74 protein-coding genes, 3 tRNA genes, 1 pseudogene and 1 riboswitch are annotated in these 95,354 nt (G+C 35.2%); of the genes and pseudogenes, 20 read left to right on the top strand and 58 right to left on the bottom strand.

Annotation, left to right across the window (positions count from 1 at the left end):
* Positions 1 to 78: 78 nt before the first annotated feature.
* Together HGC4_RS12555 and HGC4_RS12550 are read right to left on the bottom strand one after the other, a co-directional pair.
* Positions 79 to 1,005, bottom strand: coding sequence for a YeiH family protein (locus HGC4_RS12555; protein ID WP_050710483.1), 927 nt, complete (start codon positions 1,003 to 1,005; stop codon positions 79 to 81).
* A 77-nt stretch (positions 1,006 to 1,082) separates the two neighbouring features.
* A complete protein-coding gene (locus HGC4_RS12550; RefSeq protein WP_050710482.1) occupies positions 1,083 to 1,979 on the bottom strand; it encodes a LysR substrate-binding domain-containing protein in 897 nt (298 codons plus the stop codon).
* Between the two features lie 325 nt (positions 1,980 to 2,304).
* On the opposite strand from HGC4_RS12550, the gene HGC4_RS12545 reads away from it, so the two are divergent.
* The 4 genes from HGC4_RS12545 (at position 2,305) to trxA (ending at position 8,337) form a co-directional block, all read left to right on the top strand.
* Positions 2,305 to 2,925: an HAD family hydrolase gene (locus tag HGC4_RS12545; protein WP_050710481.1), complete on the top strand. Its 621-nt coding sequence runs from the start codon at positions 2,305 to 2,307 to the stop codon at positions 2,923 to 2,925.
* Between the two features lie 70 nt (positions 2,926 to 2,995).
* A complete protein-coding gene (gene ribF, locus HGC4_RS12540) occupies positions 2,996 to 3,952 on the top strand; it encodes a riboflavin biosynthesis protein RibF (RefSeq protein ID WP_050710480.1) in 957 nt (318 codons plus the stop codon).
* A gap of 262 nt (positions 3,953 to 4,214) precedes the next feature.
* Positions 4,215 to 7,949, top strand: coding sequence for a DNA polymerase III subunit alpha (dnaE, locus tag HGC4_RS12535; RefSeq protein WP_050710479.1), 3,735 nt, complete (start codon positions 4,215 to 4,217; stop codon positions 7,947 to 7,949).
* Positions 7,950 to 8,019: 70 nt separating this feature from the next.
* Positions 8,020 to 8,337 (top strand): thioredoxin, encoded by a 318-nt coding sequence (trxA, locus tag HGC4_RS12530; protein ID WP_050710478.1) that lies wholly within the window; start codon positions 8,020 to 8,022, stop codon positions 8,335 to 8,337.
* A 75-nt stretch (positions 8,338 to 8,412) separates the two neighbouring features.
* Here trxA and HGC4_RS12525 read toward each other — a convergent pair whose 3' ends face one another.
* The 9 genes and pseudogenes from HGC4_RS12525 to HGC4_RS12485 form a co-directional block, all read right to left on the bottom strand.
* Complete coding sequence (locus HGC4_RS12525; RefSeq protein WP_050710477.1) at positions 8,413 to 11,259, bottom strand: leucine-rich repeat domain-containing protein; 2,847 nt, start codon at positions 11,257 to 11,259, stop codon at positions 8,413 to 8,415.
* 264 nt (positions 11,260 to 11,523) lie between these two features.
* Entirely contained in the window at positions 11,524 to 12,636 is a 1,113-nt protein-coding gene (locus HGC4_RS12520) for an ABC transporter permease (protein WP_050710476.1), read from the bottom strand.
* Positions 12,637 to 12,638: 2 nt separating this feature from the next.
* On the bottom strand, positions 12,639 to 13,748 hold the full coding sequence (locus HGC4_RS12515; RefSeq protein WP_050710475.1) for an ABC transporter permease: 1,110 nt from the start codon (positions 13,746 to 13,748) through the stop codon (positions 12,639 to 12,641).
* 93 nt (positions 13,749 to 13,841) lie between these two features.
* Positions 13,842 to 14,591: pseudogene (locus tag HGC4_RS12510) on the bottom strand (ABC transporter ATP-binding protein); the annotation flags it as partial.
* Between the two features lie 92 nt (positions 14,592 to 14,683).
* Entirely contained in the window at positions 14,684 to 15,598 is a 915-nt protein-coding gene (locus tag HGC4_RS12505; RefSeq protein WP_050710474.1) for an ABC transporter ATP-binding protein, read from the bottom strand.
* A 100-nt stretch (positions 15,599 to 15,698) separates the two neighbouring features.
* Positions 15,699 to 16,595, bottom strand: a complete 897-nt coding sequence (locus HGC4_RS12500; protein WP_050710473.1) for an HlyD family secretion protein — start codon at positions 16,593 to 16,595, stop codon at positions 15,699 to 15,701.
* Positions 16,596 to 16,738: 143 nt separating this feature from the next.
* A complete protein-coding gene (locus HGC4_RS12495; protein WP_050710472.1) occupies positions 16,739 to 17,998 on the bottom strand; it encodes a TolC family protein in 1,260 nt (419 codons plus the stop codon).
* 70 nt (positions 17,999 to 18,068) lie between these two features.
* On the bottom strand, positions 18,069 to 18,683 hold the full coding sequence (locus HGC4_RS12490; RefSeq protein WP_050710471.1) for a TetR/AcrR family transcriptional regulator: 615 nt from the start codon (positions 18,681 to 18,683) through the stop codon (positions 18,069 to 18,071).
* A 74-nt stretch (positions 18,684 to 18,757) separates the two neighbouring features.
* A complete protein-coding gene (locus HGC4_RS12485; protein ID WP_050710470.1) occupies positions 18,758 to 19,558 on the bottom strand; it encodes a metal-dependent hydrolase in 801 nt (266 codons plus the stop codon).
* A 192-nt stretch (positions 19,559 to 19,750) separates the two neighbouring features.
* On the opposite strand from HGC4_RS12485, the gene HGC4_RS12480 reads away from it, so the two are divergent.
* The 4 genes from HGC4_RS12480 (at position 19,751) to HGC4_RS12465 (ending at position 24,256) form a co-directional block, all read left to right on the top strand.
* On the top strand, positions 19,751 to 20,656 hold the full coding sequence (locus tag HGC4_RS12480; RefSeq protein WP_050710469.1) for an ABC transporter ATP-binding protein: 906 nt from the start codon (positions 19,751 to 19,753) through the stop codon (positions 20,654 to 20,656).
* A complete protein-coding gene (locus HGC4_RS12475; RefSeq protein ID WP_050710468.1) occupies positions 20,653 to 21,939 on the top strand; it encodes an ABC transporter permease in 1,287 nt (428 codons plus the stop codon). The genes HGC4_RS12480 and HGC4_RS12475 overlap by 4 nt, the downstream gene beginning before the upstream one ends.
* A gap of 204 nt (positions 21,940 to 22,143) precedes the next feature.
* Positions 22,144 to 23,037 (top strand): bile acid:sodium symporter family protein, encoded by an 894-nt coding sequence (locus HGC4_RS12470; RefSeq protein ID WP_050710467.1) that lies wholly within the window; start codon positions 22,144 to 22,146, stop codon positions 23,035 to 23,037.
* Positions 23,038 to 23,206: 169 nt separating this feature from the next.
* Positions 23,207 to 24,256 carry a hypothetical protein gene (locus HGC4_RS12465; protein WP_050710466.1) on the top strand — a complete coding sequence of 350 codons (1,050 nt, stop codon included), beginning with the start codon at positions 23,207 to 23,209 and terminating at the stop codon, positions 24,254 to 24,256.
* A 92-nt stretch (positions 24,257 to 24,348) separates the two neighbouring features.
* Here HGC4_RS12465 and purN read toward each other — a convergent pair whose 3' ends face one another.
* On the bottom strand, positions 24,349 to 24,927 hold the full coding sequence (gene purN, locus HGC4_RS12460) for a phosphoribosylglycinamide formyltransferase (protein ID WP_050710465.1): 579 nt from the start codon (positions 24,925 to 24,927) through the stop codon (positions 24,349 to 24,351).
* Between the two features lie 156 nt (positions 24,928 to 25,083).
* Between purN and HGC4_RS12455 the strand changes: the two genes are divergently transcribed.
* The 5 genes from HGC4_RS12455 to HGC4_RS12435 all read left to right on the top strand — a co-directional run bounded on the left by HGC4_RS12455 (position 25,084) and on the right by HGC4_RS12435 (position 28,669).
* Positions 25,084 to 25,320, top strand: coding sequence for an acyl carrier protein (locus tag HGC4_RS12455; RefSeq protein ID WP_050710464.1), 237 nt, complete (start codon positions 25,084 to 25,086; stop codon positions 25,318 to 25,320).
* Between the two features lie 19 nt (positions 25,321 to 25,339).
* Positions 25,340 to 26,602: a beta-ketoacyl-ACP synthase II gene (gene fabF / locus HGC4_RS12450; RefSeq protein WP_050710463.1), complete on the top strand. Its 1,263-nt coding sequence runs from the start codon at positions 25,340 to 25,342 to the stop codon at positions 26,600 to 26,602.
* Positions 26,603 to 26,612: 10 nt separating this feature from the next.
* Complete coding sequence (rnc, locus tag HGC4_RS12445) at positions 26,613 to 27,467, top strand: ribonuclease III (protein WP_050710462.1); 855 nt, start codon at positions 26,613 to 26,615, stop codon at positions 27,465 to 27,467.
* A 136-nt stretch (positions 27,468 to 27,603) separates the two neighbouring features.
* Positions 27,604 to 28,008: a DUF1398 domain-containing protein gene (locus HGC4_RS12440; RefSeq protein ID WP_050710461.1), complete on the top strand. Its 405-nt coding sequence runs from the start codon at positions 27,604 to 27,606 to the stop codon at positions 28,006 to 28,008.
* A gap of 112 nt (positions 28,009 to 28,120) precedes the next feature.
* Positions 28,121 to 28,669, top strand: coding sequence for an RNA-binding protein (locus HGC4_RS12435; RefSeq protein WP_050710460.1), 549 nt, complete (start codon positions 28,121 to 28,123; stop codon positions 28,667 to 28,669).
* A 127-nt stretch (positions 28,670 to 28,796) separates the two neighbouring features.
* Here HGC4_RS12435 and HGC4_RS12430 read toward each other — a convergent pair.
* The 16 genes from HGC4_RS12430 to HGC4_RS12350 all read right to left on the bottom strand — a co-directional run bounded on the left by HGC4_RS12430 (position 28,797) and on the right by HGC4_RS12350 (position 45,799).
* Positions 28,797 to 28,868, bottom strand: a tRNA-Phe gene (locus tag HGC4_RS12430).
* 213 nt (positions 28,869 to 29,081) lie between these two features.
* On the bottom strand, positions 29,082 to 29,570 hold the full coding sequence (locus HGC4_RS12425) for a hypothetical protein (protein WP_050710459.1): 489 nt from the start codon (positions 29,568 to 29,570) through the stop codon (positions 29,082 to 29,084).
* 180 nt (positions 29,571 to 29,750) lie between these two features.
* Positions 29,751 to 30,092: a hypothetical protein gene (locus HGC4_RS12420; protein ID WP_050710458.1), complete on the bottom strand. Its 342-nt coding sequence runs from the start codon at positions 30,090 to 30,092 to the stop codon at positions 29,751 to 29,753.
* Between the two features lies 1 nt (position 30,093).
* Entirely contained in the window at positions 30,094 to 30,468 is a 375-nt protein-coding gene (locus tag HGC4_RS12415; protein WP_157258272.1) for a hypothetical protein, read from the bottom strand.
* Positions 30,469 to 30,479: 11 nt separating this feature from the next.
* Positions 30,480 to 30,881 carry a hypothetical protein gene (locus HGC4_RS12410; protein ID WP_050710456.1) on the bottom strand — a complete coding sequence of 134 codons (402 nt, stop codon included), beginning with the start codon at positions 30,879 to 30,881 and terminating at the stop codon, positions 30,480 to 30,482.
* A 682-nt stretch (positions 30,882 to 31,563) separates the two neighbouring features.
* Positions 31,564 to 32,106 carry an antirestriction protein ArdA gene (locus HGC4_RS12400; protein WP_050710454.1) on the bottom strand — a complete coding sequence of 181 codons (543 nt, stop codon included), beginning with the start codon at positions 32,104 to 32,106 and terminating at the stop codon, positions 31,564 to 31,566.
* 468 nt (positions 32,107 to 32,574) lie between these two features.
* Positions 32,575 to 34,455, bottom strand: coding sequence for a hypothetical protein (locus HGC4_RS12395; RefSeq protein ID WP_185099974.1), 1,881 nt, complete (start codon positions 34,453 to 34,455; stop codon positions 32,575 to 32,577).
* A 347-nt stretch (positions 34,456 to 34,802) separates the two neighbouring features.
* Positions 34,803 to 35,786, bottom strand: coding sequence for a hypothetical protein (locus HGC4_RS12390; protein WP_050710453.1), 984 nt, complete (start codon positions 35,784 to 35,786; stop codon positions 34,803 to 34,805).
* 131 nt (positions 35,787 to 35,917) lie between these two features.
* Entirely contained in the window at positions 35,918 to 36,775 is an 858-nt protein-coding gene (locus HGC4_RS12385; protein ID WP_157258270.1) for a phosphodiester glycosidase family protein, read from the bottom strand.
* A gap of 13 nt (positions 36,776 to 36,788) precedes the next feature.
* Positions 36,789 to 37,154, bottom strand: a complete 366-nt coding sequence (locus HGC4_RS12380; protein WP_050710451.1) for a LytTR family DNA-binding domain-containing protein — start codon at positions 37,152 to 37,154, stop codon at positions 36,789 to 36,791.
* A 125-nt stretch (positions 37,155 to 37,279) separates the two neighbouring features.
* Entirely contained in the window at positions 37,280 to 39,565 is a 2,286-nt protein-coding gene (locus tag HGC4_RS12375) for an nSTAND3 domain-containing NTPase (RefSeq protein WP_050710450.1), read from the bottom strand.
* Positions 39,566 to 39,695: 130 nt separating this feature from the next.
* Complete coding sequence (locus HGC4_RS12370) at positions 39,696 to 40,895, bottom strand: site-specific integrase (RefSeq protein ID WP_050710449.1); 1,200 nt, start codon at positions 40,893 to 40,895, stop codon at positions 39,696 to 39,698.
* A gap of 102 nt (positions 40,896 to 40,997) precedes the next feature.
* A tRNA-Phe gene (locus tag HGC4_RS12365) sits at positions 40,998 to 41,070 on the bottom strand.
* 65 nt (positions 41,071 to 41,135) lie between these two features.
* Positions 41,136 to 44,117, bottom strand: a complete 2,982-nt coding sequence (locus HGC4_RS12360) for a glycoside hydrolase family 3 N-terminal domain-containing protein (protein WP_050710448.1) — start codon at positions 44,115 to 44,117, stop codon at positions 41,136 to 41,138.
* Positions 44,117 to 44,944: a bifunctional metallophosphatase/5'-nucleotidase gene (locus HGC4_RS12355; protein WP_050710447.1), complete on the bottom strand. Its 828-nt coding sequence runs from the start codon at positions 44,942 to 44,944 to the stop codon at positions 44,117 to 44,119. Before HGC4_RS12355 ends, HGC4_RS12360 begins: the two co-directional genes overlap by 1 nt.
* Before the next feature lie 102 nt (positions 44,945 to 45,046).
* Positions 45,047 to 45,799 (bottom strand): 5'-nucleotidase C-terminal domain-containing protein, encoded by a 753-nt coding sequence (locus HGC4_RS12350; protein ID WP_050710446.1) that lies wholly within the window; start codon positions 45,797 to 45,799, stop codon positions 45,047 to 45,049.
* 313 nt (positions 45,800 to 46,112) lie between these two features.
* Here HGC4_RS12350 and HGC4_RS12345 point away from each other — a divergent pair, with 313 nt between their 5' ends.
* Together HGC4_RS12345 and HGC4_RS12340 are read left to right on the top strand one after the other, a co-directional pair.
* The gene (locus HGC4_RS12345; RefSeq protein ID WP_050710445.1) at positions 46,113 to 48,908 is read left to right on the top strand and encodes a TonB-dependent receptor; all 2,796 of its coding nucleotides are present in this window, start codon (positions 46,113 to 46,115) and stop codon (positions 48,906 to 48,908) included.
* A gap of 118 nt (positions 48,909 to 49,026) precedes the next feature.
* Positions 49,027 to 49,099 (top strand) — tRNA-Lys (locus HGC4_RS12340).
* A 277-nt stretch (positions 49,100 to 49,376) separates the two neighbouring features.
* Here HGC4_RS12340 and hemH read toward each other — a convergent pair.
* On the bottom strand, positions 49,377 to 50,732 hold the full coding sequence (hemH, locus tag HGC4_RS12335) for a ferrochelatase (RefSeq protein ID WP_199327765.1): 1,356 nt from the start codon (positions 50,730 to 50,732) through the stop codon (positions 49,377 to 49,379).
* Positions 50,733 to 51,017: 285 nt separating this feature from the next.
* Between hemH and HGC4_RS12330 the strand changes: the two genes are divergently transcribed.
* Entirely contained in the window at positions 51,018 to 51,884 is an 867-nt protein-coding gene (locus HGC4_RS12330; protein WP_157258268.1) for a helix-turn-helix domain-containing protein, read from the top strand.
* Between the two features lie 60 nt (positions 51,885 to 51,944).
* On the opposite strand, the gene HGC4_RS12325 is transcribed toward HGC4_RS12330, so the two are convergent.
* From HGC4_RS12325 to thiM, 20 genes are all read right to left on the bottom strand, one after another.
* Positions 51,945 to 54,278 (bottom strand): alginate lyase family protein, encoded by a 2,334-nt coding sequence (locus HGC4_RS12325; RefSeq protein WP_050710443.1) that lies wholly within the window; start codon positions 54,276 to 54,278, stop codon positions 51,945 to 51,947.
* Positions 54,279 to 54,307: 29 nt separating this feature from the next.
* Positions 54,308 to 56,956, bottom strand: coding sequence for a glycoside hydrolase family 2 TIM barrel-domain containing protein (locus HGC4_RS12320; RefSeq protein WP_050710442.1), 2,649 nt, complete (start codon positions 56,954 to 56,956; stop codon positions 54,308 to 54,310).
* Positions 56,957 to 57,068: 112 nt separating this feature from the next.
* Positions 57,069 to 57,602 carry a hypothetical protein gene (locus HGC4_RS12315; RefSeq protein WP_050710441.1) on the bottom strand — a complete coding sequence of 178 codons (534 nt, stop codon included), beginning with the start codon at positions 57,600 to 57,602 and terminating at the stop codon, positions 57,069 to 57,071.
* Positions 57,603 to 57,613: 11 nt separating this feature from the next.
* Entirely contained in the window at positions 57,614 to 59,302 is a 1,689-nt protein-coding gene (locus HGC4_RS12310) for a RagB/SusD family nutrient uptake outer membrane protein (RefSeq protein ID WP_050710440.1), read from the bottom strand.
* A gap of 14 nt (positions 59,303 to 59,316) precedes the next feature.
* Positions 59,317 to 62,430 (bottom strand): SusC/RagA family TonB-linked outer membrane protein, encoded by a 3,114-nt coding sequence (locus HGC4_RS12305; protein WP_050710439.1) that lies wholly within the window; start codon positions 62,428 to 62,430, stop codon positions 59,317 to 59,319.
* 258 nt (positions 62,431 to 62,688) lie between these two features.
* Entirely contained in the window at positions 62,689 to 64,344 is a 1,656-nt protein-coding gene (locus tag HGC4_RS12300) for a DUF6377 domain-containing protein (protein WP_050710438.1), read from the bottom strand.
* 128 nt (positions 64,345 to 64,472) lie between these two features.
* On the bottom strand, positions 64,473 to 64,817 hold the full coding sequence (locus tag HGC4_RS12295) for a DUF1801 domain-containing protein (RefSeq protein ID WP_050710437.1): 345 nt from the start codon (positions 64,815 to 64,817) through the stop codon (positions 64,473 to 64,475).
* Between the two features lie 81 nt (positions 64,818 to 64,898).
* Positions 64,899 to 65,483 carry a DJ-1/PfpI family protein gene (locus tag HGC4_RS12290; protein WP_050710486.1) on the bottom strand — a complete coding sequence of 195 codons (585 nt, stop codon included), beginning with the start codon at positions 65,481 to 65,483 and terminating at the stop codon, positions 64,899 to 64,901.
* Positions 65,484 to 65,508: 25 nt separating this feature from the next.
* Complete coding sequence (locus HGC4_RS12285) at positions 65,509 to 65,964, bottom strand: GyrI-like domain-containing protein (RefSeq protein WP_050710436.1); 456 nt, start codon at positions 65,962 to 65,964, stop codon at positions 65,509 to 65,511.
* A gap of 43 nt (positions 65,965 to 66,007) precedes the next feature.
* Complete coding sequence (locus HGC4_RS12280) at positions 66,008 to 66,736, bottom strand: helix-turn-helix transcriptional regulator (protein WP_050710435.1); 729 nt, start codon at positions 66,734 to 66,736, stop codon at positions 66,008 to 66,010.
* 88 nt (positions 66,737 to 66,824) lie between these two features.
* On the bottom strand, positions 66,825 to 67,217 hold the full coding sequence (locus HGC4_RS12275) for a tautomerase family protein (protein WP_050710434.1): 393 nt from the start codon (positions 67,215 to 67,217) through the stop codon (positions 66,825 to 66,827).
* Between the two features lie 7 nt (positions 67,218 to 67,224).
* Positions 67,225 to 67,569, bottom strand: a complete 345-nt coding sequence (locus HGC4_RS12270; protein ID WP_050710485.1) for a cupin domain-containing protein — start codon at positions 67,567 to 67,569, stop codon at positions 67,225 to 67,227.
* A 110-nt stretch (positions 67,570 to 67,679) separates the two neighbouring features.
* Positions 67,680 to 68,252, bottom strand: coding sequence for a Crp/Fnr family transcriptional regulator (locus tag HGC4_RS12265; RefSeq protein WP_050710433.1), 573 nt, complete (start codon positions 68,250 to 68,252; stop codon positions 67,680 to 67,682).
* Positions 68,236 to 68,760, bottom strand: coding sequence for a GNAT family N-acetyltransferase (locus HGC4_RS12260; protein ID WP_050710432.1), 525 nt, complete (start codon positions 68,758 to 68,760; stop codon positions 68,236 to 68,238). Before HGC4_RS12260 ends, HGC4_RS12265 begins: the two co-directional genes overlap by 17 nt.
* A 154-nt stretch (positions 68,761 to 68,914) precedes the next feature.
* Positions 68,915 to 69,295 carry a VOC family protein gene (locus HGC4_RS12255; RefSeq protein WP_050710431.1) on the bottom strand — a complete coding sequence of 127 codons (381 nt, stop codon included), beginning with the start codon at positions 69,293 to 69,295 and terminating at the stop codon, positions 68,915 to 68,917.
* Between the two features lie 11 nt (positions 69,296 to 69,306).
* Positions 69,307 to 70,818 (bottom strand): DUF4419 domain-containing protein, encoded by a 1,512-nt coding sequence (locus HGC4_RS12250; protein ID WP_242047168.1) that lies wholly within the window; start codon positions 70,816 to 70,818, stop codon positions 69,307 to 69,309.
* A gap of 115 nt (positions 70,819 to 70,933) precedes the next feature.
* Positions 70,934 to 71,746 (bottom strand): bifunctional hydroxymethylpyrimidine kinase/phosphomethylpyrimidine kinase, encoded by an 813-nt coding sequence (gene thiD / locus HGC4_RS12245; RefSeq protein ID WP_050710430.1) that lies wholly within the window; start codon positions 71,744 to 71,746, stop codon positions 70,934 to 70,936.
* A 51-nt stretch (positions 71,747 to 71,797) separates the two neighbouring features.
* Positions 71,798 to 72,451 (bottom strand): TenA family protein, encoded by a 654-nt coding sequence (locus HGC4_RS12240; protein WP_050710429.1) that lies wholly within the window; start codon positions 72,449 to 72,451, stop codon positions 71,798 to 71,800.
* Complete coding sequence (gene thiE, locus HGC4_RS12235; protein ID WP_050710428.1) at positions 72,448 to 73,089, bottom strand: thiamine phosphate synthase; 642 nt, start codon at positions 73,087 to 73,089, stop codon at positions 72,448 to 72,450. Before thiE ends, HGC4_RS12240 begins: the two co-directional genes overlap by 4 nt.
* Complete coding sequence (gene thiM / locus HGC4_RS12230; protein ID WP_050710427.1) at positions 73,089 to 73,883, bottom strand: hydroxyethylthiazole kinase; 795 nt, start codon at positions 73,881 to 73,883, stop codon at positions 73,089 to 73,091. Before thiM ends, thiE begins: the two co-directional genes overlap by 1 nt.
* An 82-nt stretch (positions 73,884 to 73,965) precedes the next feature.
* A riboswitch (TPP riboswitch) is annotated at positions 73,966 to 74,065 on the bottom strand.
* Between the two features lie 111 nt (positions 74,066 to 74,176).
* Here thiM and HGC4_RS12225 point away from each other — a divergent pair.
* Positions 74,177 to 74,632, top strand: coding sequence for an aminoacyl-tRNA deacylase (locus tag HGC4_RS12225; RefSeq protein ID WP_050710426.1), 456 nt, complete (start codon positions 74,177 to 74,179; stop codon positions 74,630 to 74,632).
* An 11-nt stretch (positions 74,633 to 74,643) separates the two neighbouring features.
* Positions 74,644 to 75,081 (top strand): GNAT family N-acetyltransferase, encoded by a 438-nt coding sequence (locus tag HGC4_RS12220; RefSeq protein ID WP_082204169.1) that lies wholly within the window; start codon positions 74,644 to 74,646, stop codon positions 75,079 to 75,081.
* Between the two features lie 75 nt (positions 75,082 to 75,156).
* Here the strand turns inward: HGC4_RS12220 and HGC4_RS12215 are convergent, their stop codons facing one another.
* The 9 genes from HGC4_RS12215 to HGC4_RS12175 all read right to left on the bottom strand — a co-directional run bounded on the left by HGC4_RS12215 (position 75,157) and on the right by HGC4_RS12175 (position 89,422).
* Positions 75,157 to 77,205: a glycoside hydrolase family 65 protein gene (locus tag HGC4_RS12215; protein ID WP_050710424.1), complete on the bottom strand. Its 2,049-nt coding sequence runs from the start codon at positions 77,203 to 77,205 to the stop codon at positions 75,157 to 75,159.
* Entirely contained in the window at positions 77,195 to 77,680 is a 486-nt protein-coding gene (locus HGC4_RS12210; protein WP_050710423.1) for a hypothetical protein, read from the bottom strand. The genes HGC4_RS12215 and HGC4_RS12210 overlap by 11 nt, the downstream gene beginning before the upstream one ends.
* A gap of 262 nt (positions 77,681 to 77,942) precedes the next feature.
* Positions 77,943 to 79,040, bottom strand: a complete 1,098-nt coding sequence (locus HGC4_RS12205; protein ID WP_050710422.1) for a LamG domain-containing protein — start codon at positions 79,038 to 79,040, stop codon at positions 77,943 to 77,945.
* A gap of 17 nt (positions 79,041 to 79,057) precedes the next feature.
* A complete protein-coding gene (locus tag HGC4_RS12200; protein ID WP_050710421.1) occupies positions 79,058 to 80,491 on the bottom strand; it encodes a RagB/SusD family nutrient uptake outer membrane protein in 1,434 nt (477 codons plus the stop codon).
* Positions 80,492 to 80,528: 37 nt separating this feature from the next.
* The gene (locus HGC4_RS12195; protein WP_050710420.1) at positions 80,529 to 83,546 is read right to left on the bottom strand and encodes a SusC/RagA family TonB-linked outer membrane protein; all 3,018 of its coding nucleotides are present in this window, start codon (positions 83,544 to 83,546) and stop codon (positions 80,529 to 80,531) included.
* A gap of 69 nt (positions 83,547 to 83,615) precedes the next feature.
* Entirely contained in the window at positions 83,616 to 85,355 is a 1,740-nt protein-coding gene (locus HGC4_RS12190; RefSeq protein ID WP_050710419.1) for a glycoside hydrolase family protein, read from the bottom strand.
* Positions 85,336 to 86,598 carry an MFS transporter gene (locus HGC4_RS12185; RefSeq protein WP_050710418.1) on the bottom strand — a complete coding sequence of 421 codons (1,263 nt, stop codon included), beginning with the start codon at positions 86,596 to 86,598 and terminating at the stop codon, positions 85,336 to 85,338. Before HGC4_RS12185 ends, HGC4_RS12190 begins: the two co-directional genes overlap by 20 nt.
* Positions 86,598 to 87,647: a glycoside hydrolase family 130 protein gene (locus HGC4_RS12180; RefSeq protein WP_050710417.1), complete on the bottom strand. Its 1,050-nt coding sequence runs from the start codon at positions 87,645 to 87,647 to the stop codon at positions 86,598 to 86,600. Before HGC4_RS12180 ends, HGC4_RS12185 begins: the two co-directional genes overlap by 1 nt.
* Before the next feature lie 137 nt (positions 87,648 to 87,784).
* A complete protein-coding gene (locus tag HGC4_RS12175) occupies positions 87,785 to 89,422 on the bottom strand; it encodes an alpha-glucosidase (protein ID WP_050710416.1) in 1,638 nt (545 codons plus the stop codon).
* Positions 89,423 to 89,819: 397 nt separating this feature from the next.
* Here HGC4_RS12175 and HGC4_RS12170 point away from each other — a divergent pair, with 397 nt between their 5' ends.
* The gene (locus tag HGC4_RS12170; protein ID WP_050710415.1) at positions 89,820 to 93,812 is read left to right on the top strand and encodes a hybrid sensor histidine kinase/response regulator transcription factor; all 3,993 of its coding nucleotides are present in this window, start codon (positions 89,820 to 89,822) and stop codon (positions 93,810 to 93,812) included.
* 170 nt (positions 93,813 to 93,982) lie between these two features.
* Positions 93,983 to 95,239, top strand: coding sequence for a cation:proton antiporter (locus HGC4_RS12165; protein WP_050710414.1), 1,257 nt, complete (start codon positions 93,983 to 93,985; stop codon positions 95,237 to 95,239).
* The last annotated feature ends 115 nt before the right edge of the window (positions 95,240 to 95,354 follow it).

Genomic DNA, 95,354 nt, shown 5'->3' with positions numbered 1-95,354 from the left:
AAAGAAAGCATCTATGTTTTGAAAACATAGATGCTTTCTTTTTTATTGTTGTGTCACTCTGAATAGGTAACAAACTTCTTACATATTCAAGATTACTAAAAGTGACATTACCGATATAAACACCCACAGTATCACCCCTTGCAATAGAGGTTTTATTCCGATATTCTTCAAAGCTTCTTTACTTAATCCCGCACCAATCAAGAAAAGCGTTAAAGTTAATCCTCGCTTGGCAATCATTACAATAGCAGGAGACACGGTTTGGATAGTAGGAACAAATGTATTAATAACCATTGCAATTACATACAGAAAGATAAAGTAAGGAATAGATACTTTACCTTTCCTATAAAGCAGCGCTGTTACAAAAGACAGTGGAATTATCCAAAGAGCACGTTCCAACTTTATTGTTGTTGCTATTTTAAGAGCCTCTTCTCCATACTTATGAGCTGCTCCAACAACAGAACTAGTATCATGTATAGCAATAGCAGACCAAAGCCCAAATTGCTCTTGCGTCATACTCAACAAATGACCTACTACCGGAAATACAAACAGAGCTACTGAGTTCAAGACGAAAATGACCCCTAATGATACGGAAGTTTCCTCCTCATTCGCATCTATAATTGGCACCATTGCAGCTATGGCACTACCTCCACAGATAGCAGTTCCCGAAGAAACCAAAACACTTGTTTTCTTAGCTATATGAAATAGCTTTCCCAACAACAAGCCAAATCCCAGAGTTAGCACAATAGACGATACAGTAAAAATGAGACCTTCTTTACCAGCTTCCATGGCTTCGAAAAGATTCATTCCAAAACCAAGCCCAACAACAGACGCTTGCAAGAGAATCTTAGTCGCTTTATTATTTAGATGGAGATAGGGATGGCCAATAGTGAAAGACAAAAGAAATCCGGCCAGAAGTGCAACCGGAGGCTCTACAAAAGGAAATAAGCACAATATAACGAGTAAAATAAAGACAATCTTTCTTAACAGTTTTGAATCAATTTTCATTTTTTTGATGTTTAATTTTCAGATACAAAGGTCAATCAAAAAAAGCTTGGTTGTATATTCAAATATATTATAGCCTATTACCTCTGGTTATAGTAGTTAAGCGCATATTGAATAAACATCTCCGTAAAACCTGAGGGAACACCATGTAAATGGATGAAATAGAAATTTCTTTCAATCTCAAAATCGGTTATATCAATAATCTTAAATTCCCCATTTGCTATTTCTTTACTGACCGCATTAATAGAGATAAGCCCTATACTATTAGAATTTGCAAGAAATGTCTTTATGCTTTCGGTACTACCCAAATGCATCACAACATTCAGATCTTTTAATTTTACACCTTTTTGCTTCAACTTATCAGTAATCACCTCAAGGCTACCCGATCCTATTTCTCTCAATACCAAAGGCGTTTCTTTAAGTTCATCCAGCGTTATTTCGTCTTTCTCGAATAATGGTTGCGAAACATGCACCACTGCTACAATTTCATCCTTAAGAAAAGGGATATATTTTAACTGACTATTTCTAGAATTTCCCTCAATAATACCCAGATCAAGTACTTTCTCAACAAGAGCAGTTTCTATTCGTTGAGTATTGTCATTCAACAACGATAGTTCTATATCGGGATGCTCCCTATTAAACTGTGCAAGTATGGCAGGTAAAACATATTGACCGATAGTTGTGCTCGCCCCTAATTTAAGATCGCCAGCAAACTTCTGCTTCAAGACACCCAAGTCGAACATAAACTTCTTATCCAGAGTCAATACATGCTCGGTATAATGCAATAACAATCGCCCCGCCTCCGTTAAGGTAATCTTATTTGCAATGCGATTAAAGAGACGAATATTCAATTCTGATTCCAACTCCTTGATATTCTTTGTAACTGCCGGTTGAGTAATAAACATTTCTTCGGCAGCCTTTGTAAAGCTGCAAAATGTAGCCACTGAATAAAAAACACGAAGGCGGAAATTGAGCATAGTCAAAATTATTAGGTAAAACCAATTGCAAAGTAATAAAATATCACCTATAATAGAACAAATCTATTGAATATTAACCCTATTAAGATTACAGTCCTATGTATCCTATTTGTAGATATTAACGTTATCATTCATTTAAAGAAGACAATATAATGATGTATATTCCAAACTAGTTATGGATAAAATAGACAGTAATAATTTTTAAAATGATTAACTTCGCATAATCAAAAATAAAAATGCAAAGACTTATTTGTTTTCAGTAGATTCTACCAAAGATTGCCCAAAATGAATAGTCTAAAATATAAACAGTTCAAAACATTTAGACATGGCTGATTTAACAGGAATAAAAAACTTACTCTTCGATTTTGGAGGTGTAATCGTAAGTATTAATAAAGACAATGCAGTAAAACGTTTCAAAGAAATAGGAGTAGATAATATCGAGGATTTCCTAGGTGAATTCCGTCAAGAAGGTATTTTCTTACAACTGGAAGAAGGCACTATAACTAAAGAAGAGTTTTATGATGAACTGCGTAAACTTGCAGGTAAAGACATTTCTGACAAAGATATAGATTCTGGTTGGTTGGCTTTCTTAACAGGAATACCCGAATATAAATTCGAGTTACTAAAGGAGCTTCGCAAAAAATACAATGTATACTTACTAAGCAACACCAACCCTGTTATTATGGGATGGGCAGACACTAAAGATTTTTCGCCTTCGGGAGAACCTATATCGGCATTCTTCGATCAAATGTTTTGGTCATATAAAATGGGCTACACAAAACCTTCGAAAGAATCATTCGAAACAGTAATCAAAGAAGCTCAAATTGATCCTAAGGAAACTCTTTTCCTTGACGATGGACAATCAAACCTCGATGTTGCAGAAAAGTTTGGGTTTAAAACCTATTTAGTAGATCAAGAAGAAGACTTAAGAAAAGTTTTTGAATAATACAAAGACATGTTTATCCCTCTCAAATGGATATGGATACTCTTATAAAATATGCCAATAATATAATTGAATGGACTTAATAAATTCTCCATATAATACACAACATCAGCCATTAGTTGCAACTATCGGTTTCTTCGATGGCGTACATACAGGTCACCAATATCTTATTGAGCAGCTAAAAATTGAGGCTAAGAAAAAAAATCTTCCATCTGCTGTTATAACCTTTCCGGTACATCCAAGAAGGGTACTGAGCAGCGATTATCAACCCGCATTACTATGTGGTTATGAGGAGAAGGTAAAACGCTTAGCTACAACCGACGTTGATTATTGTGTGACTCTTGACTTTACCAAAGAGATGTCAACGTTAAGTGCCAAAGAATTCATTCAACAAATTCTAAAGGACAAATTGAATGTACAAACCCTTTTAATAGGCTACGATCATCGCTTTGGTCACAATAGAGAAGACGGTTTTGAAGAATATCAACAATACGGAAAAGAAGTAGGAATTGATGTAATACAAGCTTGTGAGCTAGATTCATCCAATCACGTAAGCTCATCTCGTATTCGACGCTTACTAGGTGAAGGAGATGTTGTTAAAGCAAACCAACTACTAGGTTATAACTATACCATTTCGGGACAGATTGTTGAAGGTTTCCAAGTTGGACGTACCATCGGTTTCCCCACTGCAAATATCAAAATATGGGAAGATTTCAAAGTTGTTCCCGCATTTGGAGTATACGCTGTATATGTCCTCATTGATGAAGATCAATACGAAGGAATGCTCTATATAGGAAAAAGACCCACCCTACATAATGGGGATAATATAAGTCTTGAAGTTAACATTCTCGATTTTGATCAAAACCTATACGGTAAGTCGCTTTCTGTTGAATTCATAGAATTTATGCGCCCTGACGAGAAGTTCAAAGATCTTGAAACACTTGTCAAACATATAAAACAAGACAAAATAGACGTAGGTAACCTCCTTAAAAAGCTAAGAGGTTCTCAACAAAGCAAGTCTCAATCATAGCAGATAGAAAAGGCTAAAATCAGACTTATTCTGTAAGGAATCTGACAAGATATATTCCCATTGCTGGTTCTAAAATCTTGTTTTTAATATTCTCATTTTTCATTACATTTCCAATCAAAAATAAAAAAGCTATGCCTTAAGTTAAATTACTGAGGCATAGCATTGATACTTTTCTTGATAAAAGTCATCGATACTTTCGATCAAAACATAGTCATCTTTTTTCGATAAAAGAGATACCTTTATAGGATAAATTCAAAGATATATGCAACCGTTTATACACTTACACGTTCACTCCCAATACTCCTTGCTCGATGGGCAAGCCAGTATTTCACGCCTAGTTGACAAAGCTAAAGCTGACGGAATGAAAGCTATAGCTTTGACTGATCACGGATCAATGTTTGGGATCAAAGAATTTTACAATTATGTAAAGAAGAAAAATGCACCCGTATTTGCCGAGATAAAAAAAATAAAAGCAGCAATAGCCGAAGCTAGAGAAAACGGTCCACTTTTAGAAGAATTAAATAAGAAACTTCAAGAAGAAGAGTCTCATTTATTCAAACCTATCTTAGGCTGTGAGTGCTATGTAGCTCACCGAAACCGCAAATTAAAAGAAGGGAAACCCGACATGAGCGGTTGGCACTTAGTTGTGCTTGCCAAAAACTATCAGGGATATAAGAACCTTATCAAAATGGTATCACAAAGCTGGACTGAAGGTTTTTATATGCGTCCTCGCATAGACAAAGAACTGTTAGAAAAATATCACGAAGGACTAATTGTATCCACAGCTTGTTTAGGAGGTGAGATACCTAAAAAGATAACAAGAGGAGAACACGAGGAAGTTGAAAAGTCAATAGAATGGTTTAAAAGTATTTTCGGTGAAGATTTCTATTTTGAACTTCAACGTCACAAAACCAGTCGCCCCGATTCTAATCTTGAAGCATATCCTCTTCAAGAACGGGTAAATCAGGAATTACTAAAACTGAGCGAAAAGCATAACGTAAAAGTTATAGCAACAAATGATGTACACTTTATTAACGAAGAGGATTCAGAAGCTCATGACCGTCTGATCTGTTTAAGTACAGGTAAAGATCTTGACGATCCGAAACGAATGAGATATACGAAGCAGGAGTGGTTAAAAACTACTGCTGAAATGAACGAAGTATTCAAAGATATACCTCATGTACTTTCTAACACGCTCGAAATAGCTGAAAAGGTTGAGTTTTACTCGATAGATTCGGATGCATTAATGCCATTCTTTGACATTGATCCTTCATTCGGTACAGAAGCCGGCCATAGAGAAAAATACAATGAAACCGATCTTATTACTGAGTTCGGAGAAAAAGAATACCATCGTTTAGGTGGATACGATAAAGTGATTCGCATTAAGCTAGAAGCCGACTATTTGAAGCACCTAACAATGATAGGTGCCGAAAAACGTTACGGCAAAGATATGAATGATGAAACCCGCGAACGTCTTGAATTTGAGCTGGATGTTATGAAGACAATGGGATTCCCCGGATATTTCCTTATTGTACAAGACTTTATAGCAGCAGCACGAAGAATGGGTGTGGCAGTAGGCCCTGGTCGTGGATCGGCAGCAGGTTCTGCCGTAGCATATTGCTTGGGGATTACTGATATAGACCCTATAAAGTATGACTTGCTGTTTGAACGTTTCTTAAATCCTGATCGTATATCAATGCCCGATATTGATATCGACTTTGATGATGATGGTCGAGGAGAAGTATTACGCTGGGTAACCGACAAATACGGACAAGAAAAAGTAGCCCACATTATTACATATGGTACCATGGCTACAAAATCGGCAATAAAAGACGTTGCACGTGTTCAGAAGTTACCATTATCTGAATCTAACCGTTTAGCCAAATTAGTTCCTGACAGAATTCCCGATAAAAAGAAAGTAACCCTTAGAGATGCCATTGAATACGTTCCCGAACTAAAAGAAGCATCAAACAGTAGAGACCTCATTACTCGTGACACTCTTAAGTATGCACAAATGCTTGAGGGTAATGTGCGAAATACAGGAGTACATGCTTGTGGTGTTATTATAGGTCAGAGCCCTATTTCGGACACAGTACCCGTAAGTACAGCCGAAGACAAAGAGACTGGCGAAACGATGCTTGTCACTCAATATGAAGGATCGGTAATCGAAGAAACAGGTCTTATCAAAATGGACTTTTTGGGTTTAAAAACCCTATCAATTATAAAAGAGGCACTTGAGAATATAAAGCAAACAACTGGCGAAGATGTAGATATCAGTACCATCTCGTTAGAAGATACTAAAACCTATGAGCTATATAGCCAAGGTAAAACAACTGGAACATTTCAGTTTGAGTCTGCCGGTATGCAGAAGTACCTAAAGGAACTTCAGCCTACAAAGTTTGAGGACTTAATTGCAATGAATGCTTTATATCGTCCGGGACCGATGGATTATATTCCAGCCTTTGTCGCCCGAAAACATGGTCGTGAAGAAATAGCCTATGATATCCCTATCATGGAAAGATATCTTGACGAGACATACGGCATTACGGTATATCAGGAGCAAGTCATGCTTTTGTCTCGTCTGCTTGCCGATTTCACACGTGGTCAATCCGATGAGTTACGTAAAGCAATGGGTAAAAAGCTCATTGACAAGATGAATGCCCTAAAAGAAAAATTCCTTGCAGGAGGAAAGAAAAACGGGCATGCTGAAAAGACCCTGAATAAAATATGGGCCGACTGGGAAAAGTTTGCATCTTATGCCTTCAACAAATCACATGCAACATGTTATTCGTGGATAGCTTATCAAACAGCGTGGCTCAAAGCCAACTACCCATCGGAATATATGGCTGCCGTTCTATCTCGAAACTTATCGAACATTACGGAGATCACGAAGTTTATGGATGAATGCAAGTACATGGGGATGAATGTACTTGGACCGGACGTAAACGAATCGTATCTTAAATTCTCGGTAAATAAGGCAGGTGATATACGTTTCGGACTTGCTGCTATTAAAGGTGTAGGTGGAGGAGCTGTAAATGATATTCTTAAAGAACGGTCTGAAAATGGTCCTTACAAAAACATATTCGATTTAGTAGAACGTGTCAATCTATCGTCTTGTAATAAGAAAAATATAGAGTCATTAGCGCTTGCCGGAGCTTTTGATAATTTCCCTGAAATAGAGCGTGAGCAATTTTTTGAAACCAACGAGAAAGGAGAAACATTTATAGATCAGCTTGTCCGTTATGGTAACAAATACCAGATTGATAAAGCACAGGCAACAAACTCATTATTTGGAGAAGATATTTCGTATAAAACCAGTCCACCCGAGATACCAAAAGCCGAAAAGTGGTCGGATCTTGAGAAACTCAACAAAGAGCGCGAATTGATCGGAATCTATCTATCAGCACACCCTCTGGATGAGTTCGCCATTGCTCTTAAGTATGGTTGCAATGTAGGAATGGCTGATATAGAAGACAAGGAAGCTCTAAGAAATAAGGAAGTTACATTCGGAGGACTTGTTTCTGCGGCAAGAGAAGGCATTACCAAGAATGGTAAACCATATATGATTATTAAAATTGAAGATTTCACTGGAAGTGGAGAAATACCTTTATTTGGTGATGATTATATCAATTTTGGTAAATACGGGCGCTTGGGGCTTTATGTATATGTAAAAGCACGCGTTCAAGGACGTAGGTTCAACGAGAACCAACTCGAATTGAAAATCGTATCAATTCAACTTCTACCTGATGTTAAAGATCAGGTTATTGAAAAAATAACGATCACATTACCTATTCACGAAATGAATGCTCAGATGATAGAAGAGCTATCAACCCTGACTAAAAACAATGTGGGTAATTCGTTGTTATATTTTGAGATTGTCGATGGTGAACGAAACATGAAAGTTGAGCTTTTTGCTCGGGGTCTTAAGATCAATATCCGTAAGGAATTGGTCGACTATCTGGAGCAAAATGAAAACATCCTGTTCAAGGTAAATTGATTTTCCGTATCTCCGAGACTTTGGTTATATTTGTTATAAAATTAAACGAAACATAATAAACATTAGTAGTATGGCACTTGAAATTACAGATGCAACTTTTGAAGAAGTTTTAAAATCAGACAAATTAGTCGTGGTTGATTTTTGGGCAGAATGGTGTGGTCCATGTCGTATGGTAGGTCCAATCGTAGAAGAATTGGCTGTTGACTATGCAGACAAAGTAGTAGTAGGAAAAGTAGATGTTGATAACAATGATGAGATTACATCGAAATTCGGAATCCGCAATATTCCTACAATTCTGTTTTTCAAAAACGGAGAAATTGTAGACAAACAAGTTGGAGCTGCACAAAAATCGGCTTTAGTAGAAAAAATTGATAAGCAATTACAGTAATTTATATTTGCTCTAAATGTAAAAAGCGACTAAATAATTAGTCGCTTTTTTTAATGTATATACTGATCAGATTTCTTATTTCTTGATCAGTTTATGTGTATATGATTTATCTCCAATTTGAAGTTTCAATATATATGATCCACTTGCTAAATGACTAACATTGATAGATGAACTAACATTTGCTTGTTTTAATACTAGTTTTCCATTTGTACTATAAACTTGAAGTTCTGAAATAGATGCTCCTGACTCCAGATATAGGATATCCGTTACCGGATTTGGATAAACTTTCAAGTCTGCTATATCTATTTGAGATGTCGGAATCTCCAATGCTCTCGTTTCAAGAACGGATGTTGCTGTAGCCACAACATTTAGAGGTAAACGATCTACTAAGAAAAGTTTATCCGGCGAACGTTCTATGTATACAATATTGCTATCAATAATCAGATAAGGGATCAATGTATATCTTCCTTCTGCCACGCTAGACGCCACTTTACAAGTCAAAACATTACCATTTACGGACTCTGTTATATCGCTAACAAATGAGCCATCATCATAGTTAAATAAACCCACATTAATACCCAATGTCGCGATTGCTGATCTTATTAAAACTTTAAAGCTCTGATCAGTATTCACTTCCATCAAATCTTCTTTTGCTGTATTAATTAACAGGTGGTTGCTCAAATCTGCGGCTGTATTTCTTCCTGAAAATCCAGCCCAATTGTTTTTTACTGTTATTAATAAACGATCAATTATATGTGAACCTGCTTTACGTGAGATTACTTTTACTTCATCTTCCTCTAAAATATAAGGTTGAATTAAATAGCTTCCGCTTAGCAGATTTGTTGATACTTGGCAAGTATATGTATTACCGTTTTTACTACTTACAATATCCTCGATAAAAGTTCCATTACTAGCATTAAACAAACCTAAACTTACTTCGGACATAAGATTAGCATAGACTTCCACATCAAATCTCTCTTCTGTTTTTACTTGATAAAGGTTTTCTTCTGTCGATTTTTGGTATACCAAGTTATCAATTAAAGAGACTTTATATTCTTCAATTAGAAAGTCTTTCCATTGAGCAGCAGCTTGGTATAATGAGATACTACTCCTGGGGACATAGAGTGTGCAGGCAGTTTTATTAACTCCTATAAACACATTTGGTCCTAATGTGGGAGGGGTAGGGTTTAAAGACACAAGAGTCTCCAACTTGGCATTCTCAAAAGCACGATCTCCAAGAGATTTTACAAATACTGGAATAATTAATTCTTTTAAAGAGGCTCCTTGAAAAGAATAACCCAAAACACTTTCCAATTGGGCAGGAAGATCTACACTACCTCCAAACCAAGCAAAAGAAAGACCATGAAGTATCTTCAAAGTAGAGGGTAAAATAATATGCTTACTTAATCCACTAAAACATCCTTGACCTATAACCTTTAACGAGCGACACCCCGACAAATTGATAGTATCGCTTTCTAATTTGATTCCAGTAAAACAATTATTACCCAAGGTCTCTAAATTTATACAATTCGAGAAACTTAACTTTGGAATATTTAACTCTGTGAAACCCGATTTATCTACTTTTTTTAATGAGGCAGGTAGTTTTAATTCTTTTAAAACTGCCCTTTGAAAAGCATGACTTCCAATGCTTTCCAATTGGGAAGGAAGGTCTATACTACCCCTAAAATCTGCGAAAGAAAGACTAGTTAAGTTTTTTAATTCTGAGGGCAAAATAACATGTTTACTTAATCCACCAAAACAGCCTTGACCTAAAGACTTTAGAGAAATACAGCCAGATAAATTAAGAGTATCACTTGTAATATTATTACCTACGAAACAATTATTCCCTAAAGACTCCAAAGCAACGCAACCGGAGAAGTCAAGTTCTGGAATAGTAATCTCTGTAAAGCCGAAGGTATCTACTTTTTTTAATGAGGCAGGCAGCTTTAATTCTTTTAAAACCGCTCTTTGGAAAGCATAGCCCAAAATACTTTCCAGTTGAGAAGGAAGATCTACACTACCTCTAAAACCTGCGAAAGAAAGACCGTGAAGTATCTTCAAAGTAGAGGGCAAAATAACATGTTTACTTAATCCACCAAAACAGCCTTGACCTAAAGACTTTAGAGAAATACAGCCAGATAAATCAAGAGTATCACTTGTAATATTATTACCTACGAAACAATTATTCCCTAAAGACTCCAAAGCAACGCAACCGGAGAAGTCAAGTTCTGGAATAGTAATCTCTGTAAAGCCAAAGGTATCTACTTTTTTTAATGAGGCAGGCAGCTTTAATTCTTTTAAAACCGCTCTTTGAAAAGCATAACCTCCAATACTTTCTAATTGAGAAGGAAGATCTACACTACCCTTAAAACCTGCGAAAGAAAGGCTAGTTAAGTTTTTTAATTCTGAGGGTAAAATAATATGTTGACTAAGTCCACCAAAACAGCCTTGCCCCAAAGACTTTAGAGAAGTACAACCCGATAAGTCAATAATGCCACTCGTAATATTAATACCTACAAAACAGCTATTTCCGAAAGACTCCAAAGCAGCACAACCAGAGAAATCAAGAGTAGAAATAGTTAAATTAGAAAAGCCCCCCAATCCAACAGATTTTACTCTCTCCGGCAATACTATTTTATCCATCACTCTCTTCTCAAAAGCAGAGGCTGGAATAGCACCATTTACAATTTCCACTTCAGACATATCTAATACTTTAAGTAAAGACATCTGCTTGATTGTAGTAAAGTCTGCATCATTAATAGTACCCTTAAGAGTCAGATCCGTTACTTTTGTTTTATCGGCTCCTAGAGAAGCGGACAATGTTCCAGGGGTTATGACATCAATAGTCTTTGACAATTGTGCATGTGAATAGATCACACTCAGAAAAATACCAAGCAGTGTTAAGAAAATTTTGTTTTTCATTTTGTTTCTATTAGTTTGTAAAAAAGTGTCGATTATGCTGTATAAGAAATGTTCTATTAGAATTTAATAGATAAAGTTGGGTCGTATATCTTCAAAAGATTAAAACGTAGCTTATTTATTTATGTTAAATTTTCTTCAAATATAACAATTAAAAATAAACGAAATATCTTTTCATTTCAAAAAAACATCCAGCAGAGATAAACACCTAGTAAAAAACTAATAACAATAAAAAAAACAATACGTAAGGATATATCAATAGCTAACTTAGCTACTCTTTCTATAGCTTAACACAGCCCAACCGTTAAAGAATAATGCGAAGCAGCATAACGCAACCATCTGTGTTGTGAGATCTGCTATACCACTACCTTTCAGATACACCATTCTCATTACTTGTATAAAATATTTCAGGGGGTTAAAAGCTGTAATATTCTGTGCCCATTGAGGCATACTTGATATTGGGGTAAAAAGCCCACTCATCAGAATGAAAATCATAATAAAGAAAAACATAACAAACATAGCTTGTTGCATAGTATTAGAATAGTTTGACACTACTAAACCAAAGCCCGAAACAACTAATATGTACAGACTGGCAAAAAGATAAAGGGTAGTTAAACGACCTACGGGTATCAATCCATATACCGTTGCTGCTAATGTAAGACAGAGCGAAAGAGCCAGAAATCCTACTATCCAATAAGGTATCAGTTTAGCCAATATAAAAGTAAGTTTATTCACAGGAGTAACATTCATCTGTTCAATAGTACCTATTTCCTTTTCTCCTACAATATTCAATGCCGGTAAAAATCCACATAGTAAGGTTAACATAGTCACCATTATTGCTGGAACCATAAATACTTTATAATCCAGATGCGGATTAAATCGATTCTGGGGTACTATATTAATGACAGGCAAAATTGCCATTTCGGGTGCTTGCTTCCATTCGTTCCTGATTTCAACTGCATAATCTTGTAATATAACCGAAAGATAAGAAGTACCTAAACCTCCTTTCATTCCATTGACTGCATTAGCTAAGATCATAACATTAGCAGTACCTTCTTTTATCAGGTTCTTTTCGAAATCGGGTTGAATCTCCAGAATTATATCAGCTCGGTCTGTCTCTATACTCCGCATCGCTTCATTATTAGAGACAGAAACATCCGTCAAATTAAAATAACCAGATGCTGCTATCTTCTGAATCAAACGTTCCGAATAAGTGCTATGATCGTTATCCACAACACTCAATCGCAAATTCTTTATTTCCTGATTGGCAGCCCAAGGAAAAACAAGCATCATCATGAGGGGCATGGCAATAATCATTCTTGGAAGAAACGAATTCCTCAAAATTTGCTTAAACTCTTTTTCTAAAAGAAATTTTATCATGATTAATTAAGTCTTGTTTTGAAATTCTTAAGGCTGACAAATACTAAAAAAACCAACATACCTAGTAAAACCACCAGTTCTCTATAAACAGCAGTAATACCCAAGCCTTGTATCATTAATTTCCTTACAGCAGAGATATACCATTTTGCAGGAATAATATCCGATACCCACTGAAGTATAACAGGCATACTTTCTATAGGAAATATCATACCCGAAAGAATCATTACAGGAAGTATCATTCCCATTCCCGACACCAGCATAGCGGCAACTTGGGTTTGAGCAACGGTTGAGATAAATATCCCTAATGATAGTGCTACCATTATGAAGAGTAAAGAAATTCCAATCAAAGAATAGAAGCTTCCTGTTACAGGTACCTTCAATACATAAACAGATAATAATAAAATTGTAGTTAGATTCACTATGGATATTGCGAAATAAGGAATAGCCTTTGCTACAATAATATAAAAAGGCTTCATAGGTGACGCCAACAAAATTTCCATTGTACCCGTTTCTTTCTCACGAACAATTGAGATTGAAGTCATCATTGCACATATCAGCATAAATATTAAACCCATTACGCCGGGCACAAAATTATAAGCACTCTTTATTTGAGGATTATAGAGCATCTTTACTTCCGGTTTTATTTGTATTGGAATCTTATATTCTTGCAAAAGTTCCTGCTGATATGAGTTTATTATACTTGTTGCATATCCCGATAAGGTTGTAGCCTGATTGGGGTCGGTAGCATCAGCAATCAATTGGATAGATGCTTCCCCTGTATGTAAGAGGTTTTCATTGAACTTTTCATCAAATACAACAACCAGATTAATGTTATGATCCTTTTTGAAGATTGTACTGATTTCATCCGGATTATTCAACATCTGCACAATATGAAAATAATTACTAGCATCCAATTGATTGATTATACGCTCTGTCGAAATATCCTTTGATGGGTCAAAGACTGCAACTTGTACATTCCTCACCTCTGTTGTTATAGCAAAACCAAAAAGAAGCATCTGTATAATGGGAATCCCCAATATAATCATCATCGTTCTTGTATCTCGAAAGATATGAAAGAACTCTTTTTTTACAAATGATAAGAACTGTTTCATTCAATTAAGTCAAAGTGTTTTTTATGATACATTCTCATATTATAGTTTTCTGTAGCTATTCTACTTGACAAAGCCATAAAAAGGTCTGAGACCTTAATCTCCTTTTCGCGTCGCTTTTCTTGCCAATTGTTGAAATACCTCATCCATACTATCTGCCTCAAATTGTAACTTAAGATTCTTTGGTGTATCCAGAGCCTCAATTTTACCATCTACCATAATCGATACACGGTTACAATATTCTGCCTCATCCATATAGTGAGTAGTAACAAAAGCAGTAATTCCTCTATCTGTCGCAGCATAAATAAGCTCCCAAAACTGCCGACGGGTTACAGGGTCAACACCTCCCGTAGGTTCATCTAAGAAAACAACCTTAGGTTCATGAAATATAGAGACTGAGAAAGCTAATTTTTGTTTCCAACCTAATGGTAATTCTCTTACAAGCGTATTACGTTCAGCTAAAAAACCCAATTCATCTAATATTTCATCTGTTTTCGAAGCAATTCGTTTTGACTCCATACCATATATTCCACCAAATAGTCGGATATTTTCCCAAACCTTCAAGTCTTCGTATAAGGAGAACTTCTGACTCATATACCCAATATTTTTCTTAACCTTTTCAGACTCTTTCAAAATATCATATCCAGCAACCGAACCTTTACCTGATGTAGGATGGCTCAATCCGCAGAGCATGCGCATAGCTGTTGTTTTCCCTGCTCCGTTAGCTCCCAGAAAACCGAATATCTCACCTTTATCTACACTGAAGGATATATTATCCACAGCAGTAAATGCTCCAAATTTCTTTGTCAGGTTTTCGGTATATATTACAGGTTCTTTCATATATTTATTTGAGTATAGTTATCTTTAAGTCTTTATGTTTTACTTATAACCTTCTATAATATTGTATCAATCATAGTCATAAAAAACCGAGATCTTGTTTAAACTTTCGTTTTTTGTGCCAATTGCATATAACAGTCTTCAATACTTGGTTTAATAGCATAAACATCAATATCCTGATGACCTTTACCTATAAGATAGGTTCTTATATCCTCCATTTTCAAATCTTCTTTTACTGTTATATGGTGCACTTCACCAAACGTAAAGCAAGTTTTTATACGATCATAGCCTCTTAAATCATTCAGAAGCCTAAACATTTCTTTACTCTTTACTGCCCAAAGTATTTGGGTAAAAAGTTCAATGATATTATCAGGAGTGTCAACTTGCAAAAAAGTTCCCTCTTGAATCAATGCAATACGGTCACACAGCATAGCTTCATCCATATAAGGAGTCGATACCAATATAGTTATATTCTGCGCCTTTAAATTTTGAAGCATTTCCCAAAATTCTTTTCTTGAAACCGGATCAACACCCGTTGTGGGCTCATCGAGAAATAAAACAGTAGGTTTATGAATCAATGCACAACTAAGTGCCAATTTTTGCTTCATCCCTCCAGATAATTTACCCGCTCTTCTATCTTTAAAAGGTTCTATCTGGCTATAAATATCTTTGATCAGATCGTAGTTCTCTTTTATAGTGGTATTAAAAACAGTAGCGAAGAATTCGAGATTTTCCTCCACAGTCAAATCCTGATAAAGAGAAAATTTCCCCGGCATATACCCTATTCTATTACGAATCTGTTTATAGTCTTTGATAATATCCAATCCATCGACTGTTGCTGTTCCACTTTCAGCAAGCAAAAGAGTGGTAAGAATACGAAATAGCGAAGTTTTACCAGCTCCATCAGGACCGATAATACCATATATCTCACCTTGCTGAACATCAAAACTGATATTATTCAGAGCTTGAATATTTCCGTATTTCTTATTTATATTCTGTACCGAAATTGCAACCATATCTTTTAGTAATCTACATATATTTAATGTCCTATTCTTAACCCTAATTTCAGCAAGTATAACTCGCTCCTACATCGAAGTAGTAAATAGACATTGAAACTTAGAACTTTATTTCTCCGTACATTCCTCTTTTAATATATCCATCGTTCTTTACTGCAATTTTTACAGCATAAACCAGATTGGCACGTTCATCTCTTGTCTGTATTGTTTTAGGCGTAAACTCTGCTTTATCGGATATCCATTCTATTGTGCCCGAATATTCCTTTCGGTCTGCTTCTCCCAAATCAGAGAATACCTGTACAGTTTGACCTACTTTCAACTGCGTCAACTGACTGGCTGATATGTATGCCCTTAGGATCATATTTTCAATATCTCCTACTTTAAATAATGCCTTACCTTGCACTGCGAGCTCTCCTTGTTCAGCATATTTAGATAATATAGTTCCCTTTATAGGACTTTTAATCACCGATTTTACAATCTGATCATTTAATTGGGCTACTTGTATTTGCATAGAAGAACTTTCTTCAGAAATGCCTCGATTAGAATTCATCAAGACTTCAGTCTGTGCAGCTAATTGTTTTTCGAGGTAAAGAATCTGAGCATTGATATCATCTAGCTGTTTTTGATTAGCTGCATTCGATTTCACTAAGTTTTCGAAACGTGCTTGTTCTTTTTTTTGTGTAACAATCTGCTGTTGTATTGCTGCAATTTGTCTTGGAACATCAGTCTGTTTACTTTTTACTGCCTGATTGCTTGCCAACAACTGCATTTTTTTTAGATATAACTGTGTCGTATCTATATATCCCATAGGCACATCTGGATTGACGATCTGCCCCTCTTCCAAATTAAGTTCTAGAATTTTCCCATTTGCTTCGGATGAAACTATAACCTCCGTAGTTTCGAATATTCCCGAAGCATCATAATCGCCCTTTTTATTGCCACATGCAACAAGTAAGAAACTTATAATAAGGATGGATAATGCTTTAATAGTTCTCATATATTATTTATCTTAAAGATTTAATCGAATAAAAGTATTTATTGATCTGCTTTTTGCAACGGAAGATTTCTGTATTATCAAAAAAAGAACATATCAACTAATAATCAAACACTTACAACCAACACCTAAAATAGTTTTAGACCTTAATTATTAGTTGTATATTTTAGATTATAAATAGACAACAACAACTCTATCTCGTGCTGGATTTTGTCTTGTTTAGCTAAATCCTCAGCATTTACTTCTCGCATAAGATCAGTTACCGTCAGAGTTCCATTTGCAACCTTCACTTCTGCCGATTTTTTCACATTATTCCGAAGCATTATTATCTCATCATCGTATTTTAGTAAATCGCGATTTCTTTTTACTTCACTTTGCTCTTGAGTTACCTCCAAATTGGTATTAAACAAGAATGTTTCTTTTTCAGCGGCTAATGAACTCTGATTGGCTTCGATCAGTTTACGATCGTTCTTTTCAGTATAAAGTCCTCCAAAATTCCACGACAAACGAACTCCTGCTACATAATAAGCTGCAAATTTATCTTCTAACATATTCAAGCCAGGTCTTCCATATCCTCCGGTAGCAAATAGACCTAGCTTTGGCATATAACCTGCTTTGATTTGTTTTTTCTGAGTTTCGAGATCATTATACTGTGCATCGAACAGATGTAATTCCGGACGCCCAATCTGGGCAGATAGTAACTCATTCTCTGAATTTGGTTTCTCTAAAACAGTATTCTCATTGATCAATTCCCCAATCAATGCAGACAACATATCAATAAAAGCTTTTCTATTCGAGATCAATTGAGTTTGCGTCTGTTTTGTTTTTAGCTGTTCCACTTTTATGGCATCCAAATCAGACTGGTTAGCAATACCATTTTCTATATAACTTGAAATAAGATTAAAATTTCGTGCTAGCTCTTCTTGAATCAATAGATTCTGCTTAATTTTTGCATCAAATAAGAGTATACCAAAATATAGCTGATTCACTCTGTCGTTAATCGTATATAAAGTAACTTCCAGTTGTTTAGAAGCAACCTCTGAAGCCGTTTTCGCCATTTCTTTCTTAGAACCAATAACTCCGCCATCCCAAATAGTTTGGTTTACATCCAGAGTTACACCATACTGATCTTTACTCAATGGCTGAATATCTACACCAGGTACGGAGATAGGAAGATGTGGAACATCGGATTGATAGGTAGCCTTAGCTGTCATCGAAAACTGAGGCAAGTATCCTTTATTCGCATTCGACAAGTTATACTCTTTTGTTTTCTCGATCAAGCCATAACGCTTAATCAAAGGATAGTTCTGCTTGGCTTTCTCCTGACAAGCCTCAATAGTCAATTGTGCCGATGCCATAAAACAACTACTGAGCAAAACACACAGAACAATTATTATTCTTTTCATATTTTCAGATGACGTTTTCATTCCACAAACATTATCACTTAACAATTTTGTTAGTTACAGTCTAAAAAAATTAAACACTCAACCCATTTATAATAAATTGGATATTATTTTCCCTCCTTTGTAGTAGAAGCTTTTCAACCTCTTTGTCATTTCTCCTTATAATCTGCAACAAAGGCATTGCTAAAAATGTAATCGCATTTAGAGCAATTATATTCATCAACAATTCAGTAGGACGGATAAAACGCATAGAGCCATTCTCGACCTCAATATCGATTCTCTCCTTTAGTCTTTTTATTATACCTTTTAGTTTAGGGAAGACACTCCTTACAAGCATTTTCTTCCTCTCATCGTGAGTAATTATTTCTCCGTAAATAAAAAAGAGTAATCTGGGATTGGCAGCAACAAAATCGTAATGGCTACCAATAGCCAATTTCAACTGCTCGAAAAAAGGTAAATCTTGATTAAATGACTGTGAGAAAGATTCAGCTAGAGTCTTTATTTTTTGCTGATAAACCATAGAGAACAAATTCTCCTTTGTTCTGAAATAGTAATGAATCATTGCATGATTTACTCCCGCACGTTTTGCGATAGCAGTAGTTTTAGCACCAGCAAATCCCTTCTCTAGAAATTCATATTCGGCAGCTTCTAATATTGTTTGTTCGGTAGTTATATCTTTCTTTTCCACTATCAACTTATTTGTTTAACAATTTTGTTAACAATACAAATATAGGAGAGATTTTATGAAATACAAACATTTACTTAAAAATTAATCTTTAAACGTTTATCAAACTTATCCATACAGTAGTATATCCTATCACCCAAAATACGTTTTTGCTCCAACTTGGAATTCTGCTCCATTTGAGTATAATTAGAGCGATTCTCGGCATAAGAATAATTATAGTGACGAGTATTAATTTGCACCAATATCAAGCTTAAGGTAATAGTCGCAATAGATATAGTGCATACTCTAGATCTAATTCTAACATATTTTGAAATTGCAGGCAGTAATAAATTTAAAATAACACAAAAAAGGATCAATAAGAAAATATCATAATTATTCCACCACCAAATCTTTCCATATCCTCCAACGTAATTATCCGAAGGCCAAAATAAAGATATTCCACCCCACACCGATGAAGGAGTGGGTAAATCGCCGGTGAGATGTGCCCAGTAACCTAAAACAAATGCAATAAAAAAGACAGAGGATGCCTTGAAATAAGCAAGTAAAGGAATCGTTTTATACTTCCTCATTACTATATAAATCAACAGAAGGAATAATACAGCAACCAATAAACTTCCAATCAATGAGTGAAAAAATGCATGATGCGAATACCAAAATTTACTGCCATAAATGACACGACCTGAATGCTCTAAATTAAATAAAGAGCCTAAAGCCCGATCAAACCCAGACCACATACTTATTGCATCAATATCGGGAAATGTACCCCCAACTGCTCCTGCTAAAACAGTCTTAGCTTTACGAGATGAGCTCATCTGGTTATAATTGGCTACAACTGTACCTATTGCGGCACCAGAAAGAGCATGGGTAAGAATATCCATAAATGATATTTAAATATTTAGAATAAAAAAAATCTGACACCTTAAATACAAATTTATACTTTATAATCTAGAATAATAAATTAAATTCGTGTCCTAACAGGTTTTAAAGTTATAATCATACAAAAATACTGCACCTGTGATTTTTCGGTTCAATGAGCTACTAACAATTAAGCAACAACACCTAAATAAAATATGATATACCTCGAAGTCAGAAATATTATAAAGCAATATGCAGGTCATAGGGCTCTTAATGATGTAAGTATAAAAGTTCCTCAAGGGAAAATTTACGGATTACTTGGCCCCAATGGAGCAGGCAAAACTACATTGATACGAATTATAAATAGAATTACAGCTCCTGATAGTGGCGAAGTATTTCTAAACGGTCATCTATCCGCTCAATCCGACATTTACAATATTGGCTATTTGCCGGAAGAAAGAGGTCTTTACAAAAAAATGAAAGTGAAGGAGCATGCATTATTCTTGGCTGAACTAAAAGGTCTAAAAAAACAAGAAGCCAACCGAAGGATAGATGAATGGTTCGAAAAATTCGATATTACCTCGTGGAAAGACAAGAAGATAGAAGAACTGTCCAAAGGTATGCAACAAAAGATACAATTCATAACAACTGTTATCCACGATCCTCAATTATTAATTCTCGATGAGCCATTTAGTGGATTCGATCCGGTTAATGCTGAGCTTTTGAAAAAAGAAATTCTTGAATTAAAAGCAAAAGGAAAAACAATTATTCTTTCAACCCATAACATGGAATCGGTTGAGGAACTTTGCGATGAAATCACTCTGATTAATAAATCTCAGGCTGTATTACAAGGTAATGTAAAAGAGATACGCAATAAGTATAAAAAGCACATTTTTACCGTAATTGTAAATGGCAGTGATTTTGACTTATCTTCCGATTTATTTTCGTTGGAATCGAAAGAATCACATACTGAAACGACTAAAGTAAAAATCAAAAAGCTGGGAGGCTCTTCAAATTCACAGATTCTAAGAGAAATAACCGACAAATACGAAGTAGTCTCTTTTGAAGAAGAGTTGCCCTCTATGAACGAAATATTCATCCAAACAGTCACAAACCTATGAATGCATTAAGCCTCATTATAAAACGAGAATACCTATCACGAATAAAGAAAAAATCATTTGTGATACTTACCTTATTAATGCCCATCCTTATGGCTGCGTTAATAATTGTACCCTTATTATTATCCAATATTCAAGATTCGGAGATTAAGCGAATCTCTGTTATTGATAATACAGGAAAATACGCCTCTCATCTGAAATCGTCAGAACATTATTCATTCGAGATAGTAGGTGAGGAACAAAACGATCAATTAAAATCAAAAGTAGGAAAAGATATCTTCGGAATATTACAAATAACAGGAGACTTATCGGAAAGCCCCACAGCAGCCACATTTGTATCAGAAAAACAAATTCCTCTCGATCTACAAGGCTACATAAACAACACTCTTTCGGAAGTTGTAAAATCTGATAAAATAAATAGATTGGCACAAGAAGCCGATATTGACACAAAAATCATAGTCGATATCAGACAAGTTATTGAAACCTCGGGCAACATAAAAGTTACAACCAAAAGATGGAGCGATGATGGCTCTGAGAAAGAAACTTCATCTGCTATTGCCGCAGGAATAGGAGGAGTCTTCACATTCATCATGTATATGTTTATACTTATGTATGGCACTATGGTAATGCAAGGTGTAGTAGAAGAGAAAAGCAATCGCATTGTGGAAGTGATGATTTCATCGGTAAAACCATTCGATTTAATGATGGGAAAGATTATAGGGATCGGCTTAACAGGTATTACACAGCTATTCATCTGGTTTGGTATATTCGCTATTATCTTGGGTGCGAAAAGCACACTCTTCGCAGAAGCTGACATGGCAGGATTATCATCACAGATAGCAAGCATCGAGATGTTATTCTCTATTAACTGGGCAGAAATTATTATATATTTTCTACTGCTATTCATCGGTGGATACCTTATTTATGCTTCACTCTTTGCTATGTTTGGAGCAGCGGTGGATAATGCACAAGATACTCAGCAATTTGTAATGCCTGTAACTTTAATATTCATATTCTCTTTTTATGTAGGCATATATAGCCTTCAGAATCCTGATGGACCTCTCGCCTTCTGGTGCTCGATGATTCCATTGACATCACCTATTGTAATGATGGTTCGCATTCCTTTCGAAATACCTCTTTGGGAGAAAATTCTCTCCATAGCTATATTATATACAAGCGTTTTCTTCACAGTAAAGTTTGCAGCAAAAATTTACAGAGTTGGTATTCTCATGTATGGAAAAAAGCCTAGTATAAAAGAACTCATCAAATGGTTTTCCTATAAATAAGGTATAAGAGTTTATCTTATTCTAAATTAGAGTTGCCCGACAATAATTGTTCGGGCAACTTTCTGTTTGAAAAGAATTTTTTAAATATATCTTTGCAACCAAATAAGACCCAGATCTATTTTGATGTTTTGCGAGCATTATGGTCATAAGTCTGTTGCAACACTAAAACATAGCGTTAAACATTTTCCGTTCTAAAGTAAAGTAATGAATATCAAAAAGATCAAATCGTACATGATGCCTGTATCCATGATTGTGGGAGCCTTATTTTATCCCTATCTGGCACAGCTGGCATTTATTACTCCATATCTGATCTTTTTTATGCTGCTCATCACCTACACTAATATCTCGCTACGAGCCGTTCGATTTACAATGCTTCACTTCTGGTTGTTAGTCATTCAATTAGTAGGCAGCATCGTTGCTTATGTTGCCATCAGAGGTATAGACCCTATTATTGCACAAAGTGTGATGATATGTATTTTGGCTCCCACAGCAACTTCCGCCGTTGTTATTACAGGAATGCTAGGCGGAAATACGGCTAGCTTAACAGCATTTAGCTTACTTAGTAATTTAACAGTTGCAGTAGTAGCACCTCTTATGTTTACAATTATAGGAGAGCACTCCGAGTTTTCATTTTGGGAAGAGCTACAAAGTATTACCCAACGAGTTTTTATTCTACTCTTACTCCCTTTTGTATTAGCTATTCTACTCGGAAGATTTCTCCCAAAAGTTCAGAATAAGATAAGAACTTCTCAATCCTACTCATTCTATTTATGGAATCTTGCTCTCATGATAGTAACAGCACGCAGCATAGACTTTCTTCTCTTAGAGGGTAGTACTCATTTCTATACAGCACTAACAATCTTCGGACTCACCCTATTCATTTGTGCTATTCAATTTTATATAGGGCGACGATTGGGACGGCATTATAGTGATACTATTGCAGGAGGGCAAGGATTAGGACAAAAAAACACCATATTATCTATCTGGATGGCTCAGACTTATCTCAACCCGATTTCATCAATTGGACCAGGAGCATACATTTTGTGGCAAAACATAATCAATTCAACTCAAGTATGGCATAAACAGAGACGAAATTAGCACTGTTTCACAGAGTTAACAAAATTCTATTTTTTATCTCAAAGATTTGTGTTAATTTTGTGCGTTCCAAGATGGCTAAAACATATCGTTTTACCAAGCACACTTTACTTAAGGAGACCTTTAAAAGGATCAGAATGTGTTGCTATTTTTAACAGAAATAAAAAAGAAGATGAAACTCTCAATAACCCTTGTTCTGCTTGCCATAGCATCTTATGCTTTTGCACAAAGCAACAACTCGAATTCTCGCAGCACTAAAATTGACGAGAATGAGAAGAAGCGTCTCGAAAATCAGTTTAAAGCTCTCAATACTTTCTACATAGATGATGATGGACTAGTGGTTTATCAAAAACAAGAAAGCGGAGCACCCCAATCGCAGGAAGAAACTCCTGTGTCCACAACAACCAATGCTTCTCCGACTTCTAAAAATGTTAAATCTCAAGAAAGTGAAGAGAAACATTTAGTAAAAGAAGAGAACGAAAGACCTAGAAGCGTTCCAGTGGCAAGAACAATACAAAACTCTAATCATCAGGCAGCACCTGCAAGCGAAGCGCAATCTCCAGCAGCACACAGAGCACCAGTCTTATCAGGAGTTTTAAAAAAAGAAGCTCTCAGACCAACAGAGGCTACTGTAAGTACAGCTAGAGTGAGTGAAGCAACGGAAACTAGATCTGTAAAAAATTCACCTATTGAATTTCAACAACGAGAGGAAGAGTTACCGCAACCGGAAACGAAAGTGGTAGCAACAAAAACAAAGGATACAACTCCAGCTAAATCAACCAATAAAAAATCATCCGTATTCGACAAAAAGAATAGAGCTAGTCAATACAGAACAATGGAAGAGGCAGCATTAGCAGTGGAGGCTCTATTGGAAGATCTCCGTAAAGAACAAGCACAAACAACAAGTGCAGGTTCTATGTCATCTCGTTTATCGGGAGGAGCCGGACGATCTACTTTAAGAAAGAAACCAACAACAAACCCATCCTATAATTCAAGCAATTCGTATAATTCCGTTCCTAATAAGAGTCAAACAATTATTGAAGAGGAAGAATCTCCATTTGGCGACGAACCGACTTATTATATAAATGGGAAAGAAGTTGACAGAATAGAAGTAAACCGATTAAGAAGAAAAGAAATTATCTCGAAAGAAGTACGCACAAGAAATACGGTATCAGGCAATCCTAACGGAGAAGTATGGTATGAGGTAAAATACGACAATTGAGATAATACATAAGAATATATTATAAGAAATGGCGAGAAAGATAAACTTCTCGCCATTTTTTATACTAGTAAATAAAGATATAATACCCTTTCTTATTTCTCAATTGTATCGCTTAAAACCTTATCTATGATTTGAGGGAAATGAAGATATTCTAATTGATGTACTTTTTCTGCAACATTTTCGTAAGTATCTGTAGGTAAAACATCACATTTTGCTTGATAGACTACATTACCCTCATCGTAATTCTCATTAATATAATGTATAGTTATACCAGACTCTAATTCTCCGGCAGCTACAACAGCTTTATGTACATTATCACCATACATTCCTTTTCCACCAAATTTAGGAAGCAATGCCGGATGAATATTTACTATTTTTTGAGGATATGCCTCTATTATATTTTGAGGAACTTTCAATAAAAAACCAGCTAAGACAATAAAATTTATCTCATGTTTCGCTAAACAATTTAGAACTTCATCGGTATTTTCGAAACTATTTTTAGAAAAAGTGACCGATTCTATTCCCATTTTTTCAGCCCGCTGATGTACATAAGCATCCTTCTTATTGGAGATAATAAGCTTTATTGAAACATCTTTTCTTTCCTTAAAATAATTGGTAATATTCTCAGCATTAGAGCCTGATCCGGAAGCGAAAATAGCGATATTGATCATAAACAGGTTTTATATAATTTTGCACACAAAAACAATAAATGTGCAGTTTTAACGAATTTTCTGGTCAAAATATTTGTTTCGTATTAATAAAATACGCTTACTTTGCATCGACAAAATTAGAAATAAAATTTAATTATTCATTAAAATCAAAAAGTTATGTCTGACGTAGCATCAAGAGTTAAAGCAATTATCGTTGATAAATTAGGTGTTGAAGAAACAGAAGTTACAAATGCTGCTAGTTTTACAAACGATCTAGGAGCTGACTCACTTGATACAGTAGAACTTATCATGGAATTTGAAAAAGAATTCGGTATTTCTATTCCAGATGATCAAGCTGAAAAAATTTCAACAGTAGGAGACGCAGTTTCTTATATTGAAGCTAACGCAAAATAAAAATTTCCACAAATAATTTATGGAATTAAAAAGAGTAGTAGTAACGGGTTTAGGTGCAATAACACCGTTGGGTAACGATGTGCAATCCACATGGGACAATGCAATCAACGGAGTTAGTGGAGCTGGGCCCATTACTCAATTTGATGCGTCGAAATTCAAGACACAGTTTGCCTGTGAAGTGAAAGAGTTTGACGTAGCGAAATATCTTGACAGAAAAGAAGCACGCAAGTGCGACAGATATACGCAGTTGGCTATAGCTGCATCAGAAGAAGCAATTGCCGATTCTGGAATTAAGTTCGAAACTGAAGATTGTGATAAGATAGGTGTAATTGTATCTGCTGGAATTGGAGGTATAAAAACGTTTGAAGAAGAAGTTGGATACTATTTCCAGAATAAGGAAATGGGCCCCAAATTCAATCCGTTTTTTATACCTAAAATGATTGCTGATATTGCATCAGGTCACATCTCAATGAGACATGGTCTTCGCGGACCTAACTTTGGAACAGTTTCTGCTTGTGCATCATCTACTCATAGTGCGATTAGCTCTTTTGACCTGATACGTTTGGGCAAAGCTAGCGTAATGGTAGTTGGTGGAGCTGAAGCCTCTATTTGTGAATCTGCCATAGGTGGATTTAATGCAATGACTGCACTGTCGACAAGAAACGATTCCCCAGAAACAGCATCACGCCCGTTCAGTGCGTCTCGTGATGGCTTCGTGATGGGTGAAGGAGCAGCTTGTCTTATTTTTGAAGAGTTAGAACATGCATTAGCTCGTGGAGCTAAAATATATGCCGAAGTTGTTGGTGGTGGAATGTCTGCTGATGCATATCACTTGACATCATCTCACCCTGATGGACTTGGAGCAAAGATCGTTATGAGAGCAGCCCTTGAGGATGCAAACATGAAACCTGAAGAGATTGACTACGTAAATGTTCACGGAACATCTACACCCGTAGGAGACCCCTCAGAGATCAAAGCTATCAAAGAAGTATTCGGTGACTCTGCTTACAAATTGAATATCAGTTCAACTAAATCAATGACCGGACACCTCTTAGGAGCTGCCGGAGCAATGGAATCTTTGTTTTGCGTACTTTCTGTACAAAACGACATTGTTCCTCCAACAATCAACTTCACTGAAGGAGATGAGGATAGCGAAATTGATTATAAATTGAATCTTACATTCAACAAAGCTCAAAAAAGAGAAGTTAGAGCTGCCTTATCAAATACATTTGGTTTTGGTGGACACAATGCATGTGTAATCGTAAAGAAGTTTAATAAGTAAGTATAAATAAGTGCTTAAAAAACTATATCGAACTATAAGGCTTTTTCCTAAAAGAGGGAGAGAGCCTTATGTTTCGTTTTACAAGATACTAAATTTCTATCCGTACAATATAACATTGTATGAACAAGCTCTATTGCACAAATCCTCGTCAATCAAACTTAAAGACGGTAGATGGATTAACAATGAGCGTCTCGAGTTCTTAGGAGATGCAATCTTGGATGCGATAGTAGCAGACATTGTATTTAAGGAGTTCGAATACAAAAAAGAAGGCTTCCTTACCAATATGAGGTCGAAGATTGTACAACGCGAAACACTAAATAAACTAGCGCTTAATTTAGGACTTGATCGCCTTATAAAATCTTCTGCCAAAACAGGCAATCATAAAACCCATATGTATGGCAATGCTTTAGAAGCATTAATCGGTGCAATATATCTTGACCAAGGATACCGAATTGCCAAAAAATTTGTACACGAAAGACTCATCGTGGAGCACTTAAACATAGAAACAGTTGCTCAACAAGAAGTAAACTTCAAATCTCGACTCATCGAATGGAGTCAAAAAAATAAGATCCCCGTAGAATTCAGACTCATTGAATCGTTTACTGACGACAATAATAATCCAATATTTTATACTGCTGTTGACATCTACGATTTTGAATCGGGAACCGGAAGAGGTTATTCGAAAAAAGAATCACAACAAAGAGCTGCTGAGGAAGCTTTAGATAAAATAAATATGGATAAAGAATTCATAAAAGAAATACTCATTCTTAAAGAAAAAGAATCAGAGCTTCCTATACTAGAGGAAAGCCCTGAGCAACCCCCTTTGACAGAATACAACACAAACAACGAGACCAAAGAAGTCTAAACTTTATAATTTATTGCAAAGACTTATTTGCATATCTACAACTCAACAAACACGTCTTTAATCAACTAGAACAAAGCCTTCTAATGAATTGTTATAATTAAATATCCTATTAGTTATAATATATAAATGTAAGATTATGTTCACACTTCATGAGATAGAAGAGATCCATTCAAGAGTAAAAAGCGGAGCAGATTTCCCCCATTACATTCAAGAATTGATAGAAGTGGGAGTTACCAGTTATAGTATTTATGTAAATGACGGACACACCGATTATCATGGAAAAGATAATTTCCATATTACATCCGATGCAAAGTACCCTACCCTACCAATTGCCGAAAAAGGCAATATTGAAAGACTAGAACATGCTTTATCAATACATCAGCAAGGTCAGACCGACTACACAACCTTTTGCAAGCATTCTGCTGAAGCCGGAGTTTACAAATGGACAGTTGATATCACCAATATGCTTTGCTCCTATTATGCCAAAAATGGCAACACAATGCTTGTTGAACAAATACCACTACCTCAAAAAAAGCATTGAGATAACATTTTCATTCTTTATATGAGAAGATAGTTATTTATATTGATAAGGTTGCTCTAAGATTAATATCTTTGCAAACTAACGATTTAAACGCACTAAAGAAACTTCTATTATGACAAAGTATATTCTTACAACATTTTTATTATTAGTTGGTCTACATTCTTTCTCTCAAGAAAATAATATAATTATTGATGCAGATAAGTTCTCAGAAGAGCAATTGAGCAACATCGCAAACATTGCATCGCCAGATGGATGGGTTTTATTAAAATACGAAGGAGAAAATCATTTAAGTAATTTTTCTAATAAAGATTACATCTTATATTTTTCAATCAAATGTACAGAACCTTCTCAAAAACCTCTATTCTTAATTGAGTATTCTAATAACTACAGGGATGGTGATTATGGAGGTATTGATTTTGTAAGTTCTAAAGATGACCACAGAGAAGTTATATTTTTGTTGGATGGTAAAGAATTTAAGAACCCATTTAAGAATCCTGATGAAATTCAATTTGAAGGCTTTATTGAAGCTTTAAAGAAAGCAACAGTACTCACGATCAACATCTATGATTATACCGCCAGCAATGAGCTAGAATTAAATCGCTCACTCGATTTCAAACTAGGAAATGGAGAACTTTTGGAATCTACTGTAAATTGTTATTAAATCTCTCTTCACAGTAACCTTTTGATTAAATTTAAAACAAATAGCAAATCTTACTAAAACACTATTTGTTCAAACAAAAAAAGAGTTACATTTTCATGTAACTCTTTAATCTTAAAACCTTTTAAAGTGGTGCCACCAAGAATCGAACTAGGGACACAAGGATTTTCAGTCCTTTGCTCTACCAACTGAGCTATGGCACTCATTGATAGCATAAAGCATTAGTAATATAGAAGTTACAGTTTATATTTTCTCTACATCTATTCTTCTAACTTCTTTGGTTTAACGGATGGTTTAACTTTGTGATCTAATTCAAGAGTGATTAATATTAATTTTAATTATCTGTAAGCTTATAAAATTCAACTACTTATTAAATAATATATTTAAAATCTTCTCTAACATTGCTTACTATTTCTTATACCTCAAGCTTACCAACGTATCTAAATGGAATTGATTCTGATTCGTCTATATAAAAAACAAACGACTCTAAATCCTTCCTTTCATTGCCTATTGAAACAACAATTTCGGCTATAGAATCTTTGTCTAAATCAATACAAGACATCTGGATATAATACCCATGATTAAGGTAACCATATTCATCAAAAAAATTGAATCTAACATGAGGTAAAATTGAGAATATTAAGTTCTCTTTATGATTCCCTTTTAAAACTTCAATTCTTGTACCATTGGGATAGTCACGACCTAATCTTAACATTATGGAATCATTGTATTTTGGTAAATAGATTTGAATTGATTTTTCATGCTCCAACTCCTTAGCTGAACTTAGAATATAATTATTAGAGTTCACTTCAAATAGGAGTTCAGTTTGCTTTTTCGATTCTGAACATGACCACAATATGAGAATTGCTATTAGTAATAGTAAAAATTTCAATTTATCATTCATTATACTTTAAATTTTAATATTGAAGGATATTATATGAAGGGGGACTATAAAAGTATTATTTCTCAGAAAATATCCCCCCCCTTTTTATGTCGTCCTAGTTTAGTTTGATAAAATTGGATAGTACTGATATATCCTGTTTCGCCCCTTTACTATTCAATATTTGAATACCATTATACTATATCATTCTTCATAGAATACTGCAAAGTAAACGATGAAAGCTATATTTATGATATTGAACAAAATAGCTAACCCCATTGATATAGGTAAGAATATTATACCATAGGTAATAAGGAAAAGTACTATTCCTCCCATTATAGGTGCTATATCAATTCTATTCGTATTAAAATCATAACGTATTAATTGGGCAATCAGAGCTGATAATATGGTAGCTATGGTAGCTGAATATAACTCTACTTCATAAGGTTTTGCATCTATTTTAGCCATTGAATACCAAATATCTTTTACTATCCAAGTCAAGACAAAATAACTGATAATGCCAACTATTGTTGCTATTGTCTTCATATTATAATGCTAATTGTGTTTGACCATCGAAAATAATTCGATAATAAAATATCCCTTCGTGCTTTATTTCTTTAATCTTACTGATATACATATGTATATTTTTTGTCGGTAAATAATAATGATGATAATAGAAGAATGCTTTATTATCGTCCTTTTTGATGATTCCTTTATAATCGCATTTCCAATTCTTTGTATAATTATTCCGATGTACATACAAGTTACCCAGTGCAAATTGGAGGTTGGCTTCACTTCTGTATATATCGCCTTTTTCATCAAAAATATACAGCACATTGTAATTAACTTTAGAATTTCCTTCTTGTGCCTGCATATAAGAACCAAACATTAATACAGTAAATATTATAATTATCTGTTTCATTTTAATTTGTATTATAATTCAACATAGTAATATTCATATCTCCCATTTCGATAAACCTTAACAGTTGTATCTGCACTATCTAAACTTCCGTATTGATCTGTATAGAAATTCAAACTTCCTCCTGTATAATTGTTACTTCCGACTTGGATATATCCGCCATTACCAAAGTATATTCTAACAACCTTATCATCCAAAACATTAACTTTCAAAGTATAAGTGGATTCTGTATTCGTATTACTATTATAATACTTCACTCTTGCTGTATAGTTTCCATCCTCTAAAACAGATGACTGAATAATATGTCCTTGTGTATCTAATGGAGTATAATTAAATTGAGGCAAAGAAATGTAGCCTTGTGCATGTAGAGAATAAGCACAAAGCCATAGTAATAATATATATAGCTGTTTTTTCATGCTAATTATAAATTAAGATTTAGATAATAAGTAATACTCCCATAGACAAAGCTGTGAGAAAAGTATGTGTTGTTTTTTGTTCTTGTAACAATAATAGGATCACATGACATCCCATGCATCGAAACAATAGTGAAATAACGACCAGATGAGTCTGAATTCATTCGGATTTGGACAGTTATTCCATGTTCCTCTCCTATTTTAAAAGCAGATGTTTTAATGATATTACTACTTTGTTGTGCAGAAATAGTTTGGATGTTTATTGCCTTTATTGGAGACACACATAATAAAAGACTCAATAAAATAATACTGAAAAAAATTCTCTTCATAAATAATTTGGTTTTGTGTCTTCCTGCACCTTTGGGATGACGATTATAAGCATAAAAAAGCGTGAGGCACTTGAACTACTATCTGATTTGAAGGCTCTCGACTGCCCAATCACACCGATAATAGACAAATGCTCCCACGCCCATGCTTATATAAAACCATCTCTGGTTATATGTACAATGACGTGGAAAGCTATTTGCTACTACCCTTGGGTGATTAAAAATTGTCGAGATTTTCAAATCAAGGATAATACGTTAACGCTTTCCGTAAATAAAATTTCCTTCCAATATCAACTCTTTGATCTTTCGGAATTGTCACAAATTTAGCGGAAAATCTGATCTAATCAAAATATTATAAATCAATAATTTCGACTAAAAACTGCGTTTGTTTCATTGTCGTAATGATAGTCTGTCATGAATAGATCACTAGCGATGTTTGCGTAATCTATATAATGTTTTATATTCTCAGGTATATCGCCTAAATATCCATCTTCTACTAATAAACTGGCAAATGCTTCTTCATTAATGAATCTTCCATAGTAGCTATCTCTAAATTTCTGAACTAAATAGCTTATTTCTTCATCTTCTAAATTGCATCCTGTAAGATCCAGAAATGACAGGAAAGCATCGAGATCGTTTATATCATTGGCTTTATGTATCAGTTCAAAAATGGTTTCGCTTATCCAACTCTCATTAATCAATCCTTGTGGTATTCCTTCATGGTCTTGAAACATAAGTTCGGGGTCTTGTTCGTCTTCATGTAGTTCTAGGCAATCTTGATAGAATTCTGCTTTATCTGTGTAGTTTGATAATTCTAGCCATTTACCAAATAGTGAGCCTTGATTGTATTTTTTATATGTTCCAACGTAAACTTTAGCTTCTATCAGATCGTTTGCATCCATATCTTCTTTATGGTTTAATGGGTTTATAAATGAAAAAGAACCACAGACTAATTAAAGTCTATGGCTCTCTTATTTGGGTGTTTGGATCGTAATTTATCTTAGGCGGTATTGATCTGCTTTCAAATTTCAGATTCTTCTCAACTTTTGGGTTTGACTATAAAGTATTATAGGCTCACTTATTTTGTTGAAGATGTTTATCCAATTTTCGGGTTGTTTGCTCCTATACCGTTTCGCCTAAAATATTACTTTCCATTCATCTGGATGGGGGCGTAGAATTGCTAACACGACCGTACAGTGCGTAAAATATATTTTTAGAATTTTGTAGTGAGTTTATTCTACCAATTGTCACTATATTATTAATACTCTAATCAATATATGTGTTGCTTAAGATCGAAGCTTTCAATAATGTCTTATTCTTATAATTTTCAAAATTTAAGATGCTATCCTGTTGATATACTTGCATAATTATCATACTTTTTGTTTTTTATGTGTGTAAATAATTAGAGGATTATTAATGGTATAGCCTCTGGTAACCTGTCCATTAATTCTTTTTGCCGAACTCTCAGCATCAAACCATTTCTTGATATGTGCAGCTTTAATAATTGTAATAGTCTTTATGTTTAAATTTTCAATGGCTTTTTCAATCATTGTAACAAGATCATTATTTGAATAAAAAGTACCCATTGTAAGATTTAGCTTAAGTAAAGAGAATACCTTATCATCTGCCTTTTTATCTTGATCAATTGTAACCAACTTATTTTTTATTGCTTTTTGATTATATTTCAATTTTTTCACTTCCTCAATACCAAGTTTATTAAAAGCATTTTTTATGAATGGGTAATCTTCCTCAATTTCTTTCTGTTGGCTATCATCGAAGGAAAACATTAATTGACGAAGCTCTGCATATTCATTAAAAACATCCTTAAATAGTTTCTTTGTAATAATTCTCTTTATAGCACTTTCATCAATCTTTTCCCATTTAACCTTTGTGACTTTAGCTCCTTGATCTCTATAATATTTCTGAAGAGAATTCTTATTGGCATAAATTAAATTATTTATGCAGTAGATATATAATTCATATTTAGAGAGTATGTCATTTAGAATAAACTTAGCTGTTGACTTATCAAAATGAATATAGCTTTGGTTTGTAGACTTTTTCATTTCTTTTAAACGCTGCTGCTTAGCTCCATATGAAAGACTATTATATCCATCAATTCGTTCTTTTGCATATTCTAATTGTTCATTCTGACTCTTTACTAATTCTTCGAAACAAATATCAGCATCAAACCTTTTTGTGTTGAAAATATGTACAACTGTTTTTCTGAATGGGTTAGTCTTTGTTCTTATTCTGCCTGCTATTTGGGGAACATCTGTTGCAATATCTAACAATGTATTTGCACTATGTACATTGCTAACAACAAAACAGATTCCTGATTCTGAATAGAAATCAACCCCTTCGAAAGATTTGCTTGTGATAAAATTAAACATCTTAGGGGTATCAATAGAAGACGAAATTTTATAAATACCTAATTTCTTTTTGTTTTTATCATTATCTGCACATATAATGCGACACTCATCTGGACTTAACTCTAAATATTTGAGGATAGAAACAATATCAGCAACAGAATTGATAAAAATATAAGCTTCTGTTGACTTGTTCCCAGTCATTTTAATTGCTCCATGTTTTTTATATTGATGAATAATTTTAGCTATGAGATTGTAAGGTTTATTCGTTTGATAGGGAACGATCTTCAATCCTTCAATATCTTTCCAATCAGCAATATATTCAGTAATGCCCTCTAAAGCCATAGGCTTAAAATTAGGAAAAATTGCTGTTGCGGACATAAAACAGAACGACTTGTATCCTCTAAAGACATCAAATATACCATTAATGGCTATGCTTCTGTAAGCGTAAGATTTTAAAAGACAATGATATTCATCTATAAGCAACCTATAGTCCTTCGGATTTATAATTCCGTTTAATGAGGGTAGCTTGTCATATGTACACATAATCTTTTTCACTCCATCCTGTTTTAAATAACTTATCAGTTCTGTATTTAAAGACAAACTTTTTTGACCGAAAAGTCCAAATAAATTAACAGATGGATTTAAACCTGCTTTCTTATCTATATTATCCACATCAATTGAGTTGCCATTAAAATCGATACTTGGATATAGCTTGTTAATTATCAATTCAGTTGTAGGTACTGCTATGACATAATTTTCATTATTTCTTAAAGCGATTGTACTTCCACCACATCCCGTAACAACCTTATTGAAGATACAGTTGTGAGGGAGATCATCCATGATTAAGTATCCATCCTTTGTTTCTATTTCGTACGGTATCATTTATTTTCTCAATTTAATTTTTGTTACGGCTATCTCGACTATTGAAATATGGAGAATACCGACTCTTCTTTTATTTATAATTATCTAATAATGTATTATATATAAGGTATCAATCTGACTAAAAATGTTACAGTAGATATTAGAATACAACACTTTCAATTAGACAATACATTCCCTTTATCCTATTTAGTAAAAACTGGATTTAGTTGTTTTAATTAATGTTATAGGAGATTGGAGGTGTTTCTAAAATTAAAATCAGCGATAAAATATTGAAGAAAGCATCTGTTATTAATTTTAGAATGTCTGGCTATCTGCCTTAACTACAGATAGCCCATTCTGTATTCACTTTAGGCAGCAGGAGCTAAAGCTTCACTTGCTTTTCTCAAAGCGGATATAAAGTGAACATCTTCTCTAACACATTCGAAGTCAGATAAATAAAGACGATTCAATCCTTCGAATGCAGTATCATCAGATGTTGAGGCTGCATAAGAATTAAAACCGTTGATAAAGAATCGCTTAGTCAGAATTTTCGTTGTTATACCTGTTTTAGACATACAAATGGTGTAGAATTTTTCGGCTCTATTCAATGCTTCATCCAAGTCATTACCTTTTGGAAGAGTGCTTGTATCGTTTTTGCTAAGCATTTTTTTAATTTGAGAAGCAGTTAGCCTCTTTCCTGTACAAATAAGAATAGCGGTACTCGCATTAAATCCTTCTTTTATCAATTCATTGGCTTTTATCAATAATTTATTATCCGTAATAATTGAAGACACGCATATTTTATCTGCAGTTGTCCAACTATGCCCTGCCAAATTAATGCTTGCCAAATATTTCCCAACATTTTCATTAACCGCTTTAATTCTAACATTTGGAATAGTAATCTTATCTGCTGCTGGTTTAACAGCATTTAGCTTCGAAAAGGCTATTATTCTGTGCTGTCCATCCAAAACAATTAAGTATTCACTTGCAACTAGCTCATTAATAGGATTGCCTTCCAAATCGACAATCTCATATCCATCTTCCAATAGTGCAGTGGCTTCCGCTGTAACAATAGGATAAACATCATCATATTCCCCATTGTTGATAATTTGAAGGAAATTCACAACATTTGAATTTGCAATAGGGCGATTTTGTTTTAGAAATCCAAAACATCTGGATTCTTCCCTTGAACCATCTTTGTCAACAATCTTAATTTTCAGTTTTTCAGATTTTGGTGTTAGCTTTTTTGCTTCTACAATAACACTTCTTGTTTTCTTGTTTTCTACTGATGTTCCCATATTTTCTTCGTTTGAGTTGTTAATTACTTCGTCTGTTTCAGTTAAATTGCTCATGATTAGTAGCTATTACTTTTCTACCACTTAATACCAGAGGGCATAGTTTGTCTGGGTGATTTTATGCAAGCTAGCTTTTGCCTTAAATCACAATGAATTATATATTAGAATTTTCTTAAGAAAGGATTCTCTTAGAGAGTGTTTTGCTTTTTGAAAACTATATAGTTAGGGGACTTAATGATGTCACTATCTGTTGAACCAAAGACATTTTGCTTTCCATCTATATCTTGATACCAACCATAGGCATTGCCACCTACAAGGTATATCGCATCTGTAACACCTATATCTACCAAAGATTGTGCAAAATCATAGAAGGATTCACGACTTCTGCTTTCAACTATGATAATGGTATTATTGCGTTTGCCTATTGCTCTGCGGATAGTTTTTCCTTTAGGCTTGTTTTCTATCATCTTTCCGTTTGCCACAAGTGGATATTGACGAAAGAAAAACCCATTATTTTGTATTGTTTCATCTAATAGTGGGGTAGATGTATCTACTCCTATTGATATTTGATCGCCGATTATTGCACAGAAACCTTGTTTACTTTTTCCTTTTGCTAATTGCTTTCCTGCTAATACAAAATCACCTACTATTGATTCGCCATCTGCTCCTATATCTGCTGCTTGTGTTGTAAAAATGATACTCTTGTCATTAGCATCTGGGCGTGAAGCTGTAAGTTCAATCTTTGTATTGTGTGGCAGATAAACATACAAAGGTACATCATTGACTGTTTCTTCGAATACTTCGACATAGCTTGTTGCTTTTGTATTCTTTTCTTGTAATACAGTTACTGTGCTTGTTGACATCTCTGTACCCTCTTCTGTATTTTTTGATAGATAGATTATAACAGTTATTACTGTTACTAATATTGCTGCTATAATACAGGCAATAATTATTTTAGAATTATTCTTAGACTTTTTAGGTTGTTTGTTGCTTGGAGAATCTCCTAATATTTGAATTTCGTCTTCGTGGATATTATTATTTTTCATTTTATTAAATTTATTATTGAATGCTTTCTTCAATTACTTCTTTTAGTTGTCTTAGAGCTTCTTTTGATGCTGACAGATCAAAAGCATTAATGATATTTTCACCAAATAGCACCAATTGTTGTTTTGATGGATTAATATAGTATATATATTTTCTATTAATTATCAACCCTTTACCAATACGGATAAAATCATTTGCATTAGTCTGCAACTGTTTCTCAATGATATTTTGAAAAGAGGTTAAGTTGAAGGTGAATAATTTTTCTTGTTTGTTGGACAATACCATTGTGGAGTAGTTTCCATCTGAACTGATATATACAATTTTTTCTGGTGAGATGCGGACAAGCTCATTACTATTAACTATTACTAAGTGTTTTGACATCTTTTCGTTTTATTATTATACAAAGCAATAGTTTTTATAGTAAACAACAAAAGATTATTTATTGCTTTGTATGAAGTGTGGTGTTTGTTGTATAAAATGACTTATTTCGGTGGGATTTGAAATAATTAGGATAATGAATTAAATGTATCAAATAGATTCTCTATTTCAACTTTCTCATTTTCATATTTTTCAAGATAGGATGAATGACTTGAGTGAATATTATCAGGAATTGAATCAATATATTCATCGTAACTATCACTTTTTTCTGTGATTTCATCTATTTCATCAGATAAAGAAATGTTAAAGACATCTTGTGCTATTTCGACTTTATATTTCAAGTCAAGAATATCAGAATCATCTGTAGAACTAATTTCTCTTTGAACTATATCCTTTATTAAAGGATGAATTACCGATTCTTCATAGCTGGGAGTATAGAATGATGGGAATCTTCTTTTTAGTTTATCTATCAATTCAAAATTATCCACCCAATAGATATTTCTCAAAAAACATTCAAATATTTTAGATATTTCAAATTTGATTTTAGATAAATCTAGCTCCGTTAATAGCTTAATATAGTATTCATGCTCAGAATAATAGTTAGATTCTTCAAGATATACTAATTCTTGAAATTTTGTGTATATGAATTCTGATGCTTTTGAACTGCGACTACCATACAATTTAAATATTTTATAGAGAAAAGAATATACGTGTTCCCTTTCTCTTCCCCAAGAAAAAGACCTACCATCAGAAGACATATATCTTACTGCTTTTCCACTTCTTAGATTATCAAAAATATTTATTATTCTCTCTAAAGCTATGTTTTTCAATATATCATTTAATACTATTTTCCTTACTGCTTTATCTTGTTTCTTGGACATAGAAAATATTGTAAAGAATTGATTCGTGTATATTGCGGAATTCAGAATTTTTTCGATCAATGTATCTCGTTTTTCAATGTAAAATATCAAAAAATCTTGAATGGACGGATTTTGATATTCAACAACAAAATCATTATACGAATCCTTTTGCAATTTTATAAAAGTATTTTCCAGTTCTTTTATAATTCTTTCAAATCTAAGTGAATCAATGGATATATTTAATGATGGGTTGTTTTTTGAGAATTCTGCTATAGCAGACCTCCAGTCATCAATTAAAACAGGAGTTCCTATACTTAATAAAACAAGTAGAGAATATTGAGCAAAAGTATCTAAAGAGTTTTCAAATATATGTTCCCATACACTTGTCGGATTATCAAAATAAGAAATTAATAAAGAGGAAAATTCATTTGGAGTACAGTCTTTCCAAACTTTATACTCCACAACAGTTTGTATTATTCTTGGATTGTAATTGATATGATGGATTAATTTATTATACTTTTTGTCTTCTACCAGATTTTGCAAGTATTCAACAGGAACATCTGCAAAAAATAAATGATTATATAGTATTTTAGCTTTTATTAAAGCTGTGTATGAAGCTAAATCCAGTGTACATTTTGCTATTTCAATATTTTTTATTTGAAAAGACTCATATGTTTTTTTAGCTTGTTTTAAAATATATTCTCTTGTTGTGATTATAAATCTTTTATTGGGTGTGCGCTCTATCTTCTCTATAAAATTAATTATTTGTGCATCATCTTTAAAATTACCTCTTTCATTAAAAAAGTTACGTCCTAAAAAATCATCAAATAAAAAAACTTGTTTCCCATCTGTTGAAAAAAGCTTATAAGCATCTTCAATTTGAGATAGATAAACAAATTCATAATCTTCTTTTAATATATAATACAAGACTAGATTTCTAGCTAAAGTAGTTTTCCCAATACCAGGTATGCCAGAAATAATAACATATCTGTAATCATTCAATATGTTCATAGCATCATTAAAGCTATCGTTTTGAACATATAATTTTGCTTGTTCTTGAATTTTCTCAAATTCAAAGACAGACTGTTGGTGTATATTATTATGTAGGATTGTGGTTAAGATATTGATGCTTGATAGCCAAAGCTTGTAATATTGTTGTTCTATATTTTTGTATTGCCCTAGTAAATTATTCAGGTCATCTTTCCCTAGAATATCTTCTGTGTTTTTAATGTATGGATCGAATATTTTTTTTATTTCCTCTTTATTTGAAGGACTTAGACCTACACTTGTAGTTAGAATATATCTTTGGGGAGATAGTTTATGTACCTTTAATATTTCTTTCCTCAAAGTACTTAGTAGTGATGAGTAACTATCATATCTCTTTGCTTGTATAATGACTTTTTTGTCCCTTGATTCTGTATATCTTAAATCAATGCCATTATCTTTGCCTGATTTAAAACTTTCAATATAAACTACTAAATGCTTCTGTAGTATATCTCTTGTGAGGTTCTCAAATTCGTAAGGAGATAATGTTAGAAAATTATAGTTGGTCATTAGTATTTCGTTTTCACAAAAATAGCTGTTAATTCTGCTAAGTTATTAATGCAAAGAGGATAAAATTTGAAGATGGTATATAAAACATACTTTTCTCAAAAAATATCCTCCTTATGATTGAAATTGATAACTACAACAAATTCTTCATTGCTTCATCAATCTGACTATTCTCAAAGCTATCTAAGTAGATTTGAGTAACTTTTTCAGAACTATGACCTAATGATTCACTAATGATAGAAGTATTAACACCAGAGCGTTTTAATACAGTTGCATAAGTATGGCGTGCTACGTATGTAGTTAAATCAACAGAGAGATTAAGCTCTTTACCAATACTCTTTAATCCTTTATTGATTATAGCTAAGACTTTATGAACTCTATTCGCTTTCTGTACATCCGTCTTATGAAATGTTGATAGTATAGGGAATAAGTAAGGACTATTTTGTTTCTTGTATTTCAGAACGATTTCAGAAGCTTTATCCTGTATAGGTATTTTAATTAATTTCTTAGTCTTTCTACGAGTATAAACCAACCGTTGATCTATAATATTACTTTCGGTTAGATAGGATATATCCACAAAGTTAATCCCTCCTGAGAGGTAAGAGAAGTAAAATAGGTCAATTGCTAGTTGGGTATATGCTCTATCAGTCTTATAGCTGATTATTCTCTCTACATCTAGTTTTGTGATTGATCTCTTTACTGTTTCTTGATGCAGTTTAGAGACTTTATAAGTTTTAAATGGATAATACTCTGGTTTGACTATCTTTTCTTCAATAGCAACATTATAAATTGCTCTTAAAGTTCTAAAACGAATACCAATTGTATTTTCGGCTAAACCTTTCTCTCTTAGATGAGCTTCATAACGTTTTAACCATGATAAATCAATATCTGAGAAGTAAATATCAAGATGTCCATTAAAGATCAAAAGGGAATTCAGCACTTGTATATTAGACAATGCATACCCCTTCCTTTTTTCTTTTTCCAATCTACTTATTTGAACGAGGAAAAGCTCATTAACAGTCTTTGCATTGAGAGGAGAATTGACTTTATCAACTAAGCTAATAGCCGTAAATTCTTTACTTGTAGTTTTAAATTCAAATATTTGCTCTGAATATTCTTTCGTTTTTTCATTAATCAAATTTAAAATTTGTTCCCTTCTGGGACAATTCCGTTTAGGTTTACTTTTCTCAAAATCCCAATAATTAGGGTGAACTGAGATTCCTAAACTTTTATATTTTTTCTTGTTGTCTTTGCATATCCGTATCATTAACGGATGTTCGCCATTTGAAAGTGTCTTTGATCTGAACAAAACCGCATTAACAGTAGCATTCATGATGTTTTTTGGTTTAACTCTTGGTTTAACTCACATCATTAAAACCTCCATTTTAGCCAATAAAAAAAGGTAGCTATATTTCTATAACTACCTTATTACCAGTGGTGCCACCAAGAATCGAACTAGGGACACAAGGATTTTCAGTCCTTTGCTCTACCAACTGAGCTATGGCACCTTAACCGTTTTGCGATTGCAAAGGTATAACAATTTTCTATATCTGCAAGCGGAAGCTCATTTTTTTTATTTATTTATCGCATTATAGATAACCGACTGTATGCGCGGACGGATATTCAGACTAGATAGTTTCTTGTGTGTACGAGAGGGATTCACTCTGTTAGACAAGAAGATATAGATCATATTATTATCGGGATCAACCCAAAAACATGTACCTGTAAAACCCGTATGTCCATACACACTTATTGGGGTTTGCGGAGCTGTTGGACTCGATCTGTTATTACGTGGGTCGGGTTTATCAAACCCTAGTCCTCTCCTACTGTTCGGACTTTTAGCTGTAGTAAACAAACGTGTTGTCTCTTTACTCAAATATCTTTCGCCTCCATAAGTTCCCAGATTAAGCCACATTTGATAGAGCTTAGCTAAATCATTAGCATTCGAAAACAATCCTGCATTACCAGACACTCCACCTAAAAATGCAGCACCCTCATCATGAACATAACCTTGCAATAATTGCTTCCTCAAAAAGTCGTCCTGCTCGGTTGGAACAATTCTGCTTTTATCAAACTTTGTCAATGGATTATACATAGTAGTTGTAGCACCCAGCTTCTGATAAAGATTTTGTTGCAAAAAAGTACTCAGATCTGTATCGCTCACCTGCTCTACAACCTCTTTTAGCAACATAAAGTTGAGACAACTGTAAAGATACGATTTATTAGCTCTTAATTTACTTTCGGCTATACGATATAGAATTGTATCCTGATAAGTATCGCTTATATATAAGTTCTCTGAAACCCTTTTGGTAAAACCGGGCTTCGACACTTCTGATATTAAATTCGATTTATACTTGAAATCCGTCCTAGCCCATGCCCCATTATCAATCAAAGCAGGGTAAGAGTTTTCTTGTTTATAACTAATCAATCTGCCTGAGTAGCTATCAGCATCGATTGCAGGCATATAGTATTGAATAAAAGATGGCAATCCTGTTTCGTGAAACAAAGCTTGTCTTATTGTTATATTTTCCTTATCAGTATTCCTTAATTGAGCAACCGATTTGCTCAGTGGAAATTGAAGGGTAATCTTCTTCTCATCATACAACTTCATTATAGCAGGAATAGTGGCAGAAGCCTTAGACATCGAGGCTATATCGTACAGATCGTCATTGGTCACCTCTTGTGCTTTATTGTATTCGAAAGAACCGAATGATTGGTTATAAATAACAACTCCATCTTTCGCAACCAAAACCTGACAACCGGGAAAAGCTTGTTGAGCAATTCCATCTTTTACAATCTCTTCAATTTTATCTAGATCTGAAGATTTTATTCCGACCTCTTCTGGAAGATTGTAGGCTAGTCGTGTTTTAGCAGTTTCCATCCCTTCTCCTACCTCATATAAGCCTTTTACAGAGACTGGCAACTTACCCGAGATATTATTACCACCAAAAATAGCTTGAGCAGCGTATTCTTGCGCAAAAGGAGTATTTTCGTATCCAACAACAACAGCATCGGTACTCTTTATGACAGAATTGAAGCGAGCCATACTATAAGGTGACGTAAAGAAGGTCAGAACGCTTTGTTTCCCCTCAACTAAACTCTGTATATCTGCACTCGAAAAAACTCTGTTAGAATGAACAGAAACCAATATTGTATTATAGCCACTCAACTCTGGTTGCAATTTCCTTAGTTCACCAATACTCATTACATTAAAACAAGTAACATCTCCATACAGCTTTAAAGTAGTATGGAATGGATTATTGCGGGATGCCCCCAAAGAGACTGCTGCTATCTTCTTTTTGTCCAAAGATTTTAGAGGAACTATTTTATCCTCATTCTTCAACAAAGTAATAGCTTCTTCATTCAATTTTCGACAAAGCCATTCTGCAGAAGTAGTATTTAATCTAGCTAAAAGATTATTTGTATCAACGGGCTTTAATCTATTGAGACCTAAAAGGTATTTATACTCTAATATTTTTCGACATCTGACATTTATTATAGAGTCGCTTAATACCCCGCTCTCAACAGCAACTTTCAAAGCCTCAAATTCTCTTCTTGCATTTACTGGCCCCAACAACAAATCGTTACCGGCTAAAATGGCCCTTACACTCATATCTTTTTCAACAGACACCCCTTTCATTGCAAGCCCATCCGTAAAAATAAGCCCGCTAAAGCCCAATTCAGTTTGAAGGAGGTCAGTCACAATAGGTTTAGATAAAGAACTTGGAGCACCTGTATTATCCAAAGCAGGTATATTCAGGTGTCCTGTCATTACACTTGCCAAACCTGCATCTATATATTTTTTAAAAGGTAATAATTCTACATTTTCGAGACGATCTTTATCGTGACTTATAAGAGGCAATGTTTTATGAGAATCCGTAGAAGTATCGCCATGTCCGGGAAAATGTTTTGCTACGGGTAATACTTTTCCCGACTCCAAACCACGAGCATACGCAATTCCTAGCCGAGCAACTCGTTTGGGATCTTCTCCGAACGAACGGATACCAATCACAGGGTTAGAGGGATTACTATTAACATCTACATCCGGAGAAAAATTGACCTGTATACCCATTATCCTGCATTGGCGAGCCATTTCCCGTCCATAATAGTAGATAAGAGAATCATTTTTAACGGCTCCAAGCATCATATTTTTTGGAAAGCGAGTTGTATTGTCCAAACGCATAGACAACCCCCACTCTCCATCGAAAGTAATCATCAATGGCACACGAGCATTCTCCTGAGCCAGATTAGTTAAGATTGCTTGGTTTTCGGGAGTCCCCTTAGAAAACAACACACCTCCAGCATACTGATCTCTGAGAAGGCTAACCAAATTCTGGCGATTGGCTGCACTATTATCGCCATTTACATGGATAATAATCAGTTGTCCGATACGCTCATCTAAAGACATCTGATTATAAACAGAATCAACCCATTGCCGCATTTTCAGCTTATCAGCATTCTTCATCATCAAAGGTTCTATCTTGTCTTTCGCAAAGCACGAGAATACAGATAGAAATATATATGCTACAAAGCTAAAAATGATTCCCTTCCCCATTATTTTTTAATTTTATCCAGTTCGACCTCTATTTTATTTACATATGCTCCATTTTTTCCGGTCTGAAAAATCATAACCTCTTTTCCATCCAAATTCTTACGCATATCGGGTTCTTCCATATAAGTATGAGAGTGTCCACCTATAATTATATCCACATTCTTCGATTGCTCTGCTAATTGTATATCTGAGTTGTAGCCTACATGAGATAAGCAGATAATCAAATCACATTTTTTTGAATCTTTAAGAATCTTAGCATAGAAGTTCACACTACTTATGATAGGCTTAAACTCCATTCCATCATATTTATTCTTTTGCACAAGACCTTCGGGGTCTACTCCTACACCTAGAACTCCTATTTTCAGTCCAAATCTATTCAATACAATATAAGGCTTTATATCATTTTTAAGAACTGTCCTGGAAAAGTCATAATTGCAATTAAGAATAGGAAAATCCAACCGATCAACAATCATCTTCAGCGTATCTAATCCATAATCAAATTCATGATTTCCTAAAGTTCCGGCATCGTATTTCATGAGATTCATAGCTTGCGTTTCTACCCTTCCATGAAAAAGATTAAAATAGGGTGTTCCCTGAACAAAGTCACCCGCATCAAACAATAACACATTCGGGTTTTGCTTTCTCACTTCAGCAATAAAAGCTTCACGCGCCACAACACCACCCATACCACCATAACTCTTGTCACTTTCGGGCAACGCCTCTATACGACTATGAGTATCATTTGTACCCAAAACCATAATCTTCTTTTGAGCACTTACCATTAATCCTGCACAAAGCAGGGTAAACAATAATATATTTTTTAATCTCATCTTAAATTCTCTCTTTTTATTAAAGCAATTCCAACTATATCTTGTCATTTTTCAAAGTCAATCGAATTGAATACTCACCCAAACAACAAAAAGGTAGCAATCTTACTTCTCAATAGTTATTCTTCCATCTAATACCGATGATATTTCTTTACCACTCGCAGTCTGATCTTTTACATATTGCATCATGGCATCACGAAGCGTTATTCCCGGCTCTATTACTTCGAGTGAGTTTTTAAAGGCTTCTAATCCATCATTACCATCTGCCAAATAATCGAGAGTAATAATTGTATATACTTTATCCTTATCAACCGGTTGCCCTTTTACAGTAGCCGATTGCAGTTTTCCATCTTTGACTATCAACTTCACTGTTGATGATATTCCTGCACCTCCCATTTTTGCATAAGATTCAAAAGCATCCAACAAATCGTTACCTTTGAGCTTTATTAAGACAAGCGTATTTTCGAATGAATATATCTCGAAGATATTACCTACTGTTATATCACCCTTCGCCAGATTAGCACGATGCCCATGTACATTCATACATGCCAAATCACATGCTCCGCTTGTATACTTTTCGCCATAAGCCTCCATTACATCCGAAGTCAAGTTTGTCAACAAACTCTCAGGACGCGCATAAGTCATATCTTGCGTCGATACTCCTATCACCTGATTCATTTCATTATCAAGCTTCACCTTATATTTTTCAACAAGAACTTCTACTTCTCCCCCAGTTCGAGGATAATCAGCCGCAACAATTGGTTGTCTTTGAGCTTGTAAACTTGTCACAACATACTGTTGTCGGGAGCAGGAAAAGCACAACGCAATCAACATTGCACCTCCAATCACTTTTTTCATAAATATTCTTAATTACAGTTTTAACCACAATAGTTAAAGTATCCAAATCGGCAGTATCTATTTAGTAACAGAAACAAAAGCAACGAATTAAATATTTGATCTTAAAACAAAGCAGTTTTCGTTTAAAATCCAAATTTAGCTAATAAATAATTTTTAGCTTATTCTGAAGATTTAATAATTCGTAAATGTAGAGATATTGCGAAGGTTCTACAAAAAAACACAAAAAAGAAGATTTAGAATTAAACCTTTTAATAGAATCTTGGTCTGATGATGTTAATGATACCTATCGATCAATAATAACGCCTTTTAGTCAATGAAAAAAATACTGCTTGCATTTACCTTGGCAATAATATCTCTATTGTCTCTTGCTGCACAAAACAATATACGAATTACAGGAACTGTTTTAGACAAAGCAGACAATGACCCTATTGAACAAGCCGGGATACGAATATTACGAGAAAAAGACAGCACCTATGTTCAAGGCTTAGCAACTGACGATGCTGGCAAATTTATTGTCAGTATTAGCCCCGGTAAATATATTATAAGCGTATCTTACCTGGGATACAAAGAAGCATTCGTAAACGTAGACGCAAGCAAAAAGTCTGTTGTAATGGATGATATATTTTTAAGCGCAGACGGCATTATGCTTAGCGAAGCTGTTGTTACAGCTAAAGCTGCCGAAATTGCAATAAAAGGTGATACAATTGAATACAATGCCGACTCTTATAAAGTGCAACCAAGTGCAGTAGTAGAAGACTTATTGAAGAAGATGCCAGGAGCAGAAGTTGACTCGGAAGGAAAAATTACAATCAATGGTAAAGAAATCAAGAAAATCTTAGTTGATGGTAAAGAATTTTTCTCCGACGACCCCAAAGTTGCATCAAAAAATCTACCCGCAGCAATGGTTGATAAGTTACAAGTATTAGATCGAAAATCGGATATGTCGCAAATGACGGGCTTTGATGATGGGGATGATGAAACAGTTATCAACTTAACTATAAAGAAAAATATGAAACAAGGATTGTACGGAAGTACGACCAGTGGATTAGGTAGTGACGACAGATACGGTCTTAGTGGAATAGCTAATTACATGCATAACGACAATCAATTTACATTGATGGGTGGATCAAACAATACAAACAATGAAGGTTTCACAGATAATGCGGGAAATACATTCAGAGGGTTTCGCCCCAGCGGCATCAACTTTGGAGGTGGCAATGGTATCATTAAATCGACCAGCGGAGGCTTCAATTTCTCTATGACGCCATCCGACAAGCTCAAATGGGGAGGAAACTCTCGTATAGGCAGAACAGAGAATGATGTAATTACCAACAGACATGTAGAGCGATTTACTCCCAATGATCCAAGGGGTAACTTATTTCAGAATACAAACAGTACAGGCATAAACAAAAGTGATAATATAGGTGTAGATTTTCGTTTCGAATGGACACCTGACTCTTTAACCAAAGTAATCTTTTCTCCTAATTTACAATATGGACAAAATAAAGCTTCTAATATAAACGACTTCCTTAGTACTTATGAAAATACTAATGACAGTATAAACTGGGGTAAATCAACCTATTTCTCTGAAGGAGAAAGTAAGTCAGTAAATGCAAGGTTAGAGGTAAGCCGCAAGTTAGGTAAAAAAGGAAGGGTAATTAGCTTTAGTCTATCTGGGGGATTTAATAAGCTGGATAATGATATAGAAAATTGGTCTAAGAAAACAACTAGACAAAGTGCCAGCCCCGACTCCATCTCTCTTATCGACATACGCACAAACCAAGATAATCATGGGCATAATTGGAGAGCATATTTATCTTACGTAGAACCTATCGGAAGAAATAATTTCATTCAATTTAATTATAGCTTTAGAAAAAACTACTCGGTAGCAGATCAGAATACATATAAAAATGATGGTTCAGACAATTATACAATCGTCGATTCTACAGCTACAAAAAATTTAAAAAACGACTTCATAAATCAAGAAATAGGCATTAACTTCAAATCGGTTAGAGCCAAATACAATTACACCCTTGGAGTTATGCTACAACCCTCGAAAATGGACAACTGGGTTATTACTCCCAAGGAAAGTGCCGAGATATCTAATAATGTACTTAATTATGCTCCAGTAGCACAATTCAATTATTTATGGGATAAGAGACATAACCTCCGCGTTGATTATTCGGGAACAACCTCTCAACCATCAACTACACAATTATCAAGTGTAAGAGACGAATCTGACCCACTAAATATTAGCTATGGTAATCCAAATCTAAAACCGACATTTACCAACCGATTCAGACTCCGCTACCAGAAATTCAATCCAGAAAAAGCTAGCGCAATTATGGTATTTGGAGGTTTTGATTTTGCATCAAATGATATTGTTGCCAGAACCTATTCTTTTGAAGGAGGGAGACAAGAAAGCACTTTTGACAACATAAATGGAAATTGGAGTACAAATCTAAGATTGATAATGAACCGCCCTTTAAGAAATAAGAAATTCTCAGTAAACTCTATGACTTTCGGGAACTACGCTCGAAAGAATGGATATATTGATTCTGGAAAAAACACGGCAAATACCCTCAATCTAGCCGAGAGTTTAGGTCTACAATATCGATCTGATCTATTCGATTTCGGGCTTAGAGGAAATATTAGGTATACTACAACTGACAATAGCTTAGGAAATCTTCAAGATCGTACAATTTATAATTATGGAGGAAGTTTTAATACAACATGGTATTTGCCCTATAATTTTGTCGTGGATACAGATTTAAACTATTCCGCGAATGCTGGAACAACTCAAGGATTTGAACTAAATGAATGGCTATGGAATGCATCTATGTCAAAACAAATATTTAAAGCAAAAAATGGCACAATCAAATTTAGTGTTTACGACATATTGCATCAAAAGACGAATATATCCCAATCATTCCAAACTGAATCTGTGAGTGAAAGTATTACGAATGTTTTAGAAAGCTACTTCATGGTAAGCTTCATTTATCGTTTTCAAATATTCAAAGGTGGAGCCAAAATGACTGATATGAATAACGACTCCGGCCCTAGATTTGGACCTCCCGGAGGAGGTGGACGACCTTCTCGTCGACTATAAAAAGAATGCCAGAAATGAAGAGCAAAATAATATTTTCATAAAATATTTCCTAATCGCTATTGGATATATAATTTATTATACTACCTTTGCACTCGCTTTCAAGAAAAGCAAATAGGTAGATTCCGTAGCTCAGTTGGTAGAGCACATCACTTTTAATGATGGGGTCCTGGGTTCGAACCCCAGCGGGATCACTAAACAAAAAAAGATTTTCAAGAAATTGAGAGTTTTTTTGTTTTATTTATCTTCTAACAAAAAATTATATTGGTAGGTGCTGCTTCAGTTCCCTCAAAATATCAAACAATATATACAACAGAAAAATAATACGGCTTAATTCTCAATCAGAATTAAGCCGTATTATTTAAGCTGGAAATCATCCTTAATATTATCTGACTGATGAATAATTTTTCAGGATAATAAAAAGAGAGCAATAAAGTCGCACCCCAGATGTATATTATAAGTCAAATATGATTAGATATAACCTGACACCATATCTTTTACAGCATCTACCCATCGATCGTCTGCATTAAGACTTTCTACCATAGTTAGTTTCTCACCTCCATTGGCAACAAATAGCTCTTTGTATTCAAAATCAATTTCAACAATTGTTTCAAGGCAATCTGCGACAAATGCCGGAGCAACCACTAACACACGCTTAATTCCCTTAAGAGGAAGTTCAGCCAATGTAGCATCCGTAAAAGGCTTTAACCAATAGTTAGACAACCGTGATTGAAATGACGTTGAGTAGCGTTCTTTAGATAAGCCCAATCGTTGAGTTAAAAGACGAGTTGTCTCATAACAAGTTGCTCTATAACAAAACTTGCCATGCTCGGGCATAACCTCATCACAATTGCAGCTAGCTGTGGATATTTTTGGATGAATTTTATCTGTATGGCGAGTCGGTAATCCGTGATAAGAGAAAAGAACGAAGTCGTAATCATCAAGATTATATGATGATATACGTTGAGCAAAAGCATCTAAAAATCCGGGATGGTCATAGAATTGATTAATTATATGAACGCTCGGAATTACATTCCAACCTCTGATTTCATCCCACACAGTCTCAATAGCCGAAGAGGTTGTTGACGATGCATAATGGGGAAAGAGAGGTAGAAGAATGATCTTGCTGTATCCTTCTTTACGAATTGAATTTAGAGTTGCTCTTATAGATGGATTTTGATAACGCATAGCCATAAAAACAGAAGCTTTATCTTCTAACTTTTCTTGGAGTTTGTTTTTTAATTCAACCGTGTTTATTAATAAAGGAGACCCCTCCTTTGTCCATAGTTGTTGATATAGTTTGGCTGATTTAGGTGCACGAAAAGGTACGATGATAAAATTCACCAATATCTTTCTAAAAAGCCATGGCAAATCAATCACCCTTTTGTCATTAAAAAACTGAAACAAATAACGACGTACTGCTTTAACAGTAGGCTCATCAGGTGTTCCCAAATTCAGCAGTAATACAGCTGTTTCATTATTTTTCACGGAATTATTCATTGTCACTTCTTGTTTGTTGGTGTTATCTTCTGTTTTCGTTCTTCTGTAAAAACGTCCTATACTTTTCTTCTGAAATTCATAGAAAAAACGGTATTGTCCGAAAATAGTTCCCACAACTATCAATAATATCTGATATGCAGGAATCAAAATCAATATATAAAGCGGAACTTTTATCCAAAGAGATGTGTCGGAGGTAATACCGATCAATTCGAATACAAACTTTCGCACAACCATGGCAGCACTACCCGTAACCGAAAATACGATGAAGATTATGGTTAATTGCCAATTGGAATAAATATTCCATTTTATCTTAAATTTCTCAAACATTTTATTTTAGAATTACAATTTACTGAAATTTATGAGAGTAAGAGAGTAGATACAAATATAAAATACAATAATTACTCAAACAGAGACACATTTCGGGTTGAGAACCTACGCTACAATGTAATACAAAGTTAGAATATATAGATATAATCGATTAGCAAAATAAGTGATAAGAATAGTAATAAACAATCATTTTTGATTAAAAGACGACCTGGGATTTATTCAAATAGTTTCTCTTATTTAGAATTGTTCTATCTTTATAAAACAGAACAAATAATCTTTTATAGTGTGAAAAAGCAGAATGTAGACTCCTTGAAAGAGAATAAAGAACGAAAGAGTTGCTCTGACTATTTTTTTGTAGCTTCTCTTGATAATTGTAAAGAACAATCATTCCAAGATGCATATACAGAAAGAAAAGATACTTATGAAATACTATTTGTAACGCAAGGTTTTCTTGTAAGAGAATCTGATCCTATACAAATTCAAATAAATCCTAAAGAGCTATATGTTTCTTTACCCGGACAAACTACCTTTTTACACCCACTGTCAGATACAGTAAAAGGGTTCTATTGTTACTTCAATACAAAGTTTCTAGATTGCATACACATAAAAAACAGCTTGGAATATGAGCTTGCATACATCAATAGTTTTATGCGTCGCTATCCAGTGAGGCTACCAACAATTGCTTTCGAGAGAATACTATTTTGCTTTGAAAGCTTATCTAAATTATATAATGACGTAGATATAGATTATCAACTAATAAGAACCTACATAACAGCTGTTATTTACGAAACCCGAAAAATTCTTTCAGAGAGCGCACTTGATCCCTATCCTTCAAAATCTTTTAGAATAGCGAAACAGTACCATGATTTATTGATGCAACATATAAGTGAACACCAAAATCTGGATTTTTATGCTTCACTGTTGAATATAACACCTAATCATTTAAATAAATCGGTAAAGCAGACTACGGGAAGAACAGCGAATACAATTTTAAATGAAATAAGGATATTGGAAGCCAAAATTCAATTAAAATACTCAGATACACCCATTGGAGATATTGCCCTAAATCTGGGCTTCAACGATGCTTCTTATTTTACAAAATGCTTTAAAGACACTGCGGGAATAACTCCCTTTCAGTATAGAAATATATAAAAAGAGGAGTACTTAATAGCACTCCCCTTTTGTGTAAATTCTGCAAATTAACTCACAACCTCAATATAAAGCTTTATTATTTTCTATATTCTTTTTTCTCGACAAAGCCTCTAAGAAATAATAATCGGCATATACAATAGGAGCATCTATCTCATCCGATGAAGGGTAATTACCCGTTGAATGTAATAATAAGAAACCTTGTGTTGTTTCCTCCTGAGCCATGTAATTATCAATCAAGCTACTTAGTATTGTATCAGCCCATGTTGTGTATTGTGCTTTGTTTACACTATATTCTGAAAGTTCATATAGCGCGGAAGCAATAATACACGCAGCAGAAGCATCTCTCGGTGCATTGGGGATAGCGGGGTCATTAAAATCCCAATAAGGAATCATATCCGCAGGCATATTAGGATTAGAGAAGATAAACTTAGCTACTTGCTCTGCTAACTTCAAATAATCAACATTCTTTGTATAACGGTACGATAAAGTAAAGCCATACAATGCCCAAGCCTGACCTCTTGCCCATGCAGAGGGATCAGAGTATCCTTGATGAGTTTGTTTCTTTTCCACTTTCCCTGATATCGTATCATAGCTAACCACATGGTAAGATGAATAGTCGTTTCTGAAATGGTTCTTCAGAGTTGTTTGGGCATGTTTATCCGCTATCTCATAATATTTTTTATTGCCCGAGGTTTCTGCTGCCCAGAACAAAAGCTCTAAATTCATCATATTATCTATAATTACCGGAAATTGCCATTGGTCTCGATGATGATCCCACGAACGAATAGCCCCTATTTTAGGATTAAATCTTTTCGACAAAGTCTCAGCAGATTGTAAAAGGACTTCTTTGTAATGATTGTCATTAGTCAACTTATAACCATTTCCGAAAGAACAAAACAGCTTGAATCCTAAATCGTGAGTACTTCTATCCATTTTCTCACCTTCGATTAATAGAGATTGTTTATTCGCTTTTTCTTTCCATTCGTTTTCTTTAGTATATCCATATACATACCAAAGTGCTCCGGGAAAGAAACCCGAACACCAATCGCGTGGAGACACCATTCTTAGACTTCCATCTTTTTCTACTGTACGAGGATTAACCAGATTCTTTTTATCTGTCATCGCTAAAGCTTTATCCATACATTGAAAAGCATAATTGTATTGATGAGTAGTAAACGAGAAAACCTCATCTATTACATCGGGTGCACCAAAAAGGAGCCTGTTGCGATCCGACATTTTTTGTTTGCTGTATTTCTTATATAGTGCCAAATAATTTTGCTTGGATGGATCAAGGTCAACAATACGAAAAAGATCTTCACATAGCTCTTGTTGCTTAGCTTCCCAACCGCTTATTTGCTGATAAGGAAAATTTGAAACATCTTTGCCCAGAAAAGAACTGAGATAGTCAACCGCTTTATAAAAGCTTCTGCCATCAGACGATTCCATTTTATGTAAATCCTTACCAAAGTATTTTGCGATTGCAAACATATCGATCATATGACGAATATTATACTCTGAATATCCAAACGCTAATGTTCTCCGTAGTTCCTGTAGCTGTTTACCATCAGGTTCGATTTGTGCAAACATACGTTTTGTCGGAAATTCCTCTATAACTCGTTTTGCACCCTTCTCATTTCCTGAAAACAAGAAATAGGTTGCGAGTTGAACATCGTATGCTAAACCATGATTATTTTTAGCATTATTTTCACCAATACCTTGTTCGCTGGATTCAAACCATTCGGTAAATTCAGCAAACCATCTTTGCAAACCCTCCTTGTCTTTTTGAGTATAACTCTTTGACTTCTCCAAAAGTTTTACACTATTCAACATATCAACAAACGAATAGGTATCAATTAATCCCATAGGACGACCTTTCGAATCATTAAGTCCTGGGATGAATTGCGCGTAATTGAGATTTGGATTCATCCTTGTCTTTTCATTCAAAAACCAGACACGAAGAAACTCTGTTGCTTTTTCTGCGTAACGCTCATCACCGCTAAAGAAATAAGCCAATGATAATGTATTTACAGCATTAGCCATTTCTCCTAAAGGGTTTCTATCATAATTCTCCAACTCGGGGTTAGATTGCCCATCTCTGTGAGTGTAGGGCAATCCGTCTGCCTTTGTAGAGTCTGGCCAAACATAACGACTCAGACTTACATAGTCGTGTATGTCTCCACTGGGAGGAATAGGCGTTTTATCAGTCACCGATACAGATTTCTTCTGCATAGCTCGGTCGGCATCTTTCAAAAGTGACCTATATGCACTTGAATAAGTGAGTGAATTGATATCCATTTTTACAGATGTCATTTTGCTGATATCCCATATCCATTGAGCATTAGCGTAGGGTATTATCCCTAATAGAACGAAAAATAGAATAAGTGTTTTTTTCATAGATTAATAGGTTTAAACGATCAATATAATTATAACTTTCTAACCTTTAAAGCATTCACAAATGATTTTCCTGAAAAAGATCTAAACTTTATTTCGATATAATGCTGTTCTCCAACTTCTATGATGAACCTCTTTCTTTCGAGCCCATAAAATCCAGAGCTTCTAGCAGGGTTTATTTTCGATTCTACAACTTTGTCATTAATAGCAATATCGAAGATGCTCTCATTCTCAGAAGAATCTTGCGTACCCTCACTTAGATCATAAGCAAGCTTCTCTTTAGGTGTGAATATGTCGGAGAATGATAGTTCTACTTCATATCTGCCTGCGGGAACATCGAAGCGATACTGATCCGGCGATTCTCTTAAACTCTGATATAAGGGATTATCTGCTGTTGCAAGAATCTCTCCTTGCGTTTGATAAGGTTTGCCACCAATAAAGCCCCAACTTCCGGCAGAGTATTCTCTATCAGGTAACCAAGTCAACCCACTTTCGGGAGATGTATAAAAAGAAGAACTTCCTGCATTTATAGCTAATTCTAATGATTTTAAATTTTCAGCATCTAATATTTCGGGTATTGAGTTGAAAGAGATGGATAGAGCGGTTTCTATCGGTTTTCCATCAAATAAACCTTTAGCCATCAAAAAATTATCTCCTGTAATAAAAGGGACTTGCCATGTTGCAGTACTATTCTCACATTTTTTTATACCAAGAGACTTACCATTTTGAAATAATTCGACCTCAGTCAAATTAGAGTATATCTTCAATGGCTGTACACAAGGCTCTCCCGATTTAGTGATACCCGTTCTTTTTTGCCAATCATGAGATGCAATATGAAGAACGGGAACATCTTTCCGATAAAAGGCTTTAAAGAGGAAATAGACATCCTTAGGTGTTCGATCCGAATAAACGAGTCCCTTGTTATTAATTCTAGGCATAGACTCGTCACGTAGAGCTGATCCAAAATCTATAAAATTCCAATAGGTCGCGCCACTTACATACTTCTCTTTTTCAATCACAGACAGATAATGCTCAATGTATTCTTGCTGATACTCCACACTAAAGTCAAATCGTTTTGGAAACAAAGAGTGTATACGTTTGTCGGATCCAGCTCCATATTCACTAACTATTTTAGGATTATCTGGATGTTGCTTTTGTTGTTCTTGCAGAAATTTTTCAAAACCGGTGAAACCGTCGGAATACCAGCCCTGATACAGATTCCAGCCTACAATATCTACAATATCATTAAAGCCTGCTTTGTTATATGAATCACTTCCATGAAAAGCCATTACACTGGGACGAAATTTGTCTTCTTCTTTCAAAACCTTTTCGAGACGATTAGCTAAAGCCAAAGCTCGGTCGGTTGCTACTTTAAGGTCATCTCCCTTAAATTTTCGTTGTGTTACTAAGAGTATTTCATTCATATATCCCCACATAATAATGGAAGGATGATTATAATGCTGGCGGATCATTTCTTTCAGCATATTCTCACAATTTACCGAATAATTGGCATCCTCGGGAACAATATCTATAATAGGAATTTCTTCCCATGCTAATATTCCCAATTTATCGCATAGTTCGAGTATGGCATCGTCTTGAGGGTAATGAGAGATGCGGATAAAGTTTATCCCCATTTCTTTGATCATCTGCATATCTCTGCGGTGCATTTCATCGGTAAGAGCATTGCCAATCGGCTTTTGATCTTGATGTCTGCACATTCCATTCAGTTTATAAGATTTTCCATTGAGAAAGAAACCTTCCTTTCCATCGAATTTATACCAGCGGAAACCTGTGTTATTATTGATTTTATCTAATACCTTTTTTGACTTCGAATCATAAATAGCCGTTTCAATCGCATATAAATTAGGATTCTCAGGAGACCACAGTTGTGGATTTTCGACCTTGCCTGAATAAGAGAAATCTCTCTTCTCATTGGGTTGAATAGAAACGATGTTCTTATCTGTTTTGATAATCCTTCCCTGTGGATCTTTTATTGTATAAACTACTTCTACCTTCTTTACTAATGATTCATCATTTTTTATGGCTCCTCTCACCGTATAAAGGGCTGAAGATTCGGAGACGTCCTTGGTGTCAATAAACACACCATTAGAACCAAAGTCAGACAATTCGAAATGCTGTTTAGGTGTAGATATTAACCAAGCATCCCTATATATTCCTCCAAAGAAAGTGAAGTCTCCCGAAACTGGAGGTACATCGGTTAACGAATTATCTACTTTCACAGCTATAAGATTCTCTTTACCTATAAGACAATAGGGGGTAATGTCAAACGTAAATGAAGTGTAGCCTCCACGATGTTCACCCACCATATTTCCATTTACATATACAGAAGCCACAGTATTAGCCGCATCGAATCTTACAAATAACTGTTTGTCCTTGTATTCATCGGATAAGTATATATTTTTTCTGTACCATCCAATCCCTCTGTAATATGCTTTATCTGTATAGGCATCACTATTCCAAGTATGGGGTATCGATACTCTTTCCCATAATTTATCGTCTATACCAAGCCGAGATGCATCGGTTACATCCTGTTTTAGGAATCGCCATCCGTCATTTATGGTTTTTATATCTCGTTGGGCACCGATTGTTAATGAAAACAGAAATAAATAGATAAACACAATTGTAAATCGATAGAGTGATGTTGTACAAACTTTTTTCATCAGAGATTTTTTGTAAATTAAAAATAAGAGAGAAGAGGCAGAACACAAACTTACTAGGTATGATGTCCTTCCTCTTCTTGACTCAACTATAAAAGAATCTTTAAAAACTACTTTATTTTTTGATATTGACTGTTACTTTATAATTCTGAGTAAATGATCTCACCTCATAGTCATTCGTAATACTATTTGTGATATTTGTATATGTAATTTCATCTTTAGGGTCGAATGTTAGCACATTAAATGAACCGACCGAGGCATTGAGAGCTTTTACATATATATTTTTCACCCCCTTTATTGCTTGAGGCCAATCAGTCGTAAATGCTCCGTTTGCATCAGGTTCTAAAACCTTACCGGCTTCATCTACTATCTGATAATCTGTTCCTCTTATTAATGCTCCTGATACATAGTAATAGGTCACCACATTGTATGAACGAACCCGTTCACTATGAAATTGAATTGGTATAGCCAATGTTTCTCCCTGCTTTATGTTGAATACAACATCATTTTTCAGTTTTCCCCAATCTTGAAAACCGATATAATAGATGTGTTCCATTGCTGGGTCTCCATCACTCCATTCGTCATCACTACAACTTGTAAATGAGCATGTAGCTATTATTGCCAATAATATTAATAATATCTTTTTCATATGTCTTTTTTTTACCAATTAGGATTTTGAGTAATATTTCCTTTCGAAAGAGCAACTTCATTCAGAGGGATCGGATATAAATAATCTCTTTCAGGATCGAATCTTCGATCGCCTCCTAATTCAATAACATACATATCAGCTTCGTTATACGCTTGTTGTCCATTCAATTTTCCGTTTGCATCCGTTAGTCTCATTTGTAAATCTTTACGCACTTTAGTTGTTTCTGAATCTACAAACTTGGCTCCAATAATATAAGTAGGAAGTACTACCTCTGCAATTTTCCAGCGAATAATGTCATCATAGCGGAAACCTTCGTCCAGTAATTCAACAGTTCGTTCGCGACGAATTTCATCAATCATGTTTAAGCCATTAGCTGTAACAAAATCATTGGTCAGTTTTACATTAAATCCGGCTCTAGTACGTAATCTATTCACGGTTTTATCGAGTTGATCGTTACTTATTGATCCGTTAAGTTCGTATAACGCCTCAGCGTAAGAAATCAGTATTTCTCCATAGCGGATAATTGCTTTATCTACAGTTTCTTTATAAACTGTTACCCACTCATCCAACATAAAACCTTTCTTCAATGAATAGCCATTTCCGTGTTGTTGAACAAAAGGAATATAAGCTCCTTTATAAGCATCTTCGCCTAAGCTGTAAACTGTCATCTTTAAACGAGGGTCTCTGTTTGCCAGAGCGTCATCAAAGCTTTTCTCCGGAGAGATTTTAAGAGGAGACTTCTCTCGAGGCAATCCATCGCTATAAAGGAACAAATCTATCATTTGTCGGGTTACTGAAACGCGGTTTTCCATTTCTCTCGAATTACCATGAACTGTTGTTCCTGCTCCATTAGGACCATATACTTTTACGAAAACATTTTCTAGATTCTTAGGTCCTTCACCACTGAAAGTGAATAGTTTCTGAAAATCAGGATAAAGATCGTGCCCTTCTTTCATTAATAATTCTGTCGCATCAATCGACTTTTTAAGGTGTGTGCTGTAAGCATTGCCAAGCTTATGGTATTTAATAAAAGTACCTTCATACAATCCTATGCGAGCAATCATACCCAATGCTGCCGAGCGAGTAACTCTGCCCCAATCTTTTTCGGCCAATTTAGCCCTGGTTGGTAACCATTGTGCTGCAAACTCCAAATCTTTATAGCATTGCTGAATAACTTCTTCACGAGGTGTACGACCGGTAAAAATAGCCGGATCGTTAGGATCAGCCACTGCTTTTAGAACCAACGGAACATCACCATACAGTTTTACTAACAAGAAATGATAATAAGCCCGAAAGAAATAAGCTTCAGCTAACCATCTATTCAATGTAGCCTCTTCTAAGTTCGAATTTGGAGCTTTCTCTAATATATTATTAGCTGTAAAAATACGAGTATATGGATCAGTCCAATCATTTAAAGAAGTAGTTGGTACAGTACGACTACCTGCCGAAACTCCATTTGCTGAGGTTTGCACCAATTCATCGGAACGAGTATCATGATAAACTCTACCTCCATTGTTACTAGTGTTAGACATATAGGTAAATCCTGCTAACTCGTCATACATACGATTACATGCCCCACGTACATCGGTTTCAGTTCTCCAGAATGCAACGTCTGTTAAAGAGGTTTCCGGAACTTTATCTAAGTCACAAGACGAAAAGAACAGAACAGAAACCATTAATAATAAATATATCTTTTGCATAATTATCTTACAATTTAGAATGTAACATTAATACCAACAGTCCAACTACGGAAGAATGGGTAGTAACTTGCTTTCGCATCATTAGTTACTTCCGGATCGAAAACGGATAACAGATCTGAGTGTTCCCAAATATCATCACCGGCAATATATACTCTCAACTTATCAATAACTGTTTTTTTAACGGGTACAGTATACCCAAACTGAGCATTTTTGAGACGTATATAAGCTGCATTTTGTACCCATTTGTCTGAGGGTTGATAGTTGAATGCATTTCCATTGTATAAACGTGGCCAATATGCATCCTGATTATCTTCGGTCCAGTAATCACGATGTATGGTCCATGGCATATTTGCTGTTGATTGGAATGGTGCAATCGTACCTGTATCAATCAAAATCTTACGTTTTGCAACCCCTTGCCACAACATCGAAAAGTCGAAATTTCGCCATTGTAATGCAATGTTCAATCCATATAGATAGCGCCCATTAGAATTACCGAGATAAATAAGATCTCCCGGATCTTCCGGTGTACCGCCTCCGGCACCGATAGTATGATTAGAACCTCCTTGGGCAACATATCGGGTATCGCCCCCGCTTACATTCGCATCATTGAATGACTCATAACCGGGATTTGCTTTTTTATAAGCAAGGTATTCTTCTCTACTTGACCAGAATCCATCGGTCTGATATCCCCAAATGGTATTTAATGGGTATCCTTCCAAAAATTTCTTAGAACCGGCTGATATTGTGTTAGCTCCATTGAGTTTAACGAGTTCGTTTTCGCTGTCGGATAGATTGAAACCCAGCTGATATTTTACCTCACCTATCTTATCTCTCCAATTTACCTGAAACTCCCATCCCCAGGTTTTCAATCTCCCGATGTTACCATATGGAGCTTTCACGCCTACTAGGTTAGGCAGGTTATATTCAATAAGCATATCATTATTAGTCTTCCAATAATAATCACCAACAAAGCTCAGACGAGAGGATAGAAGATCAACATCAAATCCAATATTGGTTGTTGATACTACTTCCCAACTTTTATCTTTAGCTGCCAGTCTTTCTTGATAATAGTATTTGTCTCCCATGATTGAGCCATCGCTGAGCAGAGGTAAATAATCGTAAAATCCTACAATGCCCCCTATACCCAATTGTCCCCACGATGCTCGAAACTTCAGATTGTCAATTTTGTCTATGTTAAACCAATCTTCTTCATTGATACGCCATCCGACAGAGAACGAAGGGAAAGCTTTCCAACGATTGCCTTGCGATAAACGTGAACTTCCATCATATCGAACATTGGCTTCGAACAGATATCGGTTATTGTAATTGTAGTTTATTCTGCCAAAATATGACATCATACTCCAAGTTTCTACAAGATCGCTCAACTGTGTATTTGTAGGTATTGAAGAATCATAGGCATTAAACGAAAAGAAATCATTCGAATTCAAATTTTTAGCTATGGCTTTCACTTCATCCTTTCGGTAGTTTTCATAAGAAGTTCCCACCAGAATATTGAAACTCTGTTTACCTAAACTAAAGTCGTAATAGGCTAGAGCATCAAAGTTGTTATGATAATCGTAGTTCTTCTTTTTCTCTAGTGAATTTGGGTTGTTTTCTTGGAAACGTATAGTTGTACCCAAACGATCGTACCATGTTAATGTACGTTTTATGACTTTACTATTAAAATAGCCAGATTGTCGAGAAGCACTTAATTGGAATCGAAGTCCTTTTACCAAGTTATGTATATGCAATTCACCTCTTCCCATGTAAGCTTCGTACCGCTCTTCGTTACTTCCTCCATTTCTCATTAAATCAATAGGATTCACCTGCAAATCTCCATTATAAGGATTAGTCTTAAAGTTGATATCTTCTTCTGGATTATAAATTGGCTGACGTCCTCGTACTCTATATAGGCGTTCTAAGATATTTTCGGGTTTATAAGAATTTGCTTCCATAAATTGCCCGTTATAACTTGCATTTATGCCGAAGCTCATATATTTATTTAACTCCGAGTTAAGTTTAACCCTTAAGTTATAGCGTTCGTTTTTGTCTGGACCATATTTTAATATTCCATTTTTAGAGAAATATCCGGCTGATACCAAATAGTTCAACTCTTTATTTCCACCCATGATCGAAACTCCATGATTTTGCTGACTAGTATGATCTTTTGTTCCTTCGGCAATCCAGTTTGTTGCTTGAAAGAAATCCCAGCGACCATTTGTATTATTAGGGCGGTAATTAAAGTTAGGATTACCTACCCAAGACGATTGCTCTTCATTCCATTCGGGTGCACCGCTCGCATTTATACGAGATTCATTAATAAACTTCTGTTCTTCCCATGATGGTAAACGTTGTGGCATCAGTCCCGGAGTATTTACTGCAAAGTATCCGTTGTACGAAATACGTACTTTACCTTCACCTCCCGATTTTGTTGTTATAAGAATTACTCCGGCAGCAGCCCGAGCTCCATAGATTGAGCTTGCAGCAGCATCTTTTAAGACCGATATGTTAGCTATATCATTAGGATTTAAGAGATTCATATCACCTTCAACCCCATCTATTAAAACTAGTGCTTTGGTGTCATTGGCTGACGAAAATCCGCGAACACGTACCCCCGAAGTTTCATTTCCGGGTTGTCCTCCCGATCTTAAAACAGCGACACCCGGCATTTCACCTTGCATTGCTGATAATACATCGGATGAAGATTTATAAGAAATAGTAGATCCATCTATCGCTGCAACAGATCCCGTAAGGTTTACTTTCTTTTGAGTCCCATAACCTACAACGACTACATCGTCTAGCATTTGGGAGTCTTCTTTCATCGTTACGTTTATCTGACTTTTATTAGCAACGACTTCGTGTGGAATATAACCTAGAAATGTAAATACCAGTGTAGCTCCCGATTTTGTGTTAAGTGTGTAGTTACCATCAATATCTGTAAGCGTTCCGTTTGTTGTTCCTTTCTCGTGTACAGTAAGTCCTATTAAGGGTTCTTTCATTGCATCATCTATAACTCGTCCTCGAACGGTCATCGTTGTGTTTTGAGCATAAAGACTTACGTGAAAGAGAAGCAGAAGAAAAACGAAGACATAGCTTTTCTTTAATCTTTTTGATAGATTCTTTTTCATGAATAGTAGATTTTTGATTATTGTTAACTTTTCGGAGAAGGCCTGCTCTTACTGATAACAAAAATAGGAGGGATATTATTCTTATGTTTGTCTAAGTGGGTAATTAGTGAATTGACAAGATCCAAAAAGTAATGTAAATGTCTGTTATATTGATTTGTATAAAATAGGAGGATACACAAAAAAGTGGATTGCATATAGAGTCTATATACAAGAATGAAGGCTATTAAAGTGAAAAAACGAGAAAACGGGAGGGGTTGTCTACCTCGAGAAGGTTCCTATCTTCCGAACTTGATTTTCAAAATCACTTCTGTAAAATTTGGTTTTGTTTTTAACCTTAGCACGGTAGTTGTAAATTGTATTTACTGAGTATCCAAGAAAACTTGCAATCTGCGAACTATCACTAATTCCGAGTCTAATAAGAGCAAAAATACGTAGTTCGGTATTTAGCTCTCCTTTTTTGAGTATAATTTGTTCTTCGGCTTGAAGTAATAAGTTGAATTCTTCGATAAAATCAGGAAACAGATGTAAGAACATAGTATCAAAGTTTCGAAACAATTCTTTTAATTCATGCTCTTTTAGATTGTTGTTTTTAGTAATCTTATATAACTCATCAATCTCACGATCTTTTATCTTACGATTAACCATCTTGCGGTAAGCATCCATCTTATCAATATACTCAGAACATTGATGAAGAAAGTAACTAATATATTCCTCTTTTATCTGATTGGCTTCAACAACTTCCATATTGGTTCTTTGAAGCTCTTCATTCATATTTTGCAGGGCAACATTAAGATTTTTCAATTGAGCATTAGATTCCTTCACATGAATACTCATAGCTTCTACTTTCTTCATTTGTTTATAAATAAAGAAGATAAGCACCAACAACAAGACTAATAGGACACTTATATATATGACATAAAGTCTCAGCTTATCTTTCTGATGTTCGCTTTTTTCATGATATGCCTGATCTATGATTGTTTGTACATTCAATATTTCCGATGCACGCAGACGAGTGTTGTATATATTGGCATTACTTAAAGAGAAACGAATATAATCGTATGCTCTGTTTATATTTCCTTCCTCAAAAAGTATGTTAGCTAACATCGAAATGGCTGCATTATCTTTTATTGCTGACTGAATATCAGAAATTGCTGCTCGGCATAGATACTTTTTCTGATTCAGAATATCGCCATTCTTCTGATATAGGAGTGATCGGTGAAAAGTAATAAGAGCATAATCTTCTTTTCCATTTTGGGTAAGGTTCAATCGTAGATCGTTTATTGCGAGAGCCTCTTCCACACGCCCTTCTTGCCGGAGAATAGTCTCTTTTAACTTTAAGTATTCGGGAGAATTATGCTCTAATATCTGAAACAGTGTGTCTACGTATATTTTGTATTGCCCCCAATATTCATTCTTACTTCGTTGGTTCTGAGTATAAAAAGCCAGTCCTCCGTAAATATTTTTATAACATAAATAGTATTCTGCTATTTGCTCTTTATTTAAATTCTGTTTTGAGACTTTGCCAATCGCACTAAAAGATTCGCAATACATGCCCAGAGTAGAACATAGTCTTGCAATTTCAATATGGGTCTCATTTATTTTTTCAGATTGATTTAAAGAATAGCTAATATCCAAATTCTTATTTAAATAGTAGAGTGCCGAATCGGATATGTAAGTTTTGTACTCTTCGTATAACGATTTATTTAATAAGTAGAGTTCATTCTTATCTATATTCTGATATGTTCTCTTATTTTTTAATTCTTTTATCCTATTTTCTTTTAACTCTACATAGGTTTTATCCTGTTTTACTTTATCATCCAAAGCTTTTAGTAAAGAGTCTAATTCATTGTCCGCGGCAGACATCAAACCAATCCCCCAAATAGAGAGAGTAAAAAGAATAAATATTTTTTTCATATTATATTAGATTGAGACTTAAGATCTCTTATCACGATCAGAACTTAGCCTATGATTATCAGGTTATCGAAGATAAAGATAAGAAAAGAGATGATAATATAATTTAGTCAATCACACGATCTTTATCCCTAGTATAAAGATCGTGAATCTTTTAGAATAGTGTTTATCGTTTCCAGATCAATATCCTTAGTTGGATCAACTAATAAGATCTTCATCTTTACCCTATTTTCTCTGAGCAGTTGAGGGTGATCTAAGAGTCCACCATTTTCAATACCGATGTAGGGTTGTTTGAACTTTTTGTGTATCCAAAAATAGCAAAACGGCTTCTTCTTATAATAGTAGAAAGGCAATTGATATTTCCATGCTTCGGTTATATTCTCATCGAAAGCGAGAATATGCTCTCGCAGGAATTGAAGACAACTGTTAGTGTCCTCATCATGCTCTAAAAAGAATTCATCGATAGGTCGAAGCATAGTTAACGGTTTTTAATTGCAGATTATTCAATTTTCTCTTTGAAATAGAGTCTGTCTAAAATCACTCAAAGAGATAAACGCTTATTCACTCCAAATACCATTCTTAAAAAGCTGAAACCATTTATCAATATAACTACCATCAAATTCTAATCCCTCTAAAACTTTTTGTGTAAACTCGATAGGAGAAATACCACCGGCAGTAATGATATGGTTACAAAATACCGCTGATTGATTTTGATAATACATTTCCCCTTTATACTCAGGGGCAATAGCTTTCAAGTAGTTTAAATCATTGCTGGTATGCTCAATATTATTTAAGTACCCTTTACGTGCTAAATATACTGTAGCACCACATATCGCAGCTATTGTCACTTTATTCAGATAGACCTTTTCTACCAAGTGGTCAATATCAACTTCGTGTGGATTACTATTTTCCCAAAGAAAACCTCCAGGTAATATTAACATACTGATACTAGATGTATCAATGTTATTTAATGAGACGTTTGGTATTATCTCTAAACCTCCGATTGAGGTTACAGGTTTACCGTCAGTCGAAACGGTTAATAAATTGATTTCTTTATTTTTCTTAAGCTCTGGTGTTAGGAAAGCAATTTCCCAATCAGCGAAACCGTCAAAAAGATAAATATAGACATTCTTTTTTTCCATAATAAACTCTTTAAAATATTTGTTATTATTTGACTGATATAAAAATATCAACTTCTGCATTGTCCATATCTACAGATCGCTCTCCATAAACTTCGAAATCGGCAAGGTATGTTCTATTTAGATTCGATTGCCAGATTTCAGTCCATTTCTTATAAACAATATCATCAGACATTTTACCTTTAGCTGTATATTTTTCATAATTGTCAGCTTTGATAGTCAAACCGATAAACCCATCAGGAATATTATCCAAACTACTTACTTTACACCCTAAAACCGTGGTGTAGGGCTGAGTATAGTCGCCCTCGTATTCGGTATATATTCCGTAAACGCTATCACTCACCTTACCTGGTATCTTAGCCGCGATATTCTCCGTGATAAATTTCTCCCAAAGCTGTGGAATATCTTTTGCTGCCTGACCTCCTTCGTTGGTTGTTCTTACTGAGATGCCAATAACGAAGAATTTTTCGATTGTTGTTTTCATTTTTCTTTCAATTTTTATGATTCTCTGCAAAGAAAACCCATCGTTATGACAACCCTGTGTCAAGGGTAGCCAGATATTTTACTTTGCACTCCTCGAAATAATCCTGAAAAGTAAAGTTATGAGGTTCGAAGTTCTCTGATAATACCTTCAACTCTTTTATTCGATCTATCCGGAAGGCTCGTTTTTCTTGCCTTAACCTGCAATGAGCTATCAGTATCCAATTTTCGTATGTACTATATAAAGCCAGTGGCTCAATTATCCTTTCCGTGGCTTCATTATTTTCCGAAGTATAAGAAATATCTATTAATTGAAGATTAGTAATTGCCAACTGTAGTAAAGATAAATAATCGCTTGTAGTCTTTCCTTCCGAATTATTCCGAATTTGAATACGCTCCGACAATAGTTCGGCTTTACTCTTGGTATTGTGTTTAAGTACCGCCTTTATTTTAGTAATTGCCTCCGTATAGTTCTTTACAAACGATTGATCTTTGTTGTTAATCACTATTTTTTCAGCCGTTATCAATGCGTTAGCTTCGCTCTCACTAAACATCACAGGAGGTATGGCATAGCCCTGCATCAGCGAATAGCCTTTGCCTTCTTCCGTCAAGATAGGAACTCCTGCTTCTTCCAAAGCTTTGATATCCCGATAAACGGTACGGGTACTTATCCCAAACTTATCGGCTATGAATGTAGAGGTGATAATCTGACGCGATTGCAGCAATATCAGAATGGCGGTTAAGCGGGATAATCGGGAAGTATCTTGATGAAACATTTCTAATTTCAATATTGGAGGTCTCAGACCTGTTTACTATTTTATTTATGTAGTCGCCTATCAAAGATACTCATTCTATAAAATTTGCCTACAATATGGGGGTTCTAAATTGTTTTCCCTGTCCGAATGACCAATTCTCGCTACCGTTATTCTCAACAAGTATTATTATAATATCATCCGGTTTGATAGTTGTAGCAGATGATATCCTCTGCGCTATTTCAGCATAAAGCAGGCTTTTTTGTTCGGCGGTTCTGCCTGCTCCTGCCGTTATCTGAATAAAGACAATATCATCGGTATGAGGTATCCCCAAATAGCTCTTCGGGTATTTAATCTGATACTGTTCCAATTCTTCGATCACCTGAAAGTAATCGTCCAAAGGAATATGGAATTGAGAAATCAACGATTTATGAATACTTTCCGAAATAGCATTCTTTGTTTCCAACGATTGATCTTTACGTAAACTGATTCTTACAAATGGCATAGCTGTATCAATTAGTAGGTAAGATGGTTATAATATCTTCGTTATCCTCTAAGAGATAATAGGCTATAAATACCAATGGAATGCTATCCGAAGCATTATCGAATTTGAGGATAGGTTGGTCTTTAGGTTCATAGAACGCTGAGCCTGCTTCTAAAATTTGCTCGGATTGACCTTCGATCTGAAAGCGAACAGAGCCTGAGACAACAGAGCCCACAACAGGGCAACGATGCAGATGATAGCTAGCCTTTCCTCCTGCGGGAATGGTTATCTCTTTTATTTCAACTCTCGAAACTACTTGTTTCTGTAGTTGAGCAGTTAATAAGTCTTTTCTCGAAACGCTTACTTGTGCCATAACTTTACTGCAATTTAATGTAAGTATAACAAACAGTAATAAATATAAGTTTTTCATTATCAGACCTATTTGTTTATACTAACAAAGATATGCAGTAAGCTAACTAATTTTCATTGATGTAGGTTAAGAGATTTCAGTCGGCTCAACGATTCGGGCTTTATTCCCAGATATGAGGCTATATGATATTGTGTAACATACTGTTCTATTTGTGGATAAGTCTTCAGTAATAAACGGTATCTTTCCAAAGCCGAATCCATCAGAAGCGATGTCTCTTTGATACATTTCTTTATAAAGAGAATATCTGCAATATACTTACCCCATTTATACCAATCGGTAGACTCATTCAGTAATAGATCGTAATTAGCTCGGGATAACAGCAAAACTTTAGAATCAGTCAATGACTGTATAATTCCTACGCTTGGCTCGGCATTCAAGAAACTTCGGTAAGAAGTGATAAAAGAACCTTGCACATAGAAATCGCTGATAAACTCCTCCCCTTCTTTCTCCCGATACGATCGCAACACGCCTTCTTCAACAAAACCTATAAAAGTGCAGACCTTGCCTTCCTTCAAGAGAATGTCTTTTTTCGAAAAGGATTTTATTTCTGAAAGTGCTAACAACCTTTCGGAATGTGCTTCGGAAATTTTTAGCTTCTCTGTAATAATATTATGGAGTGACGTCATAATAGCTGTATAAAGGATGAACTAATTCTGTGGGTTCATAAAACTCAGTAGCAAAGGCTTTGAATCCCAGCTTTGTCAATAACTTACGAGAAGATTCATTTTGAGGATGATGCCCTGAGAAAATATTCCGAGCCTTTAATACTTCTAATGCATAGTTAAGGCTGAATCGGGCAGCTTCCGACGCATAGCCTTTATTCCAAAAGTCAGGCAGTAATTGAAACCCGAGTTCGTAAATATCTGTTTCGTCGTGATAAGGCTTCAAACCACAACACCCCATAAATTCAGAGGTTTCGAGATCATAAAGCTTCCAGTACTGAACACCGTATAATTTTTGGTTTTGGATTTCTCTCGCCAATCTTTCGGCGATTTGTTCGGAAGTATATATTCCCGTAGCAGAAAGTAATTTCATTACATCAGGGTTACTCCACAGAGAAGTTGCCGCCTCAGTGTCACTCTTGTGCCATACGGAAAAACCTATTCGTTCGGTCTTAAAAATATACTGATCCATAGAATCTTACTTATTGGATTACTAACTTTTAGCAAATTAAAAAAGGTTATAAAAGTGACACTTTTTTTGATCTCTTTTATTGTCACCTTTCGCAAAGGGTAAACTGCTGTATTATTAAAGATAAATATAATCAAGTTTCCAGTTTATAGCTATTCTATTCAGGCTCATCTGTATCCAAACAAAATGTATGTCCGGCAGGATCAAACATAGTTCTTGAAGTTTTGAAGTGCTGCACATCTGCGATTTTAGCTCCACATTCAACAGCATATTGTACTGCCTCCTCCAGATTTTCTACAAAGAAATCGAGATGTAACATCTGACCTTGTTTCCCCTTTTCCCAAGGCCACACAGGAGGTTCATATCCTTCAACTTCCTGAAAGGCTATAACAGCACCTGTTGGAGAGGTTACTGCCGCCCATCCGTTTGCATGAGGATGAGTCCACTCCCACCCGAGTAATTTATTATAGAAATTTGCCATCACTCCGGCATCGGCACAATCAATAACAATATTGATCTTTTGGATGTTTAATTTCATACTAAGTCCAACTATTTGATGGATTTAGTATATTTTATACTATTAATTTCGAGTTCAGTATCAGGAAACATTTTGCATATACGCTCTATTTCCTTATTCGATATTTCACCGTATAACGAAAGGCTTTCAATTTTTATATTAGCCATTTCTTCCGGTATATCTATTTTATTTGTAAAATAAATTACGATATCAGCAGCCTCTTTTAGTAATAGTAATTCATCCGGAACTTCTTTTGTTTTAAAAGAGTAAAAACCTCCAGAACTAGTATTATCAAAATAATAATTAAGAACCTTATCCTGAGGATCACTCTTACGTACCATCCAACCTATTTCAGGCTTTAATGCGAATGTATTTTTATCTTGAAGAAGTCCAATAAACCCAGCCCATATTTCAAGTGGAATAATTTTGTCCTCCTTGCCATTCGAAAACTTGTATTGCAAATTTATTTTCACAACTTCGGGCGACAATTTGTCTCCTAAGGATATTGTTTTCAAATCAGTTCTTTTCCCTTCTGATAAATAAGGGAAAAACTTCACAATCCATCCATCAACAATTTCCGGATCACCACACATTTCGGCCTCGTGATGTTTGAATATATTTTGCCAGAATTCTTTTTTTATATTTCCTTGAGATGCGCTGATAAATTCTTCGAGTATAGGCTCTAGTTCATTTATCCACCAATCTAACTTATATTTCTTTAAGTATTTTGCTTTTTTCAAGACCTTTTCCCAATCTTCGGGTGTTCCCTCTAAAGTTATTTCGGGTATGCCACAGAGGAACCAGCTGGTTTGATATTCGAAAAAAGATTCGGTTGCAGACATAATTGTAACTTCTGAGACTGTTTTAATAACAGGTGTTGTTGTAGTGAAGTCGTGGGTTAAATTATTGATTAGTTCATTTCCTGTGAAATGTGCAATTTGGGTAGGGAAGCTAGCGAACATATCTTCCCATGTAGGAATCTCATCTGAATTATAATGAACAACAAGTGTAGCTTTCTTGTCAAAGTTAACCAATTGCTTCCGTAGTTCCTCCTTGTTATTATTTACATGATTAGCAAATCCTTGAGAAATAAGTAGCCATATTATATCAGGCGATAAAACAAAGGGGCGGTGATCAGCGTAAGCACTGTATATTCCTCTAAAAAATGAGTGATTACCAAAATTAACTAATTTATCAGGGCCATTATAATGAGCTTTGATATTATAATTAATATCAGTATTCTTTACCTTGGAATACCCCTTTGATTTATTTAAATCATCCCTAATTATGTTCTCAAATATATCGTATAGATCTTGCTCCTCCAAAGCCCCATCTGGTTTACTAAGATCTTCAACCTTAAAAGTTATTTTCTTGTTAGCATACATACTATTCTGATAGGGGGTATGGACTGGATATATAACATTATCATCATCAATTACGTCAATGGAGTTATTATTGGCTTTTATCTCCTGTATTTTTGTAGCATTAATACAGGAATACATGCCCAATAAGTTGGCTATCAGAAAATATTTATATGTTTTCATTATTAATAGACTTTTCATTTTACCTTAAAATTTGAAAGTAAATATATGAATTATTACTCTACAATTTAACTCATGAAAAGGGTTTGCAAACGAATAATCAAACGGATCTAAAGTCTTATTCCCAGAAATTGAAGAAATGATGCACGGGACCATGTCCTTTTCCAATCTCATATTCCGCACCCACTGCTATTGCTTTCGTCATATATTCTTTTGCTTTTCTGACGGCATCATTCAAGGATAATCCATGAGCAAGGAATGCAGCTACAGCAGATGAAAATGTGCAACCTGTACCATGTGTATTGCGTGTTTGAATACGTTCTGATCTGAGTTCTATTACTTCATCAGTCTCAGCATTATAAAACACATCAACAAGGTTATCTTCTGTCAGATGACCTGCTTTCAATAGTACGGAAACCGACCGATTGAAAGACAAATCTTTTACTATCAGAGGCAAATCATACTGGCTTGTTATTTTTTGTCCGATCAAAATTTCTGCTTCGGGAATATTTGGTGTAATAACACGAACATAGGGTATCAATTCATTTTTAAGTGTTTCGATAGCCTCATCCTGCAATAGTTTATCACCTGAAGTAGCCACCATTACAGGGTCTAAAACGATGTTACTTATATTATATTTCAGAAGTGTTTCTTTCACAGCTCGAATCAATTCCGAAGAATGAAGCATACCTATTTTAATAGCATCTGCTCCAATATCATCCAATACCGATTTTATTTGCCCTGAAACAAAAGGAACAGGAATAGGATGCACATCAGTCACGCCAATTGTATTTTCATCTACCACCGCTGTAATGACCGTCATGCCATAACATCCACATGCCGAAAACGTTTTCAAGTCGGCTTGAATGCCAGCTCCTCCACTTGGGTCACTACCTGCAATGGTTAGTGCCCGTTTATATCGTTTTTTCATTATCTGTTTTCTCTATTTTTATTTACTAATCAAATACAACGGTATGAGACTTTATATTTGCCACTGTTCCTGTTTATAGGCACTGTCCCAGAACATCCACTCCAATTTAGAACACATAACAAATGCATCTGTCATTGCCTTACGTTGGGCTTGTGTACAAGTATCTGCCACCTCGTTACAGATGAAGATTGCGGTCTCTACCGACTCGGCAAAATCATCTCCTCCATAAGTATTTATCCAACTTTGGTATGGATTTTCACCTTTAGTCTGATTTGCCAATATATAATCGCCCACCTCTTTGTATATCCAAAAGCAAGGCAAAACGGCTGCCAAAGACACCTCTATTGGGGCATTAGCTAATTGCTTCATCAAAAAAGAAGTATATAGCAGGCAACTTGGCGAGGCTTCTATCTTCTCTTTTTTATCCAATTCGTGTACAAACGATTCGTGTAATATCTTCTCAACAGCAACACTTTCTCCTGCAAAATGAATAAAAGCTTCGATATGTCTGGGATTACTCAATTTCGAAGCAATAGCGATCAACACTCTGCCGTAGTCCGCCAAATAAATAGCATCCTGCTGAATGTAGAATATAAACTTTTTATTATCGAGTGTGCCATTCATCAATTCTTTTATAAATGACAATTCTTGTATCTTTTTGTAGACTGGTTCAATCGCCTGCCATGCTTCTTCACTCCATTTCATATGCTAATTTTTGTCTTCTGAATTATACTTCTAAGTTGTAAAGCCGATTCTTTCGGATTCACTGCCGACATTATTGCCGATACTACCGAGATACCATCAGCACCTGCCTCAATTATATCGGCAGCATTGGTTTGATTAATTCCTCCGATGCCCACAATAGGATGTTTACTTATTTTCTGAATCTCCCGTATACCACTTAATCCCAGAGCAGGAGCTGTATCGGTTTTGGTGGAAGTTCCAAACACAGGCGATATGCCGATATAGTCAACATCCAATTCGTTTGCATCAATGGCATTTTGCAGACATTCTACCGACAAACCGATAATCTTATCCTTACCCAACAGTTTTCGAGCAATTGCATAAGGCATATCACTTTGTCCGATATGTAAACCCTCAGCATCACAAGCCAGAGCAATATCTAAACGGTCATTGATAATCAATGGGATATTATAAGGTCGTAAACATTCTTTCAGAAGAATTGCTTGTTGATAAAATTCAAGAGTAGAACAATCCTTTTCACGAAGTTGCACCATAGTCACTCCTCCTTTTGCAGCTTCGCTTACAACATATTCTAATGTCCACCCTAGAGAAAGCGATCTGTCGGTAACCAGATAAAGAGTTAAGTCAAATGATTTCATTACAATTTCAATTTATTTCGGAGTGTGTTTTCATTCAGATTAAATAATTCATCCAGAAAATGAACCTGCATACTCCCATTACCTTGCGATTTCGCAGCCGCCAATTCTCCAGAAATACCCATTACAGCCATTCCATGAGTTGCCGCTTCTAACATATTAGGGTTAACAGCAGCAAATGCTGCTACAATAGTAGTAGCGGTGCATCCCATGCCTGTCACCCAAGACATCAGCGTATTACCATTTGACACCATTTCTGTTATTTGTCCATTGGTAATATAATCGGTTTGCCCACTTATAACAACTACTGCACCTGTATCCTTAGCTAAAGTTTTAGCAGAATCAAGTGCCGAATCGGATGAACTTGTGCTGTCTACTCCTTTAGTCTTAATATTGCTGTTTACCAAAGACATAATCTCAGAAGCATTTCCTCTGATTATTGATGGTTTGCACTCCTCTAGTATTTGCTGGCATACTTGGGTTCGATACGAAGTTGCTCCTGCTCCAACAGGATCGAAGATGATAGGTGTTTCCTTCGCTTGTGCTGCTTTTCCTGCAATAAGCATAGCTTTAACCCAGTCGGTATCTAAAGTACCGATGTTAATCACGAGGGCAGATGCAATATTTACCATTTCGGAAACTTCATCCACTGCATGTGCCATAACAGGTGATGCACCAATGGACAAAAGAGCATTTGCCGTGTTATTCATCACTACATAATTGGTTATGTTATGGATGAGGGGAGATTTTTCTCTGACCAGATTCAAATCTCTTACTAAGTTTTGGATATTTATCATACCTTTTAGAATCTAAATAAAAAAAAGCCGCTTCGTGCAATACGAAACGGCTTTATAAATAATATATCGATGTGATGATTATTCAAAAAGTCAACCGTTTCCCTACGATGTCAATTACAACATATCAGGTTCAAGGGTCTAATCTCAGCTCTTTCTACGAAAGAACACCCCCAACAGTGATGACTACAAACTTATAAAAAATATCTGAACTGAATGGATTTATGACCGAAATATAAATTCATTTAATAAATTACATTCTCTTTTGTGATTGTATAAAATAAACGTGAAAAAATATGCTGACTTTATTTGAGTTATCAGAATTACTAACAGCATTGAAGTGCGATTATGAGATAATTCAACATAATCAGCCTATTTTGAAAACGGAAGATGCCAGCAGATACTTTGACTATAGCAATGCCGCTCCCGTTTTTATTGTAAAAACGGAGAAAGGGTTTTATGCTTTAATTGTCAGTAATCAATATAATCGTCTTGATTTTAAAAAGCTCGCACAAGATTTAGGCTTTTCAAAAATGAAATTAGTCGAAAAATCAGATATACTTAAAATAACAGGATATGAAGTAGGTACTATACCATTAATTGGACACAAATTACCTTGCTTATTTGATAAAAGGCTTTTGGCTTTTGATTACATTTATGGAGGAACGGGAGCTCAATTTCAGACCCTAAAGATAAACCCAAAGGATGTTATTAGATTAAATAACAATACAGTAGAAATAGAAATTCAATAGTTTAGAATATAATGATGGAGAATACTATAATAAGAAAGGCTGAGCAAACAGATTTAGATTCTATTTACGATTTAGTTTGTGAATTAGAAGATACCAAGTTAGACAAAGAGGCTTTTACTCAGATTTATAAAAGGCAAATCTCTAATAGTAATTTTCACCTTATAGTAGCTCAGAAGAATGAATTGGTTACAGGATTTTTGTCCTTGCAAATAAAGGAACATCTTCATCATGCAGGAAAAATAGCAGAGATAGTAGAATTGATTATTCACGAACCTTCTCGTGGATTAAAAATTGGTGATTTGCTTTTTCAGGCAGCTAAAGAGATTACCAGAGAGAGTAATTGTTTACAGCTAGAACTCTGCACAAATGTAAGACGGATAAGAGCACATCTGTTTTATGAACGTCAGGGTATGAAGAAATCTCATTATAGCTTCACAATGCCTCTTTAGAGATTAGGCTAATGTTCTTCCAACGCAAAAAGAGCTGTAGAACACAGCTCTTTTTGCAATATCATGTAAGAGAAATCATTTCTTGTCATTCACCTGAATATAGGTCTTTTTATCTAGCCCTACCCCAGTAATAGTTACTTTCTTCCAATGAGGAGGCATTGCAGTTCTTAATTGTCTTATTCCTCCCTGAGGATTAATGTCCAGACCTCCAAAACCCATCATTACAGCTTGCAGTAGACCTCCAGCACCGGTTGCAAAGTAAGGATTAGTACCTCCTTTATATTCTGCCATTACTCTGAATGGAGGATTTAAATTGGGTAAATATGCATCTTTAAACCAATGGTAAGCTGTGGCTCCGTCTCCAGCTCTGCTATAAAGTAAGGCAAATATTGCTTGTGTCATAGCAGGAGTATCTCTATCTGGAACTTTTGTTTCATAGAATTTTAAATCTTTTATTATCTGATTCTGGTCCGTTACAATACCAAGCGGATACGCTAATAAATTTACATCTGCTTGTTTTATCTTCTGATCTGTATATGTATCATGTTCGCGTGTAATGCCATTTTCCATAGTAAAGATCGGAATATTATCTGCTATCTTACTCCATTCTTTTGGTGCCGCAACTCCAAGTACTGCAGCACATTCTGTTGCATATTGTAAATTCTTAATTGCAGCTCCATTTGTATAAGCATTGTTATCTACATTCTCTGCCCATTCATCTGCCGCAACTACATTCTTAATTTCATATTGTCCTTTATTGTTTAGTTCTACTCTACTTGCCCAAAACTCGGCAGTAGCTTTTAATATTGGCCATCCTTTTTCTTTTAACCATTCTATATCCTGAGTAACCAAATAATACTGCCAAGCTGCAATACCAACATCGGCTGTTATATGATGCTCGAAAGTTCCCGACAATGCCCAAACGGGACACTCCTCCGCTCCACTCGCTGCACTTTCCCAAGGAAACATAGCACCCGCATAGCCATAGATAGCAGCTTGTTGTCTGGCCGCATCAAGTCTTCGGTAGCGATATTCTATCATACTCTTTGCTATTTTAGGATGTAATAGTAAGAGAGGAGGATACATAAATATTTCAGTATCCCAAAAGACATGCCCATTGTATCCTAATCCACTCAACCCCATAGGTGATGGCGAAAGGTCGGTATTCTCACGAGTAAAAGAATAAAGATGATAAAGCATGCTCCTTATATCTTGTTGTGCTTGCGGATCTCCATCTATTTGAATATCACCTTCCCATAATTTATCCCATGCCTTTTGATGTCGGTTTAGCAAGCGCTCCTTTCCTTCGAGTTTTGCGTATATGGTCATACGTTCTGCTTGATTAAAAGGATCGGGAGTCTGCACAGATGAAAGCAGTGTTCCAACTACCGAAAAAGAGTATTGTTCCCCTGTTTTTATTTCTTTAGCAAACTTTGCACTATGCTTGTTACTATCTTCTACTTTATGATATATTTTAGGCTCAGACAAAGGAGCTTCTTCGAAAAGGAAAGTGTTAGAAACAGCAACTTTAATATTCTTAGATGGACTGTCTGCAATAGAAGTGAGCAAAGGAATATATAGGTGAGGTCTGTCTATTTCGTGATAATAGTTCTGCTGATCTCTAAGTGAAGATGGAGTCTCTAATACATTCTCTGCATCTATCTTTATGCCAGACTTAGCTTTTATATTTACATCAAGAAGAACGCAATGAGGTAAATTTCTCAAAGCATAATAAGAATAGGTTACCGTAGCTATATTTTTATAATCGAATGATCCGGAGAAACTCCCTTCTTTCATATTCAGTTCTTGTCTGAAATTAGAGACGTTTCCGCTATGGAGATAATCTCCATTTATGGATAGATTCAGATTTAAAAGATTATAATTAGGCAAAAAATTACTCACCCTCCCTCTATTGTATATATCATATACTCCTGCAAGAACCACTTCTTTTACCTTAAGAGGTTCGGGAGAAGATATAATACCAATCATACCATTGGCAACCGTAACCCCATAATAGTTACTAAACTCTGATTGATTCGCCGATATTATCCACGGATTTTGGGCTTTAAGAGTAAAGACTGAAATTAGGATAATAAAGAGTAATAAAGTGCATTTATGCTTCATCAGGTGAATTCTTGATTAGTTGGTCTATTTCGTTTATGTGTAAATTCAAATGGCTTAGATAGCCTTCTATCATATTGTGCAGGGTTACTTTATTCCCTTCGAAATCGTTCCAATAGTTTTTTAATTTCGTATGGTCTACTGTTTTTATAATCTGGATAATGTGAAGGTTATAAAACTTCCACAATTGCACTAGATTAATCCAATCTGTATGCTGATAGTCCTGAACTACAATCCATAAGTCATTATCCTGACGATAATCGGGAAACTCTAAGTATTTATTATATTGTAATCTTACTATTCGTTGATGATTGTTGGATGCAGAATCGACCAAATGACCTAGTATTTGTTTAATTGTGCGGCTCTGTTTATTTTTACATCCACCAATTGTGTCAATAGGTAAACCTGTAAGTATTGGTTCCCATGTTTCTACAACCCGATGAACTCCATTCGTAATATCAGTAAAATCGGTATTCATATATGATGTATTTTAAAGTTCAAGCCTGTTTTTAGATAAGGGAAATACGCCCTTCAAACAGATTAACAAATCTAGTAATAAATGATTATAATATCTTCGGCGTTATTGTAAACAAAATTAAAAATTCTCCACAATGCAGTTACATTTTGATAGAAATACCATTCAACATCTAAGCATCATCCATCTATGAAAATAAAGAAAGCCACCTTGAAAAAAGGTGGCTTTCTAATATTTAAGTGAGAAACTTCAATTTGTTTATTCTTTATTCCACAGGTGCTATCTCTTCATTATAAAGAGCTTTTACTTGACCTTCAACCAGAGCAATATTGTAGAACTTAATTTCGTCCATTGCTCCTTCGAAATGATCCCAAGATGTTGGAGTATCCCATCCAGACCAGTCCCATGATGCCAATGCTTCTTCGTAAGTAGTAGCAGCACCTATCATCAGAGGCAATTGTTTGTTAAGTGACGAAATGTAAGCCGGCATGTGTGCCCCTCCCAAATTAGGTTTAGTAGTATTTGTCCACTCTTTGGTCAATCGTCCATTTACATAGAAAGATAATTTCTGATTGCTAAGATCTAATGAAACTACTACATGTGCCCATTTACCTGGAGCCACCGATTGATCGTATTCATTGTCAGCATCTGTAAACCCTAGAGTTGATTGAACTGTGAAGAACGCTTTACCTTGTTCTTGTATCTGGAATTTCCAGTTATTCCAATAGTTTAAAGAAGCTACATAGTTTCCACCTTTTGTTACATCAGGCTTTAGCCAAACAGCAATACTCAATTGTTGTCCTAAGAAATCAGCAGGAGCATAATTAGGAATTTCAAGATGCGAACCATTTTTAAAGTGAATAGCTTTACCTTTCACTCCCTCTACAAACTCAGGTAATGATGTTATTGGAAATATTTGAGATGGACCAGCAGTTAAATTAGCCGTAAGTTTTTTAATACCATCACTCACTAAAGATGAACCTTCTCCTTCATCAAATCCCCAGCCTGCAATAAGCGCCTCAACAGGAATACCAATGAGTCTCGAACGTAGAAACTTATTTCTAGCTTCTTCAAGATGGATAGTCATATTCTTTATATCCTGACTTGACAATGAACCTTGTTCTAAAACACTTTGAATAAGGTTTAACTTAGCTTCAAATTCGTCTAAACTCGATTGCTCAAACTCCGTAGTAGTTGCTGTTTCCCAAAGGTTGAAAGCATCTGCAAGTTCAGCTTTTAATGCTGTTGGGTCTCCCGGTATAAACACCTCTTTATCATCGCTGCTACATCCGGCCAATAAGGGAAGTATAAGCAGCAGTGATACTGCCCATACACCCATTTTATATAATTTATTCTGTTTCATAACCTGTTTCTTTAAAGTTATTTAATACCATGATTAGAATCTACTTCTGCTTGAGGAAGAGGGAAGTAATAGCGTGGAGACTCCCATTTGAAATTAGGTCCTAGAGCTGCACTTGCAACTTCTTGACCCCATCTCATCAAGTCGAAGAATCGATGAAATTCAAACCCTAATTCTCTACGACGTTCCGTATAAATAGCTGATCTCATTTGAGATTGACTTACAGCTTTTACTTTATCTAATCCGGCTCTTGCTCTTACTTTATCTAAAGCAGCAACACCTTCCGAAAGATTACCTTTTTCGGTATATGCTTCGGCTTTCATCAATAAAATATCAGCATAACGCATATAGATATAAGGAAGTCCGCCATCACCTTTTGTTCCCCATGCAACTTCAGATGCAGGTTGATTGTGTTTTCTTATCAAATAACCAGTTGTACTCCAAGTCGGATCGAAAGGCTCACCGTTTACCCAATTGTGACCATCGCGACCAATAGAAATATCTAAACGAGGATCTGTTTTTCCATCAATTGTCGTTTCGTCGAAAGAAGCCACATAGCTGGCAGTAGGCGCATTTGTATAATAACCGTTTTCAATTAAAGGAGCAAACCATTGGTTCAACGAGTTTCCTACTCCTGGATTTTTGTTACTCATATGACGAACCGCAAATACTACTTCTTTACTATTCTCTGCTCCCAGTTTAAACAATGTAGCATAGTTAGGCTCTAAATCATAACCCAAAGGCTCAATATTATTCACAATGGTTGAAATACTTTCGTCCCATTTTTGTTGATAGAGTTGAGCTTTAGCTAATAAGCCAAATGCGGCTCCTTTTGTAACTCTTCCTGCATTTGCCGCGTCATAACTTGCAGGTAAAACAGCAGCAGCTTCTTTTAGATCTTTCTCAATCTGAGCGTATATATCAGCCACTTCGCTCAATCCTAAATTTACGTTAGATGGTGAAGATGGTACCAATCTCAAAGGAACTTTTCCCCAAATATTTACCAAATTGAAATAATGATATGCTCTGATAAATTTAGCCTCTGCTATCATTTGTTGTTTTGTAGCATCGTCAATACCTGAGTTGTAAACTCCTGTAATAACATTGTTGGCACGGCTTATACCTTCGTAAGTAAATTTCCAATAAGTATATAAAACTCCATTGGACGATTTAACTTCGAAGTTATCAATAGAAGTCATGTCTGCCTGATCTCCGGGGTTTCCACCTTTTACAGCATCATCCGAAGCAATATCACCAAATACCCATATCATATTTGAAGAAGTGGTGAAACTCAAATTATTATAAACACCTGTTAGTACAAGGTCGGCTTCGGCTGGAGTATTGAATATATTATCGGAAGAATGCTCCCCTTTCAGAGGCTCATCCAAGAAGCTTTCACACGATGTGAAAAGAAAACTTCCCGCTAATGCTAATATAAATAGATATTTTTTCATGTCTAATTATTTTTAAGTAATGAATAGGTTTGTGACCTTAAAAAGTCATATTTACACCCAAAGTAAAAGTCTTAGCTACGGGATAAGTACCCCAATCGATACCATTTCCTCTATCTCCTTCTCCTGAAGAGTTAGCACTTACAGTCATTTCGGGATCAAGTCCATTGTATTTAGTGAACGTGAATAGGTTCGTAGCACTTCCAAATACTCTCAGATTACTAATAAGTTTTCCTTTAGTAGGAAAAGTATAGCCTATTTGTACATTCTTTAATCGAAGGTATGATGCGTCCTCTAAAAAGCGAGAGGAAACCATTACGTTATTCGATTTTGCATTCCATGAAGCTCTTGGGTGTGTATTAGATGTACCTTCACCTCTCCAATAATTGTCATAATAATCTTTAGACACATTAAATCCGCGATAAAATCCGTCGGTTTCATGACCGATTTGACGGTATATTTCATTTCCGAAAGCACCTTGAAAAAATACCGATATATCCCAATTATTCAAGTTTCCTTGTAGGTTTAATCCCAGTGTTTGAGTTGGAATAGAACTACCCATATGCTTTCTGTCTTTTTCATCAATTACACCATCACCATTCAAGTCTTTGTACTTAACGTCTCCAGGTTGAACATTCGCACCTTGATAAGCAGATCTTACAATCTCCGATTCATTTTGGAAGATTCCATCCATCTCATATAAATAGTACGAACCTAGAGAATAGCCTTCTTCGATAAGTTTTGCATAGATACCAGTATCAACACGTCCTCCTTGAATAGGCGCATCTAGTTTCAGCATCTTATTTTTCAAATATCCCCAATTTAAAGCAATAGAGAATCCAGCATTTTTATATTGTTTTCTCATATATACTTCCAAGTCGACACCTTCGTTAAGTACCTCTCCGCTATTCACCCAATATGGTGCTGCATTTCCGATTGAAGGAGGAAGTGGTGCTTGAAGAAGGAGGTCTTTAGTTACTTTATGGTAATAATCGGCACTAAAACCATATTCTCCATTCAAGAAAGCCATATCCAAACCAAGATTTAACTGGTTACTAGTCTCCCATTTCAAATCGGTATTACCTAATTGAGTTTGAACATATCCTAAAGAGGGATCTCCTCCTCCAATAGGATAGTTAGCATAAGGCATATATTTATCAGTATAGGCATAGAGTGCAACATCTTGGTTACCTACTGCACCCCATCCTGCTCTTAGTTTAAGCAAATTAACAACGGGCGTAAGAGGTTTGAAAAATTCCTCTTCATTTACATCCCATCCTGCTGATAAAGCATAGAATGTACCCCATCTGTTTCCTTCTGCAAAACGAGAAGATCCATCTTGACGTATCAATGCAGACAAGTAATATTTATAATTGTAGTTATAATCTACTTTTCCAAAGAACGAAAGCAATGATGATGCCCAATCGGCACTATATTGTGTGTCTCCATTTATAGAAGAACCTGCATTTTTATTTGTTCCGTTATAGCGGATAGCCTCAGTACCAACCATTGCAGTAAGACGATGCGAATCGTTGAATGTATGTGAGCTGCTTAATACCGAGTTTAGAGTCCAACCCAAATCTTCATTGCTGGCAAAAGATCTGCTACTTGGGTTATTTATACGATCATTTGTACCCCATGTTTGATTGTAAGCATTCAACTCACTTTTTTTGTAGTCTATACCAAAATTGGTATTCCAGATCGAGTTATATGGTAACTTAACTTCTACATTGATTTTACTCAATACTGTAGTTTCATCACGTTTACGATCTGCCATTTCGGCTACTCCTAAAGGATTGTAACCTTCACCAAAGAAAGTATCATACATAGCATGTCCAAAATATTCACTTGGCTTGTCCACAAATTTGCCATTCTGATCATATACAGGTATTGCCGGATTACGCATATAAGCATATCTAACCACACTACCACCTTCGTCATTTCCATATCCGTCACCCGAACTTGGAACTATATCGGTTGTAGATTTTCCAGCATTTGCCGACAATCCTATTTTCAGCCATTTAGTAGCCTGATAATTAAGATTGGTACTTCCTGTAAATTTCTCGAACTTACTATTCTTAATAATACCTTCTTGATTATAGTAACTACCAGAAGCTAAATAATTAAACTTGTCTTTTCCTCCGCTTACTGACACGTCATGAATGGTCATAAGTCCTGTTTGGAAAATTTCTTTCATGTGATCTACATTTGCGAAATCTTTCATCCATTTTCCTTCAAGAAGCTCTCTTCCATCATTTTTAGCGGCAGCATTGTAGATGTTGATATATTGAGATGTATTAGCCATTTCAGTTAAACTGCCATGGATTTGTGCACCAAACTGTCCATTATACGAAACTTTGGCTTTCCCTTGTTTTCCTTTTTTAGTAGTAATCAATACAACACCATTATTAGCACGAGATCCGTATATAGCCGATGCTGATGCATCTTTTAATACAGATATATTTTCAATATCAGTAGGTATTACTGAGTTCAAACCATTACTGGCAGGAATTCCGTCAATAATATAAAGAGGATCATTAGATGAATTGATAGATCCTACCCCTCTGATACGTATAGTTGCTCCTGCACCGGGTGCTCCACTTGCATTAGTTACCTGTACCCCTGCAACACGACCTTGTAGAGCCTCGGTTGTATTAGAAACAGGCAATTGAGTAAGTTCTTTTGACTTCACGTTTGTCAAAGCACCTAATACCTCACGTTTCTTCTGTGAGGTATAACCAACTACAATTACTTCATCCAATTCTGAGTTCGACACAAGCTTTACATTAAGAGTGCTTGTGTTTTGAACTGCTAGGGTCTCAGATTTATAGCCAACATAAGAGAACGAGATACGATCTCCTTTCACATCCAGAGTATAGTTACCATCCAAGTCACTAGCTGTTCCATTAGAGGTTCCGGGTTCAATAATTGCAACCCCTATGAGGGTTTCTCCAGTAGTTGCATCTGTAACAACTCCGGATATTGTTTTTATCTGCTGTGCCAATAAAGTAATGCTGGTCAGCGATAGAAACATTATGAATAATGTTTTCTTTAACATGGCTTATTTAATTTAGGTATATCATAAAATATTTGTTTTCATACTATGTAAATAAAAAGGCTGGTAACCTTATTGGTATGAGATAGTATATTTTCCATCTGCTATTATTTTACCATTCTCAACTGCAAGTTTTGTTCCTGCAGGTAGAACGACTAAAACACGAGCATCATTTGCTCCAATTTTGAAATTGGATGCTGATGAAATATTCTTAGAAACATACTCTTTTGCAACAATATCAAATAGGTCAACAGGTTGTTTAGTCTCGAAGCTTACCGATTTCTCTTCGTTATGAGGATTGTAATACAGATAAGTAGGGAACTGACGTTCAGCATAAAAATCCGTTACATTACAATTCAATTGAAGAATTCCTTCCACATTGGTTTTTCTCACCATTGCTCCGAAAATACCCATAGGAGAAGAACTGTAAACGCTGAACATACTTTCTGTTGGATTGCCTTTTGCCCATTTAGGCCCATCGCCAATTGCCACAGGCTCTACTCCTTTTAAAGAAGCTTTACCATAATCGTCGGCTTTACGTAATCCTTCGTACGAAATATTGTTATCAGTCAGATTCTTAAGTTCTGGAGCCCATTGGTGTTTATCGTCAATATCCTGAGGGAAGAACAAACGGCTTGCATTTACATTATTCAGCATCCATTTACCAATTGCTTTTGCATATTGAGGTTGGTATTTAACCATTGGTACGAAAGGCCAAGCCGGTTTGATACTATTCATCCCGAAAGCATAACCTCCACCATCAGTAATACTACCTTGCAGACCATTTACTTCGTAATCGCCCCATTTGCCAACAATAATACCCCATCCATAACGTCCATCAGGGTTTTTACAACCATCGAATGTCCAGTCAAGTAATTTCTTAACATCATAGTTTGTTCCTTCCGTTGCGTTCAGATAAGCCGCGGTATAAGCACCGAGAGGTAATAATATTTCGTAGAAACGGCTTTCTTTTTGGTTTACTAATGCTTCAACAGCACTTTTAGCATGCTTCAAATAACGAGGATCGCCAAATTTGTGATATGCACAAAGTAATACATAAGCATGTCCCCCTGCCGCATCTTGTTGCAAAGGAATATGGTTTACCATACCTTTCATCTGTGCATAGTCGAAGTACGAATAGTCGTAATTACCATTCAATATAGAGTCTGCTTTTACGAACTGTTCGGCAACCGTACGCTGAATTTGTTCTGCCCCTTCGACATTCGGGAATACATCGGAAACAGCATAAAATAAAGCATTCGGGAATACATCGTACCACCAATCTCTGCCATATCCACCGCCTAACATGCCCACGCTAGGAGTTGTGTTGTTCATCACAATATTCCAACCATTTTCGGTGTTGAAATAATTTTGAATCATCTTCACATAGTTATAACCATCTTGATTTGTTTTGTCTATTCCTACAAGTCCTGCACCTAAAAGAGCAGCCAAAGAGTTTAAGCTTTCGTGAAATTCTCCATTATTAGCATCTTTTCCTTGACGGACATCTTTCAATGCAGTATATAAACCGAATGTAGTTTGATCTACATTGCGTCTGCTATCATCTAACCAGATGAGGTTACCTACTTCGCTTTTATTATTCCAATCAAAAGTGAAGCGGTCGAAAGATTTCGATTTAGCTTCCCAATCAAGAATCTTGTATGGACTAGGCATATTCGGCATAGAGTCTACACGTGCAATAGATACTTGTGCGACTTTCGTTCCAAACGATTCGCTTTTAGTATTCGAACACGATACAAACGAAGCCAAAACAAATAGACCTAATAGATACTTAGTTTTTTTCATTTTCATCAATCATATTAGTTTGCTTAATAATATTCTTAGCTAAAGGATAAGAGATAAGTTGTAATGCCGCTACTACTATAAGTGCATACTTAAGGGCAAAATCTTGCGACACGCCATATGCAAGGAAAATAAATAATAGTAATCCTGATGCTCTTCCTAAAAACAAGCCAAACTCGTGACTAAGGATGTAAGCATACTTATTTCTACCTTCAATTTTAGATACGGTATCAATTGTTTTCATCATAATAGGGAAATATGCCAAGTCGAATAACGGTTGGAAAATTACCTTACATAACACAAAAACAATCACACCTACTGCCGAGAAGAGAACACCATTAAAAAGTGTACCTATAAAAAATATAAGTAGTCCTCCTGTAAAGATTTTGATACGGTCTTCGGGTTTAGCAATACGTCCGAGTATATATACCAGAACTGCGGTTAAAGCACCACTTACACCTTGTATAAGCCCAAGTGCACCTTCGTCGCCAACAAGTTTCATTATAAGGATTGCAGGAGCTGTAACCAAGAAACCCTGCACCATTCCTTTAAGAGACGATAACACTAACATCTTCCTCCATAATACAGTAAAACGAAAATAGATGAAGTCTCGTTCAATGGGATTTACGAATTTACCTCTCCACAATACAATTGTAGCTAGAACTGTAAGTGCAATTACACCTATTGTTACTACCTGATATGCCAGATTTACATCAAAACTTATACCTAAAATAGTTACTCCGTCTATCTGACTAAGGAATGCACCAATAACCAACGGCACAGTTATAGAAGCTATTGAAAAGAAGAAAGATTCTAAACCAAAGAAATAATTTCGGTTTTCGTCTGTCGTATTATTCAATGTTAGTAAGTATCTGTTTGTCCAGAAAAATCCGGCAGCCGCACCCATCGAAAAGCCTGCAATACCCAATTCCATAAAGCCTAAAGACTTTATTGTCATCATGGCATACATAGACAGACCACTTACCAGTATACCTGCTGCATACAAGACTTTTACATTAACAATCCGTAACAAATAACCGTTGAGGCAAGAAGTTGCTACAATGCCCACATACATAAACAGTTGATAGAAAGCTACAGATATAGGATCGCTTGTATTACGCATAATATAAGCTCCTATAAATATCTCTACCACAGGTAGTACTAGAGCATAGAGCATGTTTGTCATCAGCAGGGTACGCATATTAGGTTCCTGCTGTTTGAAAAACAAATATTCTGATTTTAATTTATTCATTATGCTTGTTTCAATGATTTTAAGATCTCAGCGATTGAAAATTCAGCACCACATATTACCTCATCACTAGCTCCGTAATACATCTTGATAGTATCACCTTCTACTACATGACCGTTTGTAAATACTACATTACCAAAGAATCCAGTTTGTTCGTATTCAGCAATAGGCTCCATAATAGGTTCTTTGCTACGTGCTAGTACTTTTGAAGGATCGTTCAAATCCAATAAAAGAGCACCTAAGCAATAACGGTGATTGTAATCGGCACCGTGATAAATTTCCAGCCAACCTTCTTCGGTTCTGATTGGGGCAGCTCCTGCACCTACGCGAGCACAATCCCACATTCCTTCGCGAGTGGTGGCAATACATTTGTGACCACCCCAATGTAAACGGTCAGGCGATGATGATATCCAAATATAATTACCTCCTAGCTCGGGACTGCTTGGACGGTGTAGCGTGAAATATTTATCTCCTATTTTTTCTTCGAATAATGCACAGTCTTTATTGTGTGGAGGGAAAATCATTCCATGACGGGTATAGTTTTTCCAGTCTTTGGTGTGTATCAGTCCTACACCTACTGCTACGGAAGAAACTTCTGTGAATGTCAAAAAGAATCCATCTTCGGTAGTTGCTACACGACAATCTTCGATACCGAAAGCTTCAAGATCTCCTTCTCCGAAAATAGGAGGATACTCTGCTTCTTCCTTAAAGTTAATACCATCTTCGCTTGACACTAAACGTAAGTAAGACATGGTGGTTAGATAATTCTTTCCATCATATTTAATAACACGAGGATCAGAAGCGTCTAATTTAGGATCGTCTTTACCGAATGAAACAACTTCTATTTTGCCTTCTTTATTATATACTGGAAAACTGATAACATCATCTTTCTGTGTAGGGCGTTCTGCCACACGAAGCAATAACCATGTTTTACCATTGAATTTAAAAACTCCCGGATTTAGTAGACAGGTTATTTCCATTCCGTTAATTCCTGCTTCAAGGTCTGCAGGTTTTAATAATGGGTTTTGAGCGAATCTTTTTGCGATATCCATTTCTTTTATTCTTTATATGGTTAGTTTATTTTGTTATCTCGAAACAAAGCTATCGTGAACGACAAGCCATAAGGTGTACTATATTATCAAAAGAGTATACACGTGCTCTACAACATGTTTTCTCAGGTTTTAGAATCTCAATCTTTGAGTTTTCTGTAAACAATAAAACTATTTGGTTTGAGGTGTTTACTTCCCATTAGTACCGAAGTTCCTTTGGGTAGTGTTATTTCTTTTTCTATCCCGAAGTTTATTACAACAGTGATTTTATCGCCTTCGAAAGATCTGGTAAACGAAATTTGATTGTCTTCATATTCCAGATTTTCGTATTCGCCATATTGCAGTACTTTTTTACTGTTTCGCAAGGCTATTAATGCTTTATAGATATTAAGAATAGAACCTTTTTGAGAAGTTAGAGCCTCAACATTTAAGCTTTTATAATCAGGGTTAATTTTAATCCATGTTTTTTCGTTAGAAAATCCGGCAAAAGCATCTCCGTTCCAATGCATAGGGCTACGTGACTTATCTCGATTATGCTCGTTTCCAAAGCGAAGAGCTTCATCAAGGCTCTTACCCTCCTCTAGAGCCAGTCTGTATTGTGTTCGCCCCTGTATATCGACCATTTCATCGAAATTCTGAGCAATAATATTGTGCATTCCAATTTCTTCACCATAATAAATAAAGGGTACTCCTTTTGCGGTAAGCATTAAGGCTGCCAATGCTGTAGCTCTGTCTTGGTCACCATCTGCCAGCCGATCTATCATTCGTGGCATATCGTGACTACCGAAAAACAAAGTCGGGTAATTGCTCATGTTTTCTTCCATACTTTGCAATTCATCAAAAATGCGTTGTGCCGAAAATGATGCGATACTCCCAAAATTGAAATTAAAAACAACATCTAATAAATCCTGAGCTTGGTATTGTCTTAAAACCTCTATTTTATCGCTGCCTATTTCTCCCACAATAAAACGATCATCGTATTCGTTTACTGTGGCTTTTATAATCCGCATAGCATCTTTTACTCCTGATTGATTTATATCGTTTACGTGATCCTGTTGTCCATCTTTTGTTGGGTTATCAGTTGTAATTCCATCAGTGTTGAGAAAGTTGATTACGTCTAATCGAAATCCATCTACACCTGCATCAAGCCAAAAACGAAGAATGTTTTGTACCTCACTAACCACTTCTGGATTTGCCCAATTAAGGTCTGCCATTCTTACATCGAACTTGTGATAATAATATTGATTGGTTAAGCTATCTTTTTGCCATGCTGTACCCCCAAATAATGATTCCCAATTGTTGGGCTCATCTTTCCATATATAATAATCACGATAAGGATTGTCTTTCGATTTTCTTGATTCCTGAAACCACTTACAATCAGTGGATGTATGATTGAGAACCATATCTATGATTACCTTAATACCTCTTTGATGTGCTTCTTTTAGAAAAATATCAAAATCGGCTTTAGTACCATATGTTGGGTCAACTTCATAATAATCAGCAATATCGTATCCGTTATCTACTTTCGGAGAAGTCAGAAACGGGGTAAGCCAAATACCTTTAATTCCTAACGATTGTAAATAATCTAACTTATCGGTCATTCCTTTAAAATCTCCGTATCCATCCCCATTGCTATCTGCATAACTAGGCATGTATATTTGATAAAATACAGATTCTTTCCACCATTTTTTATCAATAGATTTTTCTTTTGCAACTCCTGTATTTACATTCATTATTAACAGGAAGAAAAGGGTAAGATTCAATAAGGTAGATTTCATAACTATTTTTATTTTTAGAGGTATTCTGTTCTTTTACTTTAATATTTCAGAAGAGTTGGTACAGTTCTAATTAGATAGTATATTATTAGTAATACTTCTTTTGAGTTACTCTTTAAATGTTCTGGTTTAGGTTTGTTTGCGTAATACGCTAATCAGTTTCTTTTAAACAAAGCTATCGCGAACGCCTAGCCATGAGGTGCACTATATTATCAAAAGAGTATACAGGTGCTATACAACATGTTTTCAGTTATTTTTCGTAGTTTTACAAAGGCAACTTTTGAACAAAAAAAGATCTGAAACCTTAATTCATTATCCATTCGAACACAACTATCACTATTGGTTGTGATTTAACGATGTATCATTAAGCACTTTCAGCTAGTAAAAAGAAACTGTATCTATGGAAAAATTATTAAAAATATTTCCCTTTAAATATTTCATTGGAGTGTTATTCGTAACCCTCTCATTACCTATGCATGCGACAAATGTTGTAAAATACCTATCAAACATCAACGGTTTGTCGAACAACTCGGTTAACTGCATTTTCGAGGATTCGGAACATACTGTTTGGATCGGAACATGGGATGGATTGAACGCCTATAATGGTAGAGATATTAAAACATTCAGATATAATAAAAATAACAAGCACTCTATCAGTAACAATATTATACGACAGATTGTAGAACAAGATGCTTCTTATTTATGGGTTTCTACGGACTATGGTGTAAACCGGTGGGACAGAAAGACTCAAACATTTACCAATTATTTTTTCGGACCAGATCACAAAGTTCCTAAGCAAGAGAAATCGTTTATGCTGGGACTTACATCCTCCCGAAAAGTAGTTTCGTTTGTGAAAGAACAGGGTTTGTTTTATTTTGACGATCAAGCTCAACTGTTCAAGGCTATAGATATTCAGATAAAAGGCGAGATTAAAGATTTCTTGATAGATAACAACGATAACGCCTATTTTCTCTTAAATAATGGCACTCTTAAATACTATAAAGTAAAGCAAACAGGAGATAACGTAATCTCATTCAACAATGAGAAAGAGGTGAAAAGTGATAGTTTTATTGACCGAATATTTTTTTCTGAAAACAAGCTTATCTTAACCTCTTCTAATGGACTGTCGATACTAAATGAATCATTGTCATTAATAAAACATTTAGATTTCAATTTATCTAAATCTATATCGCAAGCTGTTTATCACAAAGACATATTGTACATAAGCTTCTATGAGGGTGGGTGTATCAAATATGATCAAAAAGAAGATAAACTTACGGATGTAGAAGGTGTCTCTGATAGAGTACCTATCTTTACTATGTATTTTGGGAATCAGGATATCTTATGGATTGGAAGTGATGGACAAGGCGTTTTGCAAGTCTACAAATATGCTTCTCCTTTTCAGACTGTAAAGACGAATCATCCTGTCAGAAGTTTTTGTCAAAATGCAGATGGTGAAATATTAATCGGGACAAAAGGTGATGGCATCAAATTATTAAACAGAGAAACAGGGTTTGTTTCAGACTATAAGAATCTCAGTAACGGACTTATATCTAATTCGGTATATTCAATCAAGAAAAATAAACTGAATGACATATTTATCGGAACAGAAGGTGAAGGTATTAATATACTACATGCAAAAAACAATCGTTTACAAAAATTAAATATCCCCTCTCGATTCCCCATTTTTAAAGCAATTTATAGTATCTATTTCTCAAATAATGATTCTCTGCTTTGGCTAGGAACTTCGGGATATGGATTGATAAGAATCAAACTGAATAAAGTAAATGATGAATATGTAGTAGAAGATTTAGAACAATATATCTCCTCCGATCAGCGAAAATCGCTAAGTAATGATGTTATTTATACCATTATTCCTTCGAGTAATAAGAATGAATTGTGGTTTGGAACTCGAGGGGCCGGTCTTAATAAAGTAAATACTAAGAATGGTACTTTTGAGAATTTCGAAGATGTGCATAGCGACCTACCACTCACAAATAATGATATACTATGCTTGCTGAGCAGTAGCGATCAGAATCTTTGGATAGGCACTAGTTATGGATTGAATCGGTTGGAAACGGAAAGCAATCCGAAACAGATATTTCAATATACAGAAAATGAAGGTTTAAATAACAATACAATTCATGGGATATTAGAAGATAACTCAAACAACATATGGATAAGTACTAATCAAGGTATTTCTCGTCTGGATTCATCTTCTGGCAAAATAGCCAATTATACTCTTATGGATGGTTTGCAGAATGATGAATTTTCGGATGGTGCTTATCTTAAGGACAAAGACAATAATCTTTATTTCGGAGGGGTAAGCGGGTTTAGTTATTTCAATCCTGATAATATACAATTACGAAACTTCGATCCGATATTAAGTCTTAGCAGTTTGAAAATATACAATACCTCTCAAAATATCAATGAGAGGATTAAAGATGGAGTTTTACAACTGTCTTACGACGAACGCTATGTTACATTCTCATTTATAGCAAGCGACTTTATCAACAATGAGAACTGCGAATACGCTTATCGCCTATCTAATTATACCGAAGGATGGATTAACAACGGGAATAATCCGAATATTGTTTTTGCCAAGCTACCTCCGGGGAAATACAAATTGGAAGTAAGGACTACTAATGGAGATAAGGTTTGGAGTAAAAATATGTACGAACTTCAAATAAGTGTGGCACATCCTTGGTGGCTTAGTACCATAGCTATATTGCTTTATGTTTTATTGGCGCTTATAGCGTTGTATGTTACTCAATCGGTAATTAAGAATCGTATCAGACTTAATAGAGAGTTGTTTCTGAAAAAGATAGAGAAAGAACATCAACAAAAAGTATATGAATCTAAATTGAATTTGTTTACCAATGTTGCACATGAGTTTTTTACACCCTTAACTCTTATTTATGGACCTGCCCAACACCTGCTCGAAAGTGTAAAACTCGATAGTTATACTAAACGGTATATACAGATTATAAAGAATAATGCAGAGCGGATGCAGAAACTCATCAATGAATTGATGGAGTTCCGAAAAACAAAAACGGGACATACCCCCTTACATCCCGAAACAATTGATGTGAAGTTATTAACCGATTATGTTTCCGATAACTATATCGAGATGGCTCAGGAAAATAAGATAGACTATCAGGTGGCGGTGAATAATACATCTACTATAAATACAGATAGAGATTCATTGGAGAAAATATTTTTCAATCTGTTTTCTAATGCCTTTAAGTACACTCCACGAAATGGCTATATTCATATAAACGTATGGCAGGATGCAGAACATGAGAATGCATTACATATGACCGTTCGAAATTCGGGCAAGGGACTTACCGAAAGTCAAATGGCTGAGATATTCAACAAATATAAAATATTTGATGATACCCCTAAAGTACAAAGTGCCGTAAGTACAGGTATAGGGTTGAACCTTACGAAGGGTTTGACTGAATTGCTTGGGGGAAAAATTACAGTATCCAGCAAGTATGGTGAATCTGTACAGTTTACATTAGTGGTTCCTCCATTATTAATGGTAAAGCCGAATGTTGTCAGCGAAGAATCGAATGTTGTACCTCAGAGCAATTACCTGCTTAATATACAATCCAATAAAAAAGTATCTATATTGATTGTAGAAGACGAGAAAAATATCACCGAATTACTTAAAGATATTCTTACACCCTATTATACAACACAAGAAGCGGTTGATGGAGAAGACGCATTAAACCAAATAGAGATTAATCGCCCTGATATTATAATAAGCGATATAATGATGCCCAATTTGGATGGAATTACATTAATCGATAGATTAAAATCGAATCCTAAAACTGCACATATTCCAATTATCAGTATTTCTGCAAAGAATACAATAGAGGATCATATCAATGCTTACAAGCATGGAGCCGACTTGTACATCAGCAAGCCATTTCATCCTCGTCATGTACTATCAACTATTGAAAACCTGATAAACAAACAAGCAACATTAAAAGAGTATTTCAATTCGAGTATATCTTCCGAGGTAGTAAGAGACGGAATTACGATGCATCAAGAAGGCGAAAAATTTCTAGAAGATATAATTTCTTTCATAGAGAACAGTATGGATGACGAGTCTCTTAATCCGAACTCTATTGCTGACTTCTTAGGTATAAGCAAAGCTACTCTTTATAGGAAACTAAAAGAGCTTACAGATAAAACTCCAAGTGAGTTTGTTAGAACAATACGACTTGCACATGCGTCGAAGCTGCTCAAATCAACTCGACTAACTGTTTCTGAGATTATGTTTAAATCTGGATTCACCAACAAATCGTATTTCTATCGGGAGTTTGCAAAACAATACGAAATGTCGCCCAAAGAATACCGAGATGCCAATGATACACCCAACTAATAATTATTTGCTGATTGAAAGAGTTCCATTTAATTTCAGATCTCGAAAAAACGATATACAGTCTCTCGGTATATCTAATAAAAAGAATAGTTTCTGAGTTTAATGATATAATACCCTCTGAACATTGTATAACCAGCCAGTGTTTAAAGTTTGATTAAAATAGATATTTAATGGAAGTAGCACTTATATTTACTGGTTCACTGATTTTTTTCTCATTAATTTTTAATGCCCTTTTTGAGAAAACCAGAATACCGAATGTTCTTTTTTTACTCTTTGTCGGGTTGCTGATTGGTCCGGTTTTTCACCTTGCCAGCCCCGAAGATTTAGGTCGATTAGGTAAAATTTTCACGACTATAACTCTTATTGTTATTCTTTATGAAAGTGGAACACGACTCAACTTCGATGGTATAGGCAAAGCTATCGGTCCCGCAAGCCTCCTCACCGTATTTAATTTTCTCGTTCCGGTAGGTGTAGGTATGGCAGTAGGGTATTATGGATTGGGACTCGATTTATTACCGAGTGCTTTTATGGGAGCTTGCGTTGGTAGTATCTCTACTCCTATTATACTACCTATGCTAAAACAACTTAAGTTAGGAAAGAAAGCCGAAAGTGTAGTTTTTCTCGAATGTGCATTAAGCGATATCGTCTGTCTAATAGGAGCATTGGCTCTACTTGATGCAATGGATAGTGGTTCATTTAGTGTTGCTGATACTATAAAACACATGGCAATCTCACTTCTTTTTGCTACCTCTATCGGTCTTGCCACTGGTTATTTTTGGACGAGCATACGACGATATGTTATAACTAAACTAAAGAATAGCATGTTTACCTCTTTCGCTTTGGCATTTATTATCTATGGTTTTTGTGAACTTTTAGATATCAATGGAGGTATGGCAGTCTTATCATTTGGTTTTATGTTGGGTAATATTGATGAATTTTCCAATATTCTTGAGAAACGAGATCCGGAGAAGAATTTCATAAAGCGTAAAAATCCGATGCTACTTATGGAAGATGAGAAAAACTTCTATTCGGAAATTGCATTCATCTTCAAAACGTTCTTCTTTGTTTATATAGGAATGAGCATTAAGTTATCCGAGTCGGATCATATAATAATGGGAGTTCTATTTATATGCCTTATGTTTATTGTGCGTATACCTTCCATTGCTCTTTTTTGCAGAAAAGGTTATTCATCCCGAGATAGAAGAATCATGAGCATACTTAATCCAAAAGGGCTGGTATCCGCAGTATTGGCTTCAATGCCTTTACAGTTAGCAGTAACAGAACAACAAATACACGAAGGCGAAATAATTCAAAACATAGGCTATGCAAGTGTTATGTTTAGTATTATTATTTTCAGTTTACTGATGTTTCTAGTTGAAAAATTCGACAAGAAGGATAAGACTGTTGGTCTAAACGATAATATATAATAAGAGGATTGATTAACACCGTGCATGTCTAGCGGTTTTAGTATAGTCTTTCTCAGAAGAATAATGCACCGCAGGTTATTATCTATAACTTACGGTACATTAAGTAATCTATGTA

Source organism: Dysgonomonas sp. HGC4 (assembly GCF_001261715.1).
GTDB lineage: Bacteria > Bacteroidota > Bacteroidia > Bacteroidales > Dysgonomonadaceae > Dysgonomonas_A.
Note: the sequence above shows the minus strand (reverse complement) of the source record. Positions and strands in the feature narration are given on the sequence as shown.

Excerpts from the sequence above, each read along its gene's own strand:
- HGC4_RS12420 (WP_050710458.1), bottom strand. The coding sequence starts at position 30,092 with ATGAAGACAATAGCAACAATAGTTGGCATTATCAGTTATTTTGTCTTG.
- HGC4_RS12550 (WP_050710482.1), bottom strand. The coding sequence starts at position 1,979 with ATGCTCAATTTCCGCCTTCGTGTTTTTTATTCAGTGGCTACATTTTGC.
- HGC4_RS12385 (WP_157258270.1), bottom strand. The coding sequence starts at position 36,775 with ATGAAAAATAATAATATCCACGAAGACGAAATTCAAATATTAGGAGAT.
- HGC4_RS12190 (WP_050710419.1), bottom strand. The coding sequence starts at position 85,355 with ATGAAAATGAAAAAAACTAAGTATCTATTAGGTCTATTTGTTTTGGCT.
- HGC4_RS12200 (WP_050710421.1), bottom strand. The coding sequence starts at position 80,491 with ATGAAAAAATATCTATTTATATTAGCATTAGCGGGAAGTTTTCTTTTC.
- HGC4_RS12205 (WP_050710422.1), bottom strand. The coding sequence starts at position 79,040 with ATGAAACAGAATAAATTATATAAAATGGGTGTATGGGCAGTATCACTG.
- HGC4_RS12515 (WP_050710475.1), bottom strand. The coding sequence starts at position 13,748 with ATGAAACAGTTCTTATCATTTGTAAAAAAAGAGTTCTTTCATATCTTT.
- HGC4_RS12270 (WP_050710485.1), bottom strand. The coding sequence starts at position 67,569 with ATGGCACAAGTAAGCGTTTCGAGAAAAGACTTATTAACTGCTCAACTA.
- HGC4_RS12175 (WP_050710416.1), bottom strand. The coding sequence starts at position 89,422 with ATGAAATCTACCTTATTGAATCTTACCCTTTTCTTCCTGTTAATAATG.
- thiD (WP_050710430.1), bottom strand. The coding sequence starts at position 71,746 with ATGAAAAAACGATATAAACGGGCACTAACCATTGCAGGTAGTGACCCA.
- HGC4_RS12355 (WP_050710447.1), bottom strand. The coding sequence starts at position 44,944 with ATGAGATTAAAAAATATATTATTGTTTACCCTGCTTTGTGCAGGATTA.
- HGC4_RS12390 (WP_050710453.1), bottom strand. The coding sequence starts at position 35,786 with ATGAGCAATTTAACTGAAACAGACGAAGTAATTAACAACTCAAACGAA.
- HGC4_RS12360 (WP_050710448.1), bottom strand. The coding sequence starts at position 44,117 with ATGGGGAAGGGAATCATTTTTAGCTTTGTAGCATATATATTTCTATCT.
- dnaE (WP_050710479.1), top strand. The coding sequence starts at position 4,215 with ATGCAACCGTTTATACACTTACACGTTCACTCCCAATACTCCTTGCTC.
- HGC4_RS12400 (WP_050710454.1), bottom strand. The coding sequence starts at position 32,106 with ATGGATGCAAACGATCTGATAGAAGCTAAAGTTTACGTTGGAACATAT.
- HGC4_RS12310 (WP_050710440.1), bottom strand. The coding sequence starts at position 59,302 with ATGCAAAAGATATATTTATTATTAATGGTTTCTGTTCTGTTCTTTTCG.
- thiM (WP_050710427.1), bottom strand. The coding sequence starts at position 73,883 with ATGATAAATATCCAAAACTTAGTAAGAGATTTGAATCTGGTCAGAGAA.
- HGC4_RS12260 (WP_050710432.1), bottom strand. The coding sequence starts at position 68,760 with ATGGATCAGTATATTTTTAAGACCGAACGAATAGGTTTTTCCGTATGG.
- HGC4_RS12280 (WP_050710435.1), bottom strand. The coding sequence starts at position 66,736 with ATGTTTCATCAAGATACTTCCCGATTATCCCGCTTAACCGCCATTCTG.
- HGC4_RS12465 (WP_050710466.1), top strand. The coding sequence starts at position 23,207 with ATGAAACTCTCAATAACCCTTGTTCTGCTTGCCATAGCATCTTATGCT.
- HGC4_RS12555 (WP_050710483.1), bottom strand. The coding sequence starts at position 1,005 with ATGAAAATTGATTCAAAACTGTTAAGAAAGATTGTCTTTATTTTACTC.
- HGC4_RS12370 (WP_050710449.1), bottom strand. The coding sequence starts at position 40,895 with ATGAATGCTACTGTTAATGCGGTTTTGTTCAGATCAAAGACACTTTCA.
- HGC4_RS12220 (WP_082204169.1), top strand. The coding sequence starts at position 74,644 with ATGATGGAGAATACTATAATAAGAAAGGCTGAGCAAACAGATTTAGAT.
- HGC4_RS12295 (WP_050710437.1), bottom strand. The coding sequence starts at position 64,817 with ATGCTTCGACCTATCGATGAATTCTTTTTAGAGCATGATGAGGACACT.
- HGC4_RS12505 (WP_050710474.1), bottom strand. The coding sequence starts at position 15,598 with ATGGTTGCAATTTCGGTACAGAATATAAATAAGAAATACGGAAATATT.
- HGC4_RS12410 (WP_050710456.1), bottom strand. The coding sequence starts at position 30,881 with ATGAAAAAACAGCTATATATATTATTACTATGGCTTTGTGCTTATTCT.
- HGC4_RS12165 (WP_050710414.1), top strand. The coding sequence starts at position 93,983 with ATGGAAGTAGCACTTATATTTACTGGTTCACTGATTTTTTTCTCATTA.
- HGC4_RS12395 (WP_185099974.1), bottom strand. The coding sequence starts at position 34,455 with ATGATACCGTACGAAATAGAAACAAAGGATGGATACTTAATCATGGAT.
- hemH (WP_199327765.1), bottom strand. The coding sequence starts at position 50,732 with ATGTTTGAGAAATTTAAGATAAAATGGAATATTTATTCCAATTGGCAA.
- HGC4_RS12495 (WP_050710472.1), bottom strand. The coding sequence starts at position 17,998 with ATGAAAAGAATAATAATTGTTCTGTGTGTTTTGCTCAGTAGTTGTTTT.
- HGC4_RS12525 (WP_050710477.1), bottom strand. The coding sequence starts at position 11,259 with ATGAAAAACAAAATTTTCTTAACACTGCTTGGTATTTTTCTGAGTGTG.
- HGC4_RS12485 (WP_050710470.1), bottom strand. The coding sequence starts at position 19,558 with ATGGATATTCTTACCCATGCTCTTTCTGGTGCCGCAATAGGTACAGTT.
- HGC4_RS12300 (WP_050710438.1), bottom strand. The coding sequence starts at position 64,344 with ATGAAAAAAATATTTATTCTTTTTACTCTCTCTATTTGGGGGATTGGT.
- HGC4_RS12215 (WP_050710424.1), bottom strand. The coding sequence starts at position 77,205 with ATGAAGCATAAATGCACTTTATTACTCTTTATTATCCTAATTTCAGTC.
- HGC4_RS12435 (WP_050710460.1), top strand. The coding sequence starts at position 28,121 with ATGACAAAGTATATTCTTACAACATTTTTATTATTAGTTGGTCTACAT.
- HGC4_RS12455 (WP_050710464.1), top strand. The coding sequence starts at position 25,084 with ATGTCTGACGTAGCATCAAGAGTTAAAGCAATTATCGTTGATAAATTA.
- HGC4_RS12290 (WP_050710486.1), bottom strand. The coding sequence starts at position 65,483 with ATGGAAAAAAAGAATGTCTATATTTATCTTTTTGACGGTTTCGCTGAT.
- HGC4_RS12265 (WP_050710433.1), bottom strand. The coding sequence starts at position 68,252 with ATGACGTCACTCCATAATATTATTACAGAGAAGCTAAAAATTTCCGAA.
- fabF (WP_050710463.1), top strand. The coding sequence starts at position 25,340 with ATGGAATTAAAAAGAGTAGTAGTAACGGGTTTAGGTGCAATAACACCG.
- HGC4_RS12195 (WP_050710420.1), bottom strand. The coding sequence starts at position 83,546 with ATGTTAAAGAAAACATTATTCATAATGTTTCTATCGCTGACCAGCATT.
- HGC4_RS12345 (WP_050710445.1), top strand. The coding sequence starts at position 46,113 with ATGAAAAAAATACTGCTTGCATTTACCTTGGCAATAATATCTCTATTG.
- HGC4_RS12425 (WP_050710459.1), bottom strand. The coding sequence starts at position 29,570 with ATGAATGATAAATTGAAATTTTTACTATTACTAATAGCAATTCTCATA.
- HGC4_RS12415 (WP_157258272.1), bottom strand. The coding sequence starts at position 30,468 with ATGAAACAGATAATTATAATATTTACTGTATTAATGTTTGGTTCTTAT.
- HGC4_RS12285 (WP_050710436.1), bottom strand. The coding sequence starts at position 65,964 with ATGAAAACAACAATCGAAAAATTCTTCGTTATTGGCATCTCAGTAAGA.
- HGC4_RS12315 (WP_050710441.1), bottom strand. The coding sequence starts at position 57,602 with ATGAAAAAGATATTATTAATATTATTGGCAATAATAGCTACATGCTCA.
- HGC4_RS12305 (WP_050710439.1), bottom strand. The coding sequence starts at position 62,430 with ATGAAAAAGAATCTATCAAAAAGATTAAAGAAAAGCTATGTCTTCGTT.
- HGC4_RS12240 (WP_050710429.1), bottom strand. The coding sequence starts at position 72,451 with ATGAAATGGAGTGAAGAAGCATGGCAGGCGATTGAACCAGTCTACAAA.
- HGC4_RS12255 (WP_050710431.1), bottom strand. The coding sequence starts at position 69,295 with ATGAAATTAAACATCCAAAAGATCAATATTGTTATTGATTGTGCCGAT.
- HGC4_RS12275 (WP_050710434.1), bottom strand. The coding sequence starts at position 67,217 with ATGCCATTTGTAAGAATCAGTTTACGTAAAGATCAATCGTTGGAAACA.
- purN (WP_050710465.1), bottom strand. The coding sequence starts at position 24,927 with ATGATCAATATCGCTATTTTCGCTTCCGGATCAGGCTCTAATGCTGAG.
- HGC4_RS12210 (WP_050710423.1), bottom strand. The coding sequence starts at position 77,680 with ATGAATACCGATTTTACTGATATTACGAATGGAGTTCATCGGGTTGTA.
- HGC4_RS12320 (WP_050710442.1), bottom strand. The coding sequence starts at position 56,956 with ATGAAAAAAGTTTGTACAACATCACTCTATCGATTTACAATTGTGTTT.
- HGC4_RS12225 (WP_050710426.1), top strand. The coding sequence starts at position 74,177 with ATGCTGACTTTATTTGAGTTATCAGAATTACTAACAGCATTGAAGTGC.
- HGC4_RS12545 (WP_050710481.1), top strand. The coding sequence starts at position 2,305 with ATGGCTGATTTAACAGGAATAAAAAACTTACTCTTCGATTTTGGAGGT.
- HGC4_RS12520 (WP_050710476.1), bottom strand. The coding sequence starts at position 12,636 with ATGATAAAATTTCTTTTAGAAAAAGAGTTTAAGCAAATTTTGAGGAAT.
- HGC4_RS12170 (WP_050710415.1), top strand. The coding sequence starts at position 89,820 with ATGGAAAAATTATTAAAAATATTTCCCTTTAAATATTTCATTGGAGTG.
- HGC4_RS12325 (WP_050710443.1), bottom strand. The coding sequence starts at position 54,278 with ATGAAAAAAACACTTATTCTATTTTTCGTTCTATTAGGGATAATACCC.
- HGC4_RS12480 (WP_050710469.1), top strand. The coding sequence starts at position 19,751 with ATGATATACCTCGAAGTCAGAAATATTATAAAGCAATATGCAGGTCAT.
- HGC4_RS12375 (WP_050710450.1), bottom strand. The coding sequence starts at position 39,565 with ATGACCAACTATAATTTTCTAACATTATCTCCTTACGAATTTGAGAAC.
- HGC4_RS12440 (WP_050710461.1), top strand. The coding sequence starts at position 27,604 with ATGTTCACACTTCATGAGATAGAAGAGATCCATTCAAGAGTAAAAAGC.
- thiE (WP_050710428.1), bottom strand. The coding sequence starts at position 73,089 with ATGAAATCATTTGACTTAACTCTTTATCTGGTTACCGACAGATCGCTT.
- HGC4_RS12350 (WP_050710446.1), bottom strand. The coding sequence starts at position 45,799 with ATGAAAAAAGTGATTGGAGGTGCAATGTTGATTGCGTTGTGCTTTTCC.
- HGC4_RS12475 (WP_050710468.1), top strand. The coding sequence starts at position 20,653 with ATGAATGCATTAAGCCTCATTATAAAACGAGAATACCTATCACGAATA.
- ribF (WP_050710480.1), top strand. The coding sequence starts at position 2,996 with ATGGACTTAATAAATTCTCCATATAATACACAACATCAGCCATTAGTT.
- HGC4_RS12180 (WP_050710417.1), bottom strand. The coding sequence starts at position 87,647 with ATGGATATCGCAAAAAGATTCGCTCAAAACCCATTATTAAAACCTGCA.
- HGC4_RS12380 (WP_050710451.1), bottom strand. The coding sequence starts at position 37,154 with ATGTCAAAACACTTAGTAATAGTTAATAGTAATGAGCTTGTCCGCATC.
- HGC4_RS12500 (WP_050710473.1), bottom strand. The coding sequence starts at position 16,595 with ATGAGAACTATTAAAGCATTATCCATCCTTATTATAAGTTTCTTACTT.
- HGC4_RS12185 (WP_050710418.1), bottom strand. The coding sequence starts at position 86,598 with ATGAATAAATTAAAATCAGAATATTTGTTTTTCAAACAGCAGGAACCT.
- HGC4_RS12470 (WP_050710467.1), top strand. The coding sequence starts at position 22,144 with ATGAATATCAAAAAGATCAAATCGTACATGATGCCTGTATCCATGATT.
- HGC4_RS12250 (WP_242047168.1), bottom strand. The coding sequence starts at position 70,818 with ATGAAAACATATAAATATTTTCTGATAGCCAACTTATTGGGCATGTAT.
- trxA (WP_050710478.1), top strand. The coding sequence starts at position 8,020 with ATGGCACTTGAAATTACAGATGCAACTTTTGAAGAAGTTTTAAAATCA.